Origin of the sequence: Muricoccus nepalensis (assembly GCF_006438825.1) — a bacterium.
Taxonomy (GTDB): Bacteria; Pseudomonadota; Alphaproteobacteria; order Acetobacterales; family Acetobacteraceae; genus Roseomonas; species Roseomonas nepalensis.
Genome location: NZ_RCZP01000012.1, coordinates 1 through 109035, shown reverse-complemented (window position 1 = coordinate 109035; position 109035 = coordinate 1). Strand labels below are relative to the sequence as shown.

Here is a 109035-nt window from a genome sequence, read left to right as displayed (position 1 = left end):
CAGACCCTACCGGAACGACAGGCGGACATGCCCTACGCTCCCGCCATGCGCGTCCACAGCGGGGACGTCCTCTACATCTCGGGCGCGACACCCTCGCCCCTCTACCACCACCATCCTCACCGCCCGGAGGAGCACGAGCACCCCATTCGGATTGAGGAGCAGGTGACACGCGTCTTCGACACGCTTGGTGCGATCCTCGCCGATCAGGGGCTGACCTGGACAGATGTCGTGAAGGTCACGCGCTATCTCACCGATATGCGCGACCAGGACGCGCTGAACGCTGTGCAGGGGCGCTACTTCGGCGACTGGCGACCGGTGAGCACCACGCTCTGCGTGAACCAGCTCTCGACGCCCGGGGCACGGGTCGAGGTGGACATCATCGCCGCCTACCGGCCCTGACGATGCCGGCGGCAGCCTTCGCGGAAGAGTCCGGGCTGGAGACGCCCATTGCGCTCCTGCTCACGACGGCCATGGTGATTGGCGGCGGGCTGAACCTTGCCGGTCCAGGCTTCATCCGCGAGGAGTTCCGGCGCTGGGGTTATCCTGCCTCTCTGCCGGTCCTGGTCCGCGATCGTGCCTGGCTGCGCTGCGAGTATCCGACGGCGCTCGCGATCCTGGCGGCGGTGCTCCTGGCCTCTTGACCCTCTCAACCCTTGGAAGGGAGCCTCTTCGGATGATCGGACGAACCATGCTGGTGGCCGTTGCGGGACTGGCCGCGGCCCTGCTTTCGGTTCCTGCGAGGGCGCAGTCCTGGCCGACCCAGCCGATCGTCATGATCATTCCGTTCGCGCCGGGCCCGATCGACGGCGTCGCTCGGACCATCGGAGAGGCCATGTCGCGCGACCTCGGCCAACCCGTGCTGATCGAGAACATCCCGGGAGCGGGTGGCACGGTCGGCGTCGCCCGCGCCGCCCAGGCACGGCCGGACGGCTATCGTGTCCTGATGCACAACATCGGCATGGCGACCGCGCCCACCCTCTACCGGCGCCTGTCCTTCGATCCGGTGCGGGACTTCGAACCGGTCGGGCTGATGAACCGCAACCCCATGGTCTGGATCGGCCGGCCGGACTTCCCGGGAAGCACGCTCGCGGAGATGACCGAGTACATGCGCCGCCAGGGCGGCGGGCTGAACCTGGCCCATGCCGGCCTCGGCTCGTCCAGCCAGCTCTGCGCCATGCTGATGCAGTCGGCCCTGAGAGCCCAGGCGAACACCGTCCCCTTCCGCAGCTCCGGCGAGGTGTTCCCGCAGCTCATCGCCGGGCGGATCGACCTCTACTGCGACCAGACGACGAGCGCGCTGGGCCAGGTGCAGGGGCGCTCGGTCAAGGCTTTCGCCATCGCCGCGCCGACTCGCCTTCCGACCATGCCGTCGGTGCCGACCACAGCCGAGAGCGGCATGCCTGAGTTCCAGCTGAGCATCTGGCAGGCGCTGTTCGCGCCGGCCGGGACACCGCGACCGGTGATTGATCGCCTGAACCGCGCGCTTCGCGTTGCTCTCGGCGACGAGCGCGTCGTGGCCCGGCTGACGGAGCTCGGGACCGCTCCCGAACCGGCGGAGACGGGGTCGCCCGAGGCGCTGCGATCCCTCCTTATTAGCGAGGTGGAACGCTGGCGGCCGATCTTGCAAGCGGCGGGCGAGTTCGCGGACTGACCGGACCCGTGTGAGCCGCGGCACGTCGAGCGAAGCCTGCCGCGCCTTCGGTGTTTCGCTCGACCTCGACGGGACGCACGGGGCCAGCCGCCGCGGCGTGGCCTTCAGGTGGGCGATGCCGTTCTTCCCCACGCCTCCGCCTCGCCGTGATCAGCGAATTGCTACCGCTGGCGCGCCCTTGCCCAACCCTGCACCATCGCCGTCGGGGTGCTGACACTGGGGTCATTGCCGCGACCGGCGGCTTCGTCCGGCACCGCGGCCCGCCCAAGACGCTCGTCCTTGAGGAGACCGCCTGCGGGAGGGAGCAGGACACTGAGTGGAGGAAGCCGGGAGAGCCAACTCGCCGGCCACGTCTCGACAGCCGCGGATGGAGGGCTTCGAGGGGCCTGCCTAGCCCAGGGTGATACCCGCTTCGCGCACGACGCGTGCCCATTTCTCGCGCTCGCTGGCGACCAGCACGCCGAAGGCCTGGGTGTCACCGAAGCGCGCCACCAGGCCCTGCGCGTCCATGCGCGCGGGCAGGTCCGTTTCCATCATGGCCCAGGCGACGGCCGCCTCGAGCCGTGCCAGCGCTTGGCGCGGCATGCCGGACGGGCCCGCGATGCCGATCCAGCCCGAGGCCTCCACACCGTCCAGGCCGGTCGTCTCGGCGACGGTCGGCAGACCGGGATGGCCCGGGAGACGTTCCGCATGGAGCGTCGCCAGCGGGCGAATTCGCCCGGCCTCGACACCCGGGCCGAAGCTCACCAGCGTGTCGATGCCGATCTGCAGCCGGCCGCCGATCAACTCGCGTGCCACCTCGGAGCCGCCCCTGAACGGGACGTGCGCGATGTCCAGCACGCCCGCGCGCGCCTTCAGCAGTTCGAGCGCAAGGTGCTGCAGCGAGCCGACGCCGGGCGTCCCGGCGTTCAGTCGGCCGGGCTGCTGCCGCGCCAGGGCGATGAGCTCGGCCATCGACCGGACCGGCAGTTCGGCCGGGACAGCGACGACGTAGGGCACGGTCGCGACCTGTGCCACGGGCAGCAGGTCCCGCGCGGGATCAAAGCCGAGGTCGCGCTGGGATGCGGCATTCACCGCGAGGTTCTGCACATTGCCCATCAACAGCAGATGGCCGTCGCGCGGCGGAGCGGCGCGGGCGACGGCCTCGGCGGCGACGTTGCCCGTCGCACCGGCTCGGTTCTCGACGACGAAGGATTGCCCGAGCCGCGCGGTCAGCCTCTCGGACAGGGAGCGGGCCGCGAAGTCGAGCGAGCCGCCGGGCGCGAAGCCAACCAGCAGCCGCACGGGGTGGTTGGGATAGGTCGCCGTCTCCTGCGCCAGGGTGCGCCGGAGGGGCGTTGCGGCCAGGCCGAGGCCCAGGGCGATGGCGGAGCGACGAACGATGGCTTTCATCGGATGCTTCGCCTTCCGGATCGGGGTTGGTGGGAGCGGCACTCCGAAGCGCCCGAGGCCGGCGCGCGCCTCTCTAGGGGGCGTGTGACGGATCCGGCACCACGCGCCACGCCCGGCGCGATCCCCCGCACGGCCCAGGCCGTTGCGGCGTAGGAGCGGGGGCCGTCCGGCTCGCCGTCCAGGTAGGCGCGGCGGACATGCTCGCGCAGCCGGGCGAGGGCCGTCCGATTGAGGGCGGCCACATACTCCGCGGCGGGTCCCTGCCCGCCGACGAAGGGCCCCCAGTAGTCCCCGAAGCCCGCGTATTCCATTCGAATGGTCAGCGCGGCCTCCCGGATGTCGCGGAACCCGGCCGCCCGCCATATCGCGGCGAGTTCGCCCGGACGCGTCGTCGGGCGGGTGCAGTTGCGCGCGCGCAGCCCCGCGCCACCGGGGTCGAGCACCGCGGCCGTGTCGAGGAAGATGCGCTGCGCCACGAGGCCGCCGCGCGCATCCCAGGACGCCGCCGCGACGATGGCGCCGGGTCGCGCCACCCGTCGCATCTCCGCCACCGCCGTGTCCGCCCGCGGCACGAAGGGCAGCATCAGCAGCGACAGCACTCCGTCGAAGCTTTGATCGGGGAAGGGGATCGCGCAGGCGTCGCCTGCCCGGACCTCGACCCTCGGATCGTCGATCCGGCGGCGCGCGTGCTCGACATAGGCGTCCGAGGCGTCCAGGCCGACGACCCGGCATGCCCTGGACCGGCCCGCCAGGGCCTGCGCGAGGCTTCCGGTGCCGCAGCCGAGGTCGAGGATGCAGCCCGCCCCGCCAGGATCGGCGAAGTCCAGGAAGGGCTCGGCCAGTCTTCGGCTCCAGCGGCCCATCTGCTCTTCGTAGGCATTTCCATCGGTGGCGGGAAACGTCGAGGATGCGGTCAACGGGCTCTCCGCTGGCGACGACGCGTCGCGCTGCACGGCCGCTATGGCGGGCGCAGGGCCCAGCGGTCCAATAGTGGTTTCGTCTGGAAATCCATGCCCGCTGGGCATAAGCAGCGTGGATGGACTTGCGGCATGCGAGAACCTTCGTCGCCGTCGCCGAGCTCGGCACCGTCTCCAGGGCCGCCGAGCGGCTGCGCATCGCGCAGCCGGCGCTCTCCCGGCAGATCGCCGACCTCGAGGGAGAGCTCGGGATCCGGTTGTTCGACCGCGTCGGCCGCCGCCTGATGCTGACGGGCGCGGGCGAGCAGCTCCTCGGCGATTGCCGGGCGCTCCTCGGCGCCGCGGGCGCGATCGGCGAGCGCGCGCGCGCGCTCCAGCACGGCGATGCGGGCCTGCTGAGGGTGGCGTCCTCCCCTCAGATCATCGAGGGCGCGCTATCGGCCTTCCTGATCCGTTACGCCGAGGCTTACCCGAAGGTGCGGGTGACGCTGACCGAGGTGATGGGCTGGGCCGCCACGGCCGCGAAGCTCGAAAGCGGCGAGAGCTATCTCGGGCAGAACCTGATGGGCGCGGTACCGCCCGACGACGCGCGCTTCGCCTGCCAGCCGCTGGAGGCAATCGAGTTGCTCGCGGCCTTTAATCCCTCGCTCGGGCTCGAGGCTGGCGGGGTCATCGAGATCGGCCGGTTGGCACCGCATCCCCTGCTCCTCCTCGACACGGACTATGTCTTCCGCCGCAACTTCGACGGCGCCTGCCGCCTTGCCGGCCTCCGCCCGAACATCGCCTACGAGAGCCGGACGCCGCACACGCTGCTGGCCATGGCGGAGAGCGGGCACGGCGTTGCCATCGTCCCCTCGGTCCTTCGGACTGACCGTTACCGGCTGCACGTTGCCGCCCTTGCCTATCGCGGGGAGCCGCTGCGGGAGCGGACGGCGATCTACTGGGACAGGCGTCGTCCGCTGCCGCGCTACGCCGAGGCGTTCTGCGACATGCTCGGCGCCTATATGCGAGAGGTGTTCCCCATCTCACGACCGACGGTTCTGTGAGCTCGTGTGCCAGGGACGTCGCAGCCGGCAGGGCAGGGCAGGCGTGGGTAGGCTCTGACCCGCTGGGTCTGTCTGGGAGCGGTCGGGCGTTGCCTCACGCACGACGAGGCTCATTGCTTTTCCGGCAGTGGTCTACCGCCCAGCATGTACAGCGTGGGGAGCTGTCGGACATCGTGTCCAGCCTCACCTCAGTCAACGTCACCCGCACCTTCGGGTTACGGCGCGGCGCAGCGCACCAAGAACGTCGCGAGCGCACGCTCAATCTACTGCCAATCTACTGCGGCGATGACGCCACCTTCAGCTCGCCTGCATCGCCGTGCCGGAACAGCCGCGCGCCCTCGCCGATCTCTGCGACGCATAGCTCTGCGGCGCATGGCAGTAGCGCCCAGCAGTCGCTCAGGAGCTGCGCACCCTCCTCGGTCAGCATCAGGCGGCCGCCCACGTGGTCGAGGAGCCCGATCCCGAGCTGCCGCTCTAATTCGGCAACCTGGCGGGCGAGTGCAGGCTGCACGACGGGGAGGTGCTCGGCCGCCTTGGAGACGGCGCCGAGTTCGGCAACGGCGACGAGGGCCTTTGCTTGGCAGAGATGCGTCCACGTCGTTTATGCCGAGCCGGCATGAATTTCTAGACAGAAGCTCTATTGGACCGCCGACCTCGTCGCTCTCCATTTTCCTCACGGGAAGGCGCTGCTGCCTTCGGGGAGTAAGACCATGTCTTCCTCAACCTTCTCCTTGACCGACGGCGGCGTGCCCAACCTCAACCTTGGGTGCGACACCGCCAGCCTGACGGGCGCACTTACCGGCCGGTTAGCCGCCGGCCGCATCGTCGGATTGGACTTCTCTGAAGCCTATGACGCTGCCGCGCTATCGTCCCTGCGCCGCGCCGCGCGCCGGACCAGGGCGACGAAGTGCCGGACCGCGGCCGAGGGATCGTCGCGCCGCGCCATGATGCCGAGGAAGGCGCGCGGCCCGTCGGCGCCTTCCAGCTCCCGGTAGGTCACGCCCTCGAGCGCCATGCGCTGCATTGAGGCCGGCACGAGGGTCACGCCGAAGCCCGTGGCCACGAGGCTCAGCGCGGTGGTGATCCGCGGCGCCTCCTGGCCGAGGCGGGGGACGAAGCCCGCCCGCAGGCAGGCCGCCGCCATGGCCTCGTAGAGGGCCGGCCCGGTGTCGCGGGCGTAGGCGATGAACGTCTCCTCCGCGAGGGCGCGGAGCGGGACCGCGCGGCCGTCGTCCCGCGCCAGCGCATGCCCGCTCGGCAGCGCGGCGACCATCGGCTCCTCGCGCAGCGGGTACACGGCAAGGCCCTCCGGCGCGGCGATGGAGGCGCGGAGGAAGGCCACGTCCACCTGCCCGCCGCGGAGCCGCTCCAGCGTCTCCGTCCGCAGGCTCTCCTCCATCGCGAGCGAGACGAGGGGATAGGCGTCGCGGAAGGCGCGGATCACCGTCGGCACGAAGGGGTGGAAGGGCGCCGTCGGCGGGACCGAGAGCCGCAGGTGCCCTTGCTCCCCCCGGGCCGCGCGCTTCGCCGATCTCGGCGCGACGCCGATGCCCGGCCCAGCGGCCGACCTCGCCGCGCTCCTCGCCCGCGAGGCCGAAAAGTGGGGGCGGGTCGTGCGCACGGCCGGCGTGAGGGTGAATTGATGCTCGTCCAAGTCTCCCAGCCGCCCTTCGGTGTACGGGGTGGGGCAGGCGCCGTCGTGAGGCGCACCGCGGTGCGGATCGGCGCGCTGTTCAGCGGCGATCCCTCGCACCCCGATCATCCAGCCTTCCTCGAGGGTCTGGCGGCGCTGGGCTACGTCGAGGGGCGTAACCTCTCGATCGATGCGCGCTTTGACGGCGGCCACCTGGATCGGCTCCCGGTCCTCGCGGCGGAGCTTGCCGCCGCGCCGGTGGACATGATCATCGCGATGGGAGCGGTGCATCGCCGCGCCGCGCAGCAGGCGGCGCCGGGCGTCCCGATCGTCTTCGCGGCGGTCGTCGACCCCGTGGCGGTCGGTCTCGTGGCCGAGGCGGGGCGGCCTGACGGAAACGCTACCGGCGTGACGACCTTCGACCCGGATGAGGCCCAGGAGGGCCTGCGCCTGCTGCGGACGCTCATTCCGGACGTGAGGCGGCTGGCCGTCCTCGGTGATGCGGGAGTTCCGGATGCCCTGCCGAACGTGGCCCGGGCGGCGGCCGCGGCCGAGGGTCTCATCGCCCAGGTTCATCTCCTGCGCGGCCTGGATGACCTTGAGGACGCGTTCGCGGCGATGCGCGCGGCGCGGGCCGACGCATTCGTGGGACTCGGGGTACCGATCGTCCGGGTGCATGGGGCGCGCATCGCGGCGCTCGCCTGGGCCGCGCGCCTGCCCACGCTGCTTGCCCGTGATGCGGCAGCCTTCGGTCCGTTGCTGGCCTGTGGCACGAGCTTCGCCGCCGCGTCGCGGAACGTGGCGAAGCTGGTCCATCGCATTCTGCGTGGCGAGCGCGCCGGCGACATCCCAGTCGAGCGCGTGGTGCGGCCCGAACTCGTGGTGAACCTCGATCTGGCCCGCGAATTTGGCTTCGTCATCCCACCGGCCGTGCTCGGCCGCACGACGCACGTCAGGGCAGCAGGCTGAGGTCACGGCGGCTGGCCGACGCCTGCTCTCCCCTGCCCAGGTTGCAGGAGCGGACAGGCCGTTCCTTCGAGTGATCCCCCTTTCGACGCTGCGGAGGTACCACCAATGCCGCGAGCCAAGAGCGCCACAAAACCCTGCCGACGGCCGATGAACCCGTCCGCCGTGGTCGCCTTCTTGATCGCGCTCGCCATCGTGGGTGAGAGCGCGACGGTTGCGGCTCTATCCATCGATCCCCTCTGCGGAGGCTCCGCCGCGCCTCAGTCGGTCGAAGGGACGGAACCACGTGCCGAGCTGGTCCGCCTTCCCGAGCCGGTTGGACTGGCACGGCTGGTGCGGCCCGCCGTTGCATCACTCACACCGCTCGTCATCGTGCTGCCCGACGCGCTGAGCGAGGACGCGCGCTCCGAGCCCTATGTGGAGAGCCTGTTGAGGCGTGGCTTTGCCGCCCTGGTGCTCGGTATGGGTGAGGACTTGGACAGCCCGACCCATGCTGTTGAGCCGGCCGCCTCGTCCGCGGCTCTGGGCGTGGCGCTTGCCTGGGCGACGCGCAACGGATTCGACCTCGCCGCGACGGCCGCCCTGGGTTTTGGCCTCGGCGGCCGTTCTGTCCTTGCTGGTGCAGCGGGGCGGCCGGCGGCAGCGCTCTACCCAGGCTGCTCCGGCCTCAAGCCGCCTGCCGCCGAGCCGGCCCTCATCCTGCAGGGTGCTGCCGCCGCCCAGGACTGCGTGGCCATGCCGACCTCGACCGGCCTCACACCACGGCTGCTGCCTGGCGCGGGCCATGCCTGGGACGCGCCGGGAGCAGTTTGGCCGAACTCAGGGCCCGTGCTGCCCAACCCCGCCGGTGGCGGGCGGCTGCGCGCACGCGCCGATCTCGTCGTCACGGTCGAGGCCGCGGAGGTCGTTGCGGACTGGCTCGCAGCAGCATTGGCGCCTCGGGTCAGGAGCGCGCCACAATGAGCCCTGAGGTTTACAAGCGCGCGGTGCTCCGCGCTGCGGATGAGGCGACCTGGGCGGAAATCGAGCGGCTGAGCTACCGCTACGGGTGGAGCCTGCTCGGCCACATGCTTCTAAGCGCTTGGCGGCGGATCGTAGCGGAGCAGTGCCTGCGCGAACGGCAAAGGCGATAAGCCAGACGCTCTGGACGCCACCGACGGCGCACCGTGTCGCTCCCGAGGCACGGCCGCACCGTCCGCGCTTCCTGCACCGCCCGCACCCAGCCGCGCCAGCGCCGTTCCAGCGCTGGACAGTCGTTACCGGGGCCTTTCTGGTGACCATGGTGGGCTTCGGCGCTATCTACTCCTACGCCGCGTTCGCCGACGAGATCGCCACTGCCTTCGGTTCCTCCCGTGCGTCGGTCTCCATCGTGTATGCGCTGAGCGGCGGCAGCTGCTTCTTCGTCAGCGCGCTGACCGGCGAGCTTGCCGACCGCATCGACGCACGCCTCGTCGCGGTGACGGGCATGCTGGTCATCGGGCTCGGCTTCCTCGTGGCGGCCGCCGCGGGCAGCCTGGTTGAGGTGTATGTCGGCTATGGCGTGCTGATCGGCCTGGGTTGCGGCTTTGCCTATGTGCCGGCACTCGCCGCCGTGCAGCGCTGGTTCGACGTGCACCGCGGCCTTGCCTCCGGCATCGCGGTGAGCGGAATCGGCGTTGGCACCGCGCTGGTGCCGCCGGCAGCCGAGGCCTTCTCCGCGTTCGGCGACTGGCGCACGACCTTCATTGCCGGTGGCGCGCTCGCCGCCTTGGTTGGCACGGCGCGCGCTGCTGTTGACGCCCGCCCCGCAGGAGCGGGTACCCGCACCAGCGCCGCACCCCACGCTGTCGGCAACCGTGCTCAGCCGGGACTTCGGCCTGCTCTACGCGGCTACGCTTCTCGTCTCTCTGCACTCCGTGCTGCCGCATGCGATGCTGGTTGGCGGTGCACGCGACCTGGGCCTCGACCGGCATGACGCGGTGGCGCTGCTGGGTCTGATCGGCGTTGGCACCATCGTCGGACGCTTCCTCCTGACGGCAATGGCCGATGCGATCGGGCGGCGGGGAGTGTTCCTGATCTGCTGCGGGGGCATGGCGGCCGCGATGCCGCTCTGGGCAGCGGCCGAGGACAGGCCGGTGCTGCAAGCCTTTGCAATTGGCTTCGGCACGCTGCAGGGCGGTTTCGTCGCGCTCCTGCCGGCCTTCGTCGCCGACCGCTTCGGCGTGCGCTCGTTGGGCGAAAGGCTCGGCTTGCTCTACACCAGCCGCGGCATCGCGCTGTTGGTGGCGGCGCCTTTAGCGATCGGCATTGCTTTGCTCGTGGGCCATCCTCCACCTGTCCTGGCGAGCGCACTCCTCGGTGCCGCTGGCACCTTGCTCATGGCTCGAGTGGGGCATGGACTGCAGCGTTGAGCGCAAGCACCGCATGGTACGAGTATGTCCGTATCGTGTGAACGCGCACCCGTCCGGGGGCTGCTGCGCCTACAAGGTGGTGTATGCGACGCCGCCGCGCCTGAGGCCGCCTTTCCTGCGCCGACAACGACGCAGTTCACCTGCCAGGACTGACTCCACTTCGGGCTCGGCTGCTGACCTCAGTTCCCGTCGGGCAGGCCGAGGGAGCGCAGGGCGGCCGCGGCGACCTGCCGGTCCTGGTCGCCCGTGCCCGAGCCGACGCCAATGCCGCCGACCACCTCGCCCTCCACGACCACCGGCAGCCCGCCCTTCAGGTTTGTCATGCGGAGGCCGGTCGCGAGGGCAAGCCGCGTCTCCATCGCCGGCGCCATGCCGCCGGTCGGCGTCCCCGTGGCGGCGGCGGTTGCGGCCTTGGCCTGCGCGGAGGCGATGGAAAGGACGCGCGATCCGTCCATCCGGAGGAAGCCGACGAGGTTCGCGCCCTCGTCGGCCACGGCGATGCATTGCGGCACGCCCATCTGGCTCGCCTCCGCCTCGGCCGCGGCGAGGAGGGCCATGACGGTCCCATGGGTCATCTTGCGGGCGGGGCGGGTGAGCGCGGTCACGGGAGGGTCTCCAGGAGGTCGGTGACGAGCATGGCGCCTGGCGCATGCGTCGCGAAGAGGGGCGCGCCGGAGGCCTGCAGCGCCGCGAGGGCGGTCAGCCCGCAGCCCCAGAACACGGCCTCCTCCCCCGGCTCGGGCCGGAGGGGCTCGCCCCAATCGGGCTGGTCCGGGTCGGGGATGCCGAGAACCGCGGGATCACCGACATGGACGGGGGCGCCGTGGCTGCGGGGCAGGCCGGCGGTCACCGCGGCGACGCGGGGCACGTCCTCCCGCGCGAAGGGCCGCATTGACACGACCAGAGGCCCGCGCAGCCGCCCCACCGGCACCGCCGCCCGCCCGGTGCGGAACAGCGGACCTTGGAGGCCGAGCTCGACGTGCCGCAGACGGATGCCCTCACCAGCGAGGGCAGCTTCCGCACCGAACCAACAGCCGAGCGCGAAGGGCGTCCAGTCCCGGCGCCATTCGTCGCGAAGGGAGGCGAGGCGGCGTGGCGCGTGGCCGGCCTCGTGCACGAGATAGGCCGGCAGGTCCTCACGCAGGTCGAGGTCGGCGCCGAGCGCGGGCAGGCGCGGGTCGCCGGGCCGGCCCGCGGCCAGCAGCGGGCAGGAGCGGGGATTGGCGCGGCAGAAGGCCGCGAAGTCCCCCGCCCAGTCCGCCGGCACGACCACGAGGTTGGCTTGCACGAAGCCCCGCGCCCGCCCGACCGTGAGGCCCTCCCAGCCCGCCCGGGCGGCGCGGCGGAGATCGAGGCCGCTCTCCCCCATCAGACGTGCCGCACGAAGCCGCCGTCCACCCGCAGCGTCGCGCCGGTCATGTAGGCGGCGGGCGCGGAGACCGCGAAGGCGGCGCAGGCCGCGATCTCCGCGGGCTCGGCGTAGCGACCCATCGGGATCGCCGCCTGCGACCGGGCGCGGACGGTCTCGACCGGAACCCCCTCCCGCGCGGCCGTCGCGGCGTCGGTGAGGTGGACGCGCTCCGTGCCCACGCGGCCGGGCATGAGGCAGTTCACGGTCACGCCCTCCGCGGCGACCTCCGCCGAGAGGGTCTTGGACCAGGCGATCAGCCCGGCGCGAATGCTGTTGGAGATGCCGAGGACGGGGATGGGCTGCACCGCCCCCGTGCTGACAACGGTCAGCACCCGCCCCCAGCGCGCCGCCCGCATCGCCGGCAGGAAGAGGTCGGTGAGGCGGATGACAGAGAGGGCCATGCCGCGGAAGGCCTCCTCCCAATCCGCCTCCCCGCGCCCCGAGGCGCCGCCATAGGCGGGGCCGCCGGTGTTGTTGATAAGGATCTCCGGCGCGCCGAAGCCGGCCGCCACCGCGTCCGCGAAGCCCGGCAGAGAGGCGGTGTCGGACAGGTCGAGGCGGAAGGGCACGGCAGGGATGGCGGCGCCGGCCGCCTCGAGCGCGGCGCGGTCCCGCGCGGCGATGGCGACCCGCGCGCCCTCCGCCGCGAGCGCGCGGGCGATGGCCAGCCCCATGTTCCGGTTGCCGCCAAGGACAAGGGCGCGGCGCCCCGCGATGCCTAGATCCACCGTCCGGCCTCCGCATAGGCCGAGGAGAGGGTCTGCTCCAGGAAGCGGCCGCGCCCGGGGCGTGCGTGGAGCACGCCGTCCGCGACCACCACCTCTCCGCGCGAGAGCACCGTCTCCGGCCAGCCGGTGATCCGCATCCCTTCGTAGGGCGTGTAGTCCACGGCGTGGTGCAGCAAGGCGTTCGTCACGGTCACCCGCCGCTCCGGATCCCACACCGCGAGGTCGGCGTCCGCCCCGACCGCGACCGTGCCCTTGCGCGGCGCGAGGCCGTAGAGCCGCGCGTTGTTCGTCGCGGTCAGCGCGACGAAGCGGGTGAGGGGGATGCGGCCCGTCACCACGCCCTCGCTGAACAGCAGCGGCAGCCGCGTGGCGAGGCCGGGGATGCCGTTAGCGACGCGGCGGAAGGGCGGGTTCGGCCCGGCGCGGAGCTTTCCCTCCCCGTCCATCCGGTAGGGCGCGTGGTCGGAGTTGAAGAGGTCGAAGGTCCCGTCCTCCAGCCCGCGCCAGCAGGCGGCCTGGGAGGCGGCGTCGCGCGGCGGCGGGGAGCACATGGCCTTCGCCCCCTCCATGTCCGGCAGGTCGAGGTCGCCCTCGCTGAGGAAGAGGTATTGCGGGCAGGTCTCCGCCACCACGGTCAGACCGCGGGCGCGAGCCCGCCGGATTTCCTCGATCGGCTCGGCGCCGGAGACGTGGACGATGACCGTCGGCGGCGCGCCGGCGGCCTCGGAGAGGGTCAGCGCGCGGTGCGTCGCCTCCCGCTCGACGAACAGCGGGCGGGACCGGGCGTGGTGAACCGGCCGCGTCTCGCCGCGCGCCTCCAGACGCTCGGCGAGCCAGGTCAGCACCTCGTGGTTCTCGGCATGGACGAGGACGACGGCGCGATGGGCGCGCGCGACCGCCATCACCTCGAGGATCTCGCGGTCGCCGAGACGCATGGCCTCGTAGGTCATGTAGACCTTCAGGGACCGGCAGCCCGCGGCGATGAGGGCGGGGAGTTCCTGGCCGAGCACGGCCTGGGTCGGATCGGTAACGGTGAGGTGGAAGGCGTAGTCCACCACCGCGTTGCCCTCGGCGCGTCGGTGGTAGTCGGCCACGGCGTCCCGCAGCGAGGTGCCGCGGTGCTGCACGGCGAAGGAGATCGTGGTGGTCGTGCCGCCGAAGGCCGCGGAGGTGGTGCCAGTGCGGAAGCCGTCCGCCATTGCCGCGCCCGCCGCCGCGGCGCCCGGCGACTGCGCCTGGTCGATGTGGACATGCGCGTCGATGCCGCCGGGCAGTATGAGGCGGCCGGTGACGTCCATCTCCCGCGCGCCCGCGCCCGGCGCGATGCGCTCGGCCAGCGCGGCGATCCGGCCATCGGTGATGCCGATATCCGCCGCGAAGACCTCCGCCGCGGTGGCAACGGTGCCGCCGCGGAGGACGAGGTCGAAACTCATGCCGGGGTCCCTCACGCAGGAACGCGGCGAATGGCGGCGTCGGGCAGGAAGTCCGGCGTGAAGAGCGCGCTCGGCGCGACGGGCGTGGGCAGGCCGAAGGCGGCGCCGACCTGCTCGGCCATTGCGGCCAGCCGCTCCGGCCGCACGCCGCCCATGCCGTCGGCCCGGCTCTCCTCCGTGACGAGCTGGTTGCGGACGAGCCAGGTCAGCCGCTCCGTCTCCAGCGCCGCTTCGATCAAGGAGTCCTTCCGGCGCAGCGCCCCGGCCGCTGCCGCGGGGTCAGCCATGGCGGCCTGCCAGCCCCGCGCTGCGGCGGCGACGAAGCGGCGCAACGCCTCCGGGTTCGTCTCGGCCAGGCGGCGCGAGGCGATCAGCCCGTTGCCGTAGAGCGGCATGCCCGCGTCGGCGAAGTAGAGGAAGCGCAGGTCGGCGGGGCGCACGCCGTTGCGGACAAGGCCGAAATACATCGTGCTGTCGAAGCCAAGGATCGCCTCGGCGTCGCCGCGCAGCAGCATCGCCTCCCGCAGGCGGAGGTCGCCGTATTGCCACTTCACGCCGCTCGGATCGAGGCCGGTGCGGGCGGCGTAGGCCGGGAAGAGCTTGTAGGCGCCGTCCGTGAGCGCCGCGCCGACGCGCTTGCCCGCGAGGTCCGCCGGCCGCTCGATCCCCGCCTTTGCGAAGGAGGCGGCGCAGAGCGGGGAGCGGTAGTAGAGCATGTAGACGCATTTGATGGCGGAGGCGGGCTGGCGGCCGTTGAACTCCAGCACCACGCCGAGGTCCGCCACGCCCAGGTCGTAGGTGCCGGAGCCGACGCGCGTCACCGCCTCGCCCGACCCGCCGGAGGGGTCGAACTGCACGCGCAACCCGGCCTCCCGGAACCAGCCGCGCTCCTCCGCGAGGAAGAAGGCGGCGTTCGAGCCGTCAAGCGGGGCGGCAAGGGAGAATTTCAGCTCCGTCATTGCCCCCTGCGCCCGACCGAGACCGGGCGCGAGGAGAACGGCAGGGGCCGCGAGGAGCGAGCGTCGGGCAAGCATGGGCGGATCTCCGGGGAGGGCGCGGAGAGGGAGCGCAAGGCCCGTGCCAGATCGGAATGGACGAAGGAGGCGCCCTGCCGCAGGATTGCGCGCAATCCGCTGCGTGCCGGGAGGGCGCCGTGCATAAGGGACCGGGGCAGAACCGTCTGGTCGGCGTGGTCCACGCCGGCAATCGCCCCCGCGCGCGGGACGCGGCGGGCGTGCACGAGCACCTTCTTGCGGCGATCGTGGACCAGCGCCTGCCGCCGGGAACGCGGCTGACCGAGGCCGACCTCGTCGAGACCTTCGACCTCGGCCGGCGGGTGGTCGGCGAGGTGTTGCACCGCCTCGCCTGGGAGGGGCTGGTCACGATCCTTCCGAACCGGGGTGCGCGGGTCGCGTCGCCGGACGCGGCGGAGGCGCGTGCCATCTTCGCGGCGCGGCGCGCCATCGAGGCGGGCACGGCCGAGGCGGTGGCGCGGGCCGGCGACCCCGCCGCCGTCGCCGCGCTGTCGGAGAACCTGGCGGAGGAGGGCCGGCTGCGGGCCGCCGGGCGGCTGCGCGAGGCCATCCGGCTCTCGGGCGGGTTCCACGTCCTGGTTGCCAACCTCTCGGGCAACCCGATCCTGGCCGGGGCGGTGCGCCTCCTGGTGGCGCGGACGAGCCTTGTGATCGCGCTGTTCGACAACCGTGGCGGCCTGGCTTGCTGGCACGACGACCACGCCAGCTTCGTGGAGCTGGTCCGCCGGCGGCGGCACCGAGCGGCGGCGGCGCTGATGCGGCACCACTTGCTGGAGATCGAGCGGGACCTCCGGCTGGACCGTCCACGGCGCGAGGCGATCGACATCCGCTCGGCGCTGGCGCGGCCCCTCGCCTAGACGATAGGTCTGTCATCAGGAGGATAGCGCCGAGGACAAATTTGTGTCCTAGAACGCGCTTCGGACTGAGGCTGAGACGAAAACTCCAGGCTTAGCTCCGGCTTAGCGAACAGCTCCGATTTACAAGTGGCGCACGACCCGGAACCACTCCCAAATCAGGGATGTGTCCTCGGTGAAGGTTGCTCCATGGCTGGTCGCCGAGGCGAGGTAGAACTCCCCCATCACTCGACGCCACCACTCGACCGTCCGTTCCCCTTCACCATAGGCGTGGGCCATGTCCTCGGTCACGGCCCCGAACGGCAACACCTCCACACGCGTCGTCTCAACGACCCCACGCGGCTGCCTCGCGCCGTCGAGAAGGACGCCGAGTGCGCCGACAAAAGGGATTACGCCGTCGGGGTAGTCCCAGAAGGGTGAGGAGGTGAGCGTCTTCGTGCCTTCGAGGATCAGGGCAGCGCCCTCGTCCGCTTGTTCGGGGGCACTCCCGATCGACATCGCGAAAAAGTAGCGGGCGTCCTCACCTGGGAAGGCCGCCTTCAGCACGCACCTCAGTTCGGCGTCCATCTGTCCCTCCTTCCACATCGCCGCAACGATGCTCTCATTATACAGTGCGGTGAGCGGCGAGGGTTTCATGCGTCGGTGGGGTGTCTGACGTCCTTTCAGGCCGCCCATGTGGACCCCCGCCGTCCGGGCGCAGCTTGCGCGCGCCGCGATCCCGTATGCAACATGCCGGCATTGGCAAGTTGTTTGGCAGGGAGGCGAAGTTGGCCGCTCGCCTGCAGACGACCTTATCGGGCGCAGACGCGCGCCGGTGCCTTCCGGGCAGTATCACGCCCCTCTTGTGGCAATCCGTCCAAGCGGGGCCTCGTTGGCACTGACAGGCGGGCCGGCAGCCGGTAGTCTCAGGCGACCGCGATCAACATCCGCCGCGCGAGCGGCCTGGCAGCCTTGGTGATCGCGCCCTGGCGGCGCTTGGCCCCGCTCTCGTGCTCCGGGGGCACGAGCCGAAGATGGGCGGTCAGCCGGCGCAGGTTGTCAAACCGCTGGCTGTCGCCGACATAGACCCCCATTAGCGGGGCAACGATCAGCGAGACACCGCGCAGGGCCTGCAGCTCCTCAACCACCGGCGCCATGCTCCGGCAGGGCACTGCGGGCCGACACGCCGATGCGTGCCCCGTTGCTCAAAGCGATGGTGGGCGCATGGCGTAAGCGGGGGAAGCGACTGAACCCTAAAGGTTCAAGTGGGTCAGGAGATTTCCACCGCGACGAAGCGCGTTCAAAAATCACCACATCGGATCTACCCGCGCCGCCGCACAGCGAGGATGACGGCGGCCATCAAGACAGCCGCGCGCGAGCCGACTTACGGCGGCGCGACAGCTTACCCTTCGCTCTGGCGCACACCACCAACAAGTGGAGGGACCGGTTCAGGGATCACTCGCGTTGGGTGGATGGTGCGACCGCCTGCCACGCCGCGACCTTGCGGAGGACGCTTGGCAGATCAGCCGCTCCAGGCACGCGCGATCATGGCCGCAGCAAGGCCCGCCAGCGCAAGGCCAGCCGTTTTGTTCATTAAGCCCAAGACCCGAGCGGTCATCCGGCTTCGCATCAGAGAGATGCTTCCCGTGAGGGCGCACCACCAAGCGAGGGAGCCGATGAAAATGCCGGCAATCAGCAGAGGCGCCAGCGTCACGGTCCCACGTCCGATCAGCGCTGGCACCATGGCGGCGAAGAGGATCGGCGTTGTGGGGTTGAGCAATCCGAAGCAGACCGCACCCCAGTAGGAGGAGGCGAGCGTCGGCGGCATTTCGGATCGGATAGCCGGTATCATGCCTCGCCTGAGCACTCGGACCGCGAACCAGAGTAGAACCAAGCCCGAGAGGATGGGCACAAAGGGGGTATTTAGCCATTGCTGCGCCAGCCCAACGCCGCCCGCGACGGCCAGGGTGCCGTAGGCGAGGTGCACGGTGGCCACGCCGAGGCCGGTCGCGAGGCCTTGGTTGATACCGGCCGCGAGCGTGCGTTCAATGCAAAGCACGGCGGCCGGCCCGATCGGTGCGGCAATCGAGAGGCCGACGCTGGCGCCCATCAGCAAAGCGGCCATCGGCGCGCTCATCCGGGCTGTCCCTCCGGGGCGACGCGCGGTGTGGACGGGACCGGTGCGAGCAAGGGGGCTGCCCTTGAGGTGCTGCCCGCGCTTCCAAAAATCCAAGCTGTTCCGCTCACGTCGACCTCCCAGGAGCAACAGAGAGAAGACCTGTCCGGGAAGCAGCTTATTCACGGTCGCTGAATGCTTCTGTGCGTTTGCTCACATCGTGGGAGTGGCGCTAGCGACCCATCGGGCGGCGAACTCAGCAAGTTCGCGCTCATTCAAGTCGGACACGGCCCAGATGGTCATGCCGTCCTCTGCCCAGCCCACGAAGTTGTACCCCTCGCGGCTGCCCGAAACCGGTTGCTTGCCCTGCTCCTCCGGCAGGGTCGGCCACGCGAAGAGGTTTATGACGTGCTCCCGCCGCTTGTAGACCAGCGCCGCAGCCGGGCTGCCCGGCAGAGCGTCGACGCGTCCCCCCACCAGCGGGAAACCCTGGGAGGCCAAGTCACGGACCGGGGGCGAAAAGGGCAGCCGCCCGGCAAACCACGGCTTCACCGTGTGCTGTTCGGTCGATGCGACGTCCAGGAGGTGCTGCGGCTGGAGGGCTCGAACATGGGCCGCTACCACCCAGTCCGACATGCCCAGCCTTCCCTCTCCCAACGGCATTAGAGCGAAAAGGACGATGCCCGCTGCGAGCGCAGGTCCAATGCCAAGAGCCCAGCGGCGCAGCGAAGCGGATGGACCGGGGGTACGGTTCGTGATCCTTGTTCGGACCTCTTTTCGCAGGTGGTCGGGCGCGCGATGGCGCGGCAAGTCCCGGCGCAGCACTCCTGAGAGCGCTAGGAGTTGGTGCTGGAACTCCTGGCAGGCTGCACAGGTCTCCAGGTGCGCGGCGACGCGGGCGGCTTCGGCAGCGTGCAACTCACCATCCATGTCCGCCTGCACCAGCAGGCTCATCTCGTGGCAGAGATCACTGGTCATCGGCGATCCTTTCCCCGGCAATCAGGGCGCGCCGGGCCCGCCAAAGCCGCGACATCACGGTGCCGATCGGCACACCGGTGATTTGCGCGATCTCCTTGTAGGAGAGCTCCTCGAGTTCCTTCAGGATGAGGCACTCTCGCAATTCGACCGGCAGCGCGCTCAGCGCCCGCTCCAGCCGTTCGGTATCCTCCTTGCGCCCCAGCGCTGCGTCCGGACCCTCCCCTGGATCCGGCAGGTTCAGCACCGCTTCGCCGTTCAGCGCCTCGTTTCGGTCCATGCCTGCATCCGCCCGACGGCGCGTGGCCAGCATGGTGTAGGCGGTGTTGCGGACGATGCGCATCAGCCAAGCGCGCCCGTCCTCGCCGCGGAAGGACGCAAAATAGCTCAACCCTCGGAGTACCGCCTCCTGCACAATATCCTCCGCCAGATGGGGATCCCGCACCAACCAACGAGCTAGGCTGTATGCAGCGTCCAGGTGTGTAAGAACCACCTCGCCGAAATCCTGCTTTGGGGAAGTTTGCCTCGGTTTGTTCGTCCCTCGGCCGGGCCACGTCATGCAAGGGACCCGCTGGGAGTCCACGCCGGGATGGCCGGATGGGTGGACGGCCTCACCCCGGCGCCCAGCATAGCCCCCAATGCCGGCCAGCGCCGACCGATGCGCAGGGGTTGGGATGCTGACATCGTGCCTCCTGATGCGCTCGTTCTCTCAGAGCGGCCCAATGCCAAGTCCCCCTGCCACGTCGGACGCCCTGCCGATGCGAGAAGGAGCATACCGATCGCATCATCATCTGACTGCTCATGGCCATCGCTCCAGCCCTGTTGAAAGACCGAACCGGGAGGATCTTTATTCACAGGCGGACTTCGTGGCTGCGAGTGGCGCGCCACAAGGGCGTGCATGATAAAGACCTTGTCCGATACAAGGACGGGCGCCGCGGGGGCTTGATCGCCCTCGAGCCAGCTGCCGGTCATCCAGCTTGGTCGTTCTAAGGCCGGCGAGTTGACGATGCCGAGGGCAGGGGTCGGGACGCCACACCTATGAAGCACTGCGTACGCCGTACGTCGCTTTATTGAGCTGTTCGGGCAGACGCCAACCGGCCTTCCTCTCGAGCGCTGCCTGCTGCCGATCGCACCCAACAAATAGAACCAGCCGCTTCACCGACGCGCCGCCCTCGCCAGCACGCTCGCAGCTGGGCTGGAAGCTGCCCATGATTGAGGGATCGGGCTGGAACAGCCGTTGCCGTTCCTTTCGATTTCCATCACAGCCCTTCAGCAAAATAGCGGCCATCGCCGTTATGGCTTCGCTGAGTAAACATGCAGGGCACGTCGACAGGTCCTGCGTTCCACGGCGGTGGTGGAGCTAGGCGCTGAACTGTTTCTCGAAGACGCCCATCAGCACGCGCTCGAGTTCGCGCTTCACCGGGCCGCGGCCGCTCTGCTTGAGGAACTCGCCAAGCTCGAGGCGAACGTTGCCCTGGTACAGGGCACCGCCCCGGCGGGCTTCCACGTTCTCCCAGACGTGCTCGACGTGCAGAAGGCACTGTTCGGTGTCGAACACCAGGAACCAATGGTCCTGACTGTTACTAACGGAGCTGGGTGAAGTCTGGTGAGGTTGCCGGCGAAGTTGGGTCATTCCGCGTTTCCATATCGAAATTCCAATAAGCGGTAGGCGACGCTGATCCAATCAGGAAGCGTCGCATTCGCATATGATCGTGAGGGGTGCCGCGAGGTGCTTCCCCTGGAGGGCCGCTGAGGAAGTAGCCGACCATCCTACTAGCCAGGCTGGGCCTCCTGCATGATCTTGCGGATGATGGCTGCGCCTTTGACGGTACGCCTCCCCGACACGAACCGCTGGTCGAGCGGGGTGGGGAGGCGAGACACGAGATCCGCCTCGATCAGGTGGTCCAGAACCCGCCGGATAATGCGCTCGTGAAGTTCGAGGGCCGTGGCGAGCTCTCGCCCTGTGTGGGGGCCTGCTTAGACGTAGGTCCTCAAAAAGACGGCGAGTTGTCGCGCGGTGAGGTCGGGTCCGTCACGCCGGACGTTACCTCACGCACGAAGACGCTCATTGAACCCCTCCGGCGAAGGAGCATCTTCTGGATGGAACCGGCGGACGGCGCCAACGCGCCTGCCGGACCGAGGAACCCGACCATGCTGCGCACGCCCATGCCCGTCCTGCTGTTTGGACTTCTGTCACTCGGCGCCTGCGCGGTGGCACCACCCTCCGGGCCACGGGTCTACGTCACGCCGCCGGAGGGCAAGGACCTAGCGCGCTTCCAGGGCGAGGACGCGGGCTGTCGGAACTACGCGCAGCAGAGCATCGGGTTTGGCGCCCCGCAGCAGGCAGCAAACGCCGGGGCTGCAGGAAGCGCTGCCGTCGGGACGGCGGTCGGGGCCGCCGCGGGGGCAATCGTCGGCGCGGCCGCCGGCAACCCTGGAGCCGGAGCGGCGATCGGCGCCGGCGGTGGCCTCCTGACGGGTTCAGCGATCGGCAGCGGGAACGCCCAGGCGTCGGCGGGGGAGCTGCAGCAACAATACGATGTCGCATACGTGCAGTGCATGGCCGCGAGTGGCAACCGCGCTCCTGCCGTCGTGGCGGCGCCATACGCCTCCGTTCCCTACGCCGTCTATGGCAGCCCGGCTTATTACGGCTATCCAGGCTACTACCCTCCCTATTTCGGCGCCCCGGCGGTTACCCTCGGCTTCTTCGGCGGCTATGGCGCACGTTATCACCGGCCCGCCTTCCACCGAGGGTTCTACGGCGGATACCGTGGTTTCCATGGCGGCGGCTTTCAGGGCGGCTTTCGCGGGGGGCGTCGGCACTGAGGCGGCTTGGTGGGCGAACCTGGTGACCAGCGGGCGCGAAGGCGTCCAGGTGGGCAAGTTGGACGGGTGCGCCTGACATCACCTCTTGCGTCTGCCACGGGCCATCGGCCCACCAGCTCAGGACAAGCCCCACCATGCTCCCGCAAGATTCCGCCTGGATTCTCTCGTCCGTCACCCAGGTGGTACGGCTGCCCGGCCTTCGCGGCGGCCCCGATCTGTTCATCGGCGAGCCTGTCCGCACTCTCCCGTTAACCGGTCATCGGCCCGGTCGGCTTGCGCGCTGGGGTGGGATTGAACGGGACACACGATTCCTTCGCTCCTCCGCAGAGGCGCGAAAACCCAGCAACTCTGCGCTTGGTGGGAAGGCTTGGGAAAGCGTGATGGCGGACAGGGTGGGATTCGAACCCACGATAGGCTTTTGACCTATACGCACTTTCCAGGCGCGCGCCTTCGACCGCTCGGCCACCTGTCCCGCGGCGGCGGGGTATACGGGGCCTCGGCCCCGGGGGCAAGCGGGGTCAGGCCGATTTCACCAAGGCGGCCAGCGCGGCCTCGAAGGCCGAGAGGTCGTGCCAGCGGGACGCCGCCGCCACCGGCCGCGTGACAAGGGGGCCGCCAGCGGCTCGGAGGCCGCCGTCGATCATGAGGTTGTCGTGCAGGCCGAAGGCTTCGAGGTGCAGCCCCTCGGCGTCCTCCCACTCGCCGTCCGGCCGCGGACGGGCCGCCGGACCGAGGAAGGCGCGGGTGCGCTCGGTGAAGGGGGTGTCGGTGTTGGAGTAGCCGGCGACCGGCCGGCCGAGGGCGCGCATGAAGCCGAGCTCGTACACCGTGCCCGGGTCGGCGGAGGGTCCGCGGAAGGGGGTGAGGTTGGCGATCAGCGCGTCGGCCCGCCGGATATGCGCCTCGTTGCGGAGGTAGATGGCGAGCCAAGCCTCCTCCGCGTGGTCTGCCTCGGGGCAGTCGACGGGATCGGTCGGGAAGATCCCGGTGGCGCCGTGACGCGCGCAGACGGCGCGCTTGGCCTGGGCGAGGGCGTCGGCGTCCGGCAGGAAGACCTCGGGACCGGCGAGATAGATGAGCATGCGGGACAAATAGCAGGTGCCCGGCCGCCTGCCACCAACCAGGGGTGGTTTCCGGCCGCGGGAGGCTCAGCCCCGCCCGCGCCGCTCCTCCACCTGGGCGGGCGTCACGCGGGGCATGTCGAAGAGGTCGGTGGTGCGGGCGTACCAGCCGGCGCCGTGCATGCGCCCGACCAGGCCGAGGCGGGGCGTGTCGACGTAGAGGCGGGCGGGATCGAGCATGCAGTCGTCGCGCACATGCACGGCCAGCACCTCGCCGAGGACAAGGTTGTGGGTGCCGATCGGCACCGTCTGCCAGAGCCGGCACTCGAGGGCGACGGGGCTCTCCGCGATTCGCGGCACCTTGATCTTCGCGGACGGGGCGGTCGTCAGTCCCGCCATGGCCACCTCGTCCACCCCGGGCGGGTAGTCGGCGCCGGTGACGTTCATCGCGGCCGCCGTCGCCTCGCTGACGAGGCAGAGCGCGAACTCGCCGGTCGCGCGGATGTTCGCCATCGTGTCCTTCAGCTCGGGCCCCTCCTCGCCGCCCATGCCGCGGGCGCCGACCCCGATGCCGACGACCACCGGGTCGTTGCTGAACACGTTGAAGAAGGAGTAGGGCGCGGCGTTCACGCGGCCCTCCGCGTCCCGGGTGACGAGCCAGGCGATGGGGCGCGGGACGATGGTGGAGACCACCAGCTTGTAGCGATCCCTCTTCGGCAGGGCCGCGAAGTCGAAGAGCATGCGGGGCTCCCTAGGCGGCGCGGTGGGGCGGCTCGGCGCCGTGGAGGAGCAGGGCGTCGAGGTTGTCGAGGCAGCGGAAGCCCATCGCGTCCCGCGTCTCCACGGTGGCGCTGCCGAGATGGGGCAGGAGGGTCACGTTCGGGGCGCGGTGGTACCCCTCGAAGATGGCCGGCTCGCCCGCGAAGACGTCGAGCCCCGCGGCGCGGAGATGCCCGCTGGCCAGCGCCGCGCAGAGCGCCGCGTCGTCGACCGTCGTGCCGCGGCCGGTGTTCACCACGATGGCGCCGCGCGGCAGCGTTGCGATGGCCGCGGCGTCGAGCCAGTGGCGCGTCGCCTCCCCGCCCGGGATGTGCATCGAGAGCACGTCGCAGGCGGCGAGGAAGCCGCTGTCCTCCGCGTGGTAGGTCGCGCCCTGCTCCTCCTCGGGCGGGAGGCGGGAGCGGTTGCGGTAGTGGATGCGCATGCCCATCCCGCGCGCCATCCGGGCCAGCTCCTGCCCGATGCGGCCCATGCCGAGGATGCCCAGGCGCTTGCCCTCGAGGGTCACGCCCATGAGCTGGGTGGGCGCCCAGCCCGTCCACTCGCGGGCGCGCAGCAGCCGCTCGGCCTCGCCGGCGCGGCGGGCGCACATGAGGACGAGGAGCATCGCGATCTCGGCGGTCGCGACGCTCAGCACCTCCGGCGTGTTCGTGACGGCGATGCCGCGGGCGCGCGCGGCGTCGAGGGCGATGTGGTCGGTGCCGACGCTGAAGGTCGCGATGACGCGGACGCTGGCGGGGAGGGCGCCGATGGTCGCGGCGTCCAGCCCGTCGCCGGCGGCGCAGAGGATGCCGTCGCAACCCTCCGCGGCCTGGAGCAGGGCGGCCGGCTCCAGCGCGCGGTCGGGCCCCTCGGGGCGGCGGACCTCGTAGTCCCGCGCGGCGCGGGCCTCCACGGCCGGGGGCAGCGATCGGGTCTGGAGGAGGGTCGGGCGCGGCATGGGCGGGAGGATGCCCGTCCGGGGCCGGGATGCAAGCCAGGGCCCGACCTTGCCAGGAAACGGGGCGCGGTTCAGGGTCCGCGTCGCTGATTCGACGGGAGGTTTGCGATGGAACTCGGGCTGAAGGGCAAGCGGGCGCTGGTGATGGGCGCCTCCAAGGGGCTGGGCCGGGCCATCGCGGAGGCGCTCGCCGCCGACGGGGCGGCGCTCGCCATCTCCGGCCGCGACGCCGGGCGCCTCGCGCCGGTCTGCGAGGCGCTGACGGCCAAGGGCGCCTCGGCCGCCCACGCCTTCGCGGCCGATGTCGGCCGGGGCGAGGACATGGACGCGCTGGCCAAGGGCGCCGTGGCCGCGCTGGGCGGGCTCGACATCCTCGTGCTGAACCACGGCGGCCCGCCGGCCGGGACGGCGTCGGACCTGACGGAGGAGGCGCTGGAGACCTGGTTCCGCCGCATCGTCCTCTCGCCGATCCGCCTGGCCAACGCGGTCCTGCCGGCCATGCGGGCGCAGAAGCACGGGCGCATCATCGCGGTGGGCAGCACGGGCATGGTGCAGCCGCTGCCGAACCTGGCGCTGTCCAACGTGCTGCGCGCCAACATCGTCGGCTGGGCCAAGACGCTGGCCGACGAGGTCGGGCCGGACGGGGTGACCGTGAACATCATCGCCCCCGGCGCCATCCGGACCGACCGCAGCGTAGAACTGGCCGGGGCGGCGGCGGCGAAGTCGAACTCGACGCCGGAGCAGGTGATCGCCGACCGCGAGAAGACCATCCCCATGCGCCGCTACGGCTCGCCGGACGAGTTCGGCAAGGCGGCCGCCTTCCTCGCCTCCGAGGCGGGGTCCTACATCACCGGCACGATCCTGCGCGTGGATGGCGGCGTGGTCCGGGGCTTCTGAGGCGTGGCGGGGGACCTGGGCGGCGCGCGGCTCGCCGCCGACATCGGCGGCACCTTCACCGACCTCGCGCTCGAGCGGCCGGACGGGGAGGGGGGCCTGGCGCGCTGGACCGCCAAGGTCCTCACCACCCCCGCGGCGCCCGAGCGCGGCGTGCTGGAGGGCGTCCGCGCGGTGCTCGCCAAGGCGGGGATGGGGCCGGCCGACGTCGCGCTCTTCATCCACGGTACGACGCTCGCGACCAATGCCGTGATCGAGCGCAAGGGCGCGCGCACGGCCCTGCTGACGACGGAGGGCTTCCGCGACGTCCTCGCGCTCGGCAACGAGAGCCGCTACGACCAGTACGACCTCAACATCACCCTGCCCGAGCCCCTGGTGCCCCGCCGCTGGCGGCTGACGGTGCCCGAGCGGCTGGACAACACCGGCCGCGTGCTGCTGCCGCTGGACGAGGACGCAGTGCGCGAGGCCGTCCGCCGCCTGCGCGCGGAGGGGATCGAGAGCCTCGCGATCGGCTTCCTCCACGCCTTCGTGAACCCCGCGCACGAGCGGCGCGCGGCCGAGATCGTGCGGGAGGAATGGCCGGGGCTGCCCGTCTCGCTCTCCTCCGAGGTGTCGCCGGAGATGCGGGAGTGGGAGCGCTTCTCGACCACCGCCGCCAACGCCTACGTCCAGCCGCTGATGGCGACCTATCTCGGCCGGCTGCGGGACGGGCTGGGGGAGGCCGGCTTCGCCTGCCCGCTGTTCCTGATGCTGTCCGGCGGCGGGCTGACGACGCTCGAGACCGCCGCGCGCTTCCCAATCCGCCTCGTCGAGAGCGGGCCCGCGGGGGGCGCCATCTTCTCCGCCCAGGTGGCGCGGCAGAAGGGCTGGGACCGCGTGCTCTCCTTCGACATGGGCGGCACCACCGCCAAGGTCTGCCTCATCGACGACTTCGCGCCCCAGACCGCGCGCAGCTTCGAGGTGGCGCGGATCGGCCGCTTCAAGAAGGGCTCCGGCCTGCCGCTGCGCATCCCCGTCATCGAGATGGTGGAGATCGGCGCGGGCGGCGGTTCCATCGCCTCGGTGGACGCGCTCGGCCGCATCCAGGTGGGGCCGGAGAGCGCGGGCGCCGATCCCGGCCCGGCCTGCTACGGGCGCGGCGGCGCGAAGCCCGCGGTGACCGACGCGAACCTGCTGCTCGGCCGCTACGACCCCGCGAGCTTCGCCGGTGGCAGCCTGGCGCTGCACCCGGAGGATTCCCGCCGCGCGATGGGCACCGCCCTCGGCACGCTCGGCCTCGCGCCCGAGATGGCGGCGCTCGGCGTCGTGGAGGTGGTGGACGAGAACATGGCGAACGCCGCCCGCGTCCATGCCATCGAGAGCGGCAAGGGCTATGACGGGCGCGCCATCATCGCCTTCGGCGGCGGTGGGCCGGTGCACGGCTACCGCGTGGCGGAGAAGATCGGCGTGAACTGCCTCCTGGTGCCCTCCGGCGCCGGCGTGGGCTCGGCGATCGGCTTCCTGCGGGCGCCGGTCGGCTACGAGGTGGTGCGCAGCCTCTACCAGCGCTTCCGCTCCTTCGACGCCGCGGCGGTGAACGCGCTGCTGGCGGAGATGTCGGCCGAGGCGCGCGAGGTCGTCGCGCGCGGCGCCTTCGGGGCGCCGCTGGTCGAGCGGCGCATCGCCTACATGCGCTATGTCGGGCAGGGCCACGAGATCGCGGTGGACCTGCCGGTGAAGACCCTCGCGGCCGCGGACGTGGAGACCGTGCGCGCCGCCTACGACGTCGCCTATGCCGGCTTCTACGACCGGCCGGTGCCAGGCAGCGACGTGGAGATCCTCTCCTTCGCGGTGACGGTCGCGACCGAGGTGGAGGCGCCGCCCCCGGTCGCCGAGGTGTCGGAGGCGCCCGCCCCCGCGCCGATCCGGCACCAGGCGGTGCGCGACACGGCGCGGGGCGAGGTCTCGGACTGGCCGGTCTACGACCGCGACGGCTTCGCGCCCGGCGCGGCGGTCGCCGGTCCCTGCATCGTGGCCGAGGCGGAGACGAGCACGCTGGTGGGACCGGGATGGACCTGCCGGATGGATGGGCTGGGGTACCTGGAGCTCATCCGCCGTTTATGACCCGTTTTCAGCTTAATGGATCAAACAGGTGTGGTTGCAATGCTTCCTCATCAGTCAAGATTGTTCCCGCCGGAGGGAGTGCTTCACGCGGTTTATCGGCAGTAACACCAAGACGACTAAGGTCGGCATCTGTTAATTCTTTGAATTCAACTCCAGCTTCTTTGAGCATGTCCAATGCGACTAGGCCAATTTTATCCCACTTGGAGCCCGTATTTTGCCTTGGCTTTGCTGCTACGACCCGTTTGATGCCCGCCTGAATTAGCAGGGTGGCGCACATACTGCAAACTGGCTTACCAACAACGTATGCATCGCACTCGAGGGCTTGCTGTCCTGCGAAAATCAGCGCGTTTTGTTCGGCATGTATTGTCATCGTGAGTTTTGTGTGAGGATCGTCTAGACGGTGAGCATTATCTTCAACGTTCGATGGGAAACCGTTGAAACCAATGGATATTAAGCGGCCCCGCTTGGGATTTACGATTGCGGCGCCGACCTTGGCCCGAGGATCCTTCGACCAACTCCCGACCAGTTTAGCAAGTTCTAAGTATCGCTCGTCCCATTTTGGCGATTCTTTTTGGGGAGTAGACTTAGCTTTTGTCATTTACTGCCATTTCTTAATGAAATCCGGAAGGATTTAATAATGGAATTTAAGCCGCCGCAAGTGCCTGCTGCCCTAGCCGCCATCCAGCGCCAGATCCAGTGGAACCGCCTCATCGCCGTGGTGGAGGAGCAGGCGCAGATCATGATCCGGACCGCCTTCAGCACCACGGTGCGGGAGGCGGGGGATCTCTCGGCGGGCGTGTTCGACCTTCGCGGCCGGATGCTCGCCCAGGCCGTGACGGGCACGCCGGGGCACGTGAACTCGATGATGGAATCCGTCGGCCACTTCCTCGCGAAGTTTCCGGCGGAGACGATGCGGCCGGGCGACCACTACATCACCAACGACCCCTGGCTCGGCACCGGCCACCTGCACGACCTGACGGTGGTGACGCCCGCCTTCCGTAACGGCGCCATCGTGGCCCTCTTCGCCAACACCGCGCACGTCATCGACGTCGGCGGCCTCGGCATGGGGCCGGAGGGGCGCTCGGTCTTCGAGGAGGGCCTCTACATCCCCATCGTGAAGTGCTTCGACCAGGGGCGCGCGAACGAGACATTCTTCGACATCCTCCGCGCCGGCACCCGCACGCCGGCGGAGCTGGAGGGCGACGTCTACTCCCTTTGCGCCTGCAACGACGCCGGCGCGCGCCGCCTCGTGGAGATGATGGACGAGTACGGGATGGAGGCGATCGACGAGCTCGCGGAGTCGATCTTCGAGGCCTCCTCCCGCGCGACGCTGGCCGAGATCGCCAGGCTGCCGCGCGGGGAGTTCGCTTCCGAGATCCGCTCCGACGGCTACGAGGCCCTCGTCACGCTCCGCGCCCGCATGACCATCGCCGAGGACCATATCGCGGTGGACTACGCCGGCACTACCGGCCTCTCGGGCCGCGGCATCAACGTGCCTGCTGCCTATTGCCGCGCCTACGCCTGCTTCGGGATCAAGTGCGTCGTCGCGCCGGAGGTGCCGAACAACTGGGCCTCCCTGCTGCCCTTCCGGATGACGATCCCCGAGGGCTGCATCCTCAACGCCCCGCGGCCTTTCCCCGTCAGCGTGCGCCACGTCGTCGGCCAGCTCCTGCCGGACCTGATGATGGGCTGCCTGCACCAGGCGGTGCCGGACCGCGTGGTGGCGGAGGGTTCCTCCTGCCTCTGGAACCCGCCGCTGCGCGGCGGCGGCCAGGTGAGCGGTGCCGAGGCCGAGCTGCCGGACTTCGAGGTCATCACCTTCAACTCCGGCGGCACCGGCGCGCGGCCCGGGCAGGACGGGCTGGACGGCACCGCCTTCCCCTCGGGCGTGCGGACCATGCCGGTGGAGGCGACCGAGAACGTGGCCCCCGTGGTGTTCTGGAAGAAGGAGCTCCGCGCGGGCTCCGGCGGGCCGGGCCGCACGCGGGGCGGCCTCGGGCAGGTCATGGAGATCGGCGCGCGGGACGACGCCGAGTTCGCCGTCAACGCCATCTTCGACCGCGTGGCCAACGCCCCCCGCGGGCGGGACGGCGGGGGCGACGGCGCCCCCGGCTGGGTCGGGCTGACCGACGGCACGCCGCTGCGCACCAAGGGCTACCAGGTCATCCCCAGGGGCAAGCGCCTGCGCCTGCTGCTGCCGGGCGGCGGCGGCATGGGCGACCCCGCGCGGCGCGACCCGGCGCTGGCCGCGCGCGACGTCGCGGACGGCCTCCTCTGAGCGCGCCGCACCTCTACGTCGACGGGGACGCCTGCCCGGTGCGCGACGAGGCCTTCCGTGTCGCCGAGCGGCACGGCCTGCCCGTCACGGTCGTCGCCAACGGCTCGCGCGGGGTGCGGCTGCCGGACTGGGTGCGGCGCGTCATCGTGGCGGACGGCCCGGACGTGGCGGACGACTGGATCGCGGATTCGATCCGCCCTGGCGACATCTGCGTCACCGCCGACATCCCGCTCGCCTCCCGCTGCCTCGCGGCCGGGGGCCACGCGGTCTCGCCGAGCGGCAAGGTCTGGGACACCACCAACATCGGCCAGGCCCTCGCCGGGCGCGAGATCTCCCGCCACATGCGGGAGGTGACGAACGGCCAGACACGCCACTCCAGCTTCAGCGCCGACAACCGCTCCCGCTTCCTCCAGGCGTTGGAGACGACGGTTCAGCGGGCGATGCGCGGCCCGGCGCCGCCGCCGCCGGCCATGCCCGACTTCTTCTCGGACTGAGCCTCCCGCAGCCGCTGGAAGAGCCAGACGAGGCCGAGCCCGACCAGCGCGCCCCAGGCGACCTCCCCGACCCGGGAGAGGAGCATGTGCTGCGGCGAGCCCGAATGGGGCACGAGGATGATGATGGTCGCCGTGATCGCGGCCAGCCGGCTCGCCGAGCCGACGTTGAGCGCGGCGCAGGCGAGCACCGAGAGCACCACGGCCAGGATGTAGAAGCCCAGGCCCTGCCCGAGGGTCAGCACCACGGCCACCGCGATCGCGCCTCCGATCGCCGAGCCGATCACCTGGTCCCGCCCCGTGTTCCGGGCCGCGCCGAACTCCGTCTGCATCACGGCGATGGCGGTGATGGCGCCCCAGAAGCCCTCGCGCAGGCCGAGCGCCTGGGTGGGGAGGTAGGCGACGACGGCACCGACCGCCGAGAGCAGCGCCTGCTGCGCGCCGGCGCCGAGGCGCTCCGCGAGGGGCATTGCCTTGGTGAGGTCGGTCACCCGGCGCTGGAGGCGATCGATCCGCCCGGCGAGGCGCGCGCCCGCCGGGCCGTCCGGCGGGGAAACGGGTGGGGAGGGGGCGGTCTGCATCACCCCAAGAAGACGCGGGCGCGGCCAAGGTTCCCGGCGCGTGCCGCCTGGGCCTGGATCGCGGGGGCGCGCGGGGCCATCATGCCCGACCCCTTCGGCAAGGCTTCGACATGGCACTCCGCTGCGACACCATCATCCGCGACGCCACCCTCTTCGACGGCACCGGCGCCCCACGCCGCCTGGGCGACGTGGGCCTGCGGGGCGACCGGATCGTGGGGGTGGGCGACCTTGGGGCCGCGACGGCGGACCGCGAGGTGATCGCGACGGGCAAGGCGCTGGCCCCCGGCTTCATCGACAGCCACACCCATGACGACCGCGCCGTCCTCTGCGGCCCCGAGTGCACGACCTGCAAGACGAGCCAGGGCGTGACGACGGTGGTGGTCGGCAACTGCGGCATCAGCCTCGCGCCGCTCCGCCTGACGGCGAGGCCCGTCCCGCCGCTGGACCTGCTGGGCGACGAGAGCTGGTGGGAGTTCGACAGCTTCGGCGACTACGCCCACGCACTGCGGACCCGCGGCTCGGAGGTGAACACCTACGCCTTCGTCGGCCACCAGACCCTGCGGGTGGAGGCCATGGGGGGCGACGTCTACCGCCCCGCGCGCGACGTCGAGATCGCGCGCATGCAGGACCGGCTGCGCCAGGCCATGGGGGAGGGGGCGAGCGGCTTCTCGACCGGCCTCTACTACCCGCCCAACGCCGAGGCGAAGACCGAGGAGGTGATCGCCGTCGCCGAGGCGATCCGTCCCTTTGGCGGCCTCTACTGCACGCACATGCGCGACGAGGCTGACCGCATCCTCGCCTCGATCGAGGAGACGGCGAAGATCGGCAAGCGCGCCGGCGTCGCCGTGCATGTCAGCCACCACAAGTGCTCCATGCCCGAGAACTACGGCCGCTCCACCCAGACCCTGCCGCTGCTCGCGGAATACGCGCGCACGCAGAGCCTCTCCTTCGACGTCTACCCCTACCCCGCGGGCTCGACCGTGCTGATGCCGGACAAGCTGCGCGACGACGTGGAGGTGATGGTCACCTGGTCGGTCCCGCACCCCGAGATGGCCGGGAAGTACCTCAAGGACGTCGCCCGCGGCTGGAACACCGACATCAAGACCGCCGCCGCCCGCCTGCTGCCGGCCGGGCAGGTCACCTGGCAGATGGACGAGGAGGACGTGCGGCGCATCCTCGCCCACCCGCTCTCCGTCATCGGCTCGGACGGCATCCCGCACGACGCGCACCCGCACCCGCGGCTCTGGGGCACCTTCCCGCGCGTGCTCGGCCACTACGTCCGCGACATCCGCCTCTTCAGCCTCGAGACCGCCGTGCACAAGATGACGGGGCAGGCGGCGGAGCTCTTCGGCATGACCGACCGCGGCGTGCTGCAGGAGGGGGCGATGGCCGACATCGTGCTCTTCGACCCCCACACGGTGCGCGACCGCGCGACCTTCGAGGACCCGAAGCAGCTCTCCGAGGGGATCGAGGAGGTCTGGTGCAACGGCGTGCCGACCTATGCCGCGGCCAGGGGCGCGACCGGCGAGAAGCCCGGCCGGCTGGTCACCCGCAACCGCTGAGGACGCGGGCGCCCCGCGGCGCCCGCGCCGGCCTCAGGCCGCGCGCTTCAGGTCGCTCCGGTCGATGACGGAGAGGTTCAGCGCCTTCAGCAGGCTGTAGATCGTGTCGATCTCCTCCGGCTTGGGCTTGGGCATCGGCGAGCGCATGAAGGGGCTCGGGATCAGACCGCGCAGCCAGGCCGCGGTCTTATAGCGGATGTGCAGCCGGCCCATGTCCGCGATGTACTCGTGCAGGTTGACCAGCCCGCTGTCCCAGACCCGGCAGGCGCCCTCGAGGTCGCGGCGGTCCCAGGCCTCGAGGTGGTCGAGCATGGGCTCCTTGGCGAAGGTCCAGAAGCCGCTCAGCGTGCCGTCGAACATGCCGGTCGCGCGGTACTCGTGGAAGCGGGACGCCAGCGCGCCCATGATGGCGACGGGCCTGTTCAGGCTGCGCAGCCCCTTCGCCACGATCCGGAAGCCGTCATAGGTGTAGGTCATCTTCCAGCCGACGATGTTCGGCACCTCGCGGCACATGTGCAGCGCGGCCTTCACGGGCAGGCCTGGGTAGAAGGGGAAGTCGCTGCCGCTGACGGGGTGCGTGATGATCGGCAGGTCCACCGCCCGGTCCTGAGCGATAACGGTGTCGAGCCAAATCTCGGGATAGGTGTCCGCGTCCCAGCAGGAGGTGACGTCCTGCGCGCCGCCCGGGGGCGTCACGAAGATGCCGTCGACGCCGAGCGCCTTCGCGTCGCGCGCGGTCTCCACCATCTCCTCGGTGCGGAGCGCCCAGGTGCCGGCGATGATCGGAAGCTTGCCGTGCGCCTCCTCCATCGCGATCTCGAGCACGCGGCGCTTCTCCTCCCGCGTGAGATAGAAGATCTCGCCCGCCTCGGGGTTCACGCAGAGCCCGCCCTCCTTCGCGAAGCGCGCGTCGTCGGCGTAGTAGCGGACGTAGCGGCGGAAGGCGGCCTCGTCGACCTTCATGGTCTCGTCGAAGGGCAGCAGCAGGGCGACGTAGCGCCGGTGGCCGATGGTGCTCATGGCGTTCCTCTCCGGCCCCGCCTCTCGGTGCGGGACGACGAGGGCATATGGCGGCGCTGGCGACCAGAAATCCATCTATAGTTATTCATCGCACCATCAACGCGGTGCATGATGCGCGCGGCATGATCGACCTCTCCCGCGTGGACCTGAACCTCCTCGTCGTCTTCGACGCCCTCATGGCGGAGCGCCAGGTGACCCGCGCCGCCGCCCAGGTGCGTCTGACCCAGCCCGCCGTCAGCCACGCGCTCCGCCGGTTGCGGCACCTCTTCGAGGACGAGCTCTTCACCCGAGGGCCCGGGGGCATGCAGCCGACGCAGCGGGCGCAGGACCTGCACGTCCCGGTCCGCGCCGCCCTCGCCCATGTCCGCGCCGCCCTCGGCAGCCGGACGAGCTTCGACCCCGCGACCGTCCGCCGCCGCTTCCGCCTCGCGATGACGGAGGTGATGACGCTGGAGGTGCTGCCCCGCCTCGTCTCGCTTGTCCGCCAGCGGGCGCCGGGCGTGGACCTGGCCATCCTCGGCAGCGGCGCCGGGGAGGCGGGGGAGATGGTGGCGGCGGGCGCGGCCGATATCGGCCTCGGCGTCCTGCCGCAGCTCGCGGACGGGCTGCTCTCGCAACAGCTCTACACGGACGCGCTCGCCTGCGTGGTGGACCGGCGCCACCCGCTGCTCCGGGACGGGCGGCTGGGTCTGGGGGACTACCTCGCCGCCGCGCACGTCACCGTCGCGGGACCGCGGCATGTCGGGATCGAGCTCGACGAGATCCTCGCCCGTCTGGGGATGGCGCGGCGGGTCGTGGCGGTGCTGCCGCACTACGTCGCCGTGCCCGCCGTGATCCTCGGCACGGACCTCGTCGGCCATGTCCGGGAGCGTCTCGTCTCGCTCCACGCCCGGCGCGACGAGCTGCTGCTCTTCCCGCCGCCGATCCCGGTACCGGTGCCGCCGCTCCGCTTCCTGCAGGTCTGGCACACCCGCGACGACCGCGACGCCGGGCACCGCTGGATGCGCGCGCTGGTCGCCGAGGCCGCCGGCGACCCGCCTCCGGAGGCCTGATCCCTAGAGCACGGGCACGCCCCGCCGCTGCGCCTGCCCCTCGGGCTCGAGGTGGATGGTGATCACCGCCTCGCCGATCTCCGCCCGCAGCGCGTCCTCCAGCCGGTCGCAGATCGCGTGCGCCTCTCCCACCGTCATGGCCGCGGGGACGACGAGGTGGAACTCCACGAAGCTCACGTCGCCGGAGGCGCGCGTGCGAAGGTCGTGCGCCTCGAGCGCGCCCTCCGCCCCCTCGGCGATGACGCGCCGGACGGCGGCGAGCATCGCTGGGTCGAGGGCGCGGTCCATCAGCGCGCCGACCGAATCGCGCACCATCGAGACGCCCGTCCAGACGATGTTCACGGCGACGAGCCCGGCCAGGGCCGGGTCCAGCCAAGCCCAGCCCGTCAGCGGCACCAGCGCGAAGCCCACCAGCACGCCGGCCGAGGTCCAGACATCCGTCAGGACGTGCCGCCCGCTGGCCAGGATGGCGGGGGAGCGCCAGGCGCGCCCGGCGCGAAGGAGGTAGGCCGCCCAGGCCGCGTTCAGCACCGTCGCCGCGCCGTTGATCGCCATGCCGAGCAGCGGCGCGTCCGGCACGGCCGGGTGGGCCCAGGCGCCGTAGACCTCGTGCAGGATGGCGGCGGCGGCGCCGATCACCATCATCCCCTCCAGCACCGCCGAGAAGTACTCGGCCTTCTGGTGCCCGTAGGGATGGCCCGGATCCGCCGGGCGCGCGCTGACGCGGAGCGCCAGCAGCGCGGCGACGGCGGCGACCACGTTGATGATCGTCTCCAGCGCGTCGGAGTAGAGGGCGACGCTGCCCGTGACCCACCAAGCCGCAAGCTTCAGCCCGAGCGCGACGAGGCTGACGGCCAGGCTGCCCCAGGCCGCCCGCATGATCCGGCTCATCCCGCCCCCCTCCGCCACCGGTCAGGCGCCGGCGCGGGCCAGCCCGGCCCAGGCGTGCCAGCCCATGTAGAGGCCGACGAGGAGGATCACCCCTGCCGAGACAAGGGGCGCGCGCCGCGTCACCGCCTCGAAGGCGCCGGACCAGCGCCGCTCCGCGTGGCGCATCCCGTAGGCGGCGCCGACGCCGACCGCGACCATCACCGCCGCGAGGCCGGCCGAGAAGCAGAGCACCAGCGCCACCCCGAGGCTGAACTCGCGAAGCTGCAGGCACAGCATGAGCACCGTGATGGCCGCGGGGCAGGGGATGAGGCCGCCCGTCAGGCCGAAGAGGACGATCTGCCCGGTCGTGACCTCCCGCCCGGTGAAGCGCCGCCGGATGTCCTCGGCATGGGCGCGCGCGTGCGCGTCCTGGTAGCCGGCCTCCGCGGCCGGGAGCGCGCCATGGTCATGCCCGTGCTCCTCGAAGGCGAGGGCGTACTCGTGCGCGTGGCCGCCATGGGCGAGGCGGAGGCGGGCGTCGAAGGCGTGCGGCTCCGGGACCTCCTGCAGCGATTCGAGGTAGCCGCCGCGGTCGGCGAAGGCGAAGGACTGCCGCGCGCCGCCGGGTCGGATCGTCTCCAGGCTCACCCCTGCCGCGGCCCAGGCGGGCGCGCCCTCGAAGCGCAGGCGCCAGCGCGGCGGCACCCCGTCCTCGAAGACCTCCAGCGCCGCCACCCCGTGCCCGGTGTCGATGCGCCGCACCGCCTCCGCGTGCGCGTGGTGCCCGTGACCATGCCCGTGCCCATGGTCGTGCGCGTGCTCATGCCCCCCCTGCGCGTCGCGCCAGCTTCGCCAGAGCATGAAGGCCGCCACGCCGACGATGATCACCGCCGAGAGAAGCTGGAAATAGGGCTCGGAGGTCTCGGCGTCGAAGCGGCCGGCGTAGTGGAGGCCGACCAGCGCCACCGCCCAGACCACCGCCGTGTGCGACAGCGCGGCCGAGAGGCCGAGCAGCACCGCCTGCGGCACCGTCCCGCGCACGGCGACGATGAAGGCCGCCATCATCGTCTTCGAGTGCCCGGGCTCCAGCCCGTGCAGCGCGCCGAGCAGGATGGCGGAGGGGATGAACAGCCAGGCATGGGCCGAGCCCTGCTGGATGATCTCGCCGAAGGATCCCATGGGAGGTCGCCTTACTTCATGTAGGTGCGGACGACGGCGAGAAGCTGGTCGACCGCTTCCTCGTCCAGCGCGCCCGGGTGCTTCTCCGCGTCCACGAGGTGCGAGCGGACGTGGTCCTCCACCACCTCCGCCATCAGCCCCGCCATGGCCGCGCGGGTGCTGGCGAGAAGGTGCATGACGCGCTCGCAATCGGCCTCGCCGTCGAGCGCGCGCTCCACGGCCTCGACCTGGCCGCGGATGCGGCGGACGCGGGCCAGCAGCTTGGCCCGGTCGCGGATGGTGTGGGTCATGCGCCGCAAGTGGGGTAGGGGGCTACCCTATGCAAGCGCTTCGCCCGTTCACCCGAAGGCGAGGCGCGCGGCCAGCCCCGCCGCCGCCGTGGCGCCGAGCGTGGGCAGCAGCCCGAGCCGCGTGCCGAAGAGCAGCGCCGCCGCCAGGGCCGCGAGGCCGAGCGCGAGGGGGTCGAGGCTCGCGGCCACCGGCAGGTCCAGCGCCAGCGGCCCCGCCTGGACCCGGTGCACCGCGGCGAAGAGCACCCGCAGCCCGAACCAGAGCGCGAGGTTCGCGATCACCCCCACCACCGCCGCCGTGACCGCCGCCAGCGCGCTCGTCAGCGCCCGGTTGGCGTGCAGCCGCTCCACGTAGGGGGCCCCGAGGAAGATGAAGGCGAAGCAGGGCGCGAAGGTCACCCAGACCGTCAGGAGCGCGGCCAGCACGGCCTCGCCCAGCCCGCCCGCGCCGTAGCCGGCGAGGAAGCCCACGAACTGCAGCACCAGCACCAGCGGCCCGGGCGTGGTCTCGGCCAGGCCGAGGCCGACCAGCATCTGCTCCGGCCGCAGCCAGCCATAGCCCTGCACGGCCTCCTGCGCGACGTAGGCGAGCACCGCGTAGGCTCCGCCCACCGTGACCACCGCGAGCTTCGAGAAGAACAGCGCGACGTCCGCGAGGACGCCGGCGCCGCCCAGCGCCAGGCCCGCGACCGGCAGGAGCCAGAGCGCGACCGCGGCCCAGCCCGCGCGCCAGGCGCTGGCCGCCAGCCGCGCCGGGCGGCCGGGGTCGGCGGCCATCACGGCGTCCAGCAGGGCGGGCGGGCCGTCCCGCGCCGCGCCGTGGGCGGCGCCGCGGAAGGCCCCGGGCGCGAGGAAGCCGACGAGGCCGGCCGCCAGCACCACCGCGGGGAAGGGCACGGCGAGGGCGTAGAGGGCGGCGAAGGCGGCCGCGGCCAGGGCCCAGGCCGCCCGCGTCCGCAGCGCCCGCCGCGCGACGCGGAGCAGGGCCTCGACGACCAGCACGAGCACCGCGCAGCGAAGGCCGAAGAACAGCCCCGCCACCAGCGGCACCTCGCCCAGGGTGACGTAGAGGATCGAGAGCGCGAGCATCACCGCCATGCCCGGCAGCACGAAGAGAACCCCCGCCGCCACCCCGCCCCGCACCCCGTGCAGCAGCCAGCCGAGATAGGTGGCGAGCTGCTGCGCCTCCGGCCCCGGCAGGAGGGTGCAGAAGTTGAGCGCGTGCAGGAAGCGGGCGTCGGAGATCCAGCGCCGCTCGTCCACGACCTCGCGGTGGAGAAGGGCGATCTGCCCGGCGGGGCCGCCGAAGGAGAGCAGGCCGATCCGCAGCCAGACCCGCAGCGCCGCCCCGAAGCCCGGAAGCGCCGGCAGGGCGCCGCGGCCCGGGAGGTCGGGGCCGGGCATCGCGTCCCGCGCGTGGGAGGGATCGGGCGGCGGGAGGCCCGCGCCGGGAGGGGGAGGGGAGGGGCGCAGGGCGGGGCTCCGGGCGAGGGTGGGGCAGCCTAGCCCGAACCCGCGGCCGCCGGAGCCCCCCGGCCTCAGCCGCGGGCGCCCGGCAGGCCGCGGAGGAGGAGCGGGGCGGATCGCGTCGCCAGCGGGATCGCCATGGCGCGGTAGGCGTCGAGGTCGCGCCCGCGCCCGGCCTCGGGGGCGGCGCCGGCGGTGCGGATCACGGTCGGCGGCGGGGACGCGCGGATGCTCATGCCGGCCAGGCCCGCCATGCCGAAGGAGGCGCGGGGCTGGTTGGACCAGCCGGGCTGCCAGGACGGCGCCGCCCCCGCGCGCTGCTCCTCCGGCAGGCGGAGCGCGACCTGCGCGCGGTAGGCCTCCGAGCGGCCCGGCGTCTGGGAATGGTAGTGCCCCGCCGCCACCATCCAGTCCCCGGCGCTCGCCTGCAGGCCCTGGAGGAAGCGGGCGGCGTAGCGCGCGTTGGCGAGGGGGTCGAAGGCCTCCTCGAGCGAGGCGAAGGCGTTGGGGTGGTGGTGCAGGTTGATCTGCATGCAGCCGACATCGATGATCCGCATGCCCCCGGCACGAAGCGCCCCCACCTCGGCAACCGCTTCCGCCTTGGTCGGGAAGAATTTGCCCCGTCCCTCCGCGTTCATCGTCCAGGGCCAGGGCCCTTCCTCGCCCGTGGCGGGGTCCCGCCGCCCCGACTCGACGCGGCCGATGGCGCCCAGGAGGCCCGCGGGAATGCTGTATTCCCGCTCGGCGGCGGCGATCGCCGCGCGGCAGAGCGCGGTCGGGGAGGGCTGGGCAAGGGCCAGGCCGGGCACCAGCAGGAGGAGAAGGGCGAGGAGGCGCATGACGCCCTCACCTCAAGACCCGTGCCAGTGCTGCCCGATGGCCGGCCAGCGAACGAAAGGCGAAAATTTCGCATTCGCGTGTTGGTGCGCTGCGGCAACCCCCTTGCGAAACCCGAGCCTCGGCGCTACGTTGTGCATTGCAGCGACGCCACTTCGCGTCGTTGTCTTTCTTGGACGTTTCCTCCCTAAACTCGGCGGTGCCCTCGGGCACCGCCTCTTTTTTTGCCCATGCCGCAGCGCGGCGCTCAGCCCCGCAGGAAGTCCCAGTCCGCGGCGACCAGCGCGGCCAGCAGCCGGTCCATGTCGGCCCGGAGCGTCGCGAGGCCGGGCAGGCGCTGCACGCGCCGCTCGTCCATGTAGAGGCTGCGCGCGATCTCGAGCTGGATGACCTGCACCCCGTCCCGCGGGCGCCCGTAGTGGCGGGTGACGTAGCCGCCCGCGTAGGGGTCGTTCCGCCGCAGCCGGTAGCCGAGGCCCGACAGCGCCTCCTCCAGCAGCCGCGTCGCCCGCGGGGCGGCGGCGGTGCCGTGGGCGTCGCCGAGGATCATGTCCGCCACCCGCCCGCTCTCGCCGGGCAGGGAGGGCATGGAGTGGCAGTCGATCAGCAGGCAGCCGCCGAAGCGCCGCGTCGTCTCCGCGATGAGGCCCGAGAGGGCGGCGTGGTAGGGCTCCCAGAGGCCCCGCACGCGGTCCGCCGCCTCGTCGAAGGAGAGGCGGCGCCGGTAGACGGCCTCGCCGCTCGCGACCACGCGGGCGATCGTGCCGAGCCCGGCGCCGACGCGGGGCGAGGCGCTGTTGACGAATTCCGGGAGCGGCCCGTCGAACATGCCGGGGTCGAGCTCCCAGGGCTCGCGGTTCGCGTCGCAGTAGACGCGGGGGAAGGTGGCGGCCAGCAGCGGCACGCCGAGGCCGGGGGCGCCGGCGAAGATCTCCTCCACGAAGCCGTCCTCCGAGCGCCGGAGCGCCACGGGGTCCAGCCGGCTGTCGGCCAGGAAGGCGGCGGGGTAGTGCCGGCCGGAATGGGGCGAGGCGAGCAACAGCGGCGCCAGCGGCTCCGCCGGCCGCTGGAGCAGGAAGGGCGGCGGCGAATCGAGGCGGTCGGGGGACTTGATCGGGAGGTCCATCTTGTTCCGAATCACCACAGCCGGGCGCGTCTGTCACGCATGCTTGCGCTGGCGCGGCGGGGCTTTTCCACAGATGGGGCGCCCGCGGCCGCCGCGACAGGCTTGCCCCCGCGGGAAGGGCGCGCTAAACGGCCGCCTCCGGCGACGTGCGCCGGTTCCCGTAGCGGATGGGCGCATAGCTCAGCGGGAGAGCACCTCCCTGACACGGAGGGGGTCACAGGTTCAATCCCTGTTGCGCCCACCATCCACCCCCTTGATTTCCTTCCGTTTCGGTTATCGACCCGTCGCTTGCGGGCGATGTATGATCGGGCGATGACGTTCCCCGCCCCCCCGCGCCGGGCCTGACCGGTGCTCTTCTCCCGCGCCGCGAGCCCGCTCGAGCCCCTCCTGCCGCGCGAGGCCGTCCTCTGGGCCTTCCGCCTCCTCCTCGGCCGCGAGCCGGGCGCGGAGGAGATCGAGACCCATCGCCGCCACCCCTCGCCCGAGGCGCTCCGGCGCGCCCTCCAGCCCGCCGCCTACCAGATTCCCGTCTGGCTGCTCGCCCCCCCGGCCTCGCCGCTCGTGCCCTGGATCCTCGAGCCGCCGAGCCTCGCCCGCCCGACGAGCCAGCTCTGCACCGCCGGCCAGTTCGACGAGCCCGACTACGCCGCCTGGTGCGCGACGATCGCGGAGACCCCCCGCCCGCACCGCAAGCAGTGGGAGTTCTGCTGGATCCTCGCCGCCCTCCGCGCCGCCGACGCCATCCGCCCCGGCGCCCGCGCGCTCGGCTTCGGCGTGGGGACGGAGCCGATCCCGGCCATGCTCGCCTCGCACGGGGTGACGGTGGTGGCGACGGATGCGCCGCCCGGGGTGGTGGACGTCCAGGGCTGGAGCGAGACGCGCCAGCACTCCTCGGACCTCTCGGGCCTTCACCGCCCCGAGCTGCTGGACGAGGCCGCCTTCCGCGAGCGCGTGAGCTTCCGCCCCGTCGACATGAACGCCATCCCGGCGGGGCTGCGGGGCTTCGACGCCTGCTGGTCCTCCTGCTGCTTCGAGCACCTCGGCGGCATCGCGGCCGGGCTCGACTTCGTGGAGAACTCGCTGGCGACGCTCCGCCCGGGCGGGGTCGCGGTCCACACCACCGAGTTCAACCTCGGCTCCAACGACCGCACGCTGGAGACGCCGGGGCTGAGCCTCTTCCGCCGGCGCGACATCGAGGGGCTGCTCGAGCGGCTGGCGGCGCGCGGGCACACGGTCTGGCCGCTGAACCTCCACCCCGGCGACAGCCCGCTCGACGCCTATGTCGACGCGCCGCCCTACGCGCTGCCCCACTTCAAGATCGAGGCCGAGGGAGAGGTGAGCACCTCCATCGGCCTCGTGGTGCAGCGCGGCGCCTGAGGCGCCCTAGCCCGCCCGGACGAGGACGTGGCGCTTGCGGCCGGCCGAGAGCTTGGCCGCCCCGTCCCGCAGGTCCGCCAACGTCACCTCCCGCGCGAGGTCCGTCACGACCTCGTCGTTCAGGCGCAGGCCGGACTGGCCGACCAGCCGCCGCGCCTCGCCCTTGCTGGCCGCGAGCCCGGCGGCGACCGCGAGGTCGAGCAGCCCGGCGGGGAGCGCGGCGGTGATGGCGGGCAGGGTGTCGGCCGCCACCCCCTGCTCGAAGGTCGCGCGCGCCGTGCCGGCCGCGGCCTCGGCGGCCTCGCGCCCGTGGAGGAGGGCCGTCGCCTCGGTCGCGAGGATCTTCTTCGCCTCGTTCACCTCCGCGCCGCCGAGCGCCGCCAGCCGCTCCGTCTCCTCCACCGACAGCTCGGTGAAGAGGCGGAGGAAGCGGCCGACATCGGCGTCCTCCGTGTTCCGCCAGAACTGCCAATAGTCGTAGGGCGCGAGGCGGTCCGGGTTCAGCCAGACGGCGCCGGCCGCCGTCTTGCCCATCTTGGCGCCGGAGGCGGTGGCGAGCAGCGGCGTCGTGGCCCCGAAGACCTCGGCCCCGTCCACCCGCCGGTTCAGCTCCACGCCCATGACGATGTTCCCCCACTGGTCGCTGCCGCCCATCTGGAGGGCGACCCCGTGGCGGCGCCGCAGCTCCAGGAAGTCGTAGGACTGGAGGAGCATGTAGTTGAACTCGAGGAAGGAGAGCGGCTGGTCGCGGTCGAGCCGCAGCCGCACGCTGTCCATCGTCAGCATCCGGTTGACGCTGAAGTGCCGGCCGATGTCGCGGAGGAAGGGGATATAGGCGAGGCCGTCGAGCCAGGCGGCGTTGTCGAGCATCAGCGCGTCGCCCGCACCGTCGCCGAAGGCGAGGAAGGAGGCGAAGCTGCGTCGGATGCCCGCCTTGTTCTCCTCGATCTTCTCCGCCGTCAGAAGCTGCCGCCCCTCGTCGCGGCCCGAGGGATCGCCGATCTTCGTGGTGCCGCCGCCGAGCAGCGCCACGGGCTTGTGCCCGCATCTCTGCCAGAGCCGCAGCAGCATGATCGGCAGCAGGTGGCCAACATGCAGGCTGTCCGCCGTGCAGTCGAAGCCGACATAGGCGGGCAGGGCGCCCCCGGCCATGCGGGCCGAGAGCGCGGCCTCGTCCGTCACCTGGTGGATGTAGCCGCGCTGGCGGGCCAGACGCAGGAACTCGTTCGTCATATCGGGCGTGCTGTCGGGCATCGAGCTGTCAATCGGACCTTGCAAAGCGCCCCGCGCCTAGCACAACTGGCGCCATGCTGCGAACCATCGGGCTGATGAGCGGGACCTCCCTCGACGGGGTGGACGCCGCCTATGTGGAGACGGACGGGGAACGGGTCGGGCGCTTCGGCCGGGCGCTGACCATCCCCTACCCCCCTGCGCTCCGGCGGGACCTCCGGGCGCTGCTCGACGCGGCGCCGGCCCTGCACGCGGCGGGGCGCCTGGCCGGGGACCCCGCGCTGCTGGACTGCGCGCGGCGCCTGACCGAGCACCACGCCGAGGCCGTGGCGGCGCTCGGTGCGCCCGCCGACCTCATCGGCTTCCACGGCCAGACGATCCTGCACCGCCCCGCCGCGCGCCCCGGCGAGCGCGGCCACACCTGGCAGATCGGCGACCCCGCCCTGCTGGCCCGCCGCACGGGGGTGGAGGTGGTGCACGACTTCCGCTCGGCGGACGTGGCCGCGGGCGGGCAGGGGGCGCCGCTGGTGCCCGTCTTCCACCGCGTGCTGGCCGAGGCGCTGCCCAAGCCCGTCGCCCTCCTCAACCTCGGGGGCGTGGGCAACGTGACCTGGATCGGGGAGGGGGGCGAGCTCGTCGCCTTCGACACCGGCCCCGCCAACGGCCCGCTCGACGACCTCGCGCGCCGCGCGCTGGGCCAGGACTGCGACCGGGACGGCGCGCTGGCCGCGGCGGGGCGGGTGGACGCGGCGGTCCTGGCGCGGCTCTCGGCGCACCCCTACCTCGCGGCCCCGCCGCCCAAGTCGCTTGATCGCCTCGACTTCGACCGCGCCATCCGGGAGGCCGGGGTGCCGGGGCTGGCGCCGGCGGACGCGGCGGCGACGCTGGCGGCCTTCTGCGCGGCCTGCGTCGCCGCCGCGGTCCGCCACCTCCCGGCGCCGCCGCGGCAGTGGCTGGTGGCGGGCGGGGGACGCCGGAATCCGGCCCTGATGCGGGCGCTGGAGGCGGCGCTGGCGGCCCCCCTGCGCCCGGCGGAGGCCGAGGGCTGGGACGGCGACGCGCTGGAGGCCCAGGCCTTCGGGGTGCTGGCCGCCCGCGTCGCCCGCGGCCTGCCCCTGACCTTCCCGGGCACGACCGGGGCACCCCGGCCGATGACGGGCGGCCGGCGGGTGCCGGCCTTCAGCTAGAAGGGCCCTTTTCTCAGCCTGGGTGGGTGACGGCGACGGAGGGCGCGGTCATGCCGAGCGACCCGGCCGCCATGGCGTTCTCCGCCGGGGAGCCCGCGAGGACGTAGCCGCGCTCGATCAGCTTGCGGGTGTAGTAGCGGTTGTACATGAAGGCCCAGACGACCATCGCGATGAGCGATCCGATCCCGAGGGTGACGATGCCCAGGGCGAAGAGAACCGCGAAGCCGCCGAGGAAGACGGCGAAGTCGCCGCGAAACAGGGCGGGCAGGGTGCCGAAGAACAAGGTGGTCCAGGAAAAGCCGTAGAAACCCTGCTTGGTCAGGCCGGTGGACGGCTGGTGAAGGGTAATTCGCTTGGCCATGGGTCGCTTCCCTTGAAGCGCCCTCAATATCGATTCCGAAACGAAATGGCAAGGCCGGCCCGCAGAAGGCAGGTTTGCAAAAGGTAAGGGGCGGCGCCCTCTCGGTGCGCCGCCCCTGGCCGTCGTTCCGGGTAGTAGGTTCAGTCCGCCGCCATCGACATCCGCGCGCGGTTGAGGACCGTCATGACGTGGTCCTGCGTGGCGTCGGCCACCCGCGCCGTCTGCTCGGGGGTGAAGACGTGGGTCGCGCCCTCCATCACCCGGTAGTCGATCTTGATACCCTTCTGGGTGTTCAGCTTGTCCACCAGCTTCCGCACGGAGGGCTCGGGCACCAGCTCGTCCGCCTCGCCGTGCAGGATGAGGCCGGAGCAGGGGCAGGGGGCCAGGAAGCCGAAGTCGTAGTGGCTGGCCGGCGCCGCGATGGAGACGAAGCCGCCCATCTCCGGACGCCGCATCAGCACCTGCATGCCGACATAGGCGCCGAAGGAGTAGCCGGCCACCCAGAGCATGGAGGCCGCCGGGTTCACCGCCTGCAGGAAGTCGAGCGCCGCCGTCCCGTCCGAGATCTCGCCGATGCCGCCGTCGTAGCGGCCCTGGCTCTTGCCGACGCCGCGGAAGTTGAAGCGGAGCGTGGAGAAGCCCATCAGCCGGAAGCGCTCGTAGAGCGCGTGCACGACGCGGTTGTTCATCGTCCCGCCATGCAGCGGGTGGGGGTGCAGAATGAGGGCGGTGGGCGCGTTGGGCTGCTTGGAGTGGTGGTAGCGACCCTCGAGCCGACCGTCGGGACCGGCGAACATGACCTCGGGCATCATCACCTTCCGCCCCGCAAGGGGCGTCTATCTGGGGTGGGCCGGTGCCCCGCGGAGGGCCGCCCCACCTGTTTCTTCATGGCCGGCACCCGGGACCCCATCCTGGAGTCGCTCCCGGACGGAGCGGGTTCCACCCGCGCCCCTCGAGGGAGGCCGCGGGCGGAGCCCGTTCCGCCGATGGAACCGGTTTCAGAACGTTCCGTCAAACCGGCCCCGCCCCCGCGGAGGGGGGTGGCCAGGGGCGACGGCGGCGCGTCCGATCCGTGTTCCGGGGGTGCCATCTGCCCCACGCGGCCTTCCGGTACGAGGGACAAGCGCAATATAGGCATCGCCCGACGGGATTCATAACCAAAACATGGCATGGCCTCATGAATCAGTATGCATGGCTGCCGCCCGCCTCCGTCCTGGCCTCGCGGGCCCGGCGGGGCGGTGGGGCTGACATGCGCCTTTCGACCCGCGGTCGCTACGCCGTGATGGCGCTGACGGAGATGGCGCGACGCGGACTGGACGGTGCCAAGGGGGCGCCGGTGACGCTGGCGGAGATCGCCCAGGCGCAGATGCTGTCGGCCGCCTACATGGAGCAGCTCTTCGCCCGCCTCCGCCGCGCCGGCCTGGTGCGCTCGGCCCGCGGGCCCGGCGGCGGCTACCGCCTCGGCCGGGCCGCCTCCGCCATCACGGTGGCGGAGATCGTGGAGGCCGTGGACGACACCATCGCCGGCGGCGCCGAGGCCGCGGAGACCCCGGACATGCCCCCCGACCAGCGCGACCTCTGGCGCGAGCTGGGCGAGCAGGTGCGCTTCTTCCTCTCGGCCATCACCCTCCAGGACGTGGTGGAGGGGCGCACGATGGGGCGCGCCGTGCCCGTGCCGGGGGCCGTCGCGAGCAACGGCCCGGGGGAGGAGGAGGGGTGACGCCCCTCTACCTCGACGCCAACGCCACCGAGCCGCTGCGGCCGGAGGCGCGGGCGGCGGCGCTCGCGGCCCTGGACCTGGTCGGCAACCCCTCCTCCGTCCACGCCGACGGGCGGGCGGCCCGGCGGGTGCTGGAGGAGGCGCGCGCCCGGGTGGCCGCGCGCTTCGGGGCGGCGGCGCGGGACGTGGTCTTCACCTCCGGCGGCACCGAGGCGAACGCGCTCGCCATCGCCTCCCTCCGGCGCGGGCGGCGCGTCCTCGCCGGCGCCACCGAGCACCCGGCCGTGCTGCGCGCCGCCGAGGGGGCGGAGACGCTTCCCGTCCTCGGCGACGGCACCCTCGACCTCGAGGCCATGGCGCGCGCCCTGACGGAGGGCGCCCCGGCCCTGGTCTGCCTCATGGCCGCCAACAACGAGACCGGCGTGATCCACCCGCTCGCCGAGGCCGCCGCCCTCTGCCGCCGGCACGGCGCCCTGCTGCACCTCGACGCCGTGCAGGCCGCCGGGCGCATCGCCCTTTCCTTCGCGGAGAGCGGGGCCGACAGCCTGGCCGTCTCCGGCCACAAGATGGGCGGCCCCAAGGGCGCGGGCGCGCTGCTGCTGCGGCCGGGGCTGGACCTCGCGCCCCTCGTCGCGGGCGGCGGGCAGGAGCGCGGGCGCCGGGGCGGGACCGAGGCGCTGCCCGCCATCGCCGGTCTCGGCGCGGCCGCGCTGGCCGCCGATCCCGCCGCCGCCGCGCGCCTCGCGCCCATGCGGGACGCGATCGAGGCCGCGCTCGGCCTGCCCGTCGCCGGCGCGGGCGCGCCGCGCCTGCCGAACACCGCCTGCCTCGTCCTGCCCGGCGTCCCCGCGGAGACCCAGGTGATCGCCCTCGACCTCGAGGGTGTCAGGGTCTCGGCCGGCGCCGCCTGCTCCTCCGGCAAGGTGGCGCGGAGCCCCGTGCTGGCGGCCATGGGGCTCGGCGAGGCGGCGGGCGAGGCCATCCGGGTCTCGCTGCCCTGGAACGCGCCCGACGACGCGGTGGAGCGCTTCCTGGCCGCCCACCGCACGGTCCGCGCGCGCCTGCGCCCCGGGAACGGGGGCGGGGCGCTCCGCGCGGTGGGCTGATCCGCGCCCGCGGGGCCTCGTCCGGGCGGCCCGCCTCGCCCATCTTGAGGGGATGACGGCCGCCCCGAACCGCCCCGCCTACCTCGACAACCACGCGACCACGCCGCCCGACCCGCGCGTGCTCGCGGCCATGCGCCCGTGGTGGGAGGCGAACTTCGCCAATCCCGGAAGCGTGGAGCACGCGCTCGGGCGCGAGGCCGAGGCGGCGGTGGAGGCGGCGCGGGCCCATGTCGCTGATCTCATCGGGGCGGAGCCGAGGGAGGTGGTCTTCACCTCCGGCGCGACGGAGTCGAACAACCTGGCCATCAAGGGCGCGGCCCGATTCGCGGCCGCCCAGGGCACGGAGCGCCGCCGGGTGGTCACGCTGGCCACCGAGCACAAATGCGTCCTCGAGAGCCTACGCGACCTCGCGGCCGAGGGCTTCGAGCCGGTGTTCCTGCCGGTGCGCCCCGACGGGCTGCTCGACCCCGAGTCCCTGCGGGAGGCGCTTGCCGTGCCGACGCTCCTCGTCAGCGTCATGGCCGTGAACAACGAGATCGGGGTGGTTCAGGACATCGCGGCCCTCGCCGCCATGGCGCGCGCCGCGGGCGCCCTGTTCCACACCGACGCCGCCCAGGCGGCCGGGCGCATGCCGCTCGACGTCGGGGCGCTAGGCGTCGACCTCCTCTCCCTCTCCGCGCACAAGCTCTACGGGCCCAAGGGGATCGGCGCGCTCTACGTCCGCCGGCGCCCGCGGGTGCGCCTCGCGCCGCTGCTCTCGGGCGGCGGGCAGGAGCGGGGACTGCGCTCGGGCACGCTGCCCGCGCCGCTCGTGGTCGGCTTCGGCGAGGCGGCGCGGATCGCGCGGCTCGAGATGGCGCTCGACGAGGGCCGGATCGCCGGCCAGCGGGACCGCTTCCTCGCGGCGCTGGAGGCGGGCATCCCGGGGCTGCGGGTGAACGGCGACCGCGCGCGGCGCGTGGCGGGCAACCTCAACCTCACCCTGCCCGGCGGGGTGGACGCCCAGGCGGTGATGGCGGCGGCGCCGGGGGTCTGCGTCTCGACTGGCAGCGCCTGCTCCTCGGCCAGCGTGGAGCCCTCCTACGTCCTCCGCGCGATCGGCCTGCCGGAGGCGGAGGCACGCGCGACCTTGCGGATCGGCATCGGCCGCTTTACCTCGCCCGCCGAGGTGGACCGTGCGGCGGCCGAGCTGTCGCGGGCCTGGAACGGGGTGCGGCACCGGGCGGCGGCGGAGTGAACGCCCCCACCGGCCCGCGGGCGAGGAGAGAACGATGCCGAAGATGACCTTCGTCGAGCGGGACGGAACGCGCCGCGAGGTGGAGGCCCCGCTCGGGCTCTCGGTGCTCGAGATCGCCCACAAGCACAACGTGGACATCGAGGGCGCCTGCGAGGGCAGCCTCGCCTGCTCCACCTGCCACGTCATCGTGGAGGCCGGCTGGTTCGCCAAGCTCGAGACGCCGACCGAGGACGAGGAGGACATGCTCGACCTCGCCTTCGACCTGCAGGAGACCAGCCGCCTGGGCTGCCAGCTCATCATGACGCCGAAGCTCGACGGTCTGGTGGTGAAGCTGCCCGCCGGCAGCCGGAACGCCGGATGACGCCTCCCGCCCCCTACGGCCGCGAGGGCGGGCTGTTCCGCGCCCTCCGGTCGGCGGCGGCGCGGGAATGGGACGCCTATTGCTGGCACCCCTTCGTGCGGGGCCTGGCCGAGGGCACGCTGCCGCTGGCGGCCTTCCGGCGCTACCTCGTGCAGGACTACCTCTTCCTCGTGCAGTTCGCCCGCGCCCAGGCGCTGGCGGTGGTCAAGGCCGAGAGCCTGGAGGCCATGTGGGCCAAGGGCGCCGTCGTGCAGGCCATCCTCGACGAGACGAAGCTGCACCTCGTCTACTGCTGGGACTGGGGGCTGGACGAGGCCGCGGTGCTGGCCGAGCCCGAGGCGCCCGAGACCGTCGGCTACACCCGCTGGGTGATGGACCAGGGCTTCCGGGGCGACATCCTCGACCTGGAGGTGGCGCTCGCCCCCTGCACGGTCGGCTACGGGGAGGTCGCCCGGCGGATCGAGGCGCATCCGGGCCGCCTTCGCGAGGGGAATCCCTACGAGAACTGGATCGTCCAGTACGCCAGCCCCGACTACCAGGCGGTGGCGCGCGCCTCCGCGGAGCGTCTGGACGCGCTCGGCGAAACCCATGGCGGCGCGGCCCGCCTCGCCTCCCTCGCGCGCGTCTTCGCGGAGGCGTCGCGGCTCGAGGCCGACTTCTGGCAGATGGGGCTCGACGCGGCGTGAGGATCCTAGTCGCCATGTCCGGCGGCGTGGACAGCAGCGTGGTCGCGGGCCTGCTGGCCGAGGCCGGCCACGAGGTGATCGGCGCCACGCTCCAGCTCTACGACCACGGCGCGGCCGTCCAGAAGAAGGGCGCCTGCTGCGCGGGCCAGGACATCCACGACGCCCGCGACGTCGCCGACCGCCTGGGCATCCCCCACTACGTGCTCGACCGCGAGAGCCGCTTCCGCGACGCCGTCATCGGCGACTTCGCCGACAGCTACGCCCGCGGCGAGACGCCCATCCCCTGCGTGCGCTGCAACCAGACCGTGAAGTTCCAGGACCTCGTGGCGCTGGCGCGCGACCTCGGCTGCGAGGCGCTGGCCACCGGCCACTACGCCCGGCGCGTCGAGGGGCCGGGCGGCGCCGAGCTGCACCGCGCGGCGGACCCCGCGCGCGACCAGTCCTACTTCCTCTTCGCGACCACCCGCGACCAGCTCGCCTTCGCCCGCTTCCCGCTCGGCGACATGCCCGACAAGGCGGCGGTGCGGCGCGAGGCCGCGCGGCTGGGCCTCGCCGTCGCGGAGAAGCCCGACAGCCAGGACATCTGCTTCGTGCCGGAGGGCCGCTACCACGACCTCGTGGCGCGGCTCCGCCCCGAGGCGGCGGAGGCGGGCGAGATCGTCGACGGGGTCGGGCGCGTGCTCGGGCGCCATCAGGGCCTCGCGCGCTACACGGTGGGCCAGGCCCGCGGGCTCGGCCTTCCCGGCGAGGCGGGGCTGCGCGTCGCCGCCCTCGACCCCGCCCGCCGCCGGGTGGTGGTGGCGCCCGCCGCCGCGATCCCGGTGCCGGAGGTCACTGTGGGGGAGGTGAACTGGCTCGCCGCGCCGCCCGAGGGGGCCTTCGCCGCCACCGCGAAGTTCCGCGCGCGGGAGGAGCCGCAGCCCGTGACGGCCGCCTGGGACGCGGCCTCGGGGCGCCTCGTCGTGAGCCCGGCGCAACCCGTGATCGCCGCCCCCGGCCAGGGCTGCGTCCTCTACGACGGGGACCGCGTGCTCGGCGGCGGGTTCATCCGCGCGAGCGTGCGGCGCGTGGTTGACAGTTCGGCGCCGGCGGCATAGTTCCGCGACCCCGGCAGGTGGCACGCTCTGGCGGGGTAGCTCAGCTGGTTAGAGCACGGCACTCATAATGCCGGGGTCACCGGTTCAAGTCCGGTTCCCGCTACCATTCGGCGCCGCCACCTGCCGGTCCCCACCCCCGCCGCCGTTCCGCCCCGCGCCATTCCCGGCCGGGCCGCGAAAGAACGCTGTAAGCTTCCTCCCCTAGACGACCCTCGTCCGCGAGCCCCGCGGGAACGGGAGGGTTTGGCGGATGGCTCCGATGGATGGTGGTTTCGGCCCGGGCGCCCTCGCCGCGCCCGGCCTCTCGGGTGCCCCGCGCCTCTCCGTGCTGCTCTGCGTGCGCGACGAGGCGGAGCGCATCCCGCCGCTCCTCGCCGCCCTCTCCTTCGCGGACGAGGTCATCCTCGTCGCCGACCGTTCGACCGACGGCACCGTCGGCCTCGCCAGCCGCCTCGGCGCCGTGGTGGTGGAGGGCGCCTGGCCGCTGGAGGGCGACCGCAAGCGGGCGGGGCTTGAGGCCGCGCTCGGCGAGTGGGTGCTGGAGCTGGACGCGGACGAGATGCCCGACGCCGAGCTCGTCGTCGCCGTTCGGCGCGTCGTCTCGGCGCCGGGCGGGCCGGACTACTACCAGGTCCGGATCGACAACCACGTCGGCGGGCGGCTGATCCGCCACGGCTGGGGCGGCTCCTTCGGCACCTCCTCGGCGGTCCGCCTCTACCGGCGCGGCGCGAAGTCCTGGGGGCCGCAGCGCGTGCACCCGCGGGTCCGCTTCACGGGGCTGGAGGGGTCGCGCCTGCCCGGCGCCCTCCGGCACGACGTGGACACGGACGTGTCCGACATGCTCGCGCGCCTCGACCGCTACTCGCGCCTGCACGCGGCGGACCTGCGGGAATCGGGGAAGCTGGGCGGGGTGCCGCGCAACCTCCTCCGCGCGGCCAGCCGGTTCTACAAGGCCTATGTGCGCCGCCGCGGCTGGCGGGAGGGGCACTGGGGCTTCCTGATCGCCCTCATGGCCGCGCTCTACCCGCTGCTCGCGACGCTTCGCGGGCACCTCGAGCGGCCGGAGGACTGAGGCCCGGGGCTGGGGAGCGCGGCGCGTGTGGTGGTGGCGCCTGCGCGGGGAGCTCGCGCGCTGGGACCGGGCCGGGCGGCGGCCGCGCCTCTGGCTGCGCGACGACGACGCGCGGGCGCCCTCGGCCGCGCTCGACTCGCTCCTCGCCCTCACCACGCGGCACGGGGTCCCGCTCGCCCTCGCGGTGGTGCCGCAGGGGGAGGCGCTGCCGGCCCTCGCCGCGCGCCTGGCCAGGGCGCCGCACGCCGCGGTGATCCAGCACGGGACCGACCACCTCGACCGGCGCGGCGGCCCCGCGGCGGAGTTCCGGGACGACACGCCCCCCGAGGCCGCCGCGGCCGCGCTCCGGGCCGGCGCCGCGCGGCTGCGCGCCGCCTTCCCGGCCGCCCTGCCGGTCTATGCCCCGCCCTGGAACGCGCTGCAGCCGCCGCTCCTCCCGGGCCTGCGGGCGGCGGGGTTCCGGGCCGTCTCGGGCTATGGCGGGATGGCCGCGGAGTGGTCGGGGCTGGAGCGGGTTGACGCCCACGCGGACCTGCTGCGCTGGAAGCCCCGGGCGCGCTGCCGCGGGGAGCGGCGCTTCGTCGCCCGCCTCGTCCGCGGCCTCGCGGAGCGGCGCCGGGAGGGGGAATGGTCCGTCCCGCTCGGCGTCCTCGCCCACCACCTGGACCACGACGCCGGCGCCTGGCGGCTGCTGGACGGGCTTCTCCGCGCGACGCCCCGCGAGGCCTGGGAGGGATTGCCGGCGCTGCTGCGCGGCTGAGGCGCCGGGACCCGTTGCCTTCCCGCGGGAATGACGCAACCTCCCGCCCGGGTCTCCCGCCCCGGAGCTATCGCATGAAGGTCCTCGTCCTCGGCAGCGGCGTCATCGGCGTCACCACCGCCTGGTATCTCGCCCGCGCCGGGCACGAGGTGGTGGTGGTCGACCGGCAGGAGGGCGCGGGGCGCGAGACGAGCTTCGCCAACGCCGGGCAGCTCTCCTACGGCTACTCCTCGCCCTGGGCCGGGCCGGGCGTGCCGCTGAAGGCCGTGAAGTGGCTGCTCATGCACCATCGCCCCTTCGTCTTCTGGCCGCGCCCCGACCCCGCGATGCTCTCCTGGCTCGCCCGCATGGCCGCGAACTGCACGGAGCGCGCCTACCGTCGCAACAAGGGCCGCATGGTGCGGGTCGCCGAGTACAGCCGCGTGGCCCTGGCCGAGCTGCGGGCGGAGACGGGCATCGCGTTCGACCACCGCGCGCGGGGCACGGTGCAGCTCTTCCGCACCCAGAAGCAGCTCGACCACGTCGGCGACGACACCGGCGTGCTGGATGAATACGGCGTTCCCTGGGAGCTGCTGGACCCCGCCGGCTGCATTGCCGCTGAACCGGCCCTCGCCCGCGTGCGGGAGCGCTTCGTGGGCGGCCTGCGCCTGCCCCAGGACGAGACGGGCGACGCCTTCCTCTTCACCCAGCGCCTGGCCGAGAAGGCGCGCGCGGCCGGCGTCGCCTTCCACCTCGGCGTCAGCGTCGCCGGCATCCGGGCGGAGGGCGGACGCGTCGCCGCGGTGGAGACCGACCACGGCGACTTCGCGGCCGACGCCTACGTCGCCGCGCTCGGCAGCCACACGCCGGCGGTGCTGCGCCCCCTCGGGCTGCGCCTGCCCGTCTACCCCATCAAGGGCTACTCCCTCACCCTGCCGGTGACGGAGATCGAGGCGGCCCCGGTCTCCACCGTCATGGACGAGACCTACAAGATCGCGATCACGCGGCTCGGCAGCCGCATCCGCGTGGGCGGCACGGCGGAGATCGCGGGCTTCAGCACCAGCCTCCGCGTGCCCCGGCGCGAGACGCTGGAGCACTCGGTGCGCGACCTCTTCCCCGACGGGGGCGACATCGCCGCCGCGCAGTTCTGGACGGGGCTGCGGCCGATGACGCCGGACGGCACGCCGGTGATCGGGCGCACGCCGCTGCCCAACCTCTACACCAACACCGGCCACGGCACGCTCGGCTGGACCATGGCCTGCGGCTCCGGGCGGGTGCTGGCGGACATCGTCTCCGGCCGCGCGCCCGAGATCGACGTCGCCGATCTTGGTATCGCCCGCTACGGCGGGCGCTAGGCCCCTTGGCATCCGGGGCGCGGCTGCCGAGATGCGGTGTCGGCGCGGCCGTCCCGGCCGGCCGCCGGCGGCTCCCCTTCCAAGGGACGGTCACGGACTGTAGAAATGCGCAAACCACGAGGGAGTGTCGCATAATGCTGCAGCTCGGCCAGGTCGCCCCCGATTTCGAGGCCCGGACCACCCAGGGCCCCATCCGCTTCCACGAGTGGCTCGGCGCCTCCTGGGGCATCCTGTTCAGCCACCCCAAGGACTACACCCCCGTCTGCACGACGGAGCTCGGCTACACCGCCCGGCTGAAGCCGGAGTTCGACCGTCGCGGGGTGAAGGTCATCGGCCTTTCCGTGGACACGCTGGACCGGCATGAGGGCTGGAACGCGGACATCGAGGAGGTCGGCGGCACCGCCGTGAACTTCCCGATGATCTCGGACCCCGACCGGGCGGTCGCGACCCTCTACGGGATGATCCATCCCGAGGCCGACGCGGCGGTGACGGTGCGGACTGTCTTCGTGATCGACCCGAGCAAGAAGATCCGCCTCATGCTGATCTACCCGCCGAGCGCCGGCCGCAACTTCGACGAGGTGCTGCGCGTGATCGACAGCCTGCAGCTGACGGACCGGCACAAGGTGGCGACCCCCGTGAACTGGAAGCCCGGCGAGCGCGCGATCGTCGCGGCCAGCCTCTCGGACGAGGAGGCGCGCGCGCGCTTCCCGCAGGGCTTCGAGGCGGAGAAGCCCTATCTCCGCTGGGTCGACCAGCTGGAACGGACCTGATCCGGTGGCGGGCGGCGTCGCGCCGGACTTCTGGGGGGCCGTGGGCAACACGCCCCTGATCCGCCTGCGCCGCGCCTCCGAGGAGACGGGCTGCGAGATCCTCGGCAAGGCCGAGTTCATGAACCCCGGCGGCAGCGTGAAGGACCGCGCGGCGCTCGGCATCCTGCAGGAGGCCGTCGACCGCGGCCTCCTCGTGCCCTTCCAGCCCGGCACGATCGTGGAGGGGACGGCGGGGAACACCGGCATCGGCGTGGCGCTGGCCGCCAACGCGCGTGGCTGGAAGTCGGTCATCGTCGTGCCGGAGACGCAGAGCCGGGAGAAGATCGACTTCCTCCGCATGATCGGCGCCGACGTGCGGCTGGTGCCGCCGAAGCCGCTCAGCGACCCCGGCCACTACGTGAACACCTCCCGCCGCCTCGCGGAGGAGATGGGCGCGGTCTGGGCGAACCAGTTCGACAACCTCGCCAACGCCGCGGCGCACGAGGCGACCACCGGCCCCGAGATCTGGGAGCAAACCGATGGGAAGGTCGACGCCTTCACCTGCGCCTGCGGCACGGGCGGCACGCTCGCCGGCACCGGGCGGGCGCTGAAGGCGCGCAAGCCCGGCGTGCGGATCGTGCTCGCTGACCCGCACGGCTCGGGCCTCTTCTCCTGGGTGAAGACGGGCACCGTCTCGGCCGAGGGGAACTCGGTCACCGAGGGCATCGGGCAGGGCAGCAAGGTGCCCGGCAACCTCCAGGGCGCGCCGATCGACGACGCCGTCCGCATCGGCGATCCCGAGGCGCTGGCGCAGTGCTTCGCGCTCCTGTCGGAGGAGGGCCTCAGCGTCGGCGGCTCGGCGGGGCTGAACGTGGCGGCGGCGATCGCGGTGGCGCGGGAGATGGGGCCGGGGCACACCATCGTGACCATCCTCTGCGACAGCGGCGCGCGCTACCAGTCGAAGCTCTTCAACCCGGACTTCCTGCGCGAACGCGGGCTGCCCGTGCCGCCCTGGCTCGCATGATCGGGGAGGCGATCGAGATCGCGCGCAGCATCCGCGCGCGCGACCCGGCGCGGCCGACGGTCGCGGAGTCCTTCCTCTGCTACGCCGGGCTGCACGCGGTGCTCTGGCACCGCCTCGCGCACCGCCTCTGGCGCGCGGGCTTCCGGGCGCCGGCGCGCTGCGCGTCCCATCTCGGGCGCTTCCTGACGGGCATCGAGATCCACCCGGGCGCGCGGATCGGGCGGCGGCTCTTCATTGACCATGGCATGGGCGTCGTGATCGGCGAGACCGCGGAGATCGGCGACGACGTCCTTATCTACCACGGCGTGACGCTCGGCGGCCTGACGACGAAGCCCGGCAAGCGCCACCCGACGCTGCTGGACGGCGTCGTCATCGGCGCGGGCGCCCAGGTGCTCGGCCCCATCGTCATCGGCCGCGGCGCGCGGGTGGGGGCGAACGCGGTCTGCGTCGACCCCGTGCCGGACGGCGTGACCGTCGTCGGCATCCCCGCCCGCCCGCCGGGCCAGCCCTGCGCGGACCCGACGGCCGGCTACGGCATCGCGCCCGGGGGGGCGGACCCGGTCGCCGAGCAGATCGCGGCGCTCCGGGCCGAGATCGCGGCCTTGAGGGAGCGGACCTCCCTCAAGGCCTGACGCCTCACCCCGCCTTCGCCTCGCGGCGGCGGCGGGTGAGGACGAACTCGGTGTAGCCGTTGGGCTGCGCCGCGCCCTCGAAGACGAGGTCGCAGGCCGCGCGGAAGGCCACGCCGTCGTAGCTCGGCGCCATCGGCGTGTAGGCGGGGTCGTTCGCGTTCTGCCCGTCCACCACCTTCGCCATGCGGCGCATCGTCTCCTCCACCTGCGCCCGGTCCACGATGCCGTGGCGCAGCCAGTTGGCGATGTGCTGGGCGGAGATGCGGAGCGTCGCGCGGTCCTCCATCAGCCCGACGTCGTGGATGTCCGGCACCTTGGAGCAGCCAACCCCCTGGTCGATCCAGCGCACGACGTAGCCAAGGATGCCCTGCGCGTTGTTGTCGAGCTCCGCCTGGATATCCTCCGGCGCCCAGTTGGTGTTCTCGGCGAGGGGGATGGTCAGCAGGTCCGAGAGCTTGGCGCGCTTGCCGCCCGCAGCCAGCTCGCCCTGGCGCGCGGCCACGTCCACCTGGTGGTAGTGCATGGCGTGCAGCGTGGCCGCGGTGGGGGAGGGGACCCAGGCCGTGCTGGCGCCGGCGCGCGGATGCCCGACCTTCTGCTCGAGCATGGAGGCCATGGCGTCGGGCGCCGCCCACATGCCCTTGCCGATCTGCGCGTGGCCGCGCAGCCCGCAGGCGAGGCCGACATCGACGTTGTTGTCCTCGTAGGCCGCGATCCAGGGCGCCTTGCGCATGTCGTTCTTGCGGACGACGGCGCCGGCCTCCATCGAGGTGTGGATCTCGTCGCCGGTGCGGTCGAGGAAGCCGGTGTTGATGAAGAACACGCGCTCCTTCGCCATGGCGATGCAGTTGGCGAGGTTGACGGTGGTGCGCCGCTCCTCGTCCATGATGCCCATCTTGAGCGTGTTGCGCTCGAGGCCGAGTGCGGCCTCCACCTCGCCGAACAGGGCGACCGCCCAGGCCACCTCGGCCGGGCCGTGCATCTTCGGCTTCACGATGTAGACGCTGCCGGCCGGGCTGTTCATCCGCTTGCCGCGGAGGTCGTGCAGCGCGATCAGCGAGGTGACGTAGGCGTCGAGGATCGTCTCCGCCGTCTCCAGCCCGTCCAGCGTCACCGCGTCGGTCATCATGTGGTGGCCGACGTTGCGGATGAGCATGAGCGAGCGGCCGCGCAGCACGAGCTCGCTCCCGTCGGGCGCGGTGAAGCGGCGGTCGGGGTTGAGGCGCCGCTCGAGCGTCTCGCCGCCCTTCTCGAAGCTCGCCGAGAGGTCGCCGCGCATGAGGCCGAGCCAGTTGCGGTAGACGCCGACCTTGTCCTCGGCGTCCACGGCCGCGACCGAGTCCTCGGCGTCCATGATGGTCGACAGCGCGGCCTCGAGGACGAGGTCGGCGACGCCGGCCTTGTCGGTGGACCCGATCGGGTGGTTGCGGTCGATCACGATCTCGAGGTGCAGCCCGTTCCGGGCGAGCAGGATCGCGGAGGGCTCGTCGGGGGTGCCGGCGTAGCCGCGGAACCCCGCGGGGTCGCGCAGCCCCGTCGTGCTTCCGCTGTTCAGCAGCACGCTCAGCTTGCCGCCCTCGACGCGGTAGGCGTTGGCGTCGGCGTGGCTGCCCTCCGCCAGCGGCGCGGCCTCGTCCAGCACCGCGCGGGCGCGGGCGATGACGGCGGCGCCGCGCTTCGCGTCGAAGCCCCGGGCCTTGGGGCCCTCCTGCGGGATGGCGTCGGTGCCGTAGAGCGCGTCGTAGAGGCTGCCCCAGCGCGCGTTGGCGGCGTTGAGCGCGTAGCGCGCGTTGTTCACGGGGACCACGAGCTGCGGGCCGGCCAGGCGCGCGATCTCGTCGTCGACGTTAGCGGTCGTGACCTCGAAGGGCGCCGGCGGGTCCAGCAGGTAGCCGATGCCGCGCAGGAAGGCCTCGTAGGCCTCGGGGTCCACCGGGCGGGCGGGGTTGGCGCGGTGCCACTCGTCGAGGCGGTTCTGCAGGCTGTCGCGGTCCGCCAGCAGGCCCTCGTTCTTCGCGCCGAGCCCGCGCAGGCTGGCCTCCATGGCCGACCAGAAGGCGGCGGCCTCCACCCCCGTTCCGGGAAGGGCCTCCTCCTCGATGAAGCGGCGGAGGACGGGGGCGACCTCCATACCCTGAGCGGCTGCGGACACGCGGCGTCCTCCTGTTCGTTCCCCCCGCCCCATAAAGCCCCGCGCGGTTCCCGGCAAACCGGTTCGGGGCCTTGCCCGCGCGCCCGGGCGGCGCGACCCTCGCCGGCCAACCCCCGCCCGGTGACCGATGACCGACCTCGCCGCCTACGCCCCGCCCCCGCACACAGGCCAGCACTGGGCGCTCTCCAAGCCCGCCGCCTCGGGCAAGGGGGGGGTGGTCGCCTCCCAGTCCCGGGCGGCGGCCGAGGCCGGGGTGGCGGTGCTCGAGGCCGGCGGCAACGCGGCGGACGCGGCGGTGGCCGCCGCCTTCGCGCTCGCCGCGGTGGAGCCCTGGAACAGCGGCCTGGGCGGCATCGGCTTCGCGGTGGTCCACCGCCCCGGCGCGGCACCGCTGGTGGTGGACTTCGGCCCCGTCGCCTCCGCCCGCGTTGATCCCGCGGCCTACCCGCTGACGGGCAAGTGGAAGCAGGACCTCTTCGCCTGGCCGGAGGTGGTGGGGGACGTGAACATCCACGGGCCGCTCTCCTTCGTCATCCCCTCCTCGGTCGCCGGCTACGACCTGCTGCGGGAGCGCTTCGGGACGGGGATGGGGCTGGACCGGCTGCTCGGCCCCGCGATCGCGCTGGCGGAGCGCGGGCTGCCCCAGGACTGGTTCACGCTGCTGAAGGTCTCCTCCTCCGCCCGTGTCCTGCGGCTCTACGAGGAGAGCGCGCGGATCTACCTGCCGGACGGGCTGCCGCCGAACCCGCCCTACCAGGGGGCGCCCGGCTTCTTCCCCATGGGCAACCTCGCCGAGACCCTGACGCGGCTGCGCGACCGCGGGCTGCGAGACTTCTACGAGGGAGGCCTCGCCGCCGACCTCGCGGCCGACATCGCGGCGATGGGCGGGGTGGTGGACGCGGCGGACCTCGCCGCCTGCCGCGCGACGGTGCGGCCGGCGACGCCGATCGCCTGGCGCGGCACCCACACGATCCACACCGCGGGCGGGCTGACGGCGGCCCCCACCATGGCCGCGGTCGTCGCCGGAATGAACCGCCTGCCGGTGGAGGAGGGGCCGGACGCGGCGTGGTACCGCGGCTTCGCGCGCGCCATGCGCGACGCCTACGCCGAGCGCCTGGCCGGCCTCGGCGCCGCGAAGGAGACGGCGGAGACCTGCACCACCCACCTGACCGTGACGGACGGGGAGGGGATGATGGTCTCGGTGACGACGACGCTCCTCTCCTCCATGGGCAGCCGGGTCGTGCTGCCGCGGACGGGCGTGCTGATGAACAACGGCATGATGTGGTTTGACCCCGAGCCCGGCAGCGCCAACGCCATCCGCCCCGGCGCGCGCCCGCTCTGCAACATGAGCCCGGTGACGGTCACCCCGGCCGGCGACGACACGAACCCGGTCATGGCGACCGGCGCCTCGGGCGGGCGGCGGATCCTGGCCAGCGTGCTGCAGATGCTCGCCTTCACGCTCGATTTCGGCACGGGACCGGAGGAGGCCGCGCACCGCCCGCGCATCGACGTCTCCGGCCCCGACGGCGTTACCGCCGACCGGCGGCTCGCGCCCAACATCCTCGACGGCCTCGCGCAGGACGGCGCGCTGGAGGTGGTGGAGCACGCGGTGCTGCCCGTGAACTTTGCCTGCCCGAACCTCATCGCGCGGGAGGGGGGCGTCGCGACCGGGATCAGCGACGTGATGTCGCCCTGGTCCGCGGCCCTGGCGGCGCGGGCCTGAGCCGCCAGGGTGAGCCGCCGAACGGGGCGCCTCACCCCGGCACCGCGACGGGCGCCAGGTCCTGGTACCAGGACTGCGCCTGGGTGAAGCCCCGCACCCGCGGCGAGAGCGCGCGCGGGTTGAGGTCGTGCACGGCCCAGAGCCACATCGCCTGGTCCACCAGCCGCGCGTGCAGCCGGGCGAGGATCGCGTCCTGCTCGCCCGGCACGAAGGCGTTGCGGGCCTCGATGCCCAGCCGGTCGGCCTCGGGGTCGTCGTAGAGGCCCCAGTTGAAGCCGGAGGTGCGCTGCGAGAGGACGGCGGGCCCGATGAGGCCGATCTCCGGGTCCCAGAAGCCCCAGGAGTTGTTGATCCCGTGCCGCCCGGCATTCTCGGGGCTGTCCGCGCCGGAGCGCCGGCGCCCGCGCAGCGTCTCCCACTCCAGCACCTCGAAGTCGACGTCGATGCCGACCTCGCGCAGGTCCTGCTGGATCGCCTCGTTCATCGGCAGGGGCTGCATCTGGCCGGAGCCGGAGGGGGCGATGACGATGCGGGCGCGGACGGGGTTGCGCGGCGAGAAGCCGGCCTCGCCGAGCAGCCGCCGCGCCTCGGCCTTGTCGTGGCGGAGGTCGAAGCGGGGCGTGCCGAACCAGGGGTGCCCCGGCGTCACCATCCCCTTGGCCGGCACCGCGAGGCCCTCCAGCATCCCCACCAGCGCGTCGCGGTCGACCGCGAGGTTCGCGGCCTGGCGCACGCGGAGGTCCTTGAAGGGGCTGTCGCCGACGAAGGAGAGCTGCCAGGGCCAGATATGCGGGTAGGTGTTCGTCACCATCCGCATCCCCGCGCGGCGAAGCTGGGCCGCGGCGTCGGGCGGCGGCGCCTCGATCCAATCCACTTGCCCCGAGAGCAGCGCCGCGACGCGGGCGTTGCCGTCGGGCACGGGCAGCAGCACCAGGCGGTCGGAGCGCGCCATGCGCGCGGCGTCCCAGTACTCCGCGTTGCGCACCATCTCCGCGCGCTGGCGCGGCACCAAGCGGTCCAGCCGGAAGGGGCCCGTGCCCGAGGGATTGGCCGCGAAATTGTCCCAGCTGCGCCCCGAGGCCTCCCAGCGCGCGGGGGAGGAGAGGAAGATGTTGGGCAGCTGGTAGGGAAACACCGCGTCCGGCGCCTTGGTGGTGATCGACACCGTCATCGCGTCGATCTTCCGCCAGGAGGCGATGCCGCCGGCGTAGAGCGCGGCCTGCGCCGCCTGCAGCCGGTCGTAGTGCGGCGCCTCGCGGTCGAGCAGCTTGGCGAGATTCCAGGTCACCGCGTCCGCGTCGAAGGCGGCGCCGTCGTGGAAGCGCACGCCGGGGCGGAGGCGGAAGGTCCAGACCCGCTTGTCCGCCGCGTCGACCAACCACTCGGTCGCCAGCGCCGGCCGCAGGCCGGCGGCGCGTCCGGCATCGGAGAGGTCCCAGGCGACCAGCGGGTCGTAGAGGGTGATGCCCATGAAGCGGCTTCCCTCCTGCCCCTGGGTGGGCTGGCCGGTGACGGTCGGCAGGTCGGCCAGCGTCATCGCCACCCGCAGCGTGCCGCCCGCGGCCTGGGCCAGGGCGGGATCGGAGAGCGTCGCGCCGCCGGCGAGGGCGAGGGGCGCGCCGAGGAGCTGGCGCCGCCTCATGCCGCGGGCGCCCCGGCGCGGGCGCGGAGCATCCCCAGCACCCCCTCGGCATCCGCGAGGTCGGCGTATTTCTGCCCCATGTCGAAGAGGCTCGCCTCGTGCGGCCCCTCCGCGCGGTCGCCCACGCAGTCGACCAGCACGAGCGGCCGGAAGCCGTGCGCCGAGGCGTCCACCACCGAGGCGCGCACGCAGCCCGAGGTGGTGCAGCCCGTGACGAGGAGGCTGTCGACGCCGCGGAAGGCGAGCCAGGAGGCCAGCGGCGTGCCGAAGAAGGCCGAGGCGTGGCGCTTCTCGGCCAGGAACTCGCCGGGCTGCGGCGCGCAGCCCTCGACGATCCGCGCGACCGGCGCGTCCCGCGTGAGGCGGAGCAGGCCCGGCACCTTCAGGCCGAAGGGCCCGGCGTCGGAACCGTCCTCCGCGCAGGTGTAGCGGACATGGGCGACCGGCAGGCCGAGCGCCCGGATCCGAGGCAGCAGCGCCGCGATGCCCGCGAAGGCGTCGGCGATGTTGTGGCCCCCGAAGACCGCCGGGTCCGCGAAGCCCTCCTGCGCGTCGATCACCAGCAGCGCGGGGCGCTCGCCGAGCCCCATGCGTCGGCCGAACTCCTGGCGGGCGAAGACGGGATCGGGTCCGGGCATCGGGGCTCTCCTTGCGTCCGCCGCGGGCGCAGCAAGGACGGTGCCACGCCGCGGGGCGGCAGCGCCACGATGGTGCTCGGGCGCCGGGCCCTGCGGCGTAGCGCGCGGCACGCGGATTGCTGGAACCCCAACGACGGGTCCTGCCCGATGACGCCCGATGACGCCCGATGACGAAGGATCGCCCATGCTCCATCGCCGCCGCCTCCTCGCCGCCAGCGCCGCCGGCCTCGCGCTGCCCGCCCTCGCCCGCGCCCAGGCCGGGTGGCGGCCGCGCCAGCCGATCCGCCTCATCGCCACCTTCCCGCCGGGGGGCCTCGCGGACGTGGTGGCGCGGCTCGTCGCCCCCGGCATCGGGGCCGCGCTGGGCGGCACCGTGGTGGTGGAGAACCGCCCGGGCGCCGGCGGCACCATCGGCGCCGACGCCGCGGCCAAGTCGGCGCCGGACGGGCACACGCTGGTCATCAGCCACGCCTCGCCCCACGGCATCGCGCCCGGCATCTACCCGAGCCTTCCTTACGACCCCGTCGGTGACTTCACCCATCTCGCCATGCTCTGCGACACCGCGAACGTGCTCATGGTGAACAAGGGCTCGCCCACGCCGACGCTGGACGCCTTCCTCGACCGGGCGCGGGGCGCGGGCGCGCGCTACGGCTCGTCTGGCATCGGCTCGATCACCCACCTGATGGGCGAGGTGCTCACGCGGGAGGCGCGGGCGCCGCGGCTCGACCACGTGCCCTACCGCGGCAGCGCGCCGGCCATGCAGGACCTCTTCGCCGGCCATATCGAGAGCGTCTTCGACCCGCTGACGACCAACGTCGCGATGATCCGCGACGGCACCGTGACGGCGCTCGCGGTCTCCTCCGCCGGCCGCGTGCCGGCGGTGCCGGAGGTGCCCACCTTCGCCGAGCTCGGCCTGCCCGCCCTCACCGCCACGACCTGGATCGGCGTGTCGGGGCCCAGGGGGCTGCCGCCCGCGGTCGCGGAGGCGGTGCAGGCGGCCGTGCTGGCGACGACCGGCCAGCCCGAGATCCGCGCGAAGATGGCCGACCTCGCCTCCTATCCCCCCGCCGCGCCGCTGACGGGCGCGGCCTACACCGCCATGATCGCCGCCTTCGCCGCCCACTGGACAGCCGTCGCAAAGGGGGCGGGGGTCACGGTCTCCTGACGCGGCCGCGGCCGGGGCGTCAGGCGGGGTGCCGCTTCCGCCGCGGCCCCGGCGGGTCCATCCTGGGGCGACGCTTCCTCCAGGGTATCGAATGACCGCCACTGACCCCGCGCTGATGAGCGCGGAAACGCTGCTCGCCCTCTACGCCCGCCGCGCCCTCAGCCCCGTCGAGGCGCTCAAGGCCGTGATGGAGCGGGTGGCGCGCCACAACCCCGCGATCAACGCCTTCGCCACGATGAGCCCGAACGCCCTGCGCCAGGCCGGCGAGAGCGAGGCGCGCTGGGCCGCGGGGCGCCCGATGGGCGTGCTCGACGGCGTGCCCTGCACGGTGAAGGACCTGCTGAACATGGCGGGCCTGCCCACCCGCCGCGGCAGCCGCACCACCGACCCCCGCCCGGCGACGGAGGACGCGCCGGCGGTCATGGGGCTGAAGGCGGCGGGCGCCGTCATCATCGGCAAGACCACGACGACGGAGTTCGGCTGGAAGACGCCCGGCGACTGCCCGCTGCACGGCATCACCCGCAACCCCTGGGACTTCAAGCGCACCACCGGCGGCTCCTCCTCGGGCGCCGGGGCGGCCGCGGCCGCGGCCTTCGGGGCGCTGCACGTCGGGACCGACGCCGGCGGCTCCATCCGCATCCCCGCCGCCTATTGCGGCATCGTCGGCATGAAGCCGAGCTACGGGCGCGTGGCGCAGTGGCCGCACGGCGCCTTCTCGGCCGTCGCCTGCGCGGGGCCAATGGCGCGGAGCGTGCGCGACGCCGCGCTGATGCTGAACGCGATCGCCCGCGCGGACGCGCGCGACCCCCTTTGCCTGCCCGACGAGCCCCGCGAGTGGCGCGCGGGCATCGAGGACGGGGTGCGCGGCATGCGGATCGCCCTCGTCCGCCGCTGGGGCTACGAGCCGCCGCTCGACGCGGACGGCGAGGCCGCCCTCGCACGCGCCGTCGACACCCTCCGCGCCGAGGGCGCCCTGGTAGAGGAGGCGAGCCCCGAGCTGCCCGACACGCGGCAGATCTTCGGCCGCGTCTGGGGCGTGGCGCTCGCCAAGCTCGTCGCGGCGACCCCCGAGGCCAAGCGGGGCGACCTCGACAGCGGCCTGGAGGAGGTGGCGCGGCGCGAGGGCGGGCTGTCGGCCATTGACTTCCTCGGCGCCGACGCGCTGCGGGTGGAGGCGGCGCACGCGATGGGCCTCTTCCACCTTCGCTACGACCTGATCCTCACCGCGGCCACCCCGACCGCCGCCTTCGCCGCCGACCAGCCGACGATCCGCCCCACGGACGCACTCTGGCGCGACTGGGCCCCCTGGACCTTCGCGCAGAACCTGACGCGCCAGCCCGCCATTGCCCTTCCTGCCGGCCTCGACGCGGAGGGGATGCCGCGCGCCGTGCAGGTCGTGGCGGCGCAGGGCAGGGACGACCTCTGCCTCCGCGGCGCGCGGGCGCTGGAGCGGGCGCTGGCCATGCCGGAGGCGAACCCGGTGGGCTGAGCCGGGCTTGCGCGGGGCGGCCCGCGGGTCCATCCCGGCCGCCCCCCGACCCATCCTCACGGAGAGACCCTTGAGCGAGACCACCGAAGCCCGCGTCCTCGACTGGCTGTCCGGCCGCCAGGGCGAGATGCTCGCCGCGCTGGAGCGCATGGTGAACACCGACGGCGGCTCCTACGACAAGCCCGGCGTGGACGCGGTGGGCGCCCAGGTCCGCGGCTTCCTGGAGGGCCACGGCATCCCCGTCGAGACCATCCCGGGGTCCCGCTTCGGCGACTGCCTGCGCGCGACCGTTGAGGGCGGCGAGGCCGGCGCCTCCGGCAACGTACGCCAGAACATCCTGCTGATGGGCCACCGCGACACCGTCTTCCCCAAGGGCGAGCCGGAGCGCCGCCCCTTCCGCGTCGAGAACGGCATCGCCATCGGCCCCGGCGTCGCCGACATGAAGGCGGGGCTGGTGATGAACATGTTCGTCCTTGCCGCCTTCAAGGCGGTGGGCGGCGCGCCGGGCCCGCTGGTCGCGCTCTTCACGGGCGACGAGGAGATCGGTTCCCCCGAGGGGCGCCCGGTGATCGAGGCCGAGGCGCGCCGGGCCCGCGTCGTCTTCAACTCCGAGCCCGGGCGGGCGAACGGGGGCGTGGTGACGGGCCGCAAGGGCGGCGTCTTCATGGCGGTCGAGATCGAGGGCCGCGCCGCCCATTCCGGCGGCAACTTCGAGGCCGGCATCAGCGCCATCGGCGAGCTCGCGGCCAAGGTCACGGCCATCCACGCGCTGACGGACCTCGCGCGCGGGATCACGCTCAACGTCGGCCTCGTCAGCGGCGGGCAGAGCGTGAACACGGTCGCGCCGTCCGCCCAGCTCCAGATCGACCTCCGCTACGTCGAGCCGGCGGACCGCGACGAGATCATGGGGCGCATCCACGAAATCGTCGGGCGCTCCTTCGTGCCGGGCACCCGCAGCGCGATGACCATCCGCGGCGAGTTCCTGCCGCTGACGCAGAGCGCGGCCGCCGCGAAGCTGTTCGAGGCCTATGTCGAGGCCGCCGCCGAGAGTGGCCTCTCCGTCACCGGCGACTTCTCCGGCGGCTGCGCGGACAGCGGCTTCACCGCGGCGGTGGGCGCGCCCACCCTCTGCGCGGTTGGCCCCGTCGGCGGCAAGGCGCACAGCCCGGAGGAGTATCTCGAGGTCGCGACCCTCGTGCCCCGCGCCCAGGCCGTCGCGCGCGCGATCCTGCGGCTGGACCGGGCGGGCCTCTGAGGCACCGGCCCGCGGCGGGCGCGGTGCCGGTGCTCCGCGCCCTCGCGATCCCCCTGCTGCTGCTCGCGCCCGCGGCCGGGCCTTCCGCCGCCTGCGCGCCGGCCGCGGCCCAGTCCCGGCCCGAGCCGCCGCGCCCGGCCTGCCAGGGCGGGCGGGACACGGTGGCCTTCGGGCGGATGCTGGTGGAGTACGGCATCGCGACGCTCCGCTACGGCATCGGGATCGTCCTCGTCTTCCTCGGGCTGGTCGTCATGGCGCTTGGCTACCTGCTCGTGCTCGTCGACCTGCTGTTCTGCTGGAAGTAGGCGGGGCGGTTGCGGGCGGGGCGGCCGCTCGGCATCGTCCGGCATGACCACTCGATTCCTGCTCAACCCCCGCCACGGCGTGCCCGGCGTGGTCGTCCTGCCGGAGGGCGCAGGGCGCCGCGCGCGGGCCGCCATCGCGGCCTGGCCGGGCTACGCGCCGACCCCGCTGCTCCCGCTCGAGGACGCCGCCGGGGCGCTGGGGCTCGGCGCGATCCACTACAAGGACGAGGCGCCGCGCTTCGGCCTCGGCTCCTTCAAGGCGCTGGGCGGCGCCCACGCGGTGTCGCGCGTCGTCGCGCAGGAACTCGCCCGCGCCGGGATCGCCCGCGCCGCCACCCCGGAGGACCTCGAATCCGGCCGCTACGCCGAGGCCGCCGCCGCCGTCACCGTCACCTGCGCCACCGACGGCAACCATGGCCGCAGCGTCGCCTGGGGCGCGCGCCGCTTCGGGGCGCGCTGCGTCATCTTCGTCCATCCCGGCGTGACCGCGGGGCGGCGAGAGGCCATCGCGGCCTTCGGCGCCGAGGTCCGGGAGGTGCCCGGCAACTACGACGATTCCATCCGGGCCTCCGAGGCCGCCGCGCGGGAGGGGGGCTGGCACCTCGTCTCCGACACCTCCTGGCCCGGCTACACCGAGGTCCCGCGTGAGGTGATGCAGGGCTATCGCCTGATGGCGGAGGAGGCGCTGGACGCCCTGCCGGACGCGCCCACCCACGTCTTCATCCAGGCGGGGGTGGGGGGCGTCGCGGCCGCTGTCTCGGTTGCGCTGCGGGCGCGGCACGGGCGCGGGCCGCGGCTGGTGGTGGTGGAGCCCCTCGACGCGGCCTGTCTCCTCGCCAGCGCGGAGGCCGGGGCGCCGGCGACGGTCGAGGGGGCGCTCGACACCATCATGGCCGGGCTGGCCTGCGGGGAGCCGAGCCTTCTCGCCTGGCAGGAGCTGGAGCGGGCCGCCTTCGCCTTCCTGGCCATCCCCGACGAGGCCGCGGCGGGGGCGATGCGCTTCCTGGCCCGCCGGACGCCTGCGGTGGAGGGCGGGGAGAGCGGGGTGGCGGGCCTCGCCGCCCTGGCCCTGGCCGCGCGGGACCCCGCCGCGCGGGCGGCGCTGGGCCTCGACGACGGCAGCCGCGTCCTCCTTTTCGGGACCGAGGGCGCCACGGACCGCGCGGTCTATGATCGCCTCGTGACCGCGGCGCCGGTTGACACGGCCCCCCTGGCCGCCCTTCTGGGATGAAGAAACCGCCATCTTTCCTGGAGAACCGCCCCTTGGTCCAGCGCCGCCACCTTCTCGCCGCCCTCGCCGCCGCCCCGCTCGCCACCCCCGCCCTGATCGGCCCCGCCCGGGCCCAGGGCGCCTGGCCGAGCGCCCCGGTGCGGCTCGTGGTGCCCTTCGCGGCGGGCGGGCCGACCGACGTGCCAGCGCGGCTGGTGGCCGACGAGCTCTCCAAGATGCTGCCCCAGCGCGTGATCGTGGAGAACCGCACCGGCGCGGGCGTCGTGGTCGGCTCCGACGTGGTCGCCAAGGCGCCGAAGGACGGGCAGACGCTGCTCTACACCACCATCGCCCACGCGGCGCTGCGCTCGATCTTCCCGCGCCTGCCCTTCGACCCGCTGGCCGACTTCACGCCGGTGGCGCTGACCGGCGTCATCCCGATGCTGATGATGGTGAACAAGGACCTGCCGGTGAACTCGCTGCCGGAGCTGGTCGCGCTCATCAAGGCCAATCCCGGCAAGTACGACTACGCCTCCACCGGCAACGGCGCGGCGCTGCACCTGGCGACGGAGCTGTTCCTGAACCGCGCGGGCGGGCTCAAGGTGAACCACGTCCCCTACCGCGGCTCGGCGGCCGCCATGCCGGACCTGCTGAACGGGACCGTCGCGATGATGCTGGACGTCGCCAACTCCGCGCTGCCCTTCGTCACGCGGGGCGAGGTAAAGGGGCTGGCCATCTCCGGCGCGCACCGCCTGCCGCAGGTGCCGGCCATCCCCACCTTCATCGAGGCGGGCGTGCCGGGCTACGAGGCCTATACCTGGCACATGGTCCTGGCCCCCTCGGGCACGCCGGAGCCGGTGGTGGACGCCGTCAACGACGCCCTGAACAAGGTGATGGCGATGGACAGCGTGAAGCAGCGCCTCTCCGACCTGACGATGGAGACCCGCTCCGACACGACGCCGGCCAGCGCGAAGAAGTGGCTCGACGACGAGATCGCGAAGTGGGAGCCGATCATCAAGGCCGCCGGCATCAAGGCCGACTGAGGCGGCGGGGCGGGGGAGGGACCCCCGCCCGCCCGTTCAGACCCCCGGGTCAGACCCCCTGGCCCATCGCCTTGATCGGCGGCGCGAGGTCGGGCGGCAGCGGGGACTCGTAGGGCCGGCCGCCCGTCCGCTCCTCGAACTCCGCCTTCGCGCGGGCGATCAGCGCGGGGTCGCGCAGCGCGTCCACCGCGGTGCCCGCCATCACCTTCGCCACGTGCACCATGCCCTTGTGCGCGGCGGGCGACTTGCCCTGGGCGGTGAGCTGCCAGGAGTGGAAGGGCGTGCCGATGGCGCAGGTGGCGCCGCGCGCCTGCACGGTCGGCACCGCCCAGGAGACGTCGCCGACATCGGTGGAGCCTACCCCGCCCTCGCCGCGGTTCTCGAGGGGGACGATGAGGTCGCAGAGGGTCTTGCCCTTCTCGACCTTCAGACCGTGCCGGCGATGTGCCGCGCGGATGTCCTCCTCGCTGAGCGTCGCCTGGATCTGCGCCGCGTAGGCCTGGTCGGCCTCGTCGAACTGCGGCGGGCCGAGGCGGAGGAAGTTGTCGTGCATCGCGCGCTCGAGCGGCGCGTTGCCGAGGAGGTTGGACACGGCGCTGACCACCGCCGTCTCCACCCGCGTCTCGGTCATCAGCGCGGCGCCATCCGCGATCTTGCGCACGCGTCCGACGAGGGTGTTCAGCTCCGGCAGGTCGCGCGCGCGGATGAGGTAGCGCACCTTCGCGCGGGACTGCACGACGTTGGGCGCGATGCCGCCGCCGTCGAGCATCGCGTAGTGGATGCGCGCGTGGTCGGGCATGTGCTCGCGCATGTAGTTCACGCCGACGTTCATCAGCTCCACGGCGTCGAGGGCGGAGCGCCCCAGCTCGGGCGCGGCGGCGGCGTGGGCGGAGCGGCCGTGGAAGGTGAAGTCGATGCGGGTGTTGGCGAGCGACACCGCCTCGTTCACGCCGGAGAAGGAGGCGGGGTGCCAGGAGATGGCGATGTCCACGTCCTTGAAGACGCCGTCGCGCGCCATGAAGCCCTTCGCCGCGCCGCCCTCCTCGGCGGGGCAGCCGTAGTAGCGCACGCGCCCGGGAAGGTTGTTCTCGCGGAGCCAGTCCTTCACCGCGGCGGCCGCGAGGAGCGAGGCGGCGCCGAGCAGGTTGTGCCCGCAGCCATGGCCGGGGCCGTTGGGCACGACCTCCTTGTGCTCGGCGAGGCCCGCCTCCTGCGAGAGGTTGGGCAGCGCGTCGTACTCGCCGAGGATGGCGATCACCGGCCCGCCCTCGCCGTACTCGCCCATGACGGCGGTCGGGATGCCCGCGAGGTCGCGCTCGATGCGGAAGCCCTCCTTCTCCATCATCGCCAGGTGCTCGGCGACGGAGCGCGTCTCGGTGTAGGCGATCTCCGGCATGTCCCAGACGCGGTCGGAGAAGGCGGCGTAGTCCTCGCGGCGGGCGTCCACCGCGCGCCAGACCTGTTCGTCGTTCCGCATGATCGATGCTCCTTCAGTCGGTGCCGAGCCGGGCGCGGGCGGGCGCGACGGCGGCGGCCTCGGGGTGGATGGTGACGAGGCGCCCGTCCTGCCACTGCATGAGGCAGGGGCGCGCCCGCGTGTTCTGGCCGCGCTCGTCGAAGGCGGCGCCCCAGCCGTTCGGGGTGCCCTCCTCGGCGATGTCGGTCGCGAGCATGGCCGCGCGCAGCCGGTCCTTGTCGAGCCCGCCGGCGCGCTGGATGCCGTCGAGCGCGACGCGGGCCCCGCAGAAGTTCGCGAGGCTGTGGCCCGAGCGCGGGTCGGCGCCATAGCGGCGGCGGTAGGCCTCGGCGAAGGCGGCGTTCCCGGGCGCCACGCGCTCGGCGATGGCGAAGGCCGGGAAGTCGATGCTCATCACCCCCTCGAAGCCGGCGCCGACGGCGCGCGCCGTGTCGGCCAGGCTGTAGCCGGCGCCGCTGCCGACCACCATGCGCGGGCGCCAGCCGACTTCGCGCATCGTGCGGAAGAGAAGGATGGGGTCGTTCTGGCCGGCCGTGTGCAGCAGCACCTCCGTCGAGGCCTCGCGCAGCCGCTGCACGGCGCCCGAGAGGTCGCCGGTGCGCGGCGGATAGGCGATGCGCTCCACCGCCTCGATCCCCGCCTCGCGCAGCCGCGCCGTCTGCGTCTCCGCGACCGAGTTGCCGTAGAGGGCGTCCTCGTAGAGCAGCGCGGTGCGGAGCGAGGCGCGCGGGCGGCCGAGCAGCGGCGCGAGGACCTCCTCCATCGCGCTCGCGGTCAGGCGGGCGAAGTCGCTCGCGCGCGGGCAGGTGCGGTAGAGGTTGCGGAAGCCGCGCTCCGTGATGCTGTCGGCGACGGCGCCGAGCTCGAAATAGGGAAGCCCCTGCGCCTCGCTCGCCTGGGTCGCGGCGAAGGAGAGGGTGGAGCCGTGGGTGCCGAAGAGTGCGGACACCTTCTCCGCCCCGCCCAGCCGCCGCGCCTCACCCACCGCCGCCGCCTCGTCCGCCGCGTCAGCGCGCAATAGGCGGACCGGGCGGCCGAGCAGCCCGCCGGCGGCGTTGCGCTCCTCGACGGCCATCTCCAGCCCTCGGAAGGATTCGTCACCGAGCAGCGCGGGCGCGCCCGAGAGCGGGTAGATCGCGCCGAAGCGCCACTCCGCCGCGGCGCTGGCCGCGGGTGGGGCAGGGGCCTGGGCGGCGGCGCCCCGGGCGCTGGCGAGGAGGGCCGCGGCGGCGAGCAGGCGGCGGCGCGGCGCGGCCGGGCGCATGGGGCCTCTCTTCCTCTCGGCTCTCGGTGGGCGCCGCAATGGTCGCCGCTGGGGCGCCGCCGCGCAAGGCCCCGGAGCAGGCAGCGCGGCAGGCGGCGCGGCGGCTTGACGGCCGGGGGCGCCGCGCCGACCTTCCGCCGCCCCCGCCGACGGAGTTCCCGATGCCGAGCCTTCCCGAGACCATGACCTTCATCGCCCACGGGGAGGGCGGCGGGCCGGAGGTGCTGGTGCCGCAGACCGGCCCCCTGCCGGTGCCGAAGGCCGACGAGGTGCTCATCCGCGTGCTCGCCGCCGGCGTGAACCGGCCGGACGTGGCGCAGCGCCTGGGCCACTACCCCCCGCCCAAGGGCGCGAGCCCCGTCATCGGCCTCGAGGTCGCGGGCGAGGTGGTGGCCACCGGCTCCGCCGCCGCGCGCTACAAGCCCGGCGACCGCGTCTGCGCCCTGACGAACGGTGGCGGCTACGCGGAATACACGGTCGCCCCCGAGACGCAGACCCTGCCCTGGCCGGAGGGCTTTGACGCCGTGCGCGCCGCAGCCATCCCCGAGACCTTCTTCACGGTCTGGGTGAACCTCTTCGTGCACGGGCGCCTCAAGGCCGGGGAGACGATGCTGGTGCACGGCGGCACCTCCGGCATCGGCTCCACCGCCCTGCAACTCGCGCGCGAGTTCGGCGCCCGCGCCTTCGCGACCGCCGGCAGCGCGGAGAAGGTCGCGGCCTGCCTCGAGTTCGGCGCGGAGGAGGCCTTCGACTACAAGACGCAGGACTTCGTCGAGGAGATGAAGCGCGTGGCCGGCCCCAAGGGCGCCGACGTCGTGCTCGACATGCTCGGCGCGCCCTATTTCCAGCGCAACCTCCGCGTGCTCGGGATGGACGGCCGGCTGGTGATCATCGCGACCATGGGCGGCAACGAGGTGGAGCGCGCGGACATCCGCCCGATCATGCTCAAGCGCCTCGTCGTCACCGGCAGCACGATGCGGCCGCGCAGCACCGCCGAGAAGGGCGAGATCGCCCGCGCGCTGGAGGAGAAGGTCTGGCCCGCGCTCTCGGCCGGCCGCGTCGGCCCGCGCGTGCACGAGACCTTCCCGCTCGCGGACGCCGCGGCCGCGCACCGGCTGATGGAGAGCAGCGCGCATATCGGCAAGATCGTCCTCACCCTCGGCTGAACCCGTGAGCAACGGCGGGGAGGAGCGGGGCGTCCGGCTCCGCGACCTCCGGGTCCTCGCCCTCGGCGTCGTGCTCTTCGGCGCCGGCTGGCCCATCACCAAGGACGCGCTCCGCGACGCGACGCCGCTCTGGTTCGCGACCAGCCGGGCGGGGCTGGCCGCGCTCGGCGTCGGGCTCCTGCTGCTCGCGCTCGGGCGCCTCTCCTGGCCGGGGCGGCGCGACTGGCCGGCGGTGCTGGCGGTCGGGCTGCTGCAGCTCGGCGCCTTCTTCGCGCTCACCCATGTCGCGCTGGCCGCGCTGCCCTCGGGGCGGATCGCGGTGCTGTCGAACGTCACGATCTACTGGCTCGTGCCGCTCTCGGTGCTCGTGCTCGGCGAGCGCGTGTCGCGCGTCCGCTGGATCGCGGCGGCGCTGGCGCTGGCGGGCGCCGCGGTGCTGCTCGGCCCCTGGTCGATCGACTGGTCCAGCCCCGGGGTCGTGCTCGCGAACGCGCTGCTGGTCACGGCGGCGCTTCTCTGGAGCATCTCCATCATCACGACGCGGCGCCTGCCGCCCGCGCGGCCGATGATGGAGCTGCTGCCCTTCTGCTTCGGCGTCGCCCTGCTGGTCCTCGTCCCCCTCGCGCTGCTGCGCGAACCCGCGGGCGGCCTCGGCCTTCACGCGCTGCCCCACGCCGCCTTCATCGGGCTCGTCGCGGCGCCGGTCGGCACCTGGTGCGTGATCGAGGCCGGGCGGCGGCTGCCCTCCACCGTGGCCTCGGTCGGGTTCATGCTCGGGCCGGTGATCGGCGTCGCCACCGGCGCGCTCTGGCTCGGGGAGGCCGTGGGATGGGACGTCTGGCTCGGCGGCGCGCTGATCGCGGCCGGGGTGGTGGTGGCGGTGCGGGGGTGAGCCGATGATCCTGAACGCGTCCGAGGCCGGGCAGGGGCGCCCCCTCGTCCTGCTGCACGGCCTCTTCGGCCAAGGCCGCAACTTCGGCGCGCTCAGCCGCCGCCTCGCCGCGCACCGGCGGGTCGTCGTGGTGGACATGCCCAACCACGGCACGAGCCCGCACGCTCCGCGGATGGACTACCGCTCCATGGCCGGGGACGTCGCCGAGACGCTCCTCGCGCGCGGGGTCTCGGGCGCGGACGTGATGGGGCACTCCATGGGGGGCAAGGCCGCGATGATGCTCGCCCTCACCGCGCCGGTCCTCGTCGGGCGGCTCGTGGTCTCGGACATCGCCCCCGTCGCCTACCCGCCGCGCTACGGCGCGCTGCTGGCGGCGATGCGCGCGGTGCCCGCGGGCGCGAGCCGTGCCGCGGCCGACGCCGCCCTCGCCGAGGCCGAGCCCGACCCCGCGACGCGCGCCTTCATCATCAGCAACCGCCTGCCCGACGGCTCGGGCTGGCGCATCGGGATCGAGGGCATCGCGGCCTCGATGGGCGCGATCCTCGACTGGTCGCCGCCCGCGGGCGCGCGCTTCGAGGGGCCGTCCCTCTTCGTCTCCGGCGAGCGGTCCGGCTACGTCCGGGAGGAGAACCGGCCGGCCATCCGGGACCTCTTCCCCGCCGCGCGCTTCCTCACGGTCAAGGGTGCTGGCCACTGGGTGCACGCCGACCAGCCCGAGGCCTTCGCCGCGGTGCTCGAGGGCTTCTTCCGGATCTGAGCCGCTACATCGCCGCCGGCACGCGGAAGCGCCCGGCCTTGTTGAGGTCGGCCGCGCGCCACAGGTACCAGGCGGCGGCCGAGCGGAAGGGCGCCCAGCGCTGCCCGATCGCGGCCAGCTCCTTCGGCCTGGGCTGCGCCTCCAGCCCGGCCGCGACGCGGTAGCCCTCGCGCACGCCGAAGTCATCCACCGGCAGGATGTCGGGCCGGCCGAGGGTGAAGATAAGGAGCATCTCCACCGTCCAGCGCCCGACGCCGCGCAGCGCCACCAGCCGCTCGATCAGCGCCTCGTCCGACAGGCGCGCGGCGGCGCGGCGCGTGGGCACCCAGCCGGCCGCGGACTTGTGGGCGATGTCCAGGATCGCCGCCTGCTTGGCGCCGGAGAAGCCGCAGGCCCGCAGCGCGCCGTCGGGCAGCGCCAGCACCTGCTCCGGCGTCGGGAAGGGCGCGTTGGGGGCGTGGGCGATCAGGCGGTTGAGCATCGCCTCCGCGGCCTTGCCGTGGACCTGCTGGTGGGCGATGGCGCGCACGAGCGCCTCGTAGGGCTCGCGCCCCTTCACGGGCTTCAGCGCCATGGCGCCGACCTGCGCGACGACGGGGCCGAGCACGGGGTCGGCGAGAAGGTGCTGGCGGGCGGCGCGGGCGCTCATGCCACCCCCCTACGCCAGCCGCGGCAGCAGCGCCACCGCCGCCCAGCCCGCCGCCATGGCCGAGAGGACCGCGGGCAGGGCGGCGCGCCAGAGGGTGGCCGGGCGCGTGCCGTCCGCGAGCAGCCCGCAGACCATCGCGGTGGTGGCGAAGGAGTGCATGGCGCCCACGCTGCCCGCGAAGTTGTGCAGCCCCGGCGCCAGCCAGGGCGGCAGCCCCGTGGCCAGCCCGAGCCCCGCCTGCACCGGCATCAGCGAGGAGGCCGCGCCGACGTTGCTGCCGGTGACCATCCCCGCCAGGAACCCGAGCGGCGGGATGGCGTAGGGCGCGAGCGGTCCGAGGGCGCCCGCCATGGCCCCCGCCAGCGCGGTCGCGACCCCCGAGCCCGCGATCCACCGGCCGAGCAGCACGTAGAGGATCATCGCCGCCGCCGGCCGCCGCATCCGTCGCATCGCCTCGCCCAGCAGCCCCGCCCCGTCGCGCCGCGCGGCCAGGAAGCCGAGCGAGACCGCCCAGAGCACGACCGCCACGTGCGTGACGGGCACCGCCGGCAGGTCGGGATAGGGCTTCCAGGCGGGCGCGCCGTGCCAGGACCGCGCGAGCAGCAGCAGCGCGCTGAGCAGCGCCCAGGGGCCGAGCGCGGCGAGGGCCCGGCGCCGCGCCTCGGCCCCCCGCGGCGGGGCGAGGCGCCACAGCGCCGGCAGCAGCACCGCGCCGCTCGCGGCCAGCGCCACCGTCTCCGGCGGCAGCACCCGGGCGCCGAGCAGCACCAGGGCCGCCAGCGCCGCCTGCATCCCCGTCTGCGCGAGCCGCTCCCGCGCCGGCACGGGTAGCCCGGCCCGCGCCAGCGCCGCCCAGGCGACCGGCGGCAGGGCCATCAGCCAGGCGGCCTGGGGGATGGCGGTGACGAGCGAGACCTCCGCCACCGGCCGCCCGGCCAGCGCGGCGCCGAGCGCGAGCCCCGGCCCCAGCCCGCCCCAGGGCACCAGCCACAGCGAGAGCAGCGCGAGCAGTCCCGCGGGACCGCCGCGCAGCCCCATGGCCCGCAGCGCGCCGAGGGCGAAGACCGCGCCCACCGCGAAGCCCGTCACGCTCTCCACGAAGGACCCCGCGAGGATCATGAGGTAGGCGCGCCGCGGCGAGGCGGGCACGGGCTCCTCCGCCCGCGGCGCGACGGCGAGGCTGAACAGCAGCCCGCCCGCCAGGATCACCACGGGCTGGACGCCGAGATAGGCGGCGCGGAGCGTCTCGGCCGCGAGGAAGCGGGGCAGGGGCGTCCCCTCCGGCAGCGCGAGCGCGACGCCGGGCAGGGAGGCCGCCAGCGCCAGGAGGCAGGCCGGAACCGGCGCCGCCCGGCCCGAGGCGAGCAGCGCGAGCAGGAGCAGGAGGGGCAAGGCCTGCAGGAGCGTGGTCATGCGCGGCGGCCCTCCCGGCAGGGGCCGGCCCGCCCAGCGGGTCGCGGCCCGCCCGGCGCGGCAACCAAACCCGCGATGCCCCCTTCTACGGCCTGGACCCCGCGCCGCAAGCGGGCCGGACCGGAGAACCGCTTGACGCGCCGCGACCCCTCCCATCCCTCCCCCTGGCGCGCGGACGGCGCCCGGTGACGGCCGACCCGCTCATCCTCACGCTCGGCTTCGACGAGGTCTCCTTCGCGCGGCTGGACGCGCTGCGCCGCGCCCATTTCCCGCCCGAGCGCAACCAGATCCCGGCGCATCTCACCCTGTTCCACGCCCTGCCCGGCGACGCGCTGGACGAGGTGCTGGCGGGGCTGCGCACGGCCTGCGCGTCGACTGCGCCCTTCGACGTCCGCTTCACCGGCCCCCGCTCCCTCGGCCGCGGCGTGGCGCTGGAGGCCGCGTCGCCGCCGCTCCTCGCGCTGCGCAAGGCGCTCGCCTATTGCTGGTCTGGCTGGCTGACGCGCCAGGACGCGCAGGGCTTCCGCCCCCACGTCACCGTCCAGAACAAGGTGACGGCGGAGGCGGCGGCCGCCCTGCTCGCGAGCCTCAGCGCCGGGTTCGAGCCCTGGGAGGCGCGCGGCGAGGGCCTGCTCCTCTGGCACTACCGCGGCGGCCCCTGGGAGCGGGCGGCGAGCCTTCCCTTTGCTGGCGGAGCCGCCCCTTAGCGGCGGGCGGGGTGGTGGCCGTTCTGGCCGCGCGCGGCGGCGGCGCGCTGGCGCAGGGCCTCGCTCCGCGTCATCGGCTGGCCCTGGGCGTTGAAGTCGGAGCTCGGCGCGGCGCCGCGCGACCAGCCCGGCCGCGAGACGGAGCCGGTGGCGCCCTGGGCGAGGGCGGGGCCGGCCCAGAGGGCTCCGAGGGAGAGGATCAGCGCGGCGCGCAGGGGCATGGTTTTCATTCCCAAATCGGTTCGACCGGGCGCCCTCATCGCGCCGTCGCGCCCCACGCGCAAGGCTGCCGTCGAGCCCCGCGCGCAAGCCGCCTCAGACGCTCGCCAGCAGCCCCGCCAGCAGCCGCGCGCGGGGGACGAGGCTGTCCTCGCGGATGTACTCCCCGAGCGTGTGGTAGCCGGCGCCGAGCACGCCCAGCCCGTCGAGCGTGGGAATGCCCATCGCCCCCGTGAAGTTCCCGTCCGAGCCGCCGCCCGCGCTCTCGTGCCCCATGCCGTGGCCGAGGGCGGCGGCCAGCTCGCGGGCGCGGGCGTAGAGCTCCATCACCGCCGCGTCGGGTTCCCAGACCGGGCGCGTCACGCCCCGGCGGACCTCCAGCACTGTATCGGGCGCCGAGGCCCGCAGCCCGAGCATCCGCGTCACCGCGCCGTCGAGGTCGGCCTGGCGGCGGGCCATGGTCAGGGCCTCGGCGTCGCAATGGGTGGCCACGCAGTTGACCCATTGGCCGCCCCGGATCACGCCGACGGAGTAGGTGGCGGCCTCGGTCGTCATCGCCTCGACCGCGAGGATCTGGCGGCACATCTCGCGGATGGCCGAGCGCCCGTCGGCGAGCTTCGCGCCCGCGTGGCTCGGGCGGCCGGTGGTGCGCAGGTTGAAGCGCGCGATGGCGTAGCGGCCGGTCACCACCCCGCCCATGGGGCTGTCGCCCTCGGGCCGGCCGGGCTCGGGCACCAGCACCACGGCGTGGCGCGCGGCCTCGGCCTCGATCAGGTCGCGGGTGGAGGGGGTGCCGACCTCCTCGTCGGGCGTCAGGAGGACGGTCACGGGGCGGGACGTGGCGATCCCCGCGGCTGCCAGCCCGCGCAGCGCCTCGAGCGCCAGCAGCGTGCCGCCCTTCATGTCGCAGATGCCGGGCCCGTAGCACCGCCCCTCCTCGCGCCGGAAGGGCAGGGCGGCGAGGGTGCCGACGGGATGGACCGTGTCGAGATGCGCGAGCACGAGGATGCCCGGCGCGTTGCCCGCCGGGTGCGGGAAGCGGGCGCGCACCGCGTCGCCGAAGCCCATCCGCCCGGGGACGCGCTCCACCCGCGCGCCCAGCATCGCGAGGTCGCGGGAGGCGAGGTCCATCATCCGGTTCACGGCCGCGGCGTCGAAGGTCGGGCTCTCGCACTCCACCCAGGGGCGCAGCCGGCCGAGGATGGCCTCGGCGTCGAAGGGAAGGTTCAGGGCGGGATGAGCCGGAAGGGCGTCCATGGCACGGGTCCTCGGTGGGGCAGGGCCAGCCTGCGCGATCGGGCGGTCCCGGTGAAGCCCCGCCCGACGTCCGGCCCGGTGCCCCGAGCCCTCGCCGGCGGGCGCCCTTTGGCGCGGCGGCGGGGCGGGGCTAGAGAGAGGGGGATGAGTGACCCCCTGAACGTCGTCCCGCGCCGCCTGGTGCCGATCGCCGGCCTCCTCGCCTGGACGCCCGCGGACCTCCCGCCCAGCGAGCAGATGATCCCCCTCGGCGCCGAGCACGCGGCCGAGCTGTCCGGCGAGGGGCCCACCCCGCGCCTCGACGCGCTGACCGAGGAGCTTCGCCGGCGCCTCGACCACGGGCGCGGCTTCGCGCTCCTGCGCGGGCTGCCGATGGGGGACGACCCCGCCGCGCCGCTGCGCGCGCTCGCCGCGCGCCTCGGCACCCCCGTGCCGGCCGCGCCCGCCACGGGCCGCCGCCACGTCGAGGCCTGCGACGCGCTGCTGCTGCGCGCGACCGCCCCGGCCGCGACCGCGCTGCGCCCGGCGGCGGGCGTGCACAACACGCTCCTCCGCACCGATCGCGCCGCGCTGGCCGCCCTCTACGAGGCCCGCGGCGAGCCGCCGGTGCCGGTCTTCTCGAACGACGGGGGCGTCTTCGCGGCGCGCTGGGACGACGAGGTGCTGCCCGCCGACCGACTGCCCGCCGCCCTGACGGAGGCGCTGGGGGAGCCGCTCGCGCTCGGCCTGCGCGCCGGGGACATCCTCGCGCTGAACCCCTTCCTCGTCTGGGCGGACCGCGTGCCCGGTGCGCTGGCCGAGGCCGCGCGGGGCGAGCCCTCGAGGCTGGACAACCCCGCCTTCGCCGGGCTCGCCTAGCGCCATGCGAATCCTCATCGCCAACGCCAACACCACCGAGGCCATCACCGAGCGCTGCGCCGAGGCCGCGCGCGGCGCCGCCTCCCCGGGCACCGAGATCGTGCCGGGCACGCCCCGCTTCGGCCCGGCCGTGATCTCGTCGGGCCTCGAGAACGCCATCGCGGCGCACGCCGTGCTCGACCTGCTGGCCGAGCACGCGGGGGCGGTGGACGCGGTGGTCCTCGCCGTCTCGCTCGACACCGCGCTCGAGGCCGCGCGTCAGCTCATGCCCTGCCCGGTGGTCGGCATGACCGAGGCCGCCTGCCTCACCGCCTGCATGCTCGGCAACCGCTTCGGGCTGGTGACCTTCGGCGGCACCGAATCCTACCGCCTGCTCGTGGAGCGGCACGGGCTCTCGGGACGCCTCTCCGGTCTGGTCGGCGTGGACTTCACGCCGCAGCGCGCGCTGTCCGACCCCGAGTCCGCCGTGCGGTCGGTCGCGGAGGGGGTGGCGGCGCTGGCGAGGGGGGGCGCGGACAGCATCGTCCTCGGGGGCGCGGCGCTGGCGGGGATGGAGCCGGCGCTGCGGGCCGCCTCGCCCGTGCCCCTGCTGGACGGGATCGCCTGCGGGGTGCGCCTAGCCGAGGCCCTCGTCGCCCTCGCCGCGCCCAAGGCGCGGCAGGGGCCGATGGCCGCGGTCCGCGGGCGGGACTCCGTCGGCCTCTCCCCGGCGCTCGCGACGCTGCTGCGCGGCGGCGACTAGGCCGGCAGCGCCTCGACCACCCGGACGAGAAGGGCGAGGTCCTGGGGCCGGGAGAGGCGGTGGTCGCCGTCCTTGATGAGGGTCAGCTCCACGTCGGGCCCGGGCAGCGCCTCCACGATCCGCAGCGCGTGCGACCAGGGCACGTCCGGGTCGGCCATGCCCTGCAGCAGCCGGACCGGCCCCTTGTAGGGGATGGGCCCCGGCAGCAGCAGGTGCCGCGCGCCCTCCTCCAGCAGGTGGCGGGTGATCGGAATGGGCTCGCCGTACTCCGAGGGCTGGCGCAGCACCCCCTCCCGCCTGAGGGTCTCGCGGTGCGCCTCCGTCAGCCGGGGCTCGATGAGCGCCGCCGTGAAGTCCGGCGCGGCGGCGAGGCCGACGAGGCCCCGCACCCGCTCCCGCCCGAGCCGCCGGGCGAGGAGGAGCGCGATCCAGCCCCCCATGGAGGAGCCGACGAGGACGAGCGGCCCCGGGGCGCGGGCCTCGATCACCCGGGCGGCGTCCTTGGTCCAGGCGCCGATGCTGCCCTCCTCGAAGGCGCCGCCGCTGATCCCGTGGCCGGAATAGTCCAGCCTCAGGAAGGCCCGGCCCCACGCGGCGCAGGCGTCGCGCAGATGGAGCGCCTTGGCGCCCTCCATGTCCGAGCGGAACCCGCCCAGGAAGACCACCGTCGGGCCCTGGCCCGGCACGGCGGCCCAGGCGAGAGGAATGCCGTCGGGGCGGGGGGTGGTGCCGCGGATCTCGTTCATCCGCCGGGGCTAGCCCGGCGGGGCCGCGCGGCACAAGCGGCGGCTCGGGGTGACGGGCGCCCCCACGCCTTGTAAGGGCAGCCCTGATGCCGCCTCCCCCGCCCACGGTCCTGCAGGTGCTGCCCGCCCTCGGCGCGGGCGGGGTGGAGCGCGGCACGGTGGAGATCGCGCGCGCGCTGGTGGAGGCCGGCGGGCAGGCTCTCGTCGCCTCGGCCGGCGGGCCGCTGCTGCCCGCGCTGGAGGCGGCGGGCGGGCGCCACGTCCTCCTGCCGCTGGACCGCAAGAACCCGGCCGCGCTCCCCCTCCAGGCGGCGGCGCTGCGGCGGCTGGTCCTGTCCGAGGGGGTGGGGCTCGTCCACGCCCGCAGCCGCTTCCCGGCCTGGGCGGCCCTCCTGGCCGCGCGCGCCTCGGGCGTGCCCTTCGTGACGACCTACCACGGCAGCTACAACGAGGGCTTCCCGGGCAAGCGCCTCTACAACTCCGTCATGGCGCGGGGGGACCGTGTGATCGCCATCAGCGAGCACATCGCGGCCCTCGTCCGCGCGCGGCACGGCGTCGGCCCGGACCGGCTGCGCGTCATCCCCCGCGGCGTGGACCCCGCCCGCTTCGATCCCGCCGCCGTCGACCTCGCCCGGCTTGAGGCGCTGCGCCGCGCCTGGGGCCTGCCCGGCGGCCGCCCCGTGGTCCTGCTGCCGGGGCGGCTGACCCGCTGGAAGGGCCAGGCCGTGCTGCTCCGCGCCGCCGCCCTCCTGCCCGAGCCGCGGCCGGTCATTGTCCTGGCCGGCGACGCGCAGGGGCGGGACGCCTACCGGGCGGAGCTGGAGGCGCTGGCAGCCGGCCTGGGCGCCACGGTGCGCCTGCCCGGCCCGGTCGAGGACATGCCGGCCGCGCTCCTCCTCGCCGACCTCGTCGTCCACGCGAGCACCGAGGCCGAGGCCTTCGGGCGCACGGTGATCGAGGCCCAGGCGATGGGCCGGCCCGTGATCGCCTCCGACCTCGGCGGCCCGCGCGAGACGGTGGAGGAGGGGGTGACGGGATGGCGCGTGCCGCCCGGGGACCCGGCGGCGCTGGCCGCGGCGATCGCCCGCGCCCTGGCCCGGCCGGCGGAGGCGCGCGCCGCCATGGCCGCCGCCGCCCGGGCCGCGGTCCTCACCCGCTACACCACCCGCGCCATGCAGGACGCCACCCTCGCCGTCTACCGGGAGCTGGCGTGAGCGCGCGGGTCCTCGTCATCAAGCTCGGCGCGCTCGGCGACGTCGTGCAGGCCTTCGGACCCTTCGCGGCCATCCGCGCGCACCACCCGGGCGCCGAGGTCACGCTGCTGACCACGCCCCCCTTCGCGGAGCTCGCCCGGCGGAGCCCCTGGTTCGACCGGGTCTGGGACTTCGGACGGCCGCGCGGCGCCGACTGGTCCGGGCGGCTCTCGCTGCTGCGCGCGCTGGCGGGCGGGCGGTTCGAGCGGGTCTACGACCTGCAGACCTCGCCGCGCTCCTCCCGCTACCGCCTCCTCGTCGGGCGCCGGGCCGAGTGGTCGGGCGTCGCCCGCGGCGCCAGCCACCCGCACGACAATCCCGGCCGCAACGCGATGCACACGGTGGACCGCCAGCGCGAGCAACTCCGCCTGGCCGGGATCACGGACTTCCCGCCGCCGGACCTCTCCTGGCTGGAGGCGGACCTCGCCGGCTTCGGCCTGCCGCCACGCTTCGCGCTCCTCATCCCCGGCGCCAGCCCGTCGCGGCCCGGCAAGCGCTGGCCCGGATTCCCGGCCCTGGCCGCGGCCCTCGCACGGGCCGGCCTGCCCGCCGTCGTCGCGGGCGGCGCGGGGGAGGCGCCGCTCGCCGCCGCCATCCGGGCCGCGGCGCCGGACGCCCTGGACCTGACGGGCCGCACGGGCCTCTTCCAGCTCGCGGCCCTCGCCCGCCGCGCGACGGTGGTGGTGGGGAACGACACGGGGCCGACCCACTTGGCCGGCGCGACGGGCCGCCCGACCCTCGCCCTTTTCGGGAGCGAGAGCGACCCCGCCCGCTGCGCGCCGCGCGGCACGGCGGTCTCGGTGCTGCGGCGGGAGCCGATCGCGGCGCTGCCGCCCGAAGAGGTGGCAGAGGCGGCGCTCCGCCTCGGCGGCCTGCCCGCCTGAGGGGCAGCGCGCGGCGCCGGCGGCCGGATCGCCGCCCGGCCCGCCCTTGCGCGGTCGGGGCGGGGGTGTCGAAGATGCGGCCCTGGAATCGTCCCGGCAGACCCAACGCGCAGCGGAGCAGCCCCATGGCCTTCACCCGTCGGAACCTCATGGCGGCCGGCGCCGCCGGCGCCGCCACGCTCGCCGCCCGCAGGGCGGGCGCGCAGGCGGCCGCGCGCTGGCAGTTCGCGACCCCCTACGCCGACACGAACTTCCACACGCGGAACGTGAAGGCCTTCGTGGAGGACATCCAGAAGGCGACGAACGGCGCGCTGCAGGTGCAGCTCCACACCAACGGCTCGCTGCTGCCCATGCCGCAGATCAAGCGCGGCGTGCAGCAGGGCCAGGTGCAGCTCGGCGAGATCCTCATCTCCGCCTACGGCAACGAGGACCCCTTCTTCGAGCTCGACGGCGTGCCGCTGCTGGCCCCGAGCTTCGAGGCGGCCGTGAAGCTCGCCGCCGCGGCGAAGCCCTTCGTCGAGGCGCGCTTCCAGCGCACCGGCCTCGCCATGCTCTACAACGTGCCCTGGCCCCCCGGCGGCTTCTACAGCAACGCGCCGATCGAGAGCCTGGACGCGTTGAAGGGAACCCGGTTCCGCACCTTCAACACGATGACCAACCGCTTCGCGACGCTCGTCGGCGCGAACCCGACCCTCGTGCAGGCCGCCGAGGTGCCGCAGGCCTTCGCCACCGGCGTGATCAACGGCATGGTGACGAGCGCGGCCACGGGCGTCGACACCCAGGCCTGGGACTACTGCAAGGTCTTCACCCCCGTGAACTTCAGCTATACCAACAACGTCGTCTTCGTCGGCCGCCGCGCGCTGGAGGCGCTGCCGGCGGCGCAGCGCGCGGCCGTGATGGAGGCGGCGAAGGCGGCGCAGTCCCGCGGGCTGGAGATGGCCCGCGCCTCGGAGAAGGAGGCCCAGGACACCCTCGTCGCCCGCGGCCTGAAGCTCGAGCAGCCGAGCCAGGCGCTGCGCGACGGCCTCAACCGGATCAGCGCCACCATGACGGAGGAGTGGGCGACGAAGGCGGGCGAGGACGGCCGGAAGCTCCTCGACGCCTACAAGGCCGCCTGAGCGCGGCGCGGTGATCCGGCGGGGGCTGGACGCCCTTTACGCGGTCGGCGCGGCCCTGGCCGCGCTCTCGCTCCTCGGCATCTTCCTGGTCATGATGGCCCAGGTCGTCTGCCGCTCCCTGAACCTCCAGTTCCCGGGGGCGGACGACATCAGCGCCTATCTCTGCGTCTCCACGACCTTCTTCGCCCTCGCCCTCACCTTCAAGCGCGGCGAGCTGATCCGGGTCGGCCTGCTTCTGGAGAAGCTCTCGCCCGGCCCGCGGCGGGTGATGGAGCTGGTGGCGCTCACCTTCGCCGCCGTCGGCTGCGCCTACGCGGTGTGGTGGACGGCGGACGACGTCCTCTTCTCGATCGAGATCGAGGACATGGCGCAGGGCGCGCTCGCCATCCCCCTCTGGATCCCCAAGCTCGCCATGCCGCTCGGCGCCGGCATCCTCCTCGTCGCCGTGCTGGACGAGCTGGCGACGGTGCTCCGCGGCGGGCGCCCGAACTACGTGATCGCCGCGGAAGAGCGTGCCGCGCGCGGCGACTTCTCGGCCGAGGTATAGACCGCGATGGAACTGCTCGAGCTCTCGGGCCTCCTGCTCCTGCTCCTCGGCCTGCTTCTCGCCGGCGGGCTCTGGATCGGGATGAGCCTCGCGCTGGTCGGCTTCGTCGCCGTCAGCTTCGTCCATCCCCAGCCCGGCACCTACCTCGCCAGCGCCTTCTGGGAGGCGACGGGCTCCTGGACCCTCGCGGCGCTGCCGATGTTCGTCTGGATGGGCGAGATCCTGTTCCGCACGAAGCTGTCGGAGGAGCTCTTCAACGGCCTCGCGCCCTGGGTACGGCGCATCCCCGGGCGGCTGCTGCACGTGAACATCCTCGCCTGCGGGATCTTCGGGTCCGTGTCGGGCTCCTCCGCCGCGACCTGCGCCACCGTCTCCAAGATCGCGCTGCCCGAGCTCAAGCGGCGCGGCTACGACGAGGATGTCGCGATCGGCAGCCTCGCCACCTCCGGCACGCTCGGGATCATGATCCCACCCTCGATCATCATGGTCGTCTACGCCGTCGCGGCGGAGGTCTCGATCGTGCGGGTCTTCATCGCGGGCTGCATCCCCGGGCTGATCGTGATGGTGCTGTTCAGCCTCTACATCGCGGTCTGGGCGCTGCTGAACCCGAAGAAGCAGCCGCCGATGGAGCCGCGGATGAGCTTCACGGAGAAGATGCGCGAATCGGCGCAGCTCATCCCCTGCGGCATCCTCATCGTCGGCGTCATCGGCACAATGTTCGTGGGCTGGGCCACGGCGACCGAGGCCGCCGCCTTCGGGGTGCTCGGCAGCCTCCTCCTCGCGGCCGTCACGCGCTGCCTCACCTGGGAGAGCTTCCGCGACAGCCTCACGGGCGCCACGCGCCTCTCCTGCATGATCATGTTCATCCTGGCGGGCGCCGCCTACCTGACGAAGGCCATGGCGCTGACGGGCATCCCCGCGGCGCTCGCCGCCGCCGTCGCGGGCCTCGGCCTCGGCCCCTACGGCATCATCGCCATGCTGACGGTGGTCTACGTCCTGCTCGGCACCGCGCTCGACGGCACCTCCATGATCGTCCTCACCACCTCGATCGTGGTGCCGATGATCCAGCAGGCGGGCTTCGACCTCGTCTGGTTCGGCATCTTCATCGTGCTCCTCGTGGAGATCGCGGAGATCACGCCGCCGGTCGGCTTCAACCTCTTCGTCATGCAGACGATGACGGGGCGCGAGCAGACGGCGGTGGCCAAGGCCTCGCTGCCCTTCTTCCTGATGCTGGTCGTGACCGTCGCCATCATCACGATCTGGCCGGCCACGGTGACCTGGCTGCCGGACGTGCTGTTGAGCCGCTGAACGCGAAAGGGCGCCGCCAGAGATCCTCCGGCGGCGCCCATCCTGCTTTGGCTGAACCACCGTCCCGGGGCGCGGGGCCCCGGGCCGGTCTCACATCACCGGTCTCACATCACCGGGCGAAGGCTGCCGTCGGGGGCGCGCTCGAAGACGCCGCCGCCGCCCATGTAGGCGCCGTCGGGATCGTTCGCGGCCCGGCGGTTGGCGCGCATCTCGCGGCGGGCCGACTGGCGCTCGCGCCGCTCCTCGCGCATGGCGCGGCTGTGGGCGCCGCGGTGCATCGGGGCCTGCGACATCTCGCCGGACGGCATCGTCCCGCGGGCGGCGGGCGACATGGCGGGGCCGCGCGGCATCGTGCCCGGCATCGAGGTGCCCGGCGTGGCGCCCGGCGCGACCATGTCGCTCTGGGCCTGGGCGTGGGCGCCGGGGGCGGCGCCGACGAGGGCGGTGAAGGCGAAGGCGGCGGCGACGGCCGCGAGGCTGCGGGACATGGAAGTCTCCTGTTCTGCGATCCCGCGGGTCCGGTGAGGGCCCGTCGTGGGTGGATCGGCAACGCAACGTGGGGAACGGGCCGCCGGTTGCGCCCCATGTTCCGCCGTCGGCAACCGGAAGGAGGCCCCCGCCGGACCCTTCCAAACCGCGACGGAGGCCGCGGCTAGAAGGAGACGCGGCCGAAGATCGCGTGCAGCAGGGCGAAGAGGGCCCCCCCGGCAAGGGCGCCGACCACGGTGCCGTTGATCCGCACGTATTGCAGGTCCCGCCCCACGCGCAGCTCGATCTTGTCCACCACTGTCGCCGTGTCCCAGCCCGAGACGACCCCCGCGATGAAGCCGGCGATCCGCCCCTGGGCCGCGGGCAGCACCGCGAGCAGCATGGCCTGGATCCCGCCGTCCAGCCGCGCCCGCGCCGCGCCGTCCTGCTCCAGCAGGTCGCCGAGATTGGTGAGCAGCCCCGCGATGAGCGCGACCGTCCGGCCCGAGGGCCGCGCCGCGTCGGCCTCCAGCGCCGCGCGGAGGCGCGCCCAGGCATCGCCCAGCCAGGCGGCGACGGCGGGGTGGGCGAGGGCGCCCCGCAGCGCGGCCGAGATGGCCTCGGCGCGCGCCGGGTCGTTCTCCAGCCGGTCGATCTCGGTCTCCAGCCAGCGCTCGAAGGCGGCGCGCAGGTCGCTGTCGTTCGGGTCCATCCGGTCGAGCTCGGCGTTCAGCGCGGCCAGCACGCGGCGCGCAACGGCGGCGCCGGCCATCCAGCCCACCAGCGCGCCCCCCTCCGCCCGGACGCGTTGGGCGATGGCGGCCTTCAGGCTCTCCTCCTTCGCCGCCATCACGGCCCGGAGCTGGGAAAGGGCGAGGCCGAAGACCTCCTGGTGCCGCCCGCCCTGCACGAGCAGGCGCAGCGCCCGCGCGACGAGCCGGGCCGCGGCCGGGCCCGACACCATGCGGGGCAGCAGCCGCAGGAAAAGGCGCCGCGCCCGCCCGTCCTCCATGGAGCGGAGGATGCGGGGCAGGGCGGCCGCCACCCCCTCGGCCATCGGGCGGACGGTCGCGGGGTCGGACAGGAAATGCCGGAGCAGCGCCGGCACGTCGATCCGCCCGGCGACCCGCCGCACCTCGGCCTCGGTCAGGACGTGGTTGGCGACGAAGCGGCCCAGCCCCTCGCCCAGCCGCGCCTTCTGCGTCGGGATGATGGCGGTGTGGGGGATCGGCAGGCCCAGCGGGTGGCGGAACAGGGCGGTGACGGCGAACCAGTCCGCCAGCCCGCCCACCAGCCCCGCCTTGGCCGCCGCCTGGAGAAGCTCCGTCCCGTAGCCCGGCGGCAGGGCGTAGGAGCCGAGCGTCACCCCCGCCATGCCCGCGAGCAGCCCGTTGGCGATCCGCCGCTGCCGGTTCAGCCGCGCCCGCAGCTCGGAATCGCCCGCGCGGTCCCTTCGCGGGGGTTTGAGGGTCGGGGCGTCGGGGGGCGTCATGTCCATCCTGGCGGAGAGTGGCGATCCGCCCCCGCCATCTAAAGAGGCGGCGGCCCGAGCGGGCGTTGAACCCGGGGGAGGGGAGGCGTATGTTATCCTGTAACACCATGCCCCAGCCCTTCCGACCCCGCCTCGAAGACCCGCTCTCCCTCTCGGCCGGCGCCCTGCCGCGCCTGGGCTGGGGGGCCGTCGTCGCCGCGGCGCTCTGGGGCGCCGTGCTCTGGGCGATGGCGGCATGAGCGGCGCGATCCGACTCCGCGACGTCACGCTGTCGCACGAGCGGCACCCGGCGGTGCACCACCTCTCCGGCGAGTTCGCGCCGGGCAGCCTGACGGCCATCGTCGGGCCGAACGGGGCGGGCAAGACGACGCTCCTGCGCGCCATCGCCGGCCTGCACCCGCTCGACGAGGGGCGGATCGAGCGCCCGGCCGAGCGGATCGCCCTCCTGCCGCAGATGTCGGCGCTCGACCGCGGCTTCCCCATCGCCTGCCTCGACGTCGCGCTGCTCGGCCACTGGTCGCGCACGGGCGCCTTCCGCGCCATCGGCCTGGCAGAGCGCGCGAGGGCGGAGGCGGCGCTGGAGGCGGTGGGCCTCTCCGGCTTCGCCCGGCGTCCGGTCGGCAGCCTCTCGGCCGGGCAGTTCCAGCGGCTGCTCTTCGCGCGGCTGCTGGTGCAGGACGCGCCGGTCATCCTGCTGGACGAGCCCTTCAACGCGGTCGACGCCCGCACCGCGGCGGACCTGCTGCGGCTCGTCCGGGAATGGCACGGGCAGGGGCGGACGGTCGTCGCCGTCCTCCACGACCTCGACCTCGTGCGCCGGGAATTTCCAGAGACGCTGCTTCTTGCCCGCGACCCGATCGCCTGGGGCGGCACGGAGGAGGCGCTGGGCGCCGCCAACCGGCTCCGCGCCCGCATGATGGCCGAGGGCTGGGACGCCGAGGCCTCCCCCTGCGGCCTCGCCGCTTGATCCCTTGCTCCACAGCACGCTGATCGCGCCCTTCGCCGAGTTCGGCTTCCTGCGGCGCGCGCTCGTCGGCTGCCTCGCCCTCTCGGTCGCGGCGCCGCCGCTCGGCGTCTTCCTCGTGCTGCGGCGGATGAGCCTGACGGCGGACGTGCTCGCGCACGGCATCCTGCCGGGGGTCGCGGCGGGCTTCCTCGTCGCGGGGCTCTCGGTCCCGGCCATGTCCTTGGGCGGGCTGGCGGCGGGGCTCGTCGTGACGCTCGGCGCGGGGGCGCTCTCGCGCGCGACGGGGGGGCGGGAGGACTCGACCCTCGCCGCCCTCTACCTCGTCGCCCTCGCGCTCGGCGTGGTGATGATCTCCATGGGGGCGGGCTCGGTCGAACTGACCACCCTTCTCTTCGGCAGCGTGCTGGGCGTGGACGACCCCGCGCTGCTGATGATGGCGGGGGTGGCGACCCTCACCCTCCTCGCCCTCGCCCTGGCCTGGCGTCCCCTGGTGCTCGAGTGCTTCGACCCCTCCTTCGCCGCGGCCGAGGGCGCGGGCGGCGGGCGCTGGCACATGCTCTTCATGGCGCTGGTGGTGCTGAACGTGCTCGCGGCCTTCCAGGCGCTCGGCACGCTCATGGCCGTCGGGCTGATGATGCTGCCGGCCGTCGCTGCCCGCCACTGGGCGCGGGGCGTGGGGGGCATGGCCTACGCGGCCTCGGGCATCGCGATCCTCGCCTCGGTCGCGGGCCTCCTCGCCTCCTACCACCTCGACCTGCCGACCGGGCCGGCCGTGGTGCTCTCGGCGGGCCTCGCCTGGGCGGTCTCCGTCCTGGCCGGGCCGGTCGACGGCGTCCTGGCCCGCCTCCTCCGGCGCCGCCACCTCGCGGGCTAGGCCCCCTTGCTGGCGGGGCCTTCCCCCCGGCACAAGGCCGCAGGCATCGAGGAGGGCAGGGCATGACGGGCATCCGGCGTCTGGCGGAGGAGGACCGGCTGAGCGGCGCGACGGTGGCGGGGGGCTTCGTCTTCCTCGCCGGGCAGGTGGCGGACGACGCGACCCTCGACGCCGAGGGCCAGACGGCCGACATCCTGCGCCAGGTCGACGCCCTGCTGGCCGAGGCGGGCACCGACAAGCGCGCCCTGCTGCAGGTCCAGGTCGTGCTGGCCGACATCAAGGATGCGCCGGCGATGAACCGCGCCTGGGACGCCTGGCTCGACCCCGCCGCGAAGCCCGCGCGCATGACCATCCAGGCGCCGCTGGTGAACCCGGCCTGGCGGGTCGAGATCACCGGTATCGCCCTCGCCCCCGCCGGGGGACGCGCCGCTTGAGCGCCTCGCCGGCGACGCGCGCGGCATGACCATCAACTTCCAGGGATCGAACGCCTGGATGCGGCCCTTCCTGGCCACCATGGCCCTGGGCGGGCTCGTCGCGCTCGGGGTCGCGGACGACGGCGTCTGGTTCCCGATCGTCGTGCTCGGCACCGCGGCCCTCGGCTTCGGCGTGCTGTTCCGCGTCTTCCCCCGCGGGCTGGACTTCGCCCTCGGCTCGGCCATCGGCTTCGCGACCTACGCCGCGCTGTTCGCCGTGATCGCCCGCACCGCCTTCCCCGAGGCGCCGGACACGCTGATGGGGCTCGCCTTCTTCCTTCCCATGGGAAGCTTCCTCCTGGCCGTGCTGAGCCACCAGGCCACGCTTCGCCGCCTGGTGGACCAGGGGGCGACGCCGGACGAGTGGCACCTTCGCCGCATCGGCCGCTTCAGCCTCATCCTCGTCGTCATCGCGGCGGGCAGCCTCTCCCTCCCGGCCAACCGGATGGGGCCGGCCTGGCAGGGGGTGGTGATGGTGGCCGGCGCCGGGCTCATCGGCGCCATGGCCGCGGCCGCCGTGCGCGAGGTGGTGCGGCTGATGGTCGACATGGCCCAGCTCATGGACGCGATGAGCGGGCGGGTCGTGGCGCTGGTGGTGCCGATCGCGGCCTACACGGCCCTCTTCTCCCTCATCACCATCGTCTTCGCCTGCCTCTACCGCATCGCCGACGGCCTCTCGCGCGCGGCGCTCTTCTTCGGGCCGGCCGGCGCGATCCGGCTCACCTTCCGCGACGCGCTGCACTTCAGCATCGTGACCATCTCCACCGTCGGCTACGGCGACATCTGGCCGGTGGACGACGGCGCGCGGCTGCTGGCAGCTGTGGAGGTGCTGGCCGGGCAGGTGCTGCTGCTCTTCGGCTTCTACGAGATCACCCGCAGCCGCCTCTCCGCCGAGGAGGCGCAGGGAGGGGACGGCCCGCCGGCAAAGCCGGGGCCAGGCCGCGAATAGGCCGCGGCCCCCTGGACATCTGCCCGCCCCCCGCCGCAATTCGGTCCCTCTTCCGCCCCGGGTCTCGGGGCATGATTCGCGGCGCCGGGCGGCCGGCGCGGAGCTGAGGGGGGACGATGAGCGAGGATTGGCGCGGCCGGCGCGTGCTGGTGACGGGCGGGGCGGGCTTCCTGGGCTCGGCGCTCTGCCACGCGCTGGGGGCGGCGGGCGCGGAGGTGGTGGCGCTCGACGCCCTCATGCCCGGCACCGGCGCGCGCCGGCGCAACCTCGAGGGAAGCGGCGCCCGGCTCGTCGAGGGCGACCTCCGCGACATCGACCTCCACCCGCTGGTCGAGGGGATCGACACCCTCTTCAACATGGCCGGGCAGACGAGCCACGCCGGCAGCCAGGCCGACCCCTTCACCGACCTCGCGATCAACGGCCACGCCCAGCTCCGCCTGATCGCGGCGCTCCGCCGGGCGGCCCCCGCCGCGCGGGTGGTGCACGCCTCCACCCGGCAGTTCTACGGCCGGCCGCAGAGCCTTCCGGTCTCCGAGAGCCACCCGATCGCGCCGCCCGACGCCAACGGCGTCTCGAAGTTCGCGGCCGAGCAGTACTGGCTGCTGGAGCACCGGGTGCACGGCCGCCCGGTCACGGCGCTGCGGCTGACGAACTGCTACGGGCCCCGGATGCGCGTGGTGGACGCCCGCCAGACCTTCCTCGGCATCTGGGTGCGCCGCGTGCTGGAGGGGCAGCCCTTCGAGGTCTGGGGCGGGGAGCAGCTCCGCGACTTCTCCTACCTCGACGACGTCGTCGCCGCCTTCCTCGCGGCCGCCGCTGCGCTTTCGGGCACCGACGGCGCGGCCGGGCGCCCCTTCAACCTCGGCGGCGACGCCCCGGTCAGCCTCCAGGCGCTCGGCGACGCGATGGTCGCGGCGGCGGGGGAGGGGTCCTACGAGCTGAAGACCTTCCCGGCCGAGCGCGCCGCCATCGACATCGGCTCCTACCACGCCGACGACCGCGCCTTCCGCGCCCTCACCGGCTGGGCCCCGCGCGTGGGCCTGGCCGAGGGGCTGCGCCGCACGGTGGACTGGTTCCGCCCCCGCCTTCCCGCCTATCTCTCCGACGAAGCCTGAGGCCCGCCCCGATGAACGTGCAGGATATCATCGTCCCCCAGGCCGACCTCGGCGCCGCCTACCGCGCGCAAAAGGACGCCATCGACGCCGCCGTCGCCCGCGTGCTGGCGAGCGGCTGGTACATCCTGGGGCAGGAGGGCGCGGCCTTCGAGCGGGAATACGGCGCCTGGCTCTCGGCCGGCGGCGCCCCCGCCATGACCGCGGTCGGCTGCGCCAACGGGACGGACGCGATCGCGCTCATCCTGCGCGGCCTCGGCATCGGCCCGGGCTGCACGGTCGCGACCGTCTCCCACACGGCCGTCGCGACGGTGGCCGCCATCGAGATGGTGGGCGCGACGCCCCTGCTGATCGACATCGACCCGCGGACCTTCTGCCTCGACGCGGCGGAGCTCGCCGAGGTGCTGCGCAGCCCGCCCCCCGGCCTGCCGCCGGTCCGCGCGGTGATCCCCGTGCACATCTACGGCCATGCCTGCGACATGGACGCCATCCTCGCGATCGGCCGCGCCGCGGGAATCGCGGTGGTGGAGGACGTGGCCCAGGCGCATGGCGGGCGGCTCGACGGGCGGATGCTCGGCACCCTCGGCGACGCCGCCGCCTTCAGCCTCTACCCCACGAAGAACCTTGGCGCGCTCGGCGACGCCGGCGTGACCGCGACGCCCGACGCCGCGCTCGCGGCCCGCATGGCCGCCATCCGCCAGTACGGCTGGCACCGCCGCTACATCTCGGACGAGGTCGGCGTGAACAGCCGGCTCGACGAGATGCAGGCCGCGATCCTTCGCGTGCGCCTGCCGCTTCTCGACGCCGGCAACGCGCGCCGCCGGGCCGTGGCCGCCGCCTACGACGCCGCCCTCGCCGAGGGCCCCTTCGCCGCCCCCTACCGCGCCCCCGGCGTGGAGCACGTCTTCCACCAGTACGTGCTGCGCGTGCCGGACCGCGAGGGGGTGATGGAGCGCCTGCGCGTGCAGGGGGTCGCGACCGCCATCCACTACCCCGTGCCGGTCCACGAGCAGGCCGCCTACAAGGGCCGGGTGGCGATGGGCCCCGCGGGCTGCGCCGAGACCGCCCGCGCCGCCGGGGAGGTGATGAGCCTGCCGGTCTTCCCCGAGATCACCGACGCCCAGGTGGAGCGCGTCTGCGCGGCGCTGCGCGCCCTCTAGCCGAGGCCGCGCGCGAGGAGCTGCGCGCCGAGCGCGAGCAGGCCGAGGAAGAACCAGCGGCGGAAGGCCTCCGCGCTCACCCGCCGCCGCAGCGCGCCGCCGAGCCCCATGCCGGCGAGCGCGGGAAGCACCGCCAGCGCCGAGCCCCCGGCGAGCGCCGTGCTGAAGACCCCGGACGCGCCGAGCGAGAGGGCGAGGGCCAGGGTGGAGACGGTGAAGGAGAGACCGAGCGCCTGCACCAGCGAGTCGCGCGAGAGGCCGAGCGCGCCGAGATAGGGCACGGCCGGGATGACGAAGACCCCCGTTGCGGCGGTGACGAGCCCCGTCGCGGCCCCGACCAGCGGCCCGGCCCAGGCCTCCCGCCCCGGCGGCACGCGCGGCAGCGTCCAGGGCAGCAGCCCGACCGCCGCGTAGGCGAGGAGCGCGAGGCCGAGCCCCGTCATAGCGGCCCCGCCGCCCGCCCCGCTGAGCAGCCCCGCGCCGAGCCAGCTTCCGGCGAGGATCCCCGCCAGCATCGTCCAGAGCCGCCGCAGCAGCGGCCCGAGCCCCGGCCCGCCCGCCATCTGCCAGAGGTTGGTGACGACGGAGGGGATGACGAGCAGCGCCGCCGCCTCGGCGGGCGGCATGAGGGAGCCCAGCAGGCCCATCGCGATGGTCGGCAGGCCGAGCCCGATCACGCCCTTCACGAAGCCTGCCAGGACGAAGGTGGCGGCGGTCAGCGCGGCGTCCATAGGATCCTCCCGGTGGTGCCCCGCCAGCTTGCGCGGCCCGCCCGGCCCGATGCTTCGGCGCGGGCCTTAGCATGCGGCCCCCCGTGCCGGCTATTCCGGGGCCGCGCCCCTGGAGACGCCCGATGGTGAGCACCGCCGCCCTGGCCGAGACCGCCGCCGCCCTCGGCGACCCCGCGCGGGCGGGGATGCTCGCGGCCCTGATGGACGGGCGGGCCCTCACGGCGGGGGAGCTCGCCCGCGTCGCCGGCGTGGCGCCCACAACCGCCAGCGGCCACCTCGCGCGCCTCGTCGAGGCCGGGCTGCTGGCGGTGGAGCGCCAGGGCCGGCATCGCTACCACCGCCTCGCCTCCCCCGAGGTCGCGCGCGTGCTGGAGGGGCTGATGGCGCTCTCCGGCGCCCGGCGCCCGCCGCGGACCGGCCCGCGCGACGCTGCGCTGCGGGAGGCCCGGACCTGCTACGACCACCTCGCCGGGCGGGTGGCCGTGGGAATTGCCGACGCCATGGTGGCGCGCGGTCAGCTCGACCTCGCGCCCGACGGCGGCGCGCTGACGGAGTCCGGCGCGGTCCTCCTCGCCCGCCTCGGGGTGGCGGTGCCGGCGGCGCCGGGGCGCCCCTTCTGCCGGCCCTGCCTCGATTGGAGCGAGCGCCGGCCGCACCTCGCGGGGGCCCTCGGCGCGGCGCTCTGCCGGCGCTGCCTGGAGCTCGGCTGGGTGCGACGCGTCGCGGGCTCGCGGGCGCTCTCCGTCACCCCCGCCGGGCGCCTCGGGCTGCGGGAGGCCTTCGGGCTGGATCAGTCGGCCGCGATCTCCGCCGCCCGGTAGCCCTGGGCGTAGAGGAGCGCGCGCAGGTCGTTGTGGTCCACCCGCGCCCGGGCGGCCGCGGCCACGACGGGCTTCGCGCGGAAGGCGACGCCGAGCCCGGCCGCGCCGATCATCGCAAGGTCGTTGGCGCCGTCCCCGACCGCGAGCGTCGCGGCAAGCGGCAGGCCCTTCTCCGTCGCGAGCGCAATGAGTGTGGCGAGCTTCGCGTCCCGGTCGAAGACCGGCTCGGCCACCCGGCCCGTCAGCGCACGCCCGTCGTCGAGGAGGACGTTGGCGTGGTGGCTCGTGAAGCCGCAGAGCGCTGCCACCCTCCCGGTGAACCAGGTGAATCCGCCGGAGGCGAGCGCGCAATGCGCGCCGTGGGCCGCCATGGTCCGCACGAGCGCCCGCGCGCCGGGCATGAGGTGTGTGCCCTTCCAGGTCCCCTCCAGCGCCTCCAGCCCCAGGCCCTCGAGCATGGCCACGCGCTCGCGGAGCGCCGTCGCGAAGTCGATCTCGCCGTTCATGCTGCGGCGGGTGATCTCCGCCACGCGCTCCTTCAGCCCGGCATAGGCGGCGAGCTCATCCAGCGTCTCCGAGGTGACGATGGTGCTGTCCATGTCGGCGATGAGCAGCGCCTTGCGCCGGCCCTCCGCGGGCTGGGCGATGGCGTCCACCGCCGCGCCCCCGAGCGCGGCGAGGGCGGCGGCGACGGCCTGCTCGGGGTTGAGGCCCGTGAAGGGAAGGTCCGCCGCCTCGCCCTCCGCGAGCCAGTCCGGCGTGCCGGGGTCGGCGCCCAGCGCCGCGATGGCGTCGCGCGCGCGGGCGGGGAGGGCGGGGGCGAGCTGCCCTGGGGGTGCGACGAGGGTGAGGACGTGCGACATGGGCGCGGTTCATGCCCGCGCAGCCGGATTGGAGCAAATGAGCGCCGAGCCCCCCCCGGCCCTGCTGGTCGCCGGCCCCACCGCCTCGGGCAAGTCGGCGCTGGCGCTGGCGCTGGCCCGGCGCCTCGGGGGCGTCGTGGTCAACGCCGACTCGATGCAGGTCTACCGGGAGCTCCGCGTCCTCACCGCCCGCCCCACGCCGGAGGAGGAGGCGCTCGCCCCCCACGCCCTCTACGGGGTGCATCCCGCGGCCGAGGCGGCCTCGGTCGCCTGGTGGCGGGAGGCGGCGCTGGACGCCATGGCGCGGGCGGTCGAGGCCGGGCGGCTGCCGATCCTCTGCGGCGGCACGGGCCTCTACTTCAGCAGCCTGACCCGCGGCCTCTCGGCGATGCCCGCCATCCCCCCGGCGGTCCGCGAGGAGGCGCGGGCGCTGCTCGATCGGGAGGGCGCGCCGGCCCTCCACGCCCGGCTCCTCGCCGCCGACCCACGGAGCGCGGCGCGGCTGCGGCCGGGCGACGGCCAGCGCCTCGCCCGCGCCTGGGAGATCTGGCGCGCGACGGGGCGCGGCATCGCCGAGTGGCAGGCGGAGGCGCCCGCCACCGGCCCCGCGCCCTACGCCTTCTGCGCCATCCGCCTCGACCCGCCGCGCGACGCGCTGCGCGCCGCCATCGCCGACCGCTGGGACGCCATGCTGCGCGACGGCGCGGTGGAGGAGGTCCGCGCGCTGGCCGCGCGGGCGCTGGACCCCGCCCTGCCAGCCATGCGGGCCCACGGCGTGCCCGAGATATCGGCGGCCCTGGCCGGGCGGATGACGCTGGCCGAGGCCGGGCGCCGCGCCTGCCTCGCGATCGGCCAGTACACGAAGCGCCAGGGCACCTGGTTCCGGCACCACGACCTTGCCCCGTGCCGGACGCATATCATCAATGCGCGTATAGCCGATCTTGCGCAACTTTCGGAAAGTCACTTGGCTGAAATCTTATCATTTCTGAAATTGGCGCATTGACGCGCTGCAACCAGCCCCGTAGATGACCCCTCCCGCGAGATCGTCGCCGGAGGAGCCGCCATGTCCGCCACCCTGCCTGCCCAGACCGACCAGAGCACCCTCACGGGCGCCGAGATCGTCCTTCGCGCGCTGAAGGAGCAGGGCGTCGAGGTCATCTTCGGCTATCCCGGCGGCGCCGTCCTGCCGATCTACGACGCCCTGTTCCAGCAGAACGCCATCCGCCACATCCTGGTGCGGCACGAGCAGGCGGCGGTGCACGCGGCGGAGGGCTACGCGCGCTCCACGGGCAAGGTCGGCTGCGTGCTCGTCACCTCCGGCCCCGGCGCGACCAACGCCGTGACGGGGCTGCTCGACGCGCTGATGGATTCCATTCCGCTGGTCTGCCTGACCGGGCAGGTGCCGACGCATCTCATCGGCAACGACGCCTTCCAGGAGGCGGACACGACGGGCATCACGCGCCCGGCCACGAAGCACAACTACCTCGTCAAGAAGATCGGTGACCTCTCCCGCACGGTGCACGACGCCTTCTACGTGGCGCGCTCGGGCCGCCCCGGCCCGGTGGTGGTGGACCTGCCGAAGGACATCCTGCTGGCGAAGGGCACCTACGAGGAGGCCTCGCGCCAGGAGCACCGCTCCTACCGCCCGCAGACGCGGCCGGACGGCGCGCAGATCGCCAAGGCGATCGCGCTGCTCAAGGGTGCGCGCCGCCCGGTGGTCTATGCCGGCGGCGGCGTCATCAACGCGGGACCCGAGGCGAGCGAGCTGCTCGGCCGCTTCGTGCGCCTGGCCAACATGCCCTGCACGAACACGCTGATGAGCCTCGGCGTCTTCCCCGCCAGCGACCCGCGCTTCATCGGGATGCTCGGCATGCACGGGACCGTCGAGGCGAACCTCGCCATGCACGGCTGCGACGTGATGCTCAACATCGGCGCCCGCTTCGACGACCGCGTGACGGGGCGTCTCAACGCCTTCTCACGGGGGTCGAAGAAGATCCACGCCGATATCGACCCCTCCAACATCAACAAGAACGTCAAGGTGGACGTGCCCATCGTGGGCGACGCGGTGGCGGTGCTGCGCGCCCTCATCGAGGCCTGGGAGGCCGACGGCGCCGGGCAGGACCGCGAGGCGCTCTCCGCCTGGTGGCGCGAGATCGACGGCTGGCGCGCGCGCGACTGCCTGCGCTACGAGCAGACGGGCTCCATCATCAAGCCGCAGCACGCGGTGAAGCGCCTCTACGAGATCACGCGCGAGATGGGGCGCGACACCTTCATCACGACCGAGGTCGGCCAGCACCAGATGTGGGCCGCGCAGTATTTCGGCTTCGAAAAGCCGAACCGCTGGATGACCTCGGGCGGGCTCGGCACCATGGGCTACGGCCTGCCTGCCGCCGCGGGCGTGCAGATCGCCTACCCGGACGCGCTGGTGATCGACATCGCCGGCGAGGCCAGCATCCTGATGAACATCCAGGAGATGGGAACCCTCGCGCAGTACCGCCTGCCGGTGAAGGTCTTCATCCTCAACAACGAGTACATGGGCATGGTGCGCCAGTGGCAGGAGCTGCTGCACGGCTCCCGCTACTCCGAGAGCTACTCGGCCTCGCTGCCCGACTTCGTGAAGCTGGCGGAAAGCTTCCATGCCCGCGGCCTGCGAGCGACGGACGCGAGCCAGCTCGACGACGTGATCCGCGAGATGATCGCCCATCCCGGCCCGGTGATCGCCGACATCTGCGTCGACCAAAAGGAGAACGTCTTCCCGATGATCCCCTCGGGCGCCGCGCACAACGAGATGATCCTCGGCGCCGGCCAGACGGGCGGCGTCGCCGGCGTCACCGACGAGGGCAAGGTGCTGGTCTGAGCATGTCCGAGACGACCCAGCGCACGGCGACGATCGCCGTGCTCGTCGAGAACGAGGCCGGCGTGCTCGCGCGCGTCATCGGCCTCTTCTCCGGCCGCGGCTACAACATCGAGAGCCTGACCGTCGCCCCCGTGGACGCGGAGCGCCGCCTGTCGCGAATCACCGTGGTGACCACGGGCACGGACATGATCATCGAGCAGATCAAGGCGCAGCTCGACCGCCTCGTGCCCGTGCATATGGTGGCCGACCTCTCTCTCGAGGGGCCGCACCTGACGCGGGAGCTCGCGCTGATCAAGGTGATCGGCCGCGGCGAGGCCCGCATAGAGGCGCTGCGCCTGGGCGATGCCTTCCGCGCCCGCGTGGTCGATGCGAGCCACGAGAGCGCCACCTTCGAGATGACCGGCACCGCCGACAAGATCGACGCCTTCGTGGCGCTGATGCGGCCGCTGGGGCTGGCGGAGGTGTCCCGCACGGGCGCCGTCGCCATCGCGCGGGGTCCGCGCAGCCTCGCGGCCTGACGATATCCGACCACAAGGGGATGACTATGCGCGTTTACTACGACCGCGACGCGGACGTGAACCTGATCAAGGCCCGCAAGGTCGCGGTCATCGGCTTCGGCAGCCAGGGCCATGCCCACGCGATGAACATGCGCGATTCCGGCGTGAAGGACGTCGTCATCGGGCTCCGCCCCGGCGCCTCCGCGAAGAAGGCCGAGGCCGCGGGCTTCACCGTCATGTCCCCGGCCGAGGCCGCCAAGTGGGCGGACGTGGTCATGGTGCTGACCCCGGACGAGGGCCAGGGCGACCTCTACCGCGAGCACCTGCACGCGAACATGAAGGAGGGCGCGGCGCTGGCCTTCGCGCACGGCCTGAACGTGCACTTCAACCTGCTCGACCCGCGCTCCGACATCGACGTCTTCATGATCGCGCCGAAGGGGCCCGGCCACACGGTCCGCGGCGAGTACCAGAAGGGCGGCGGCGTGCCCTGCCTGGTCGCCGTGCACCAGAATCCGAGCGGCAACGCGCTCGAGATCGCGCTCTCCTACGCCTCGGCCATCGGCGGCGGCCGCTCGGGCGTCATCGAGACGACCTTCAAGGAGGAGTGCGAGACGGACCTCTTCGGCGAGCAGGCGGTTCTCTGCGGCGGTCTGGTCGAGCTGATCAAGGCGGGCTTCGAGACCCTCACCGAGGCCGGCTACGCGCCCGAGATGGCCTACTTCGAGTGCCTGCACGAGGTGAAGCTGATCGTCGACCTCATCTACGAGGGCGGCATCGCCAACATGAACTACTCCATCTCCAACACCGCCGAGTACGGCGAGTACGTCACCGGCCCGCGCATCGTGAACGCCGAGACCAAGGCCGAGATGAAGCGCGTGCTGACGGACATCCAGACCGGCAAGTTCGCCCGCGACTGGATGCTCGAGAACAAGGTGAACCAGGCCTCCTTCAAGGCCACCCGCCGTCGCCTGGCCGAGCACCCGATCGAGCAGGTCGGCGAGCGCCTTCGCGAGATGATGCCCTGGATCAAGAAGAACCAGCTCGTCGACCAGACGAAGAACTGAGCCGCCCCGCCCCTTCTCCCGCCCCGGCGGGGGAGGGGGCCTCCATTTCTGCGCTTGCCTCGCGCCCGCCCGGATACTAGCCTTTCCCTCATGCAGGCGACCGACGCTCGTTTCGCGCCCTTCCGCACCGGTCCCTTGGCCGTCGTTGCCGCGCGCCCGGCCCTCGCCCTCCTTCCGCTTCTTCGACTTCGCAGCCCCTGGGCGTGACGCGCGGCTGAAGGCCGGCATCGCTCAGGGGGTTCCCCCGGGCGACGCGCCCCTCATCCCACCGCGAGATCCCAAGGAGCGGCCCATGCCCGCGAACCATCCCAGCTTCGGCACGATCGCCGACGACCGCGTCATCATCTTCGACACCACGCTGCGCGACGGCGAGCAGTCCCCCGGCTTTTCCATGAACCTGGAGGAGAAGCTGCGCATGGCCGAGAGCCTGGCCGAGCTCGGCGCCGACGTGCTCGAGGCCGGCTTCCCCATCGCGAGCCCCGGTGACTTCGACAGCGTCCACTCCATCGCGACCCGCTTCGCCAAGGACGGCCCGGTGATCTGCGGTCTGGCGCGCTCGGCCGACGGCGACATCCTCCGCGCCGCCGAAGCCATCAAGCCCGCCGCCCGCGGCCGCATCCACACCTTCATCTCCACCTCCGAGCTCCACATGCGGGTGAAGCTCCGCATGTCCAACGAGGACGTGCTGGCCGCGGTCGTCCGCAGCGTGACGCTCGCCCGCCAGCACACGGATGACGTCGAGTGGTCCGCCGAGGACGGCAGCCGCACCGATCCCGACTTCCTGTGCCGCTGCGTCGAGGCCGCGATCAAGGCCGGCGCCACCACCATCAACGTGCCGGACACCGTCGGCTACGCCCTGCCGGAGGACATGACGCGCATCTTCGGCATGCTGCGCGAGCGCGTGCCGGGCGCGGACGGCGTTATCTTCTCCACCCACAACCACGACGACCTGGGGCTCGCGGTCGCCAACACGCTCGCCGCCATTCAGGCCGGGGCGCGGCAGGTGGAGTGCACCATCAACGGCATCGGCGAGCGCGCGGGCAACGCCTCGCTCGAGGAGGTCGCGATGGCGCTGCGCACGCGCGGCAACGCCATCTCCCGCCGCACCGGGATCAACACGCCGAACATCCTGCGCACCTCGCGCCTGCTGGCGACGATCACCGGCTTCGACGTGCAGCCGAACAAGGCGATCGTCGGCCGCAACGCCTTCGCCCATGAGTCCGGCATCCACCAGGACGGCGTGCTGAAGGACGCCTCCACCTACGAGATCATGACGCCGGAGAGCGTGGGCTGGACCACCAACTCCCTCGTGCTGGGCAAGCATTCCGGCCGCGCCGCCTTCCGCGACAAGCTGAAGGCGCTCGGCTACGAGCTCGGCGACAACGCGCTGAACGACGCCTTCCGCCGCTTCAAGGACCTCGCCGACCGGAAGAAGGTTGTCTACGACGAGGACGTCTCCGCCCTGGTGGACGACGAGGTCGTCCGCCAGCACGACCGCGTGAAGCTGACCGGCCTCACCGTCACCTCGGGCCTGCACACCCGCCCAATGGCCACCATCAAGCTCGAGATCGACGGGGCCGAGCAGGAGGGAATGGCGGTGGGCGACGGCGCGGTGGACGCGACCTTCAACGCCATCCGCGCCGTCTTCCCGCACGAGGTCGCGCTCAAGCTCTACGCCGTGCAGTCCGTCACCGGCGGCACCGATGCGCAGGCGCGGGTGACGGTGCGCTTCGAGGAGAAGGGCAAGCTCGTGGACGGGCAGGGGGCGGACACCGACACCATCGTCGCCTCCGCCCGCGCCTACGTGCACGCGCTGAACAAGCTGCTGAACAAGCGCGAGCGCACCGCGCCCGCGGAGATGGCGGCGCCCGCCGCCTGAGCGCGACGGGGCCGTGCCGGCGCGGCCCCGCCGTCAGGCCTTCAGCCGGGGCATCAGCGCCTCCGCGTTGCCGCACTCGATCCGCCGCAGCGTCGCCGCGTCCAGCCCGCAGCCCGCCAGCCCCTGCACCTGCTCCTGGCTGGTGCGGTAGGGGAAGTCGCTGCCGAGCACGATGCGATCGGCGGAGACGAGCGAGCGCAACGCGCCGAGCGCGACCGGGTTCGCCGCCTGCGCGGTGTCGTAGAGGAAGTGCCCGAGCGCCGGCCGCACGGCCCCGCCGACGAGCTTCGCGGATTGCGCGGGCGGCCGGGCCTGGAAGTCGAGCCGCTCGATGAGGAAGGGCAGGGTCCCGCCCGCGTGGGAGAAGATGAAGCGGATGTCCGGGTACTTCGCCGCCGTGCCCGAGAACATCAGGCTCGCGATGCTGCGCGAGGTGTCGGTGCCGAACTCCACGACCGTGTCAGCGATCTGCGGCACGAGGTTGCCGCAGCACTGCGGCGAGAGCGGGTGGGTGGCGACGATTGCCTTGCGGCGGTTCAGCTCCTCGTAGAGCGGGTGCAGCTTCTCGTCGCCGAGGTAGAGATTGCCGTAGCTCGTGAAGAGCAGCACGCCGTCCGCCTTGAGCGTGTCGAGCGCGTAGACCGCCTCGGCCAGCGCGCCGTCCACGTCAGGCAGGGGCAGGGCGGCGAAGGAGCCGAAGCGGCCGGGGTGGCGCTGGCCCATCTCCGCCGCGTACTCGTTGCAAACGCGCGCTAGGCGGCGGCGCTCCTCCCCCTCGGCGAAGCCCAGCCCGGGGGTGCTGACGGAAAGGATGGCCACGTCGATCCCGGCCGCGTCCAGGTCGGCCACGGTCTTCTCGGGCGTCCAGTCGCGCGCGACGGGCGCCATCTCGACGCGCCGCAGGGCGGCGTCCTTGTAGATAGGCGGCGTCAGGTGGTGGTGGACGTCGATCCGCCGCGGCCGCGCTGCCTGCCCGAAGGCGGCGGGCGGCAACAGGGCGGCCGCACCAAGGAAGGCCGCGCCGCGCAACAGGGAGCGGCGCCCTGGCCGGCAGGCGCAGGTTGGCGCGTGGCCGGTCGGTTCGCAGATGAAGCGTGTCATTTCCTGGTTTCCATCCCGCGGCGCCCCTCCACCGATGGCGGGCGCTCTTCGGAGGGGATGGAAAACCCGGCACTCACGTCATGCAAGGGCCATCGTTGGCCATATGGCAAGACCCGGGAGCGTCCTGCAAGGACGCTCCCGGGCGCAGCAGGGCAGCGCGCTTCGGCTCAGCGCCAGGCGGGGCGGCCGAGGTTCACGCTGTTGCCGCTGGTGAGCGCGCCGCCGGCCGCGCCGGCCGCGCCGCCGATCAGGGCACCGGTGCCGAGGCTTCCACCCGTGAGCGCGCTGACGCCAGCGCCGGCACCCGCGCCGAGCAGGCCGCCGGAGACCGCGCGGTCACCGGTGCTGTAGCCGCAGGCGCCCAGGCTGAGGCCGGCAAGGGCAAGAAGGGCGAGGCTTGTCTTCCGCATGGATCTGGTTCCCTGTGCTTGTTGAGCGATGCAAGGGGAACGCTCCCCCAAGCGTACGGTTTCCGTAACGTCGCCTTCCCGTCTCCCCGGCGCGTTTCCGGCTTGAGCGCGCCCCCCCTTGCCGCTAGTCACGCCTCGCCCGGCCCGCCCGGCCGTCCCGTCCAGCCCGAGGTCCAGAAAACCATGGTTTCACGCCTGTTCGGCTTCCTCTCCGCCGACATGGCGATCGACCTCGGCACCGCGAACACGCTCGTCTACGTCAAGGGGCGAGGGATCGTGCTGAACGAGCCCTCGGTCGTCGCCATCGCCGATGTCCGCGGCCGCAAGGGGGTGATCGCGGTTGGGGAGGAGGCGAAGATGATGCTCGGGCGCACGCCGATGAACATCGCCGCCATCCGGCCGCTGCGCGACGGGGTGATCGCGGACTTCGAGGCGGCCGGCGAGATGGTCCGGTACTTCATCCGTAAGGTGCAGGGCCGCCGCGCGCTCGCCTCGCCGCTGGTCATCGTCTGCGTCCCCTCCGGCTCCACCGCGGTCGAGCGGCGCGCCATCGGGGAGAGCGCGGAGGCCGCCGGGGCCCGCAAGGTGCTCCTCATCGAGGAGCCGATGGCGGCCGCAATCGGCGCCGGCCTGCCCGTCACCGAGCCCTCGGGCTCGATGATCGTCGACATCGGCGGCGGCACGACGGAGGTCGCGGTGATCTCGCTCGGGGGCGTCGTCTACGCGCGGAGCGTGCGCGTCGGCGGCGACCGGATGGACGAGGCGATCGTCGCCTCCATCCGCCACCAGTTCAACCTCCTCATCGGCGAGAGCACGGCCGAGCGTATCAAGATCGAGGTCGGTGCCGCCGCCCCGCCCGAGGACGGTGAGGAGGGCCCTATCTGCGAGGTGAAGGGTCGCGACCTCACGGACGGCGTCCCGCGCGAGGTCCATGTCTCGCGCCGCCAGATGGCCGAGAGCCTGGCCGAGCCCGTGGCGCAGATCGTCGAGGCCGTGCGCGTCGCCCTCGAGAACACGCCGCCCGAGCTGGCGGGCGACATCGTGGACCGCGGCATCGTCCTCACGGGCGGCGGCGCGTTGCTGCACGGGCTGGACACGGTGCTGCGGGAGGCGACGGGCCTGCCGGTGATCGTCGCCGAGGAGGCGCTGTCCTGCGTGGCGCTCGGCACCGGCCGCGCGCTCGAGGACATCAAGCGCCTGCGGCACGTCCTCTCCTCCGCCTACTGACACGCGGCGGGGGAGGGAGGCGCTGGAAGGCACCGTTTTTGGGGGTTGACCTCTCCCCTGGATGGGTTAGAAGGCGCCGCCCGGGCGATGCGGCCAGCATCAGCCGGGTCCCGTGAAGCACGGTGCGGGCGCATAGCTCAGTTGGTAGAGCAGCTGACTCTTAATCAGCGGGTCGTAGGTTCGAGCCCTACTGCGCCCACCAGTTTTTTCCACGCTATATCAACGGGTTCTTTGGCTTCCTCCTAGAGGGCCGGTCTGGGCAGCACGCGACTGCCCGGACATTGCCCGAACACGTGGGGTAACCTAGCGATTCAGCACGGAGGCTGGCGGTAGAGCAGCCACGCTAACGGAACGGCGTCAGCCAGACCGTTGTGAAGACGCTCAGGCGCGACTACGCCCGCCTTCATACCCGTACTGACGCCGCAAATGTTCTTCGGCACTCCCGGCTTGGATGGCGACTGCAACGAGAGGCACCCACACCGAGGCGTGCGGATGCGCTTACCTCGTGAGTCCCACAATGGAAGCCGCCGCCTCTACCAGATCGGCGGGCGTTTGTAGCGCCCGGGGGGACTACCGGGCTGAGATGCCCCTGCCACTCGAGGCAGAGGCGACGCAGCAGTATCATCTTATCGCACAGTTCGCCCGATGGGGCGCCTTGGTGGAGGCTGACACCGGGACGATCTCTCGGACCGTTAGAGACGCCCGTCATGCCCTTCAAGGCCAAGGCTGACCGCCGGCACCGCATCCCCAAACAACGCCAGAGGGTAACCAACTGGGCTGAGTACGACGCCGGCCTGCGCGCCCGCGGCAGTCTCACTGTGTGGTTCACGGCAGAGGCGATCGAGGGGTGGCGAGCTGGAAGATGCTGCACCTTGCCACGGACGCCGACACGGGCGAGATCGCCGCCTCGGTGCTGGCTGGCAGGGATGCCGATGACGGCTTGCAGATCGGCCCCTTGCTCGAGCGGGCTGGTGGTGCCGTGGCCTCCTTCACGGGCGACGGCGCCTACGACCGGGAGGACGTCTATGCCGAGGTCGTGGCGCACCACCCCGATGCGGCTGTGGTTGTGCCACCCCGCGCGAGTGCTGTGCCAAGCGGAGCCGCACAGTCCGCACCAACGCAGCGGGACGCGCATCTCCGATGCATCGCCCAGCACCACCCCGATGCGGCTGTGGTTGTGCCACCCCGCGCGAGTGCTGTGCCAAGCGGAGCCGCACAGTCCGCACCAACGCAGCGGGACGCGCATCTCCGATGCATCGCCCAGCGCGGCCGCATGGGTTGGCAGAGCACCTCGGGGTACATCTGGTGGAGGCCGACGTCTCAGGATGGAAGCGCGTCATCGGTGACAGGCTACGCTCGCAAACAGATGGGCAACAAACGACCGAGGTGGCCATCGCCGCCAAGGTGCTGAACCACATGCTTGAGCTCGGACGGCCGGAGTACGTCCGCATCCTATGAGCCTGATGACAGTAGGGCAGCATGCGGCCGTATCTCTGATCCATGTACCACAGTGCCAGGACCTCCTCCGAGGTCCTGGGGCTTTTCGCGTTTCCGAATCCTCGGAGCGGAGCGACGGCTCCTCTCCGCGCAGGAAGGAGCAAGAGGGGTGGGAAGAGGTGTGAGGCCGGCACATACTAGTAGGACGGGAGGACCAGACCATGGCCGACGATCTTGAGCTCCACGTCGAGCGCCGCATCGATGCGCCGGTCGAGACCGTCTGGCGGGCGATGACAGAGCGGCTCGAGGAGTGGTTCTGCCCAAAGCCGTGGCAGGCCAGGGTACGCGAGCTCGAATGGAGACCGGGCGGGCGTAGCGCCGTCGTCATGCACGGACCGAACGGCGAGAAGGTGCTGAACGAGGGCACCGTGCTGGCCTTCGAGCCCAACCGGCGCTTCATCTTCACCGATGCGTTCACAGCGGGTTGGAGGCCGGCCGAACCGTTCATGGTCGGCGTCTTTGAGGTCGAGCCCGATGGTGACGGCACCCTCTACCGGGCCACCGCGCGCCACTGGACGCGGGACGCGCTTGAGCGCCACCGAGCAATGGGCTTCGAGACCGGCTGGGGTGCTGCGGCGGATCAGCTCAAGGCTCTGGCCGAGGAAATCACCTGAACGAACGAGAACGCCGCGAGGCCTGCTCGATGTTGGTGCGGTGCGGAATGGCAGCACTCTCGTCAAGGCTCTGATGCACCGGTATCGAACAAGCCCTTTCAAGCAGTTGAAGCCGGCCGCTTTGTGCTCGGAACAGTCATTCCACGTGGGCGCGCCAGTTTCCGCAAGCGGACGTTCGCAAAGCTGGAAGTGGAGCTGGTGCGAGCGTTCTGGCGAGACATGATCGACTGACCTGTTGGCCCACCCGCGTCACCGCCTCTGCTTGGCGGGCCTTCCTTGCTCATCCTAAATGAAATCGGGGCAGCGGGCGCTCTGTCCGGAGGTAGGAGACAGCCGGTCATCTACTGCCGTGGAGCGCGCCACCTGCTGCGCTGGCGCGTCAGTCCTGCCCGCGAACTCGGCCTGCGAGGGCGGGCACGGACTTGTTGATCGGGATCAGGGTTTTGCGGCGAGACGCGGAGGGCTAGCCTGCCTGCAACAGCATTCGGGGGAACCACGCCATGTCCATCGGCCGCCGGGCCTGCCCTCGCCGTCGAGGATCGCTTCTTCGACGCCGCCGGCGTCCGGATCCGCTACATAGAGGAAGGCCGCGGGGACCCGATCGTGCTCGTCCACGGCTACACGACGAACACCGAGGAGCAGTTCGTCCGCCCCGGGGTATTCCAGGCCCTTGCCGCATCCTACCGCGTGATCGCCATGGACGCGCGCGGGCATGGGCTCAGCGGCAAGCCGCATGATCCCGCGCAGTACGGCGCTGAGATGGGCCTCGACGTGGTTCGCCTGCTGGACCACCTGGGCCTGCGACGGGCTCACATCCTCGGCTATTCCATGGGGGCCCATATCGTCGCGCAGCTCGTGACGATGCGCCCGGAGCGCTTCGTCACCGCGATCCTCGGCGGTGCGTCCGGACGGCGGAACTGGAGCAACGAGGACCAGCGGCGAGTTGACATCGAATCTGCGGAGATGGACCAGGGCCTGCTGACGTCCCAGATCGTCCGGCTCTGGCCGCGCAATGAACCGCCGCCGACCGACACGCAAATTCGCGAGCGCTCGGCGCAGCAACTGGCCGGCAAGGATCCCCGCGCGCTCGCCGCGGTGAGGCGCTCCAACCCGGCCCAGGTCGTGACCGAAGCGCAGATGGCGGCCGTCACCGTCCCGACGCTTGGTATCGTGGGCACCGCCGATCCCTACCTTCGCGACTTCCAGCAGCTCAAGGCGGCCATGCCGCAACTGCAGCTCGTGACAGTGGAAGGGGCGTCCCACGGCTCGCTGCCGGGGACGCCGGAGTTCGTCCGCGCCATCCTCGATTTCGTTCGGGCCCACCCCGCCTCGGCGGCCGGCTGAGGCGATGCGCAAGCTTCTTGGGGCCGCGATGTCGGCCTCACTCCTCGTCGCCGCAGGCGCGGCGAGCGCGCAGCCGACCCTGGTCAACCCCGATACGACCGGGCAGGATTGCAGGGCCCGGGTCAACTTCGAACGCAGCGCCAAACTGCCTGGCTATCGGGTAGAGGAAGGTGGGTGCTAGGTCTGCATCTCCTTCATGCCGACAGCCCAGCTCATTCCCCCCGCCTTCACGGGGGACTTCTATGTTCAGGAGTTCACGGACGCCCGAATCCGTGCCCGCTGGGCGGAGTGCCGAGCGAACAGCACCTGCGCTGATCCGGCCCGCGCCGGGGCGGTGGCCTTCACCACGGCCGAGCGGCGCCGCACCGGCACCGTTGATCCGCAGGGCCGCGTGGACGCGCAGGGCCAAGTGGACCTTCGCGCCATCCTTCGGCCGGGCTTCTTCGCTCGCTTCGGTGGGCCGATCGCTCAGGCCGAGCCGCGTGCCTGGACTGTCGAGTTCACCGTTCCTCGGACAGTTATGAGCGGCGGCACTTGAACCTTGACATCCCGATCCAGCTCCGTGGCTGGTACATCGAAGGCGCCGTGTTGCATGGGTCGGCGACATAGACGTACTGCCCCCTACCCGCGTCTGGGATCACGCGATGCGGACGTACTCCGGCCGTCCGAGCTCAAGCATGTGGTTCAGCACCTTGGCGGCGATGGCCACCTCGGTCGTTTGTTGCCCATCTGTTTGCGAGCGTAGCCTGTCACCGATGACGCGCTTCCATCCTGAGACGTCGGCCTCCACCAGATGTACCCCGAGGTGCTCTGCCAACCCATGCGGCCGCGCTGGGCGATGCATCGGAGATGCGCGTCCCGCTGCGTTGGTGCGGACTGTGCGGCTCCGCTTGGCACAGCACTCGCGCGGGGTGGCACAACCACAGCCGCATCGGGGTGGT

112 protein-coding genes, 4 tRNA genes and 3 pseudogenes (1 of these 119 only partly in view) are annotated in these 109035 nt (G+C 73.2%); 70 read left to right on the top strand and 49 right to left on the bottom strand.

All coding sequences use genetic code 11. The features are described 5' to 3' along the window. The 3 genes in view from EAH89_RS14335 to EAH89_RS14325 are tightly spaced (at most 32 nt apart) and all read left to right on the top strand, a layout consistent with a single transcriptional unit that may run on beyond the window. Nucleotides 1-399, top strand: partial view of a RidA family protein gene (locus EAH89_RS14335; protein WP_161993596.1) — the 3' portion only. The gene continues 57 nt to the left of window position 1, outside the view; only the last 399 of its 456 coding nucleotides appear in the window; the start codon falls outside the window, past its left edge; it ends in the stop codon at nt 397-399. Nucleotides 400-401: 2 nt separating this feature from the next. Then, nucleotides 402-641 carry a hypothetical protein gene (locus tag EAH89_RS14330; protein ID WP_140884260.1) on the top strand — a complete coding sequence of 80 codons (240 nt, stop codon included), beginning with the start codon at nt 402-404 and terminating at the stop codon, nt 639-641. A gap of 32 nt (nt 642-673) precedes the next feature. Then, nucleotides 674-1651, top strand: coding sequence for a tripartite tricarboxylate transporter substrate-binding protein (locus EAH89_RS14325; RefSeq protein WP_140884258.1), 978 nt, complete (start codon nt 674-676; stop codon nt 1649-1651). A gap of 390 nt (nt 1652-2041) precedes the next feature. Here the strand turns inward: EAH89_RS14325 and EAH89_RS14320 are convergent, their stop codons facing one another. Then, nucleotides 2042-3043: a Bug family tripartite tricarboxylate transporter substrate binding protein gene (locus EAH89_RS14320; protein ID WP_140884255.1), complete on the bottom strand. Its 1002-nt coding sequence runs from the start codon at nt 3041-3043 to the stop codon at nt 2042-2044. Beyond that, complete coding sequence (locus EAH89_RS14315) at nt 3040-3906, bottom strand: class I SAM-dependent methyltransferase (protein WP_206667557.1); 867 nt, start codon at nt 3904-3906, stop codon at nt 3040-3042. The genes EAH89_RS14320 and EAH89_RS14315 overlap by 4 nt, the downstream gene beginning before the upstream one ends. Nucleotides 3907-4079: 173 nt before the next feature. On the opposite strand from EAH89_RS14315, the gene EAH89_RS14310 reads away from it, so the two are divergent. Then, nucleotides 4080-5006, top strand: a complete 927-nt coding sequence (locus tag EAH89_RS14310) for a LysR family transcriptional regulator (RefSeq protein ID WP_140884249.1) — start codon at nt 4080-4082, stop codon at nt 5004-5006. Between the two features lie 274 nt (nt 5007-5280). Here EAH89_RS14310 and EAH89_RS14305 read toward each other — a convergent pair. Both EAH89_RS14305 and EAH89_RS14300 read right to left on the bottom strand, forming a co-directional pair. Further along, nucleotides 5281-5574, bottom strand: a pseudogene (locus EAH89_RS14305) (LysR family transcriptional regulator); the annotation flags it as partial. A 279-nt stretch (nt 5575-5853) separates the two neighbouring features. After that, complete coding sequence (locus tag EAH89_RS14300) at nt 5854-6660, bottom strand: LysR substrate-binding domain-containing protein (protein ID WP_161993595.1); 807 nt, start codon at nt 6658-6660, stop codon at nt 5854-5856. 45 nt (nt 6661-6705) lie between these two features. On the opposite strand from EAH89_RS14300, the gene EAH89_RS14295 reads away from it, so the two are divergent. The 4 genes from EAH89_RS14295 to EAH89_RS14280 all read left to right on the top strand — a co-directional run bounded on the left by EAH89_RS14295 (nt 6706) and on the right by EAH89_RS14280 (nt 9995). Next, entirely contained in the window at nt 6706-7608 is a 903-nt protein-coding gene (locus EAH89_RS14295) for an ABC transporter substrate-binding protein (protein ID WP_161993594.1), read from the top strand. Between the two features lie 147 nt (nt 7609-7755). After that, nucleotides 7756-8568, top strand: a complete 813-nt coding sequence (locus EAH89_RS14290; RefSeq protein WP_140884239.1) for a dienelactone hydrolase family protein — start codon at nt 7756-7758, stop codon at nt 8566-8568. A 316-nt stretch (nt 8569-8884) separates the two neighbouring features. Then, nucleotides 8885-9559, top strand: coding sequence for an MFS transporter (locus tag EAH89_RS14285; protein ID WP_241667024.1), 675 nt, complete (start codon nt 8885-8887; stop codon nt 9557-9559). Then, nucleotides 9501-9995: an MFS transporter gene (locus tag EAH89_RS14280; RefSeq protein ID WP_140884234.1), complete on the top strand. Its 495-nt coding sequence runs from the start codon at nt 9501-9503 to the stop codon at nt 9993-9995. Before EAH89_RS14285 ends, EAH89_RS14280 begins: the two co-directional genes overlap by 59 nt. Before the next feature lie 179 nt (nt 9996-10174). Here the strand turns inward: EAH89_RS14280 and EAH89_RS14275 are convergent, their stop codons facing one another. Genes EAH89_RS14275 through EAH89_RS14255 form a run of 5 tightly spaced genes read right to left on the bottom strand, consistent with a single transcriptional unit; the run spans nt 10175 to nt 14601 of the window. Beyond that, nucleotides 10175-10600 carry a heme-binding protein gene (locus EAH89_RS14275; RefSeq protein WP_206667556.1) on the bottom strand — a complete coding sequence of 142 codons (426 nt, stop codon included), beginning with the start codon at nt 10598-10600 and terminating at the stop codon, nt 10175-10177. Further along, nucleotides 10597-11364 carry a D-glutamate cyclase family protein gene (locus EAH89_RS14270; RefSeq protein WP_140884231.1) on the bottom strand — a complete coding sequence of 256 codons (768 nt, stop codon included), beginning with the start codon at nt 11362-11364 and terminating at the stop codon, nt 10597-10599. The genes EAH89_RS14275 and EAH89_RS14270 overlap by 4 nt, the downstream gene beginning before the upstream one ends. Then, nucleotides 11364-12134, bottom strand: a complete 771-nt coding sequence (locus tag EAH89_RS14265; protein WP_140884229.1) for an SDR family oxidoreductase — start codon at nt 12132-12134, stop codon at nt 11364-11366. The genes EAH89_RS14270 and EAH89_RS14265 overlap by 1 nt, the downstream gene beginning before the upstream one ends. Next, nucleotides 12125-13567 carry a dihydropyrimidinase gene (gene hydA / locus EAH89_RS14260; protein WP_140884227.1) on the bottom strand — a complete coding sequence of 481 codons (1443 nt, stop codon included), beginning with the start codon at nt 13565-13567 and terminating at the stop codon, nt 12125-12127. Before hydA ends, EAH89_RS14265 begins: the two co-directional genes overlap by 10 nt. A gap of 11 nt (nt 13568-13578) precedes the next feature. Beyond that, entirely contained in the window at nt 13579-14601 is a 1023-nt protein-coding gene (locus EAH89_RS14255; RefSeq protein WP_140884225.1) for an ABC transporter substrate-binding protein, read from the bottom strand. A gap of 119 nt (nt 14602-14720) precedes the next feature. On the opposite strand from EAH89_RS14255, the gene EAH89_RS14250 reads away from it, so the two are divergent. Further along, the gene (locus EAH89_RS14250; RefSeq protein WP_161993592.1) at nt 14721-15458 is read left to right on the top strand and encodes a GntR family transcriptional regulator; all 738 of its coding nucleotides are present in this window, start codon (nt 14721-14723) and stop codon (nt 15456-15458) included. Between the two features lie 120 nt (nt 15459-15578). Here EAH89_RS14250 and EAH89_RS14245 read toward each other — a convergent pair whose 3' ends face one another. The 7 genes and pseudogenes from EAH89_RS14245 to EAH89_RS33415 form a co-directional block, all read right to left on the bottom strand. Then, nucleotides 15579-16022 (bottom strand): ASCH domain-containing protein, encoded by a 444-nt coding sequence (locus tag EAH89_RS14245; RefSeq protein WP_161993591.1) that lies wholly within the window; start codon nt 16020-16022, stop codon nt 15579-15581. A 338-nt stretch (nt 16023-16360) separates the two neighbouring features. Then, nucleotides 16361-16582: a transposase gene (locus tag EAH89_RS14240; RefSeq protein ID WP_161993590.1), complete on the bottom strand. Its 222-nt coding sequence runs from the start codon at nt 16580-16582 to the stop codon at nt 16361-16363. Between the two features lie 374 nt (nt 16583-16956). Continuing rightward, nucleotides 16957-17571: a LysE family translocator gene (locus EAH89_RS14235; RefSeq protein ID WP_140884215.1), complete on the bottom strand. Its 615-nt coding sequence runs from the start codon at nt 17569-17571 to the stop codon at nt 16957-16959. A 192-nt stretch (nt 17572-17763) separates the two neighbouring features. Further along, nucleotides 17764-18528 carry an anti-sigma factor family protein gene (locus EAH89_RS14230; protein ID WP_140884213.1) on the bottom strand — a complete coding sequence of 255 codons (765 nt, stop codon included), beginning with the start codon at nt 18526-18528 and terminating at the stop codon, nt 17764-17766. Further along, entirely contained in the window at nt 18518-19084 is a 567-nt protein-coding gene (locus EAH89_RS14225) for a sigma-70 family RNA polymerase sigma factor (protein WP_140884210.1), read from the bottom strand. The genes EAH89_RS14230 and EAH89_RS14225 overlap by 11 nt, the downstream gene beginning before the upstream one ends. 801 nt (nt 19085-19885) lie before the next feature. After that, nucleotides 19886-20083 carry a hypothetical protein gene (locus EAH89_RS14220; protein ID WP_140884208.1) on the bottom strand — a complete coding sequence of 66 codons (198 nt, stop codon included), beginning with the start codon at nt 20081-20083 and terminating at the stop codon, nt 19886-19888. A gap of 215 nt (nt 20084-20298) precedes the next feature. Further along, a pseudogene (locus EAH89_RS33415) lies at nt 20299-20487 on the bottom strand (hypothetical protein); the annotation flags it as partial. 189 nt (nt 20488-20676) lie between these two features. On the opposite strand from EAH89_RS33415, the gene EAH89_RS14210 reads away from it, so the two are divergent. Then, on the top strand, nt 20677-21351 hold the full coding sequence (locus tag EAH89_RS14210; RefSeq protein WP_206667554.1) for a glycine zipper family protein: 675 nt from the start codon (nt 20677-20679) through the stop codon (nt 21349-21351). Between the two features lie 381 nt (nt 21352-21732). Here the strand turns inward: EAH89_RS14210 and EAH89_RS14205 are convergent. The 4 genes from EAH89_RS14205 to EAH89_RS14190 all read right to left on the bottom strand — a co-directional run bounded on the left by EAH89_RS14205 (nt 21733) and on the right by EAH89_RS14190 (nt 24132). Next, nucleotides 21733-21823, bottom strand: a tRNA-Ser gene (locus tag EAH89_RS14205). A 46-nt stretch (nt 21824-21869) separates the two neighbouring features. Continuing rightward, nucleotides 21870-22433 (bottom strand): nucleoside 2-deoxyribosyltransferase, encoded by a 564-nt coding sequence (locus tag EAH89_RS14200; RefSeq protein ID WP_140884339.1) that lies wholly within the window; start codon nt 22431-22433, stop codon nt 21870-21872. Between the two features lie 66 nt (nt 22434-22499). After that, nucleotides 22500-23153 (bottom strand): flavin reductase family protein, encoded by a 654-nt coding sequence (locus EAH89_RS14195; protein WP_140884206.1) that lies wholly within the window; start codon nt 23151-23153, stop codon nt 22500-22502. Between the two features lie 10 nt (nt 23154-23163). After that, the gene (locus tag EAH89_RS14190; protein WP_140884203.1) at nt 23164-24132 is read right to left on the bottom strand and encodes a 2-hydroxyacid dehydrogenase; all 969 of its coding nucleotides are present in this window, start codon (nt 24130-24132) and stop codon (nt 23164-23166) included. 108 nt (nt 24133-24240) lie between these two features. Between EAH89_RS14190 and EAH89_RS14185 the strand changes: the two genes are divergently transcribed. Beyond that, a complete protein-coding gene (locus tag EAH89_RS14185; RefSeq protein WP_140884201.1) occupies nt 24241-25029 on the top strand; it encodes an SDR family oxidoreductase in 789 nt (262 codons plus the stop codon). A 3-nt stretch (nt 25030-25032) separates the two neighbouring features. Beyond that, nucleotides 25033-27129: a hydantoinase/oxoprolinase family protein gene (locus EAH89_RS14180; RefSeq protein WP_241667020.1), complete on the top strand. Its 2097-nt coding sequence runs from the start codon at nt 25033-25035 to the stop codon at nt 27127-27129. Between the two features lie 7 nt (nt 27130-27136). On the opposite strand, the gene EAH89_RS14175 is transcribed toward EAH89_RS14180, so the two are convergent. Beyond that, nucleotides 27137-27727, bottom strand: coding sequence for a deoxycytidylate deaminase (locus tag EAH89_RS14175; protein ID WP_140884198.1), 591 nt, complete (start codon nt 27725-27727; stop codon nt 27137-27139). A 39-nt stretch (nt 27728-27766) separates the two neighbouring features. Here EAH89_RS14175 and EAH89_RS14170 point away from each other — a divergent pair, with 39 nt between their 5' ends. Continuing rightward, on the top strand, nt 27767-29407 hold the full coding sequence (locus EAH89_RS14170; protein WP_140884196.1) for a hydantoinase B/oxoprolinase family protein: 1641 nt from the start codon (nt 27767-27769) through the stop codon (nt 29405-29407). Between the two features lie 38 nt (nt 29408-29445). Then, a complete protein-coding gene (locus EAH89_RS14165; protein ID WP_456306503.1) occupies nt 29446-29901 on the top strand; it encodes a YaiI/YqxD family protein in 456 nt (151 codons plus the stop codon). On the opposite strand, the gene EAH89_RS14160 is transcribed toward EAH89_RS14165, so the two are convergent. Beyond that, complete coding sequence (locus EAH89_RS14160; protein WP_140884194.1) at nt 29838-30479, bottom strand: FUSC family protein; 642 nt, start codon at nt 30477-30479, stop codon at nt 29838-29840. The genes EAH89_RS14165 and EAH89_RS14160 overlap by 64 nt on opposite strands. A 110-nt stretch (nt 30480-30589) precedes the next feature. Here EAH89_RS14160 and EAH89_RS14155 point away from each other — a divergent pair, with 110 nt between their 5' ends. Then, the gene (locus EAH89_RS14155) at nt 30590-32041 is read left to right on the top strand and encodes an N-acyl-D-amino-acid deacylase family protein (RefSeq protein WP_140884192.1); all 1452 of its coding nucleotides are present in this window, start codon (nt 30590-30592) and stop codon (nt 32039-32041) included. A gap of 33 nt (nt 32042-32074) precedes the next feature. Here the strand turns inward: EAH89_RS14155 and EAH89_RS14150 are convergent, their stop codons facing one another. After that, complete coding sequence (locus tag EAH89_RS14150) at nt 32075-33061, bottom strand: dihydrodipicolinate synthase family protein (protein ID WP_140884189.1); 987 nt, start codon at nt 33059-33061, stop codon at nt 32075-32077. A gap of 122 nt (nt 33062-33183) precedes the next feature. On the opposite strand from EAH89_RS14150, the gene EAH89_RS14145 reads away from it, so the two are divergent. Then, nucleotides 33184-34113, top strand: a complete 930-nt coding sequence (locus tag EAH89_RS14145) for a LysR family transcriptional regulator (protein WP_161993589.1) — start codon at nt 33184-33186, stop codon at nt 34111-34113. Nucleotides 34114-34116: 3 nt separating this feature from the next. On the opposite strand, the gene EAH89_RS14140 is transcribed toward EAH89_RS14145, so the two are convergent. The 6 genes from EAH89_RS14140 to EAH89_RS14115 form a co-directional block, all read right to left on the bottom strand. Beyond that, on the bottom strand, nt 34117-35004 hold the full coding sequence (locus EAH89_RS14140) for a cation diffusion facilitator family transporter (RefSeq protein WP_140884183.1): 888 nt from the start codon (nt 35002-35004) through the stop codon (nt 34117-34119). A gap of 21 nt (nt 35005-35025) precedes the next feature. After that, the gene (locus tag EAH89_RS14135) at nt 35026-36162 is read right to left on the bottom strand and encodes a nickel/cobalt efflux transporter (protein ID WP_140884181.1); all 1137 of its coding nucleotides are present in this window, start codon (nt 36160-36162) and stop codon (nt 35026-35028) included. Between the two features lie 11 nt (nt 36163-36173). Further along, the gene (locus EAH89_RS14130) at nt 36174-36452 is read right to left on the bottom strand and encodes a metal/formaldehyde-sensitive transcriptional repressor (protein WP_140884179.1); all 279 of its coding nucleotides are present in this window, start codon (nt 36450-36452) and stop codon (nt 36174-36176) included. A 48-nt stretch (nt 36453-36500) separates the two neighbouring features. Next, complete coding sequence (gene chrA, locus EAH89_RS14125) at nt 36501-37856, bottom strand: chromate efflux transporter (RefSeq protein ID WP_140884176.1); 1356 nt, start codon at nt 37854-37856, stop codon at nt 36501-36503. Nucleotides 37857-37990: 134 nt separating this feature from the next. Continuing rightward, nucleotides 37991-38758 (bottom strand): transglycosylase SLT domain-containing protein, encoded by a 768-nt coding sequence (locus tag EAH89_RS14120; protein ID WP_140884174.1) that lies wholly within the window; start codon nt 38756-38758, stop codon nt 37991-37993. Nucleotides 38759-39003: 245 nt separating this feature from the next. Next, nucleotides 39004-39882, bottom strand: coding sequence for an N-formylglutamate amidohydrolase (locus EAH89_RS14115; protein ID WP_140884172.1), 879 nt, complete (start codon nt 39880-39882; stop codon nt 39004-39006). Nucleotides 39883-40051: 169 nt separating this feature from the next. Between EAH89_RS14115 and EAH89_RS14110 the strand changes: the two genes are divergently transcribed. Next, nucleotides 40052-40126 (top strand) — tRNA-Val (locus EAH89_RS14110). Nucleotides 40127-40230: 104 nt separating this feature from the next. Further along, nucleotides 40231-41259 carry a class I SAM-dependent methyltransferase gene (locus EAH89_RS14105; protein WP_140884169.1) on the top strand — a complete coding sequence of 343 codons (1029 nt, stop codon included), beginning with the start codon at nt 40231-40233 and terminating at the stop codon, nt 41257-41259. Between the two features lie 6 nt (nt 41260-41265). Here the strand turns inward: EAH89_RS14105 and tyrS are convergent, their stop codons facing one another. Continuing rightward, nucleotides 41266-42513 carry a tyrosine--tRNA ligase gene (gene tyrS / locus EAH89_RS14100; protein ID WP_408906294.1) on the bottom strand — a complete coding sequence of 416 codons (1248 nt, stop codon included), beginning with the start codon at nt 42511-42513 and terminating at the stop codon, nt 41266-41268. Between the two features lie 56 nt (nt 42514-42569). Between tyrS and EAH89_RS14095 the strand changes: the two genes are divergently transcribed. Beyond that, nucleotides 42570-43676 carry an anhydro-N-acetylmuramic acid kinase gene (locus tag EAH89_RS14095; protein ID WP_456306504.1) on the top strand — a complete coding sequence of 369 codons (1107 nt, stop codon included), beginning with the start codon at nt 42570-42572 and terminating at the stop codon, nt 43674-43676. 13 nt (nt 43677-43689) lie between these two features. Here EAH89_RS14095 and EAH89_RS14090 read toward each other — a convergent pair whose 3' ends face one another. Both EAH89_RS14090 and EAH89_RS14085 read right to left on the bottom strand, forming a co-directional pair. Beyond that, entirely contained in the window at nt 43690-44037 is a 348-nt protein-coding gene (locus tag EAH89_RS14090) for a hypothetical protein (protein ID WP_140884164.1), read from the bottom strand. Between the two features lie 140 nt (nt 44038-44177). Then, nucleotides 44178-44846 (bottom strand): alpha/beta hydrolase, encoded by a 669-nt coding sequence (locus EAH89_RS14085; protein WP_140884162.1) that lies wholly within the window; start codon nt 44844-44846, stop codon nt 44178-44180. Nucleotides 44847-45286: 440 nt separating this feature from the next. On the opposite strand from EAH89_RS14085, the gene EAH89_RS14080 reads away from it, so the two are divergent. The 13 genes from EAH89_RS14080 (at nt 45287) to cysE (ending at nt 55815) form a co-directional block, all read left to right on the top strand. After that, nucleotides 45287-45757: an Rrf2 family transcriptional regulator gene (locus EAH89_RS14080; protein ID WP_140884160.1), complete on the top strand. Its 471-nt coding sequence runs from the start codon at nt 45287-45289 to the stop codon at nt 45755-45757. After that, nucleotides 45754-46863 (top strand): cysteine desulfurase family protein, encoded by a 1110-nt coding sequence (locus EAH89_RS14075; RefSeq protein ID WP_140884157.1) that lies wholly within the window; start codon nt 45754-45756, stop codon nt 46861-46863. The genes EAH89_RS14080 and EAH89_RS14075 overlap by 4 nt, the downstream gene beginning before the upstream one ends. A gap of 52 nt (nt 46864-46915) precedes the next feature. Next, entirely contained in the window at nt 46916-48100 is a 1185-nt protein-coding gene (locus tag EAH89_RS14070; RefSeq protein ID WP_140884155.1) for a cysteine desulfurase family protein, read from the top strand. Nucleotides 48101-48134: 34 nt separating this feature from the next. Next, a complete protein-coding gene (locus EAH89_RS14065; protein ID WP_140884153.1) occupies nt 48135-48461 on the top strand; it encodes a ferredoxin family 2Fe-2S iron-sulfur cluster binding protein in 327 nt (108 codons plus the stop codon). Then, nucleotides 48458-49147, top strand: a complete 690-nt coding sequence (locus tag EAH89_RS14060) for a TenA family protein (protein ID WP_140884150.1) — start codon at nt 48458-48460, stop codon at nt 49145-49147. Before EAH89_RS14065 ends, EAH89_RS14060 begins: the two co-directional genes overlap by 4 nt. Next, nucleotides 49144-50244 carry a tRNA 2-thiouridine(34) synthase MnmA gene (mnmA, locus tag EAH89_RS14055; protein WP_140884148.1) on the top strand — a complete coding sequence of 367 codons (1101 nt, stop codon included), beginning with the start codon at nt 49144-49146 and terminating at the stop codon, nt 50242-50244. The genes EAH89_RS14060 and mnmA overlap by 4 nt, the downstream gene beginning before the upstream one ends. Before the next feature lie 29 nt (nt 50245-50273). Next, nucleotides 50274-50350: transfer RNA gene (locus EAH89_RS14050), tRNA-Met, on the top strand. A 153-nt stretch (nt 50351-50503) separates the two neighbouring features. Next, nucleotides 50504-51316: a glycosyltransferase family 2 protein gene (locus EAH89_RS14045; protein ID WP_140884145.1), complete on the top strand. Its 813-nt coding sequence runs from the start codon at nt 50504-50506 to the stop codon at nt 51314-51316. A 25-nt stretch (nt 51317-51341) separates the two neighbouring features. Next, the gene (locus EAH89_RS14040) at nt 51342-52076 is read left to right on the top strand and encodes a polysaccharide deacetylase family protein (RefSeq protein WP_140884143.1); all 735 of its coding nucleotides are present in this window, start codon (nt 51342-51344) and stop codon (nt 52074-52076) included. Nucleotides 52077-52150: 74 nt separating this feature from the next. Beyond that, complete coding sequence (locus tag EAH89_RS14035; RefSeq protein ID WP_140884141.1) at nt 52151-53410, top strand: D-amino acid dehydrogenase; 1260 nt, start codon at nt 52151-52153, stop codon at nt 53408-53410. Between the two features lie 131 nt (nt 53411-53541). Next, nucleotides 53542-54180, top strand: a complete 639-nt coding sequence (locus EAH89_RS14030; RefSeq protein ID WP_140884331.1) for a peroxiredoxin — start codon at nt 53542-53544, stop codon at nt 54178-54180. Nucleotides 54181-54184: 4 nt separating this feature from the next. Next, nucleotides 54185-55183 carry a cysteine synthase A gene (locus tag EAH89_RS14025; RefSeq protein ID WP_194152331.1) on the top strand — a complete coding sequence of 333 codons (999 nt, stop codon included), beginning with the start codon at nt 54185-54187 and terminating at the stop codon, nt 55181-55183. Further along, nucleotides 55180-55815 (top strand): serine O-acetyltransferase, encoded by a 636-nt coding sequence (gene cysE, locus EAH89_RS14020; protein ID WP_140884136.1) that lies wholly within the window; start codon nt 55180-55182, stop codon nt 55813-55815. The genes EAH89_RS14025 and cysE overlap by 4 nt, the downstream gene beginning before the upstream one ends. Before the next feature lie 4 nt (nt 55816-55819). On the opposite strand, the gene EAH89_RS14015 is transcribed toward cysE, so the two are convergent. Then, nucleotides 55820-57946, bottom strand: a complete 2127-nt coding sequence (locus EAH89_RS14015) for a malate synthase G (protein WP_140884329.1) — start codon at nt 57944-57946, stop codon at nt 55820-55822. Between the two features lie 148 nt (nt 57947-58094). Here EAH89_RS14015 and EAH89_RS14010 point away from each other — a divergent pair, with 148 nt between their 5' ends. Beyond that, complete coding sequence (locus tag EAH89_RS14010) at nt 58095-59690, top strand: gamma-glutamyltransferase (protein ID WP_140884134.1); 1596 nt, start codon at nt 58095-58097, stop codon at nt 59688-59690. A 31-nt stretch (nt 59691-59721) separates the two neighbouring features. On the opposite strand, the gene EAH89_RS14005 is transcribed toward EAH89_RS14010, so the two are convergent. Both EAH89_RS14005 and EAH89_RS14000 read right to left on the bottom strand, forming a co-directional pair. Next, complete coding sequence (locus tag EAH89_RS14005) at nt 59722-61332, bottom strand: ABC transporter substrate-binding protein (protein WP_140884132.1); 1611 nt, start codon at nt 61330-61332, stop codon at nt 59722-59724. Further along, nucleotides 61329-61970, bottom strand: coding sequence for an isochorismatase family protein (locus EAH89_RS14000; protein WP_140884130.1), 642 nt, complete (start codon nt 61968-61970; stop codon nt 61329-61331). The genes EAH89_RS14005 and EAH89_RS14000 overlap by 4 nt, the downstream gene beginning before the upstream one ends. 184 nt (nt 61971-62154) lie before the next feature. Between EAH89_RS14000 and EAH89_RS13995 the strand changes: the two genes are divergently transcribed. The 6 genes from EAH89_RS13995 to EAH89_RS13970 all read left to right on the top strand — a co-directional run bounded on the left by EAH89_RS13995 (nt 62155) and on the right by EAH89_RS13970 (nt 68437). Beyond that, the gene (locus EAH89_RS13995; protein ID WP_161993588.1) at nt 62155-63135 is read left to right on the top strand and encodes a Bug family tripartite tricarboxylate transporter substrate binding protein; all 981 of its coding nucleotides are present in this window, start codon (nt 62155-62157) and stop codon (nt 63133-63135) included. Between the two features lie 91 nt (nt 63136-63226). After that, entirely contained in the window at nt 63227-64624 is a 1398-nt protein-coding gene (locus tag EAH89_RS13990) for an amidase family protein (RefSeq protein ID WP_140884125.1), read from the top strand. A 70-nt stretch (nt 64625-64694) separates the two neighbouring features. Then, nucleotides 64695-65879 carry a M20 family metallopeptidase gene (locus EAH89_RS13985; protein WP_338325531.1) on the top strand — a complete coding sequence of 395 codons (1185 nt, stop codon included), beginning with the start codon at nt 64695-64697 and terminating at the stop codon, nt 65877-65879. Nucleotides 65880-65902: 23 nt separating this feature from the next. Beyond that, nucleotides 65903-66184 (top strand): hypothetical protein, encoded by a 282-nt coding sequence (locus EAH89_RS13980; RefSeq protein ID WP_140884123.1) that lies wholly within the window; start codon nt 65903-65905, stop codon nt 66182-66184. A 43-nt stretch (nt 66185-66227) separates the two neighbouring features. Next, nucleotides 66228-67415 (top strand): diaminopropionate ammonia-lyase, encoded by a 1188-nt coding sequence (locus EAH89_RS13975; protein WP_140884120.1) that lies wholly within the window; start codon nt 66228-66230, stop codon nt 67413-67415. Between the two features lie 32 nt (nt 67416-67447). Further along, nucleotides 67448-68437, top strand: a complete 990-nt coding sequence (locus tag EAH89_RS13970; protein WP_241667019.1) for a Bug family tripartite tricarboxylate transporter substrate binding protein — start codon at nt 67448-67450, stop codon at nt 68435-68437. A gap of 49 nt (nt 68438-68486) precedes the next feature. Here EAH89_RS13970 and EAH89_RS13965 read toward each other — a convergent pair whose 3' ends face one another. Then, the gene (locus tag EAH89_RS13965; RefSeq protein WP_140884116.1) at nt 68487-69914 is read right to left on the bottom strand and encodes a M20 family metallopeptidase; all 1428 of its coding nucleotides are present in this window, start codon (nt 69912-69914) and stop codon (nt 68487-68489) included. Between the two features lie 13 nt (nt 69915-69927). Next, nucleotides 69928-71178, bottom strand: coding sequence for an ABC transporter substrate-binding protein (locus tag EAH89_RS13960; protein ID WP_140884114.1), 1251 nt, complete (start codon nt 71176-71178; stop codon nt 69928-69930). A 161-nt stretch (nt 71179-71339) separates the two neighbouring features. Between EAH89_RS13960 and EAH89_RS13955 the strand changes: the two genes are divergently transcribed. Genes EAH89_RS13955 through EAH89_RS13945 form a run of 3 tightly spaced genes read left to right on the top strand, consistent with a single transcriptional unit; the run spans nt 71340 to nt 73993 of the window. Further along, nucleotides 71340-72344, top strand: a complete 1005-nt coding sequence (locus EAH89_RS13955) for an NAD(P)H-quinone oxidoreductase (protein WP_140884111.1) — start codon at nt 71340-71342, stop codon at nt 72342-72344. A 4-nt stretch (nt 72345-72348) separates the two neighbouring features. Next, nucleotides 72349-73236 carry a DMT family transporter gene (locus EAH89_RS13950; protein ID WP_140884109.1) on the top strand — a complete coding sequence of 296 codons (888 nt, stop codon included), beginning with the start codon at nt 72349-72351 and terminating at the stop codon, nt 73234-73236. Nucleotides 73237-73240: 4 nt separating this feature from the next. Further along, nucleotides 73241-73993 (top strand): alpha/beta fold hydrolase, encoded by a 753-nt coding sequence (locus EAH89_RS13945; RefSeq protein WP_140884106.1) that lies wholly within the window; start codon nt 73241-73243, stop codon nt 73991-73993. A gap of 4 nt (nt 73994-73997) precedes the next feature. Here the strand turns inward: EAH89_RS13945 and EAH89_RS13940 are convergent, their stop codons facing one another. Then, complete coding sequence (locus EAH89_RS13940; protein ID WP_140884103.1) at nt 73998-74642, bottom strand: DNA-3-methyladenine glycosylase family protein; 645 nt, start codon at nt 74640-74642, stop codon at nt 73998-74000. Between the two features lie 9 nt (nt 74643-74651). After that, nucleotides 74652-76055, bottom strand: coding sequence for an L-lactate permease (locus EAH89_RS13935; RefSeq protein ID WP_140884100.1), 1404 nt, complete (start codon nt 76053-76055; stop codon nt 74652-74654). Nucleotides 76056-76240: 185 nt separating this feature from the next. On the opposite strand from EAH89_RS13935, the gene EAH89_RS13930 reads away from it, so the two are divergent. After that, nucleotides 76241-76762 (top strand): 2'-5' RNA ligase family protein, encoded by a 522-nt coding sequence (locus tag EAH89_RS13930; RefSeq protein WP_140884098.1) that lies wholly within the window; start codon nt 76241-76243, stop codon nt 76760-76762. On the opposite strand, the gene EAH89_RS13925 is transcribed toward EAH89_RS13930, so the two are convergent. Next, entirely contained in the window at nt 76759-76983 is a 225-nt protein-coding gene (locus EAH89_RS13925) for a hypothetical protein (RefSeq protein ID WP_140884095.1), read from the bottom strand. The two genes, EAH89_RS13930 and EAH89_RS13925, sit on opposite strands and share 4 nt — an antisense overlap. 94 nt (nt 76984-77077) lie before the next feature. After that, nucleotides 77078-78238 (bottom strand): M20/M25/M40 family metallo-hydrolase, encoded by a 1161-nt coding sequence (locus tag EAH89_RS13920; RefSeq protein ID WP_140884093.1) that lies wholly within the window; start codon nt 78236-78238, stop codon nt 77078-77080. A gap of 144 nt (nt 78239-78382) precedes the next feature. On the opposite strand from EAH89_RS13920, the gene EAH89_RS13915 reads away from it, so the two are divergent. Together EAH89_RS13915 and EAH89_RS13910 are read left to right on the top strand one after the other, a co-directional pair. Continuing rightward, nucleotides 78383-79096: a hypothetical protein gene (locus EAH89_RS13915; protein ID WP_140884091.1), complete on the top strand. Its 714-nt coding sequence runs from the start codon at nt 78383-78385 to the stop codon at nt 79094-79096. Between the two features lie 4 nt (nt 79097-79100). Continuing rightward, the gene (locus tag EAH89_RS13910; protein WP_140884089.1) at nt 79101-79838 is read left to right on the top strand and encodes an aspartate/glutamate racemase family protein; all 738 of its coding nucleotides are present in this window, start codon (nt 79101-79103) and stop codon (nt 79836-79838) included. Here the strand turns inward: EAH89_RS13910 and EAH89_RS13905 are convergent. Beyond that, nucleotides 79835-80584 carry an alpha/beta hydrolase gene (locus EAH89_RS13905; RefSeq protein ID WP_140884086.1) on the bottom strand — a complete coding sequence of 250 codons (750 nt, stop codon included), beginning with the start codon at nt 80582-80584 and terminating at the stop codon, nt 79835-79837. The two genes, EAH89_RS13910 and EAH89_RS13905, sit on opposite strands and share 4 nt — an antisense overlap. 86 nt (nt 80585-80670) lie before the next feature. Here EAH89_RS13905 and EAH89_RS13900 point away from each other — a divergent pair, with 86 nt between their 5' ends. The 5 genes from EAH89_RS13900 to EAH89_RS13880 all read left to right on the top strand — a co-directional run bounded on the left by EAH89_RS13900 (nt 80671) and on the right by EAH89_RS13880 (nt 85694). Further along, the gene (locus EAH89_RS13900; RefSeq protein WP_140884084.1) at nt 80671-81798 is read left to right on the top strand and encodes a glycosyltransferase family 4 protein; all 1128 of its coding nucleotides are present in this window, start codon (nt 80671-80673) and stop codon (nt 81796-81798) included. Next, nucleotides 81795-82721, top strand: a complete 927-nt coding sequence (locus EAH89_RS13895) for a glycosyltransferase family 9 protein (protein WP_140884082.1) — start codon at nt 81795-81797, stop codon at nt 82719-82721. Before EAH89_RS13900 ends, EAH89_RS13895 begins: the two co-directional genes overlap by 4 nt. 125 nt (nt 82722-82846) lie before the next feature. Continuing rightward, complete coding sequence (locus EAH89_RS13890) at nt 82847-83839, top strand: TRAP transporter substrate-binding protein (RefSeq protein WP_140884080.1); 993 nt, start codon at nt 82847-82849, stop codon at nt 83837-83839. 10 nt (nt 83840-83849) lie between these two features. Further along, nucleotides 83850-84386 (top strand): TRAP transporter small permease, encoded by a 537-nt coding sequence (locus EAH89_RS13885; RefSeq protein WP_140884077.1) that lies wholly within the window; start codon nt 83850-83852, stop codon nt 84384-84386. 6 nt (nt 84387-84392) lie between these two features. After that, nucleotides 84393-85694, top strand: a complete 1302-nt coding sequence (locus EAH89_RS13880; protein ID WP_140884075.1) for a TRAP transporter large permease — start codon at nt 84393-84395, stop codon at nt 85692-85694. 104 nt (nt 85695-85798) lie between these two features. On the opposite strand, the gene EAH89_RS13875 is transcribed toward EAH89_RS13880, so the two are convergent. Both EAH89_RS13875 and EAH89_RS13870 read right to left on the bottom strand, forming a co-directional pair. Beyond that, entirely contained in the window at nt 85799-86182 is a 384-nt protein-coding gene (locus tag EAH89_RS13875) for a hypothetical protein (RefSeq protein WP_140884073.1), read from the bottom strand. A gap of 164 nt (nt 86183-86346) precedes the next feature. Continuing rightward, complete coding sequence (locus tag EAH89_RS13870) at nt 86347-87654, bottom strand: DUF445 domain-containing protein (protein ID WP_241667018.1); 1308 nt, start codon at nt 87652-87654, stop codon at nt 86347-86349. Between the two features lie 89 nt (nt 87655-87743). Between EAH89_RS13870 and EAH89_RS31255 the strand changes: the two genes are divergently transcribed. The 7 genes from EAH89_RS31255 to EAH89_RS13840 all read left to right on the top strand — a co-directional run bounded on the left by EAH89_RS31255 (nt 87744) and on the right by EAH89_RS13840 (nt 93189). Then, nucleotides 87744-87893, top strand: a complete 150-nt coding sequence (locus EAH89_RS31255) for a hypothetical protein (protein ID WP_161993587.1) — start codon at nt 87744-87746, stop codon at nt 87891-87893. Continuing rightward, nucleotides 87890-88621: a metal ABC transporter ATP-binding protein gene (locus EAH89_RS13865; protein WP_140884068.1), complete on the top strand. Its 732-nt coding sequence runs from the start codon at nt 87890-87892 to the stop codon at nt 88619-88621. Before EAH89_RS31255 ends, EAH89_RS13865 begins: the two co-directional genes overlap by 4 nt. A gap of 4 nt (nt 88622-88625) precedes the next feature. Next, nucleotides 88626-89495, top strand: coding sequence for a metal ABC transporter permease (locus tag EAH89_RS13860; RefSeq protein WP_140884066.1), 870 nt, complete (start codon nt 88626-88628; stop codon nt 89493-89495). Between the two features lie 62 nt (nt 89496-89557). Next, the gene (locus tag EAH89_RS13855; protein ID WP_140884063.1) at nt 89558-89929 is read left to right on the top strand and encodes a RidA family protein; all 372 of its coding nucleotides are present in this window, start codon (nt 89558-89560) and stop codon (nt 89927-89929) included. A 25-nt stretch (nt 89930-89954) separates the two neighbouring features. After that, a complete protein-coding gene (locus EAH89_RS13850; RefSeq protein ID WP_140884060.1) occupies nt 89955-90917 on the top strand; it encodes a potassium channel family protein in 963 nt (320 codons plus the stop codon). 116 nt (nt 90918-91033) lie between these two features. Next, nucleotides 91034-92032, top strand: a complete 999-nt coding sequence (locus tag EAH89_RS13845) for an NAD-dependent epimerase/dehydratase family protein (RefSeq protein WP_140884058.1) — start codon at nt 91034-91036, stop codon at nt 92030-92032. 11 nt (nt 92033-92043) lie between these two features. Continuing rightward, entirely contained in the window at nt 92044-93189 is a 1146-nt protein-coding gene (locus EAH89_RS13840) for a DegT/DnrJ/EryC1/StrS family aminotransferase (RefSeq protein ID WP_140884056.1), read from the top strand. Here EAH89_RS13840 and EAH89_RS13835 read toward each other — a convergent pair. Then, nucleotides 93186-93920 (bottom strand): sulfite exporter TauE/SafE family protein, encoded by a 735-nt coding sequence (locus tag EAH89_RS13835; protein WP_140884054.1) that lies wholly within the window; start codon nt 93918-93920, stop codon nt 93186-93188. The genes EAH89_RS13840 and EAH89_RS13835 overlap by 4 nt on opposite strands. A 122-nt stretch (nt 93921-94042) precedes the next feature. Between EAH89_RS13835 and EAH89_RS13830 the strand changes: the two genes are divergently transcribed. After that, the gene (locus EAH89_RS13830; RefSeq protein WP_140884052.1) at nt 94043-94741 is read left to right on the top strand and encodes an ArsR/SmtB family transcription factor; all 699 of its coding nucleotides are present in this window, start codon (nt 94043-94045) and stop codon (nt 94739-94741) included. Here the strand turns inward: EAH89_RS13830 and serB are convergent. Then, nucleotides 94711-95604 (bottom strand): phosphoserine phosphatase SerB, encoded by an 894-nt coding sequence (gene serB / locus EAH89_RS13825; RefSeq protein WP_140884050.1) that lies wholly within the window; start codon nt 95602-95604, stop codon nt 94711-94713. The genes EAH89_RS13830 and serB overlap by 31 nt on opposite strands. Before the next feature lie 37 nt (nt 95605-95641). Here serB and miaA point away from each other — a divergent pair, with 37 nt between their 5' ends. The 5 genes from miaA (at nt 95642) to EAH89_RS13800 (ending at nt 101901) form a co-directional block, all read left to right on the top strand. Next, complete coding sequence (miaA, locus tag EAH89_RS13820; protein WP_140884048.1) at nt 95642-96607, top strand: tRNA (adenosine(37)-N6)-dimethylallyltransferase MiaA; 966 nt, start codon at nt 95642-95644, stop codon at nt 96605-96607. A gap of 60 nt (nt 96608-96667) precedes the next feature. Next, nucleotides 96668-98461 (top strand): acetolactate synthase 3 large subunit, encoded by a 1794-nt coding sequence (locus EAH89_RS13815; protein ID WP_140884046.1) that lies wholly within the window; start codon nt 96668-96670, stop codon nt 98459-98461. A 2-nt stretch (nt 98462-98463) separates the two neighbouring features. Then, nucleotides 98464-98979, top strand: coding sequence for an acetolactate synthase small subunit (ilvN, locus tag EAH89_RS13810; protein ID WP_140884044.1), 516 nt, complete (start codon nt 98464-98466; stop codon nt 98977-98979). A gap of 26 nt (nt 98980-99005) precedes the next feature. After that, nucleotides 99006-100022 carry a ketol-acid reductoisomerase gene (ilvC, locus tag EAH89_RS13805; RefSeq protein ID WP_140884042.1) on the top strand — a complete coding sequence of 339 codons (1017 nt, stop codon included), beginning with the start codon at nt 99006-99008 and terminating at the stop codon, nt 100020-100022. Between the two features lie 292 nt (nt 100023-100314). Further along, nucleotides 100315-101901, top strand: coding sequence for a 2-isopropylmalate synthase (locus tag EAH89_RS13800; protein ID WP_140884040.1), 1587 nt, complete (start codon nt 100315-100317; stop codon nt 101899-101901). A 33-nt stretch (nt 101902-101934) separates the two neighbouring features. On the opposite strand, the gene EAH89_RS13795 is transcribed toward EAH89_RS13800, so the two are convergent. Next, nucleotides 101935-103002, bottom strand: a complete 1068-nt coding sequence (locus tag EAH89_RS13795; protein WP_140884038.1) for an amidohydrolase family protein — start codon at nt 103000-103002, stop codon at nt 101935-101937. 167 nt (nt 103003-103169) lie between these two features. Continuing rightward, nucleotides 103170-103412: a hypothetical protein gene (locus EAH89_RS13790; RefSeq protein ID WP_140884036.1), complete on the bottom strand. Its 243-nt coding sequence runs from the start codon at nt 103410-103412 to the stop codon at nt 103170-103172. Between the two features lie 183 nt (nt 103413-103595). Between EAH89_RS13790 and EAH89_RS13785 the strand changes: the two genes are divergently transcribed. From EAH89_RS13785 to EAH89_RS13760, 7 genes and pseudogenes are all read left to right on the top strand, one after another. Beyond that, entirely contained in the window at nt 103596-104639 is a 1044-nt protein-coding gene (locus EAH89_RS13785; protein WP_140884034.1) for a rod shape-determining protein, read from the top strand. Nucleotides 104640-104765: 126 nt separating this feature from the next. Beyond that, nucleotides 104766-104841 (top strand) — tRNA-Lys (locus EAH89_RS13780). Nucleotides 104842-105346: 505 nt separating this feature from the next. Beyond that, nucleotides 105347-105505: pseudogene (locus EAH89_RS33410) on the top strand (IS5/IS1182 family transposase); the annotation flags it as partial. Nucleotides 105506-105944: 439 nt separating this feature from the next. Beyond that, nucleotides 105945-106097: a hypothetical protein gene (locus EAH89_RS31250; protein ID WP_161993586.1), complete on the top strand. Its 153-nt coding sequence runs from the start codon at nt 105945-105947 to the stop codon at nt 106095-106097. A gap of 200 nt (nt 106098-106297) precedes the next feature. Then, nucleotides 106298-106750, top strand: a complete 453-nt coding sequence (locus EAH89_RS13770) for an SRPBCC family protein (RefSeq protein ID WP_140884028.1) — start codon at nt 106298-106300, stop codon at nt 106748-106750. A gap of 603 nt (nt 106751-107353) precedes the next feature. Beyond that, nucleotides 107354-108094, top strand: a complete 741-nt coding sequence (locus EAH89_RS13765; RefSeq protein ID WP_241667017.1) for an alpha/beta fold hydrolase — start codon at nt 107354-107356, stop codon at nt 108092-108094. Nucleotides 108095-108290: 196 nt separating this feature from the next. Next, nucleotides 108291-108632 (top strand): hypothetical protein, encoded by a 342-nt coding sequence (locus EAH89_RS13760; RefSeq protein WP_140884023.1) that lies wholly within the window; start codon nt 108291-108293, stop codon nt 108630-108632. A 99-nt stretch (nt 108633-108731) separates the two neighbouring features. Here EAH89_RS13760 and EAH89_RS31245 read toward each other — a convergent pair whose 3' ends face one another. Beyond that, nucleotides 108732-108884, bottom strand: a complete 153-nt coding sequence (locus EAH89_RS31245; protein ID WP_161993585.1) for a hypothetical protein — start codon at nt 108882-108884, stop codon at nt 108732-108734. Nucleotides 108885-109035 lie beyond the last annotated feature (151 nt).

Coding starts and splice junctions, on each gene's coding strand:
- EAH89_RS13880 (WP_140884075.1), top strand. CDS start 84,393: ATGGAACTGCTCGAGCTCTCGGGCCTCCTGCTCCTGCTCCTCGGCCTG.
- EAH89_RS13890 (WP_140884080.1), top strand. CDS start 82,847: ATGGCCTTCACCCGTCGGAACCTCATGGCGGCCGGCGCCGCCGGCGCC.
- EAH89_RS14255 (WP_140884225.1), bottom strand. CDS start 14,601: ATGCTTGCCCGACGCTCGCTCCTCGCGGCCCCTGCCGTTCTCCTCGCG.
- EAH89_RS14000 (WP_140884130.1), bottom strand. CDS start 61,970: ATGCCCGGACCCGATCCCGTCTTCGCCCGCCAGGAGTTCGGCCGACGC.
- EAH89_RS13830 (WP_140884052.1), top strand. CDS start 94,043: ATGGTGAGCACCGCCGCCCTGGCCGAGACCGCCGCCGCCCTCGGCGAC.
- miaA (WP_140884048.1), top strand. CDS start 95,642: ATGAGCGCCGAGCCCCCCCCGGCCCTGCTGGTCGCCGGCCCCACCGCC.
- EAH89_RS13940 (WP_140884103.1), bottom strand. CDS start 74,642: ATGAGCGCCCGCGCCGCCCGCCAGCACCTTCTCGCCGACCCCGTGCTC.
- EAH89_RS13905 (WP_140884086.1), bottom strand. CDS start 80,584: ATGAACGAGATCCGCGGCACCACCCCCCGCCCCGACGGCATTCCTCTC.
- EAH89_RS14175 (WP_140884198.1), bottom strand. CDS start 27,727: ATGACAAAAGCTAAGTCTACTCCCCAAAAAGAATCGCCAAAATGGGAC.
- EAH89_RS13865 (WP_140884068.1), top strand. CDS start 87,890: ATGAGCGGCGCGATCCGACTCCGCGACGTCACGCTGTCGCACGAGCGG.
- EAH89_RS13770 (WP_140884028.1), top strand. CDS start 106,298: ATGGCCGACGATCTTGAGCTCCACGTCGAGCGCCGCATCGATGCGCCG.
- EAH89_RS13990 (WP_140884125.1), top strand. CDS start 63,227: ATGACCGCCACTGACCCCGCGCTGATGAGCGCGGAAACGCTGCTCGCC.
- hydA (WP_140884227.1), bottom strand. CDS start 13,567: ATGAGTTTCGACCTCGTCCTCCGCGGCGGCACCGTTGCCACCGCGGCG.
- EAH89_RS13850 (WP_140884060.1), top strand. CDS start 89,955: ATGACCATCAACTTCCAGGGATCGAACGCCTGGATGCGGCCCTTCCTG.
- EAH89_RS14120 (WP_140884174.1), bottom strand. CDS start 38,758: ATGCGCCTCCTCGCCCTTCTCCTCCTGCTGGTGCCCGGCCTGGCCCTT.
- EAH89_RS13975 (WP_140884120.1), top strand. CDS start 66,228: ATGACCACTCGATTCCTGCTCAACCCCCGCCACGGCGTGCCCGGCGTG.
- EAH89_RS13855 (WP_140884063.1), top strand. CDS start 89,558: ATGACGGGCATCCGGCGTCTGGCGGAGGAGGACCGGCTGAGCGGCGCG.
- EAH89_RS14310 (WP_140884249.1), top strand. CDS start 4,080: ATGGACTTGCGGCATGCGAGAACCTTCGTCGCCGTCGCCGAGCTCGGC.
- EAH89_RS13915 (WP_140884091.1), top strand. CDS start 78,383: ATGAGTGACCCCCTGAACGTCGTCCCGCGCCGCCTGGTGCCGATCGCC.
- EAH89_RS13900 (WP_140884084.1), top strand. CDS start 80,671: ATGCCGCCTCCCCCGCCCACGGTCCTGCAGGTGCTGCCCGCCCTCGGC.
- EAH89_RS14170 (WP_140884196.1), top strand. CDS start 27,767: ATGGAATTTAAGCCGCCGCAAGTGCCTGCTGCCCTAGCCGCCATCCAG.
- EAH89_RS13945 (WP_140884106.1), top strand. CDS start 73,241: ATGATCCTGAACGCGTCCGAGGCCGGGCAGGGGCGCCCCCTCGTCCTG.
- EAH89_RS13870 (WP_241667018.1), bottom strand. CDS start 87,654: ATGACGCCCCCCGACGCCCCGACCCTCAAACCCCCGCGAAGGGACCGC.
- EAH89_RS14155 (WP_140884192.1), top strand. CDS start 30,590: ATGGCACTCCGCTGCGACACCATCATCCGCGACGCCACCCTCTTCGAC.
- EAH89_RS13790 (WP_140884036.1), bottom strand. CDS start 103,412: ATGCGGAAGACAAGCCTCGCCCTTCTTGCCCTTGCCGGCCTCAGCCTG.
- EAH89_RS14185 (WP_140884201.1), top strand. CDS start 24,241: ATGGAACTCGGGCTGAAGGGCAAGCGGGCGCTGGTGATGGGCGCCTCC.
- EAH89_RS14115 (WP_140884172.1), bottom strand. CDS start 39,882: ATGGACCTCCCGATCAAGTCCCCCGACCGCCTCGATTCGCCGCCGCCC.
- EAH89_RS14015 (WP_140884329.1), bottom strand. CDS start 57,946: ATGGAGGTCGCCCCCGTCCTCCGCCGCTTCATCGAGGAGGAGGCCCTT.
- EAH89_RS14325 (WP_140884258.1), top strand. CDS start 674: ATGATCGGACGAACCATGCTGGTGGCCGTTGCGGGACTGGCCGCGGCC.
- tyrS (WP_408906294.1), bottom strand. CDS start 42,513: ATGCCCGACAGCACGCCCGATATGACGAACGAGTTCCTGCGTCTGGCC.
- EAH89_RS14140 (WP_140884183.1), bottom strand. CDS start 35,004: ATGAGCCGGATCATGCGGGCGGCCTGGGGCAGCCTGGCCGTCAGCCTC.
- EAH89_RS13955 (WP_140884111.1), top strand. CDS start 71,340: ATGCCGAGCCTTCCCGAGACCATGACCTTCATCGCCCACGGGGAGGGC.
- EAH89_RS13960 (WP_140884114.1), bottom strand. CDS start 71,178: ATGCGCCCGGCCGCGCCGCGCCGCCGCCTGCTCGCCGCCGCGGCCCTC.
- EAH89_RS14235 (WP_140884215.1), bottom strand. CDS start 17,571: ATGAGCGCGCCGATGGCCGCTTTGCTGATGGGCGCCAGCGTCGGCCTC.
- EAH89_RS13965 (WP_140884116.1), bottom strand. CDS start 69,914: ATGCGGAACGACGAACAGGTCTGGCGCGCGGTGGACGCCCGCCGCGAG.
- EAH89_RS14045 (WP_140884145.1), top strand. CDS start 50,504: ATGGATGGTGGTTTCGGCCCGGGCGCCCTCGCCGCGCCCGGCCTCTCG.
- EAH89_RS14330 (WP_140884260.1), top strand. CDS start 402: ATGCCGGCGGCAGCCTTCGCGGAAGAGTCCGGGCTGGAGACGCCCATT.
- EAH89_RS14130 (WP_140884179.1), bottom strand. CDS start 36,452: ATGACCCACACCATCCGCGACCGGGCCAAGCTGCTGGCCCGCGTCCGC.
- EAH89_RS14320 (WP_140884255.1), bottom strand. CDS start 3,043: ATGAAAGCCATCGTTCGTCGCTCCGCCATCGCCCTGGGCCTCGGCCTG.
- EAH89_RS13795 (WP_140884038.1), bottom strand. CDS start 103,002: ATGACACGCTTCATCTGCGAACCGACCGGCCACGCGCCAACCTGCGCC.
- EAH89_RS14060 (WP_140884150.1), top strand. CDS start 48,458: ATGACGCCTCCCGCCCCCTACGGCCGCGAGGGCGGGCTGTTCCGCGCC.
- EAH89_RS13815 (WP_140884046.1), top strand. CDS start 96,668: ATGTCCGCCACCCTGCCTGCCCAGACCGACCAGAGCACCCTCACGGGC.
- EAH89_RS14085 (WP_140884162.1), bottom strand. CDS start 44,846: ATGCCCGAGGTCATGTTCGCCGGTCCCGACGGTCGGCTCGAGGGTCGC.
- EAH89_RS14245 (WP_161993591.1), bottom strand. CDS start 16,022: ATGGACGCCGAACTGAGGTGCGTGCTGAAGGCGGCCTTCCCAGGTGAG.
- EAH89_RS13875 (WP_140884073.1), bottom strand. CDS start 86,182: ATGTCCCGCAGCCTCGCGGCCGTCGCCGCCGCCTTCGCCTTCACCGCC.
- EAH89_RS14005 (WP_140884132.1), bottom strand. CDS start 61,332: ATGAGGCGGCGCCAGCTCCTCGGCGCGCCCCTCGCCCTCGCCGGCGGC.
- EAH89_RS14135 (WP_140884181.1), bottom strand. CDS start 36,162: ATGGGATCCTTCGGCGAGATCATCCAGCAGGGCTCGGCCCATGCCTGG.
- EAH89_RS13785 (WP_140884034.1), top strand. CDS start 103,596: ATGGTTTCACGCCTGTTCGGCTTCCTCTCCGCCGACATGGCGATCGAC.
- EAH89_RS14065 (WP_140884153.1), top strand. CDS start 48,135: ATGCCGAAGATGACCTTCGTCGAGCGGGACGGAACGCGCCGCGAGGTG.
- EAH89_RS14145 (WP_161993589.1), top strand. CDS start 33,184: ATGATCGACCTCTCCCGCGTGGACCTGAACCTCCTCGTCGTCTTCGAC.
- EAH89_RS13840 (WP_140884056.1), top strand. CDS start 92,044: ATGAACGTGCAGGATATCATCGTCCCCCAGGCCGACCTCGGCGCCGCC.
- EAH89_RS13920 (WP_140884093.1), bottom strand. CDS start 78,238: ATGGACGCCCTTCCGGCTCATCCCGCCCTGAACCTTCCCTTCGACGCC.
- EAH89_RS14315 (WP_206667557.1), bottom strand. CDS start 3,906: ATGGGCCGCTGGAGCCGAAGACTGGCCGAGCCCTTCCTGGACTTCGCC.
- EAH89_RS13835 (WP_140884054.1), bottom strand. CDS start 93,920: ATGGACGCCGCGCTGACCGCCGCCACCTTCGTCCTGGCAGGCTTCGTG.
- chrA (WP_140884176.1), bottom strand. CDS start 37,856: ATGCCCGGCCCCGACCTCCCGGGCCGCGGCGCCCTGCCGGCGCTTCCG.
- EAH89_RS13925 (WP_140884095.1), bottom strand. CDS start 76,983: ATGCCCCTGCGCGCCGCGCTGATCCTCTCCCTCGGAGCCCTCTGGGCC.
- EAH89_RS14090 (WP_140884164.1), bottom strand. CDS start 44,037: ATGGCCAAGCGAATTACCCTTCACCAGCCGTCCACCGGCCTGACCAAG.
- serB (WP_140884050.1), bottom strand. CDS start 95,604: ATGTCGCACGTCCTCACCCTCGTCGCACCCCCAGGGCAGCTCGCCCCC.
- EAH89_RS13760 (WP_140884023.1), top strand. CDS start 108,291: ATGCCGACAGCCCAGCTCATTCCCCCCGCCTTCACGGGGGACTTCTAT.
- EAH89_RS13910 (WP_140884089.1), top strand. CDS start 79,101: ATGCGAATCCTCATCGCCAACGCCAACACCACCGAGGCCATCACCGAG.
- EAH89_RS14070 (WP_140884155.1), top strand. CDS start 46,916: ATGACGGCCGCCCCGAACCGCCCCGCCTACCTCGACAACCACGCGACC.
- EAH89_RS14195 (WP_140884206.1), bottom strand. CDS start 23,153: ATGCTCTTCGACTTCGCGGCCCTGCCGAAGAGGGATCGCTACAAGCTG.
- EAH89_RS13845 (WP_140884058.1), top strand. CDS start 91,034: ATGAGCGAGGATTGGCGCGGCCGGCGCGTGCTGGTGACGGGCGGGGCG.
- EAH89_RS13800 (WP_140884040.1), top strand. CDS start 100,315: ATGCCCGCGAACCATCCCAGCTTCGGCACGATCGCCGACGACCGCGTC.
- EAH89_RS13935 (WP_140884100.1), bottom strand. CDS start 76,055: ATGACCACGCTCCTGCAGGCCTTGCCCCTCCTGCTCCTGCTCGCGCTG.
- EAH89_RS14225 (WP_140884210.1), bottom strand. CDS start 19,084: ATGACGTGGCCCGGCCGAGGGACGAACAAACCGAGGCAAACTTCCCCA.
- EAH89_RS14285 (WP_241667024.1), top strand. CDS start 8,885: ATGGTGGGCTTCGGCGCTATCTACTCCTACGCCGCGTTCGCCGACGAG.
- EAH89_RS14270 (WP_140884231.1), bottom strand. CDS start 11,364: ATGGGGGAGAGCGGCCTCGATCTCCGCCGCGCCGCCCGGGCGGGCTGG.
- EAH89_RS14230 (WP_140884213.1), bottom strand. CDS start 18,528: ATGACCAGTGATCTCTGCCACGAGATGAGCCTGCTGGTGCAGGCGGAC.
- EAH89_RS14290 (WP_140884239.1), top strand. CDS start 7,756: ATGAACCCGTCCGCCGTGGTCGCCTTCTTGATCGCGCTCGCCATCGTG.
- EAH89_RS14080 (WP_140884160.1), top strand. CDS start 45,287: ATGCGCCTTTCGACCCGCGGTCGCTACGCCGTGATGGCGCTGACGGAG.
- cysE (WP_140884136.1), top strand. CDS start 55,180: ATGATCGGGGAGGCGATCGAGATCGCGCGCAGCATCCGCGCGCGCGAC.
- EAH89_RS14210 (WP_206667554.1), top strand. CDS start 20,677: ATGCTGCGCACGCCCATGCCCGTCCTGCTGTTTGGACTTCTGTCACTC.
- EAH89_RS14160 (WP_140884194.1), bottom strand. CDS start 30,479: ATGCAGACCGCCCCCTCCCCACCCGTTTCCCCGCCGGACGGCCCGGCG.
- EAH89_RS14150 (WP_140884189.1), bottom strand. CDS start 33,061: ATGAGCACCATCGGCCACCGGCGCTACGTCGCCCTGCTGCTGCCCTTC.
- EAH89_RS31255 (WP_161993587.1), top strand. CDS start 87,744: ATGTTATCCTGTAACACCATGCCCCAGCCCTTCCGACCCCGCCTCGAA.
- EAH89_RS14035 (WP_140884141.1), top strand. CDS start 52,151: ATGAAGGTCCTCGTCCTCGGCAGCGGCGTCATCGGCGTCACCACCGCC.
- EAH89_RS14190 (WP_140884203.1), bottom strand. CDS start 24,132: ATGCCGCGCCCGACCCTCCTCCAGACCCGATCGCTGCCCCCGGCCGTG.
- EAH89_RS14010 (WP_140884134.1), top strand. CDS start 58,095: ATGACCGACCTCGCCGCCTACGCCCCGCCCCCGCACACAGGCCAGCAC.
- ilvN (WP_140884044.1), top strand. CDS start 98,464: ATGTCCGAGACGACCCAGCGCACGGCGACGATCGCCGTGCTCGTCGAG.
- EAH89_RS14200 (WP_140884339.1), bottom strand. CDS start 22,433: ATGCTCATCTATCTCGCCGGTCCCGAGGTCTTCCTGCCGGACGCCGAC.
- ilvC (WP_140884042.1), top strand. CDS start 99,006: ATGCGCGTTTACTACGACCGCGACGCGGACGTGAACCTGATCAAGGCC.
- EAH89_RS13995 (WP_161993588.1), top strand. CDS start 62,155: ATGCTCCATCGCCGCCGCCTCCTCGCCGCCAGCGCCGCCGGCCTCGCG.